The 115,343-nt window shown below is 67.0% G+C and carries 95 protein-coding genes, 1 tRNA gene and 1 pseudogene (2 of these 97 cut by a window edge); 50 read left to right on the forward strand and 47 right to left on the reverse strand.

Annotated features, from left to right (window positions below; genetic code table 11):
- The 4 genes in view from IEX43_RS04070 to IEX43_RS04085 are tightly spaced (at most 39 nt apart) and all read left to right on the forward strand, a layout consistent with a single transcriptional unit that may run on beyond the window.
- Window positions 1–654: the 3' portion of an aldose 1-epimerase family protein gene (locus IEX43_RS04070; protein WP_188809198.1), read on the forward strand. 300 nt of this gene lie to the left of the window's left edge; 654 of the gene's 954 nt are visible here — the last part of the coding sequence; its start codon lies beyond the left edge, outside the window; the stop codon is at window positions 652–654.
- A 39-nt stretch (window positions 655–693) separates the two neighbouring features.
- The gene (locus tag IEX43_RS04075; protein ID WP_188809199.1) at window positions 694–2,028 is read left to right on the forward strand and encodes an AI-2E family transporter; all 1,335 of its coding nucleotides are present in this window, start codon (window positions 694–696) and stop codon (window positions 2,026–2,028) included.
- A 3-nt stretch (window positions 2,029–2,031) separates the two neighbouring features.
- On the forward strand, window positions 2,032–3,270 hold the full coding sequence (ilvA, locus tag IEX43_RS04080) for a threonine ammonia-lyase (protein ID WP_104185384.1): 1,239 nt from the start codon (window positions 2,032–2,034) through the stop codon (window positions 3,268–3,270).
- An 8-nt stretch (window positions 3,271–3,278) separates the two neighbouring features.
- Window positions 3,279–3,899 carry a rhomboid family intramembrane serine protease gene (locus tag IEX43_RS04085; RefSeq protein ID WP_104185383.1) on the forward strand — a complete coding sequence of 207 codons (621 nt, stop codon included), beginning with the start codon at window positions 3,279–3,281 and terminating at the stop codon, window positions 3,897–3,899.
- Between the two features lie 82 nt (window positions 3,900–3,981).
- Here the strand turns inward: IEX43_RS04085 and greA are convergent, their stop codons facing one another.
- Both greA and IEX43_RS04095 read right to left on the reverse strand, forming a co-directional pair.
- On the reverse strand, window positions 3,982–4,476 hold the full coding sequence (greA, locus tag IEX43_RS04090; protein ID WP_174175518.1) for a transcription elongation factor GreA: 495 nt from the start codon (window positions 4,474–4,476) through the stop codon (window positions 3,982–3,984).
- Window positions 4,477–4,658: 182 nt separating this feature from the next.
- Window positions 4,659–5,111: a DUF4307 domain-containing protein gene (locus tag IEX43_RS04095; protein WP_104185381.1), complete on the reverse strand. Its 453-nt coding sequence runs from the start codon at window positions 5,109–5,111 to the stop codon at window positions 4,659–4,661.
- Window positions 5,112–5,229: 118 nt separating this feature from the next.
- Between IEX43_RS04095 and mca the strand changes: the two genes are divergently transcribed.
- Both mca and IEX43_RS04105 read left to right on the forward strand, forming a co-directional pair.
- Window positions 5,230–6,135: a mycothiol conjugate amidase Mca gene (gene mca / locus IEX43_RS04100; RefSeq protein WP_188809200.1), complete on the forward strand. Its 906-nt coding sequence runs from the start codon at window positions 5,230–5,232 to the stop codon at window positions 6,133–6,135.
- 100 nt (window positions 6,136–6,235) lie between these two features.
- Window positions 6,236–6,586 (forward strand): hypothetical protein, encoded by a 351-nt coding sequence (locus tag IEX43_RS04105; protein ID WP_188809201.1) that lies wholly within the window; start codon window positions 6,236–6,238, stop codon window positions 6,584–6,586.
- A 64-nt stretch (window positions 6,587–6,650) separates the two neighbouring features.
- On the opposite strand, the gene trhA is transcribed toward IEX43_RS04105, so the two are convergent.
- Window positions 6,651–7,313 carry a PAQR family membrane homeostasis protein TrhA gene (gene trhA, locus IEX43_RS04110; RefSeq protein ID WP_188809436.1) on the reverse strand — a complete coding sequence of 221 codons (663 nt, stop codon included), beginning with the start codon at window positions 7,311–7,313 and terminating at the stop codon, window positions 6,651–6,653.
- Between the two features lie 246 nt (window positions 7,314–7,559).
- On the opposite strand from trhA, the gene IEX43_RS04115 reads away from it, so the two are divergent.
- Together IEX43_RS04115 and IEX43_RS04120 are read left to right on the forward strand one after the other, a co-directional pair.
- Window positions 7,560–8,321, forward strand: a complete 762-nt coding sequence (locus IEX43_RS04115; RefSeq protein WP_104185378.1) for an isoprenyl transferase — start codon at window positions 7,560–7,562, stop codon at window positions 8,319–8,321.
- A 239-nt stretch (window positions 8,322–8,560) separates the two neighbouring features.
- Window positions 8,561–9,979: a PhoH family protein gene (locus tag IEX43_RS04120; RefSeq protein ID WP_188730342.1), complete on the forward strand. Its 1,419-nt coding sequence runs from the start codon at window positions 8,561–8,563 to the stop codon at window positions 9,977–9,979.
- 477 nt (window positions 9,980–10,456) lie between these two features.
- Here IEX43_RS04120 and IEX43_RS04125 read toward each other — a convergent pair whose 3' ends face one another.
- Together IEX43_RS04125 and IEX43_RS04130 are read right to left on the reverse strand one after the other, a co-directional pair.
- Window positions 10,457–11,104: a GNAT family N-acetyltransferase gene (locus tag IEX43_RS04125; protein WP_188809202.1), complete on the reverse strand. Its 648-nt coding sequence runs from the start codon at window positions 11,102–11,104 to the stop codon at window positions 10,457–10,459.
- Between the two features lie 43 nt (window positions 11,105–11,147).
- On the reverse strand, window positions 11,148–11,942 hold the full coding sequence (locus IEX43_RS04130) for a hypothetical protein (RefSeq protein WP_188809203.1): 795 nt from the start codon (window positions 11,940–11,942) through the stop codon (window positions 11,148–11,150).
- Window positions 11,943–12,000: 58 nt separating this feature from the next.
- On the opposite strand from IEX43_RS04130, the gene IEX43_RS04135 reads away from it, so the two are divergent.
- A complete protein-coding gene (locus IEX43_RS04135; protein WP_188809204.1) occupies window positions 12,001–12,549 on the forward strand; it encodes a prepilin peptidase in 549 nt (182 codons plus the stop codon).
- A 67-nt stretch (window positions 12,550–12,616) separates the two neighbouring features.
- A pseudogene (locus tag IEX43_RS04140) lies at window positions 12,617–13,088 on the forward strand (NUDIX hydrolase).
- 123 nt (window positions 13,089–13,211) lie between these two features.
- Here IEX43_RS04140 and IEX43_RS04145 read toward each other — a convergent pair.
- The 5 genes from IEX43_RS04145 to IEX43_RS04165 form a co-directional block, all read right to left on the reverse strand.
- Window positions 13,212–14,915, reverse strand: a complete 1,704-nt coding sequence (locus IEX43_RS04145) for an MDR family MFS transporter (protein ID WP_188809205.1) — start codon at window positions 14,913–14,915, stop codon at window positions 13,212–13,214.
- Entirely contained in the window at window positions 14,912–15,577 is a 666-nt protein-coding gene (locus IEX43_RS04150) for a TetR/AcrR family transcriptional regulator (RefSeq protein ID WP_229666308.1), read from the reverse strand. Before IEX43_RS04150 ends, IEX43_RS04145 begins: the two co-directional genes overlap by 4 nt.
- A 197-nt stretch (window positions 15,578–15,774) precedes the next feature.
- Complete coding sequence (locus IEX43_RS04155; RefSeq protein WP_188809207.1) at window positions 15,775–17,202, reverse strand: class II fumarate hydratase; 1,428 nt, start codon at window positions 17,200–17,202, stop codon at window positions 15,775–15,777.
- A gap of 87 nt (window positions 17,203–17,289) precedes the next feature.
- Window positions 17,290–17,904 carry a carbonic anhydrase gene (locus IEX43_RS04160; protein WP_104185370.1) on the reverse strand — a complete coding sequence of 205 codons (615 nt, stop codon included), beginning with the start codon at window positions 17,902–17,904 and terminating at the stop codon, window positions 17,290–17,292.
- 9 nt (window positions 17,905–17,913) lie between these two features.
- Complete coding sequence (locus IEX43_RS04165) at window positions 17,914–18,594, reverse strand: DUF4245 domain-containing protein (protein ID WP_229666309.1); 681 nt, start codon at window positions 18,592–18,594, stop codon at window positions 17,914–17,916.
- Between the two features lie 224 nt (window positions 18,595–18,818).
- Between IEX43_RS04165 and glpX the strand changes: the two genes are divergently transcribed.
- Together glpX and IEX43_RS04175 are read left to right on the forward strand one after the other, a co-directional pair.
- Complete coding sequence (glpX, locus tag IEX43_RS04170) at window positions 18,819–19,841, forward strand: class II fructose-bisphosphatase (RefSeq protein ID WP_181038053.1); 1,023 nt, start codon at window positions 18,819–18,821, stop codon at window positions 19,839–19,841.
- 91 nt (window positions 19,842–19,932) lie between these two features.
- Entirely contained in the window at window positions 19,933–20,988 is a 1,056-nt protein-coding gene (locus IEX43_RS04175; RefSeq protein WP_188809209.1) for a lipid II:glycine glycyltransferase FemX, read from the forward strand.
- Between the two features lie 98 nt (window positions 20,989–21,086).
- Here the strand turns inward: IEX43_RS04175 and manA are convergent, their stop codons facing one another.
- Genes manA through IEX43_RS04195 form a run of 4 tightly spaced genes read right to left on the reverse strand, consistent with a single transcriptional unit; the run spans window position 21,087 to window position 25,812 of the window.
- Entirely contained in the window at window positions 21,087–22,334 is a 1,248-nt protein-coding gene (gene manA, locus IEX43_RS04180; RefSeq protein ID WP_188809210.1) for a mannose-6-phosphate isomerase, class I, read from the reverse strand.
- 41 nt (window positions 22,335–22,375) lie between these two features.
- Window positions 22,376–24,025, reverse strand: coding sequence for an LCP family protein (locus IEX43_RS04185; protein WP_188809211.1), 1,650 nt, complete (start codon window positions 24,023–24,025; stop codon window positions 22,376–22,378).
- Between the two features lie 9 nt (window positions 24,026–24,034).
- Window positions 24,035–24,619: a 5-(carboxyamino)imidazole ribonucleotide mutase gene (gene purE / locus IEX43_RS04190; protein ID WP_188730323.1), complete on the reverse strand. Its 585-nt coding sequence runs from the start codon at window positions 24,617–24,619 to the stop codon at window positions 24,035–24,037.
- Window positions 24,616–25,812: a 5-(carboxyamino)imidazole ribonucleotide synthase gene (locus tag IEX43_RS04195; protein ID WP_188809212.1), complete on the reverse strand. Its 1,197-nt coding sequence runs from the start codon at window positions 25,810–25,812 to the stop codon at window positions 24,616–24,618. Before IEX43_RS04195 ends, purE begins: the two co-directional genes overlap by 4 nt.
- A gap of 173 nt (window positions 25,813–25,985) precedes the next feature.
- On the opposite strand from IEX43_RS04195, the gene IEX43_RS04200 reads away from it, so the two are divergent.
- Complete coding sequence (locus IEX43_RS04200; protein WP_104185362.1) at window positions 25,986–26,555, forward strand: GtrA family protein; 570 nt, start codon at window positions 25,986–25,988, stop codon at window positions 26,553–26,555.
- 43 nt (window positions 26,556–26,598) lie between these two features.
- On the opposite strand, the gene IEX43_RS04205 is transcribed toward IEX43_RS04200, so the two are convergent.
- Window positions 26,599–27,297, reverse strand: a complete 699-nt coding sequence (locus tag IEX43_RS04205; RefSeq protein ID WP_188809213.1) for a TIGR03089 family protein — start codon at window positions 27,295–27,297, stop codon at window positions 26,599–26,601.
- Between the two features lie 428 nt (window positions 27,298–27,725).
- Here IEX43_RS04205 and IEX43_RS04210 point away from each other — a divergent pair, with 428 nt between their 5' ends.
- From IEX43_RS04210 to IEX43_RS04220, 3 genes are read left to right on the forward strand one after another with little or no spacing between them, the layout of a single operon-like run.
- Window positions 27,726–28,259, forward strand: coding sequence for a WhiB family transcriptional regulator (locus tag IEX43_RS04210; RefSeq protein ID WP_104185360.1), 534 nt, complete (start codon window positions 27,726–27,728; stop codon window positions 28,257–28,259).
- A gap of 29 nt (window positions 28,260–28,288) precedes the next feature.
- Window positions 28,289–31,666, forward strand: coding sequence for a glycosyltransferase family 2 protein (locus tag IEX43_RS04215; protein ID WP_188809214.1), 3,378 nt, complete (start codon window positions 28,289–28,291; stop codon window positions 31,664–31,666).
- Complete coding sequence (locus IEX43_RS04220) at window positions 31,659–33,353, forward strand: DUF5719 family protein (RefSeq protein ID WP_188809215.1); 1,695 nt, start codon at window positions 31,659–31,661, stop codon at window positions 33,351–33,353. Before IEX43_RS04215 ends, IEX43_RS04220 begins: the two co-directional genes overlap by 8 nt.
- Window positions 33,354–33,396: 43 nt before the next feature.
- Here the strand turns inward: IEX43_RS04220 and IEX43_RS04225 are convergent, their stop codons facing one another.
- Window positions 33,397–33,909: a metallopeptidase family protein gene (locus IEX43_RS04225; RefSeq protein ID WP_188809216.1), complete on the reverse strand. Its 513-nt coding sequence runs from the start codon at window positions 33,907–33,909 to the stop codon at window positions 33,397–33,399.
- 118 nt (window positions 33,910–34,027) lie between these two features.
- On the opposite strand from IEX43_RS04225, the gene IEX43_RS04230 reads away from it, so the two are divergent.
- From IEX43_RS04230 to IEX43_RS04245, 4 genes are all read left to right on the forward strand, one after another.
- Window positions 34,028–34,417, forward strand: a complete 390-nt coding sequence (locus tag IEX43_RS04230) for a DUF3499 domain-containing protein (RefSeq protein WP_188809217.1) — start codon at window positions 34,028–34,030, stop codon at window positions 34,415–34,417.
- A gap of 76 nt (window positions 34,418–34,493) precedes the next feature.
- The gene (locus IEX43_RS04235; RefSeq protein WP_188809218.1) at window positions 34,494–34,730 is read left to right on the forward strand and encodes a Trm112 family protein; all 237 of its coding nucleotides are present in this window, start codon (window positions 34,494–34,496) and stop codon (window positions 34,728–34,730) included.
- A gap of 101 nt (window positions 34,731–34,831) precedes the next feature.
- Window positions 34,832–36,310, forward strand: coding sequence for an adenosylhomocysteinase (gene ahcY, locus IEX43_RS04240; protein WP_188809219.1), 1,479 nt, complete (start codon window positions 34,832–34,834; stop codon window positions 36,308–36,310).
- A gap of 63 nt (window positions 36,311–36,373) precedes the next feature.
- Entirely contained in the window at window positions 36,374–37,612 is a 1,239-nt protein-coding gene (locus IEX43_RS04245) for a L,D-transpeptidase (RefSeq protein ID WP_188809220.1), read from the forward strand.
- 2 nt (window positions 37,613–37,614) lie between these two features.
- On the opposite strand, the gene IEX43_RS04250 is transcribed toward IEX43_RS04245, so the two are convergent.
- Window positions 37,615–38,415, reverse strand: coding sequence for an RDD family protein (locus tag IEX43_RS04250; protein ID WP_188809221.1), 801 nt, complete (start codon window positions 38,413–38,415; stop codon window positions 37,615–37,617).
- Window positions 38,416–38,487: 72 nt separating this feature from the next.
- Here IEX43_RS04250 and IEX43_RS04255 point away from each other — a divergent pair, with 72 nt between their 5' ends.
- Complete coding sequence (locus tag IEX43_RS04255) at window positions 38,488–39,480, forward strand: stage II sporulation protein M (protein WP_188809222.1); 993 nt, start codon at window positions 38,488–38,490, stop codon at window positions 39,478–39,480.
- Window positions 39,481–39,604: 124 nt separating this feature from the next.
- The gene (locus IEX43_RS04260) at window positions 39,605–40,807 is read left to right on the forward strand and encodes a TIGR01906 family membrane protein (protein WP_188809223.1); all 1,203 of its coding nucleotides are present in this window, start codon (window positions 39,605–39,607) and stop codon (window positions 40,805–40,807) included.
- A gap of 38 nt (window positions 40,808–40,845) precedes the next feature.
- On the opposite strand, the gene IEX43_RS04265 is transcribed toward IEX43_RS04260, so the two are convergent.
- Window positions 40,846–42,675, reverse strand: a complete 1,830-nt coding sequence (locus tag IEX43_RS04265) for an AMP-dependent synthetase/ligase (protein WP_188809224.1) — start codon at window positions 42,673–42,675, stop codon at window positions 40,846–40,848.
- A 66-nt stretch (window positions 42,676–42,741) separates the two neighbouring features.
- The gene (locus tag IEX43_RS04270) at window positions 42,742–44,460 is read right to left on the reverse strand and encodes a dolichyl-phosphate-mannose--protein mannosyltransferase (protein ID WP_188809225.1); all 1,719 of its coding nucleotides are present in this window, start codon (window positions 44,458–44,460) and stop codon (window positions 42,742–42,744) included.
- Between the two features lie 54 nt (window positions 44,461–44,514).
- Between IEX43_RS04270 and rsmI the strand changes: the two genes are divergently transcribed.
- On the forward strand, window positions 44,515–45,390 hold the full coding sequence (gene rsmI / locus IEX43_RS04275; protein WP_188809226.1) for a 16S rRNA (cytidine(1402)-2'-O)-methyltransferase: 876 nt from the start codon (window positions 44,515–44,517) through the stop codon (window positions 45,388–45,390).
- A 184-nt stretch (window positions 45,391–45,574) separates the two neighbouring features.
- Complete coding sequence (locus IEX43_RS04280) at window positions 45,575–47,074, forward strand: NAD-dependent succinate-semialdehyde dehydrogenase (RefSeq protein ID WP_188730291.1); 1,500 nt, start codon at window positions 45,575–45,577, stop codon at window positions 47,072–47,074.
- A gap of 25 nt (window positions 47,075–47,099) precedes the next feature.
- Here the strand turns inward: IEX43_RS04280 and IEX43_RS04285 are convergent, their stop codons facing one another.
- From IEX43_RS04285 to IEX43_RS04295, 3 genes are read right to left on the reverse strand one after another with little or no spacing between them, the layout of a single operon-like run.
- The gene (locus tag IEX43_RS04285) at window positions 47,100–49,631 is read right to left on the reverse strand and encodes a DUF3488 and transglutaminase-like domain-containing protein (protein ID WP_229666310.1); all 2,532 of its coding nucleotides are present in this window, start codon (window positions 49,629–49,631) and stop codon (window positions 47,100–47,102) included.
- Window positions 49,628–51,073 (reverse strand): DUF58 domain-containing protein, encoded by a 1,446-nt coding sequence (locus tag IEX43_RS04290; RefSeq protein WP_188809227.1) that lies wholly within the window; start codon window positions 51,071–51,073, stop codon window positions 49,628–49,630. The genes IEX43_RS04285 and IEX43_RS04290 overlap by 4 nt, the downstream gene beginning before the upstream one ends.
- A gap of 8 nt (window positions 51,074–51,081) precedes the next feature.
- Window positions 51,082–52,209 (reverse strand): AAA family ATPase, encoded by a 1,128-nt coding sequence (locus IEX43_RS04295; RefSeq protein ID WP_188809228.1) that lies wholly within the window; start codon window positions 52,207–52,209, stop codon window positions 51,082–51,084.
- Between the two features lie 164 nt (window positions 52,210–52,373).
- Between IEX43_RS04295 and IEX43_RS04300 the strand changes: the two genes are divergently transcribed.
- The 5 genes from IEX43_RS04300 (at window position 52,374) to IEX43_RS04320 (ending at window position 58,583) form a co-directional block, all read left to right on the forward strand.
- A complete protein-coding gene (locus tag IEX43_RS04300; RefSeq protein ID WP_188809229.1) occupies window positions 52,374–53,279 on the forward strand; it encodes a TatD family hydrolase in 906 nt (301 codons plus the stop codon).
- A 280-nt stretch (window positions 53,280–53,559) separates the two neighbouring features.
- The gene (locus tag IEX43_RS04305; RefSeq protein WP_188809230.1) at window positions 53,560–54,747 is read left to right on the forward strand and encodes a resuscitation-promoting factor; all 1,188 of its coding nucleotides are present in this window, start codon (window positions 53,560–53,562) and stop codon (window positions 54,745–54,747) included.
- A gap of 138 nt (window positions 54,748–54,885) precedes the next feature.
- Window positions 54,886–55,755, forward strand: a complete 870-nt coding sequence (gene rsmA / locus IEX43_RS04310; RefSeq protein WP_188809231.1) for a 16S rRNA (adenine(1518)-N(6)/adenine(1519)-N(6))-dimethyltransferase RsmA — start codon at window positions 54,886–54,888, stop codon at window positions 55,753–55,755.
- Window positions 55,752–56,714: a 4-(cytidine 5'-diphospho)-2-C-methyl-D-erythritol kinase gene (locus tag IEX43_RS04315; RefSeq protein ID WP_188809232.1), complete on the forward strand. Its 963-nt coding sequence runs from the start codon at window positions 55,752–55,754 to the stop codon at window positions 56,712–56,714. The genes rsmA and IEX43_RS04315 overlap by 4 nt, the downstream gene beginning before the upstream one ends.
- Window positions 56,715–56,753: 39 nt before the next feature.
- Window positions 56,754–58,583, forward strand: coding sequence for an ABC-F family ATP-binding cassette domain-containing protein (locus IEX43_RS04320; RefSeq protein WP_188809233.1), 1,830 nt, complete (start codon window positions 56,754–56,756; stop codon window positions 58,581–58,583).
- 506 nt (window positions 58,584–59,089) lie between these two features.
- Here IEX43_RS04320 and IEX43_RS04325 read toward each other — a convergent pair.
- Window positions 59,090–59,716 carry a TetR/AcrR family transcriptional regulator gene (locus IEX43_RS04325; RefSeq protein WP_188809234.1) on the reverse strand — a complete coding sequence of 209 codons (627 nt, stop codon included), beginning with the start codon at window positions 59,714–59,716 and terminating at the stop codon, window positions 59,090–59,092.
- Window positions 59,717–59,882: 166 nt separating this feature from the next.
- Between IEX43_RS04325 and IEX43_RS04330 the strand changes: the two genes are divergently transcribed.
- From IEX43_RS04330 to sufU, 9 genes are all read left to right on the forward strand, one after another.
- Window positions 59,883–59,954 (forward strand) — tRNA-Gln (locus tag IEX43_RS04330).
- 100 nt (window positions 59,955–60,054) lie between these two features.
- The gene (glmU, locus tag IEX43_RS04335) at window positions 60,055–61,539 is read left to right on the forward strand and encodes a bifunctional UDP-N-acetylglucosamine diphosphorylase/glucosamine-1-phosphate N-acetyltransferase GlmU (RefSeq protein ID WP_188809235.1); all 1,485 of its coding nucleotides are present in this window, start codon (window positions 60,055–60,057) and stop codon (window positions 61,537–61,539) included.
- A complete protein-coding gene (locus IEX43_RS04340) occupies window positions 61,536–62,516 on the forward strand; it encodes a ribose-phosphate diphosphokinase (RefSeq protein WP_104185336.1) in 981 nt (326 codons plus the stop codon). The genes glmU and IEX43_RS04340 overlap by 4 nt, the downstream gene beginning before the upstream one ends.
- Window positions 62,517–62,760: 244 nt before the next feature.
- Window positions 62,761–63,369 carry a 50S ribosomal protein L25/general stress protein Ctc gene (locus IEX43_RS04345; protein WP_188809236.1) on the forward strand — a complete coding sequence of 203 codons (609 nt, stop codon included), beginning with the start codon at window positions 62,761–62,763 and terminating at the stop codon, window positions 63,367–63,369.
- Between the two features lie 111 nt (window positions 63,370–63,480).
- Window positions 63,481–64,071, forward strand: a complete 591-nt coding sequence (pth, locus tag IEX43_RS04350; protein WP_188730268.1) for an aminoacyl-tRNA hydrolase — start codon at window positions 63,481–63,483, stop codon at window positions 64,069–64,071.
- 123 nt (window positions 64,072–64,194) lie between these two features.
- Complete coding sequence (locus tag IEX43_RS04355; protein ID WP_188809237.1) at window positions 64,195–66,930, forward strand: LuxR C-terminal-related transcriptional regulator; 2,736 nt, start codon at window positions 64,195–64,197, stop codon at window positions 66,928–66,930.
- A gap of 1 nt (window position 66,931) precedes the next feature.
- Window positions 66,932–69,577, forward strand: coding sequence for a helix-turn-helix transcriptional regulator (locus tag IEX43_RS04360; protein ID WP_229666311.1), 2,646 nt, complete (start codon window positions 66,932–66,934; stop codon window positions 69,575–69,577).
- Window positions 69,578–70,051: 474 nt separating this feature from the next.
- Window positions 70,052–71,377 (forward strand): SufS family cysteine desulfurase, encoded by a 1,326-nt coding sequence (locus tag IEX43_RS04365; protein ID WP_188809238.1) that lies wholly within the window; start codon window positions 70,052–70,054, stop codon window positions 71,375–71,377.
- 23 nt (window positions 71,378–71,400) lie between these two features.
- Entirely contained in the window at window positions 71,401–71,850 is a 450-nt protein-coding gene (gene sufU / locus IEX43_RS04370) for a Fe-S cluster assembly sulfur transfer protein SufU (protein ID WP_104185331.1), read from the forward strand.
- 116 nt (window positions 71,851–71,966) lie between these two features.
- On the opposite strand, the gene IEX43_RS04375 is transcribed toward sufU, so the two are convergent.
- From IEX43_RS04375 to IEX43_RS04385, 3 genes are read right to left on the reverse strand one after another with little or no spacing between them, the layout of a single operon-like run.
- Entirely contained in the window at window positions 71,967–72,188 is a 222-nt protein-coding gene (locus tag IEX43_RS04375; protein WP_188809239.1) for an SCO4848 family membrane protein, read from the reverse strand.
- A gap of 3 nt (window positions 72,189–72,191) precedes the next feature.
- Window positions 72,192–72,689: a DUF2505 domain-containing protein gene (locus IEX43_RS04380; protein WP_188809240.1), complete on the reverse strand. Its 498-nt coding sequence runs from the start codon at window positions 72,687–72,689 to the stop codon at window positions 72,192–72,194.
- Window positions 72,690–72,732: 43 nt separating this feature from the next.
- Complete coding sequence (locus tag IEX43_RS04385) at window positions 72,733–74,241, reverse strand: SDR family oxidoreductase (protein WP_188809241.1); 1,509 nt, start codon at window positions 74,239–74,241, stop codon at window positions 72,733–72,735.
- 291 nt (window positions 74,242–74,532) lie between these two features.
- On the opposite strand from IEX43_RS04385, the gene mfd reads away from it, so the two are divergent.
- Window positions 74,533–78,204, forward strand: coding sequence for a transcription-repair coupling factor (gene mfd, locus IEX43_RS04390; RefSeq protein ID WP_188809242.1), 3,672 nt, complete (start codon window positions 74,533–74,535; stop codon window positions 78,202–78,204).
- Window positions 78,205–78,208: 4 nt separating this feature from the next.
- Window positions 78,209–79,024 carry a metal-dependent hydrolase gene (locus IEX43_RS04395; protein WP_188809243.1) on the forward strand — a complete coding sequence of 272 codons (816 nt, stop codon included), beginning with the start codon at window positions 78,209–78,211 and terminating at the stop codon, window positions 79,022–79,024.
- 130 nt (window positions 79,025–79,154) lie between these two features.
- On the opposite strand, the gene IEX43_RS04400 is transcribed toward IEX43_RS04395, so the two are convergent.
- From IEX43_RS04400 to nirB, 6 genes are all read right to left on the reverse strand, one after another.
- A complete protein-coding gene (locus tag IEX43_RS04400; protein ID WP_188809244.1) occupies window positions 79,155–79,418 on the reverse strand; it encodes a hypothetical protein in 264 nt (87 codons plus the stop codon).
- Between the two features lie 50 nt (window positions 79,419–79,468).
- Window positions 79,469–80,194 carry a deoxyribose-phosphate aldolase gene (gene deoC, locus IEX43_RS04405; RefSeq protein ID WP_188809245.1) on the reverse strand — a complete coding sequence of 242 codons (726 nt, stop codon included), beginning with the start codon at window positions 80,192–80,194 and terminating at the stop codon, window positions 79,469–79,471.
- Window positions 80,195–80,307: 113 nt separating this feature from the next.
- Complete coding sequence (locus IEX43_RS04410) at window positions 80,308–81,177, reverse strand: FAD-dependent oxidoreductase (protein WP_188809246.1); 870 nt, start codon at window positions 81,175–81,177, stop codon at window positions 80,308–80,310.
- A 227-nt stretch (window positions 81,178–81,404) separates the two neighbouring features.
- Window positions 81,405–82,565, reverse strand: a complete 1,161-nt coding sequence (locus IEX43_RS04415) for a uroporphyrinogen-III synthase (RefSeq protein ID WP_188809247.1) — start codon at window positions 82,563–82,565, stop codon at window positions 81,405–81,407.
- A 14-nt stretch (window positions 82,566–82,579) separates the two neighbouring features.
- On the reverse strand, window positions 82,580–83,614 hold the full coding sequence (cobA, locus tag IEX43_RS04420) for a uroporphyrinogen-III C-methyltransferase (protein ID WP_188809248.1): 1,035 nt from the start codon (window positions 83,612–83,614) through the stop codon (window positions 82,580–82,582).
- Window positions 83,615–83,616: 2 nt separating this feature from the next.
- On the reverse strand, window positions 83,617–86,262 hold the full coding sequence (gene nirB / locus IEX43_RS04425) for a nitrite reductase large subunit NirB (RefSeq protein ID WP_188809249.1): 2,646 nt from the start codon (window positions 86,260–86,262) through the stop codon (window positions 83,617–83,619).
- Between the two features lie 271 nt (window positions 86,263–86,533).
- Between nirB and nirD the strand changes: the two genes are divergently transcribed.
- A complete protein-coding gene (gene nirD, locus IEX43_RS04430) occupies window positions 86,534–86,920 on the forward strand; it encodes a nitrite reductase small subunit NirD (RefSeq protein WP_188809250.1) in 387 nt (128 codons plus the stop codon).
- A 3-nt stretch (window positions 86,921–86,923) separates the two neighbouring features.
- Here the strand turns inward: nirD and IEX43_RS04435 are convergent, their stop codons facing one another.
- Together IEX43_RS04435 and IEX43_RS04440 are read right to left on the reverse strand one after the other, a co-directional pair.
- Window positions 86,924–88,681: a phospho-sugar mutase gene (locus tag IEX43_RS04435; RefSeq protein WP_188809251.1), complete on the reverse strand. Its 1,758-nt coding sequence runs from the start codon at window positions 88,679–88,681 to the stop codon at window positions 86,924–86,926.
- Window positions 88,682–88,774: 93 nt separating this feature from the next.
- Window positions 88,775–89,593 (reverse strand): purine-nucleoside phosphorylase, encoded by an 819-nt coding sequence (locus IEX43_RS04440; protein ID WP_188809252.1) that lies wholly within the window; start codon window positions 89,591–89,593, stop codon window positions 88,775–88,777.
- Between the two features lie 106 nt (window positions 89,594–89,699).
- Between IEX43_RS04440 and IEX43_RS04445 the strand changes: the two genes are divergently transcribed.
- The 4 genes from IEX43_RS04445 to IEX43_RS04460 all read left to right on the forward strand — a co-directional run bounded on the left by IEX43_RS04445 (window position 89,700) and on the right by IEX43_RS04460 (window position 92,670).
- Window positions 89,700–91,115, forward strand: a complete 1,416-nt coding sequence (locus IEX43_RS04445) for an NAD(P)H-quinone dehydrogenase (protein ID WP_188809253.1) — start codon at window positions 89,700–89,702, stop codon at window positions 91,113–91,115.
- 152 nt (window positions 91,116–91,267) lie between these two features.
- Window positions 91,268–91,453 (forward strand): PspC domain-containing protein, encoded by a 186-nt coding sequence (locus tag IEX43_RS04450; protein WP_104185318.1) that lies wholly within the window; start codon window positions 91,268–91,270, stop codon window positions 91,451–91,453.
- Window positions 91,454–91,516: 63 nt separating this feature from the next.
- On the forward strand, window positions 91,517–92,062 hold the full coding sequence (locus IEX43_RS04455; RefSeq protein ID WP_188809254.1) for a flavodoxin domain-containing protein: 546 nt from the start codon (window positions 91,517–91,519) through the stop codon (window positions 92,060–92,062).
- Window positions 92,059–92,670, forward strand: coding sequence for a hypothetical protein (locus tag IEX43_RS04460; protein ID WP_188809255.1), 612 nt, complete (start codon window positions 92,059–92,061; stop codon window positions 92,668–92,670). Before IEX43_RS04455 ends, IEX43_RS04460 begins: the two co-directional genes overlap by 4 nt.
- Here IEX43_RS04460 and IEX43_RS04465 read toward each other — a convergent pair whose 3' ends face one another.
- Genes IEX43_RS04465 through IEX43_RS04475 form a run of 3 tightly spaced genes read right to left on the reverse strand, consistent with a single transcriptional unit; the run spans window position 92,671 to window position 97,920 of the window.
- Window positions 92,671–94,230 carry an FAD-dependent oxidoreductase gene (locus IEX43_RS04465; protein ID WP_188809256.1) on the reverse strand — a complete coding sequence of 520 codons (1,560 nt, stop codon included), beginning with the start codon at window positions 94,228–94,230 and terminating at the stop codon, window positions 92,671–92,673.
- A complete protein-coding gene (locus IEX43_RS04470; protein WP_188809257.1) occupies window positions 94,227–96,446 on the reverse strand; it encodes a molybdopterin oxidoreductase family protein in 2,220 nt (739 codons plus the stop codon). Before IEX43_RS04470 ends, IEX43_RS04465 begins: the two co-directional genes overlap by 4 nt.
- 1 nt (window position 96,447) lies before the next feature.
- Window positions 96,448–97,920, reverse strand: a complete 1,473-nt coding sequence (locus IEX43_RS04475; protein ID WP_188809258.1) for an MFS transporter — start codon at window positions 97,918–97,920, stop codon at window positions 96,448–96,450.
- A 277-nt stretch (window positions 97,921–98,197) separates the two neighbouring features.
- On the opposite strand from IEX43_RS04475, the gene IEX43_RS04480 reads away from it, so the two are divergent.
- The gene (locus IEX43_RS04480) at window positions 98,198–99,610 is read left to right on the forward strand and encodes an MFS transporter (protein ID WP_188809259.1); all 1,413 of its coding nucleotides are present in this window, start codon (window positions 98,198–98,200) and stop codon (window positions 99,608–99,610) included.
- A 152-nt stretch (window positions 99,611–99,762) separates the two neighbouring features.
- Here IEX43_RS04480 and IEX43_RS04485 read toward each other — a convergent pair whose 3' ends face one another.
- The 6 genes from IEX43_RS04485 to IEX43_RS04510 all read right to left on the reverse strand — a co-directional run bounded on the left by IEX43_RS04485 (window position 99,763) and on the right by IEX43_RS04510 (window position 106,864).
- Window positions 99,763–100,494, reverse strand: a complete 732-nt coding sequence (locus tag IEX43_RS04485) for a glutamine amidotransferase (RefSeq protein ID WP_188809260.1) — start codon at window positions 100,492–100,494, stop codon at window positions 99,763–99,765.
- Window positions 100,495–100,525: 31 nt separating this feature from the next.
- Complete coding sequence (locus IEX43_RS04490; RefSeq protein ID WP_188809261.1) at window positions 100,526–100,963, reverse strand: YybH family protein; 438 nt, start codon at window positions 100,961–100,963, stop codon at window positions 100,526–100,528.
- 15 nt (window positions 100,964–100,978) lie between these two features.
- Entirely contained in the window at window positions 100,979–102,793 is a 1,815-nt protein-coding gene (locus IEX43_RS04495) for an acetyl/propionyl/methylcrotonyl-CoA carboxylase subunit alpha (protein ID WP_188809262.1), read from the reverse strand.
- 153 nt (window positions 102,794–102,946) lie between these two features.
- Window positions 102,947–103,591, reverse strand: coding sequence for a Maf family protein (locus IEX43_RS04500; RefSeq protein WP_188809263.1), 645 nt, complete (start codon window positions 103,589–103,591; stop codon window positions 102,947–102,949).
- A 9-nt stretch (window positions 103,592–103,600) separates the two neighbouring features.
- Complete coding sequence (locus tag IEX43_RS04505; RefSeq protein WP_188809264.1) at window positions 103,601–106,141, reverse strand: MMPL family transporter; 2,541 nt, start codon at window positions 106,139–106,141, stop codon at window positions 103,601–103,603.
- An 18-nt stretch (window positions 106,142–106,159) separates the two neighbouring features.
- Window positions 106,160–106,864 carry a TetR/AcrR family transcriptional regulator gene (locus tag IEX43_RS04510; protein WP_188809265.1) on the reverse strand — a complete coding sequence of 235 codons (705 nt, stop codon included), beginning with the start codon at window positions 106,862–106,864 and terminating at the stop codon, window positions 106,160–106,162.
- A 163-nt stretch (window positions 106,865–107,027) separates the two neighbouring features.
- On the opposite strand from IEX43_RS04510, the gene IEX43_RS04515 reads away from it, so the two are divergent.
- The gene (locus tag IEX43_RS04515; RefSeq protein ID WP_188809266.1) at window positions 107,028–107,591 is read left to right on the forward strand and encodes a hypothetical protein; all 564 of its coding nucleotides are present in this window, start codon (window positions 107,028–107,030) and stop codon (window positions 107,589–107,591) included.
- A 114-nt stretch (window positions 107,592–107,705) separates the two neighbouring features.
- Here IEX43_RS04515 and IEX43_RS04520 read toward each other — a convergent pair whose 3' ends face one another.
- From IEX43_RS04520 to IEX43_RS04535, 4 genes are all read right to left on the reverse strand, one after another.
- Window positions 107,706–109,145 carry a dicarboxylate/amino acid:cation symporter gene (locus tag IEX43_RS04520; RefSeq protein WP_188809267.1) on the reverse strand — a complete coding sequence of 480 codons (1,440 nt, stop codon included), beginning with the start codon at window positions 109,143–109,145 and terminating at the stop codon, window positions 107,706–107,708.
- A gap of 351 nt (window positions 109,146–109,496) precedes the next feature.
- Complete coding sequence (locus IEX43_RS04525) at window positions 109,497–111,179, reverse strand: DUF885 domain-containing protein (protein WP_188809268.1); 1,683 nt, start codon at window positions 111,177–111,179, stop codon at window positions 109,497–109,499.
- A gap of 69 nt (window positions 111,180–111,248) precedes the next feature.
- Window positions 111,249–111,485, reverse strand: coding sequence for an acyl-CoA carboxylase subunit epsilon (locus tag IEX43_RS04530; protein ID WP_188809269.1), 237 nt, complete (start codon window positions 111,483–111,485; stop codon window positions 111,249–111,251).
- Window positions 111,482–113,065, reverse strand: coding sequence for an acyl-CoA carboxylase subunit beta (locus IEX43_RS04535; RefSeq protein ID WP_066274540.1), 1,584 nt, complete (start codon window positions 113,063–113,065; stop codon window positions 111,482–111,484). The genes IEX43_RS04530 and IEX43_RS04535 overlap by 4 nt, the downstream gene beginning before the upstream one ends.
- A 220-nt stretch (window positions 113,066–113,285) precedes the next feature.
- Here IEX43_RS04535 and IEX43_RS04540 point away from each other — a divergent pair, with 220 nt between their 5' ends.
- From IEX43_RS04540 to IEX43_RS04550, 3 genes are all read left to right on the forward strand, one after another.
- The gene (locus IEX43_RS04540) at window positions 113,286–114,173 is read left to right on the forward strand and encodes an SDR family oxidoreductase (RefSeq protein ID WP_188809270.1); all 888 of its coding nucleotides are present in this window, start codon (window positions 113,286–113,288) and stop codon (window positions 114,171–114,173) included.
- 75 nt (window positions 114,174–114,248) lie between these two features.
- On the forward strand, window positions 114,249–115,157 hold the full coding sequence (locus IEX43_RS04545; protein ID WP_188809271.1) for a biotin--[acetyl-CoA-carboxylase] ligase: 909 nt from the start codon (window positions 114,249–114,251) through the stop codon (window positions 115,155–115,157).
- A protein-coding gene (locus tag IEX43_RS04550; protein ID WP_188809272.1) for a PH domain-containing protein crosses the window boundary here: on the forward strand, window positions 115,150–115,343 show its 5' end (the start). The gene runs 406 nt beyond the window's last position; the window shows 194 of its 600 coding nt (coding positions 1–194); its start codon is at window positions 115,150–115,152; the stop codon falls past the right edge of the window. Before IEX43_RS04545 ends, IEX43_RS04550 begins: the two co-directional genes overlap by 8 nt.

Raw genomic sequence — 115,343 nt, forward strand, 5'->3', positions numbered from 1 at the left:
CACGGCCTGCTCCGCAATTCCGCCTACGCGCTGGTGGATGAGTCGGAGCACTCCGTGACGCTGGAAGCCACCATCTTCCCGCAGCACGGGTATCCCTTCCTGGCCCGGCACCGGGTGCAGTACGGGATCGACGGCGGCCTCGGGCTGGTGGTCCGCCAGACCCTGCTGAACGACGCCAGGGAGCCCGCACCATTCGTCCTGGGTGCCCATCCCTACCTGAGGCTGGGCGATGTACCTATTCAAGAGCTGGTCCTGAAGGTAGCGGCCGACACGCGCCTGGTGGCCGATGACCGCCTGATTCCCCGCAGCTCCGCCCCGGTGCAGGGGGACTCGGATTTCAGGACAGGGCTGAACATCGCTGCGCTGGACGTGGACGTCGCCTTGACGGACCTGCGCTACGAGGCAGGGAAGGCCCGCCACACACTGTCGGCCCCGGACGGCAGGCGGGTAAGCCTGTGGCAGGACGAAGCCTGCCGCTACGTCCACGTCTTTGTCAGCACCCAGTATCCGGGCCGCAGCCGGGCCGTGGCCGTTGAGCCCATGACCGGGCCGGCCAACGCCTTCAACTCCGGTGACGGCCTGCGCTGGCTAAGCCCTGGCGGTTCCTTCACCATCGAGTGGGGCATTGACTACACCCCGGGCGCCGGCGGGTAGCGGTTTCCGAATCAGCTTCCGCTGGGGAAGTATTGGGCTATGACGCCAGCAGAGGATGCCGTTACCTCCACCAGCCTTAACCCAGGCCCGCAACGGCCTGACTCCAGCCAGCCTGTCCGGGTCCTCGCGGACCGTGAACTGGACCGGGACATACCCTACGGCGTCCGCATCGCAGCCTCCTGGGCCTGGCGCGTGGGGCTGATCCTCCTCGTGGGAGGCGCGCTCGTCTGGCTGTTGAGCCGGATCAGCTTCCTCATCATCCCCGTCATGGTGGCTGCGCTCCTCGCTGGACTCCTCAGCCCGGTGGTGCGGTGGCTTAAGCAGTACAGGCTGCCTGCGGGAGCGGCCGTCGCCGTCACCGTTGTGGCCTTCATCGCCCTGATCGGCGGGTCGCTTGCCCTGGTGGGACGGCAGCTGGTTTCAGGCTTCGGCGAACTCTGGTCGGAGGCGCTGGCAGGGGTCAAGCAGATCCAGGACTGGCTGTCCGACGGGCCGCTGCACCTGACCGCCGCCCAGATGGACCAGTACCTGCAGGAAGCAACCACCGCGCTGCAGGACAACACCAGCAGCATCGTCAGCGGGGCGCTGTCCTTTGGCAGCACGGCCGGGCACTTTGCCGCCGGGCTCATCCTGGCGCTGTTTATCCTGATCTTCTTCCTGCTGGAAGGGGACCGGATCTGGACGTTCCTGGTCCGGCTGCTTCCCAGGAAGGCCAGGGCGGCAGCGTTCGGCGCCGGGCGCAAGGGCTGGACATCCATGGTCAGCTACGCGCGCATCCAGATGTTTGTGGCCTTTGTGGACGCGGTGGGAATCGGCGCGGGCGCCGCCATTATCGGGGTACCCCTGGCGCTGCCGCTGAGCGTGCTCGTCTTCATCGGTTCGTTCATCCCCATCGTCGGCGCCCTGGTGACGGGTGCTATCGCGGTCCTGCTGGCACTGGTGGCGAACGGCCCCATCAACGCCCTGATCATGCTGGGCATCGTGCTCCTCGTCCAGCAGCTGGAAAGCCATATCCTGCAGCCGCTGATCATGGGCAAGGCAGTGGCCCTGCATCCGGTGGCGGTGATCCTCTCGGTGGCGGCAGGATCCTACCTCGCAGGCATCCCCGGTGCCCTGTTCTCGGTGCCCATCCTCGCCGTCGCAAATTCCTCCATTCGCTACATTGCCGCCAGAACGTGGGAACATGAACAAGTGCCGGCTTTAGCCGGAGGACCCACGACGGCGGGCGCCGGACCGGACAACACCTTCCGGGACGTCCGGCCGCCAGCGGCACTCAAACGCGGCAAGGGCGCCGCCGCCGGCACCACAGCAGAACTGCCTGACGCCCCTCCCACTGCGGAACCGGGCGCAGGGGCCGAATCCAGAGGAGAATAGTCCGTGAACATCCTTGAAACCCTTCCCGTCACGCTGGACGATGTCCTGGAGGCGCAGAAGCTGCTCGACGGGATTATTGCGCGAACACCGGTGGAATCGTCCCGCGCCCTCGGGAAGATGGCCGGCGGGGATGTCTACTTCAAGTGCGAAAACCTCCAGCGGGCCGGATCGTTCAAGGTGCGCGGCGCCTACGTCCGCATGGCGAAGCTTTCCCCCGAGGAGAAAAAGCGCGGCGTGGTGGCAGCCTCCGCAGGCAACCACGCCCAGGGCGTCGCCGTGGCCGCCAAGAGCCTTGGCATCAAAGCCCGCATCTACATGCCGCTGGGCGTTGCGCTACCCAAGCTGGCCGCCACCCGCAGCCACGGTGCGGAGGTCATCCTGCATGGCCACAACGTTGACGAGGCGCTCGCCGAAGCCCAGCGGTACAGCAACGAGACGGGAACCGTCTTCGTGCACCCTTTCGACAACGTGGACGTCGTGGCAGGCCAGGGAACCCTGGGGCTTGAGATCCTTGAACAGGTACCCACAGTGGACACCATCCTCATGGGCGTGGGAGGCGGCGGGCTCCTGGCCGGGGTCGCCGTCGCCATCAAGGCCCGGGCCAAAGAACTGGGGCGGGAGATCCGCATTATCGGGGTCCAGGCGGAGAACGCTGCTGCCTACCCGCCCTCTTTGGCCGCTGACGCGCTGGTGCCCCTGAAGAAGGTGTCCACCATGGCGGACGGCATCGCCGTCGGCCGTCCCGGGCAGCTCCCGTTCAGCATCATCCGAGAACTCGTTGATGACGTCGTGACGGTCAGCGAAGACTCGCTGGCACGTGCCCTGATCTTCCTGCTGGAGCGGGCCAAGATGGTGGTGGAACCGGCCGGTGCCGTTGGCGTGGCGGCGCTGATGGACGGCAAGATCGAAAACCCGGGAACCACCGTGGTGGTCCTATCGGGCGGCAACATCGACCCCATGCTGATGCTCAAGGTCATCCAGCGGGGCCTTTCCGCTGCCGGGCGCTACATGACCGTCCGCATGATGCTCGATGACCGGCCCGGTTCACTGGCCACCATCGCCAGGATCATCGCCGAGAACGATGCCAACGTCACCGGCCTGGACCATACCCGGGTGGGCGGCTCCATCAGCATGGGCGACGTGTCCATCACCGTGAACCTGGAAACCAAAGGCCACCAGCACGGCGAACAGGTCCTCAGCGCCCTGCGCGCCGAAGGCTTCCAGCCCATCGTGGTGCACTAGGAAAAGCCATGGCCGGACTGACGGGAAACGGAAGCTTGGGGCAGCGCAGGACCGTGGCCGCCCGGGCCAAGGGCGGCCTGCTGGTGCTGGGGACCTTTGTGGTTCTCCTCTTTGTTATCGAGCTGTTCAACATGGTGATGCTGCGCTCGCTCAACGCGACGTTCGGGCTCCGGCCCAGGAGCGCCGACGGGCTGCTGGACATCTTCACATTCCCGCTCCTGCACGCGAACCTGAACCATCTGCTGTCCAACAGCCTGCCGCTGATCATCTTTGGGTTCCTGGTGTTCCTTTCGGGCCTCAGGGTGTTCCTGACCGCCCTGGCCTTCAGCTGGCTGGGGTCCGGCCTCACGGTCTGGCTGATTGGCGACGGCGGCGTCACTGTGGGTGCCTCGGGACTGGTTTTCGGGCTGTTTTCGTTCCTGCTGGTCCGCGGGTTCATCAATCGGAGCTGGCGCCAGATCCTCCTGGCGGTTGTCCTCTTCATGGGCTACGGGAGCATCCTGCTGGGTGTCCTGCCTATCGCAGCCGGCTACATTTCCTGGCAGGCCCATCTGGGCGGCGCGGCCGGTGGGGTGGTGGCGGCCCTGCTGCTGCGGCGCCGCAGCCGCGCCCCCGGTCCGGCGCTGTAGGTATCAGGCCCTTAACGGCAAACGCTGGCCGCCCCTTTCCGGGGTGGCCAGCGTTACGTGTGCCACTGCGGGCTGGAAGCAATCAGGCGGCGTACGGTTTGGCGGAGAGGATCTCCACCTTGATGTCCTTGCCGTTGGGTGCCGCGTAGCTGAGGGTGTCGCCTTCCTTGTGGCCAAGGATGGCCGCACCCAGCGGCGACTTCTCGCTGAAGACGTCCAGGTCCGAGTCGCCGGCAATTTCACGGGAACCGAGCAGGAAGGTCTCTTCGTCGCCGGCGATCCTGGCCACGACGATCATGCCGGGCTCCACGATTCCGTCGTCTGCAGGAGCCTCGCCCACGTGGGCGTCGCGGAGCAGTGCAGTGAGCTGGCGGATGCGGGCCTCGATCTTGCCCTGCTCCTCCTTGGCTGCGTGGTAGCCACCGTTCTCCTTGAGGTCGCCCTCCTGCCGGGCTGCTTCAATCTTCTGGACGATCTCTGCCCGGCCAGCGCCGGAAAGGTGGTCCAGCTCTGCCTTCAGGCGGTCAAAAGCTTCCTGGGTGAGCCAGGCTGCAGCTGCGCTGTTGGTGGTAGACACGGACTTCTCCTCTGGTGGTCCTACATGCAAAAGACCCCGCCACGGTGGCCACTTGTGGAACAGTAACCAGCTCAGCGGGGTAAAGGTATTGCTCCATTGTAGTCAATCCCTTGGACTTAACCCAACAGGGAAGCGGCGCACGTCACAGGCCCGGGCCTGCTTCCGGGCCCGCGCGTCCGGTGCTACGTGCCTGCCGCCCAGCAGCTGTCCACCACGCCGGATACCGGCAGTGATTCGGTGCGCACGGCCACGCGCTGGGCAACCGTGCGGCCGCCGTCGGCTGTTTCCGTGGCCTCGGCGGGAGGAATGTCCACAACCTTCCATCCCACCACCGCAAACTTCGAGTCCAGTGCCTTGACCGCGCACTTGACTGCGGTTCCCGGCTCGCGGGTGACCTGGAAGTCCACCTCCGCCAGCGTGGCGTCCGTGGTGCTGTAGCCGATGTCCTTGAACGTCACGTCGGACAAGGACTGGGACGTGGAAACCCACGCCAGGAATCCGATTCCTGCGGCCAGCGCCGCCCCGCCAATGACGCGTTTGGCTGTCGGCGTAAGCGTGCGCTTTTTAGCCCCATATCGATTGGCTAGGCTAGTGTCTGCGGGCGCGGGTTGGGCCGGCTGGTCCGGGGAAGTCACCTCACCAGTTTAGTGCCCTTTCCGGAAGCGGCTTGTCAGCAGCCCCTCCAGGCGTCCGCCCGTTCAAGCCATCCGATCAGCAGCCACAGGCAGCAGAAGAATAAGGAGCCGTCCTTCGATGACAGCGTCCAGCACCACCCCGGCGCCGCTACGGCTGCTCGCAGTCCATGCCCATCCGGATGACGAGTCCAGCAAGGGCGCTGCGACGATGGCCAAGTATGCAGCCGCCGGCGTCGACGTCCTGGTGGCCACGTGCACCGACGGCTCCAGGGGGGACATCCAAAACCCGGCCGTTGAGGGGGAGCCGCACCCCAAACGGGACATGGCCGGCGCCAGGCGCCTGGAGATGGAACGGGCGGCGGCCATCCTCGGCGTCAGCCAGCGGTGGCTGGGTTTCGTGGATTCCGGCCTGCCTGAAGGTGATCCGCTTCCTCCCCTCCCTGCGGGATCATTCGCCACCCTGCCCCTGCAACGCGCTGCCGCGCCCCTGGTCCGGCTGGTCCGGTCCTTCAAGCCGCACGTCATCCTCAGTTATGACGAAAACGGCGGCTACCCCCATCCGGACCACATCATGGCGCACCGCGTTGCCGTGGAAGCCTTCGAGTCCGCCGGTGACGCTTCGCGCTACCCGGACGCCGGGAAGCCGTGGGAACCCAGCAAGCTCTACTACGACAGGGCCTTCAGCCCGGAGCGCTTCCGGGCCCTCCATTTCGCCCTGGAGGAAGCCGGGCTCCAGTCCCCGTACGCCGAGCGGCTCGCCGCCTGGCTTGAAGCGGACGCCGAGGGCCACACGCCTCCGCCCGCCACACATCCCACCACCACCCAGGTGGACTGCGGCGACTTCTTCGAAGTGCGCGACGACGCGCTCCGGGCCCACCGAACCCAGGTGGATCCCCTCGGGTTCTTTTTTGCCGTGTCCCCGGAGATGCAGCGGCGGGCCTGGCCGTGGGAAGACTACTCCCTCATCCGCTCCCGGGTTCCTTCCGAACTCCCGGAGCGGGATCTGTTTGCAGGGCTAAGATAGAAGCAGCCGGCAATTTCTATGTCGCGTAGAAGTTAGGGTATGGCGCTGTCGCCGTCCCTTCCGCGACCCCTGCCATCCGCTCCACAGAAGGTATATAACCGTGCATCACCTGCTCCTCAGTTTGGCCACCACCCCGACGCCCCTGCCGACGCCAACGCTGCGTGAGGGGATTTCCGAGGACCAGGTGACGCCCGGCCTGCTGGGCTTCATTATGACGGCGTTCTTCGTGGTTGCCACCGCGCTGCTGATCGTGGATATGGTGCGGCGCATCCGGCGGGTGCGTTACCGGGCGCAGGTGGAGGAGGACCGCATGGCCGCCGCTGCTGCGGCGGACGTTGAGGCAGCGGAGGCTGCTGATGCGGGGGCGCCCGGCCAGCAGGCCCGCGGTGGCGCCGTGCAAGGAACGGCCGACGGCGGGACGGACCCCGCGCAGGGCGACCAGCGGCACTGACGCATTGACGTCGTCCCACATGCGCCGCTGCGCCGGCTGAGGACCTCCGGGGCGCGCGGCCCCGTCAGCTGAGGACGGCCGTGGCGATCGCCACGAAATGTGCAGCGAAAGCTACCACGGTCAGGGCATGGAACAGTTCGTGGAACCCGAAGTGGTGGTAGCTGAAATTCGGTTTCTTGAGGGCGTAGAAGACTGCCCCGGTGATGTACAGGATGCCGCCCACGCAGATCAGGGCAGCTGCCAGGACGCTTGCCTGGAAGAACTGCGGCAGATAAAACAGTGCGCCGCAGCCCAGGGCGATGTAGATGGGTACGTAGAGCCAGCGGGGGGCGTCCGTCCACAGCAGCCGGAACAGAACACCGAGGATGGCCCCGGACCAGATGACCCACAGCAGCAGGACTGCCTGAGGCCTTTCCAGGAGGGTCCAGGCAAGTGGGGTGTAGCTGCCGGCGATCACCAGCATGATGTTGGTGTGGTCCAGCCGTTTGAGGACGATCTTGACCCCGGGCGACCAGTTGCCCCGGTGATAGACGGCGCTGACTCCAAAAAGCAGGACACCCGTGGCCGCGTAAATGGCGGACGTGATTTTGCGGTCCGCCGTCGGCGCAAGGGCCACCAGGATGATCCCTGCCGCGAGGGCAAGGGGTGCTGTGACGGTGTGGATCCAGCCGCGCCACTTCGGCTTGATCATCAGCAGTTCGGCCAGCCGGACCGCGGCCTCGTCCATGGCGTTGTTTGCCGCACCGTTTGCTGCGCCGTTTCCCGTGCCGGAACCGGCCTTCGGCTGCGGCGTCCGGGGGGCCTCCGGGGTGTCGCTGTTCATGGTCCCAGAATAACTTACGGATCGGTAAGTTACCGAAGGGTAGGTTTCTGGCGATCGCTGGTCCGGGCAGGAGGAGCGGGCCCTGGGCGCTTCGGACGGTAGCCTAGGATGTGCAAGTACGTACAGCGAGGAAGTCAGGTGAGTGGACGCGTGGAGTTGCCCGGGTTCCTCTATGGCTTCTATGAGCGCAGGCTGCTGAAGGACCTGGCCCGCGACCGCATTCCCCGCCATATCGGCGTGATGGTGGACGGCAACCGCCGCTGGGCCAAGCAGTTCAACGCCCCCACCAGCCAGGGGCACCAGGCCGGCGCCGACAAGATCCACGAGTTCCTTGGCTGGTGCCAGGAGCTGGGGGTCAAAGTGGTCACCCTGTACATGCTCTCCACGGACAACATGAACAGGTCCAGCGAGGAACTGGACCTGCTGATGGGCATCATCGCCAACACCCTGGACCGGCTGGACGAGGACGCCAACATCTCCGTCCACGCGATGGGTGCTCCGGAACTACTTCCGGACTACCTTGCCGAGCGCCTCAACAAGCTGACGGCGCGCACCCCCGTCCTGGAAAAGATCCATGTCAACGTGGCGGTGGGATACGGCGGCCGCCGGGAAATCGTGGACGCGGTGCGCGAGCTCCTCCATGACGCCGTGGCCAAGAACAAGGACATCGGCAAGCTTGCGGACGAGCTCTGCGTGGATGACATCTCCCGCTTCCTCTACACCCGCGGCCAGCCGGACCCGGACCTGGTGATCCGGACATCGGGGGAGCAGCGCCTCTCCGGGTTCCTGATGTGGCAAAGCGCCTACAGCGAGTTCTACTTCTGCGAGGCACTGTGGCCCGCGTTCCGGAAAGTGGACTTCCTGCGGGCCCTCCGCGACTACGCGGGAAGGCAGCGCCGCTTCGGCTCCTGACAACTCCGGTTCATCACAAGTTCACACCACTGCAACACGAATCGCCGCTTAATGGTTGCGGAAACTACCTGGGGTGGATTTACGTTATATCCATCAGCTGGCAAAACCGCCGGCTGATCGGGGAGGCCAGTACATGGAGCGAATCATCGCACCGGTTGTATGGGAGGCCGGACCCGGCCTCCCGGCCGAGCCGCCTCACCAATAACAATTCCGGGCTGGTGCCCGGGGCTGGAGTCGATGTGGCTACTTCTGAACAACTGCCCGAGGTCGTTTTTGACCAGGGAGGGAAAGCTACCTCTCGCGCCACGCGAGCCACCTCACAAACCGGTTCAGCAGCGGATGCTGCGGCCGGTTTTGCTGTCTCCGGAAGGGAAGCCGCCATTAACACCTTCGTCATCGACACCTCCGTCCTGCTGTCAGACCCCCGCGCCCTGCTGCGCTTTGCGGAACACGAGGTCATCGTTCCGATCGTGGTGATCACCGAACTGGAGTCCAAACGGCACGACCCCGAGCTGGGCTATTTCGCCCGGAAAGCGCTGCGGCTCCTCGACGACCTCAGGGTCAAACACGGCGGACTGAACCAGCCCATTCCCATCGGGGACGACGGCGGCTCCCTCATGGTGGAGCTCAACCACATCTCCTCGGAGGTGCTGCCGCTGGGCTTCCGGAGCGGGGACAACGACAGCCGCATCCTCGCCGTCGCCAAGAACCTCGCCAACGAGGGCAGGAACGTCACCGTGGTATCCAAGGACCTGCCCATGCGGGTCAAGGCCTCGGCCATGGGGCTCACCGCAGACGAATACCGCAACGAACTGGTGAAGGACTCCGGCTGGACCGGCGTTGCCGAGGTCGAAGCCAACGAGCAGGAGATCTCAACCCTCTACGGCCACGAGCCGGTGTTTATCCCGGCGGCAGCGGAAATGCCGGTCAACACCGGCCTGGTCCTGCTGTCCAACCGGGGGTCTGCCCTGGGCCGGGTGGGCCCGGACAAGCAGGTCCGCCTGGTCAAAGGCGACCGTGACGTGTTTGGCCTGCACGGGCGCTCTGCCGAGCAGCGGCTGGCCATCGACATGCTGATGGATCCCGCCGTCGGCATCGTGTCCATCGGCGGCCGGGCCGGCACCGGAAAGTCGGCCCTGGCACTGTGCGCCGGCCTCGAAGCCGTCCTGGAACGGCGCGAGCACCGCAAGGTCATCGTGTTCCGGCCCCTCTACGCCGTGGGCGGCCAGGAACTCGGCTACCTTCCCGGCTCCGAGTCCGAGAAAATGAACCCCTGGGCGCAGGCCGTGTTCGACACGCTCGGTGCCCTGGTCAGCCAGGAGGTGGTGGAGGAGGTCATGGACCGCGGCATGCTCGAGGTCATGCCCCTCACCCACATCCGCGGACGGTCCCTCCACGATGCCTTCGTGATCGTTGACGAGGCCCAGTCGCTCGAGAAGAACGTCCTGCTGACCGTCATGAGCAGGATCGGCCAAAACTCGAAGATCGTCCTCACCCACGACGTCGCCCAGCGCGACAACCTGCGCGTCGGCCGCCACGACGGGATAGCCGCCGTCGTCGAAACCCTGAAAGGACACCCGCTCTTCGGCCACATCACCCTGACCCGCTCCGAACGCTCGCCCATCGCAGCCCTGGTCACGGAACTGCTCGAAGGCTAGTCCCCGGTTGAGCAGCAAGGGCCGTGGCCGGGTTCGCCGGGGCACGGCCCTTTCGTTTGTGGCAGTTGTTGGGTCGTTCGTCCCCAGCACTTCGCCGTCGTTGGGTGGTGCAGCCGTGGCTGGGTTCGCCGAGCCACGGGCCTTCTCCGTCGCTTAGACACGACGCATAGGGCCACCTACGGTCGCTGGGCGACCTCCGGCAGCCGATGCGCCGCGATGCGCTCCTACGAGAAGGCCCGTGACCCGCCTCGTGCATCTTGAGCCCAAGGCGCGCCTTGGCACACGTCCGGTCCCAGTGCTTCGCGTAGGAGCGCATCGCCGACCAGAACGTTGCGCAGGTCGCCCAGCGACCGTAGCGGCGCGGCGGGAGGTGTCTAAGCGACGGCGAAGTACTGGGGGCGGACGAACCCAGCCACAGCTGTACACCTGAGCGCGGAGAAGGTCTGCCTCGCGGCGCACTGGACCGCGGACACCCGCTCAGGTGATCTTGAGGAACTTCGATGCTGCTTCGTGGCCCCCTACCCTGAGGGTCCAGTCAGGGCGCTTGAAGGAGTCCGGGGTGAGGCGGACGTGCTGGACTGTCTCGACCCGGGTGCCCCAGGCCTTGCGGGTGATGCCGTTGAGTTCGTAGCCGAGGGACCGGGAGACGCCCAGGGAGGCCTCGTTCCAGTCTGCTGCTTCTGACTCGGCCACTTCTGCGCCCAGCCAGTCGAACGCATAGAGCGCGACGGCGGCGCGCATCTCCTTGCCCAGGCCGCGGCCCTGCACGTTCTGCCTGAGCCAGGATCCCGTGCTGACCGTCTTGAGGGTGGCGAATTCCTTGGCCCCGACGTCCTGGCAGCCGATGAACTCACCTTTGTGCCAGATGCCCAGGAGCAGCGTCCAGGAGTCCGGCGTGCACTCGGCGCGGCACCGCCAGTACCAGCGGGCCATGTTCGGTCCAAGCTCTTCGGCCGGAAGCTCAGTCCAAGGAGTGCTGAACGGATTCCTGCCGGGCTCGTGGATACCCGTGCGCGCTGCTGCAACTGCCGCCGGAATCTCGTGGTCCTGGATGGGGCGGAGCTCCAGCCGGGGCGTGGCCAGCGTGAGGTCGAAGAGTGGCCACACGGCGTTCGGTGAAGTCATCCGCGAAGCCTAGCCGATGGGTGCCGGTTGTGGCCTGTCACAGTCAGGCGGGAACGTCCCAGCTGATGTGGCGGCGGACGTCGGTGAGGTTCATGGATTCGGCCAGGAAAAGGTCGTCCAGCATGTATTCGTCCACGGCAATAATCCTCAGCCAGTGACCGTACTGGTCCGTTTCAGGTTCAAGTGAGCGGCTGGACACACAGACGCCGGTGCCCAGGTCCACCCTGATCATGGAGCGGCCCGGCATGCACAGGGGAGCGGCGGGATCCGCGGGATGGTAGGCGGCGGTCGGGGCCACCACCGCCTCAAGCGCCGGCCGGCCCTCACACTCAACGCGGCGGACATCCTGGACCTCCACGGGGTTGCTGCCGGGGAACTCGAGGGGCACGGGAGCGTTGCCGGCAAGCTCCACCGGATCCAGCGCCGCGGAGAAGCGTCCGTTGCCGAAGCCGGGCTCCCCATAGGCCGCCTCGGGGCGCCGCCGCACCAGGCCGAGGTCGTCGTAAACGGGCGTCACCAGGTGGGGCGGCAGGAGCCAGGATTTCCGCGTGGAGCTGATGTAGAGCCCGTCCCTGGAGTCGTTGATCCCCGTGGTGCTGTGGAGGACCAGTCCTTCAGGGCTTTCCAGGCGGAGGGCTCCGGGGCGCCGCAGCCAGGCACGGACCAGGGGAGCTGCAGGGCTGGGAGCTTCCGTGAAGGGTTCATTCCAGTACTCGAAGCGCAGCGACTGCCATTTCCAGGGGGAGGACCGGCACAGGTTCCGGAACATCGCTGCAAGGTCCGTGGGGGCAGCTCCACTGTCCGGATCCGGCCGGTGCCGGAAGTCCCACGTCGCCATATCCACAGTTTACGCGCGGGCGGTGCGTGGGCGGGTGGAAATCCAGTAGCATCCGAGGGTGATCCATCGACTGGGCGAACTATGGCAGCACACTCCGCCGGCCTTCTGGCTGGTGCTTGCCGCGTGCGCCTACTTCGCGGTGATGGCCGTCCGGCTCACGGTGATCGACGTCCGGCACCATCTGCTGCCGAACAGGATCGTTTTTCCGTCGTATGCCGTGGCCGGCGTCCTGCTCCTGGCGGCGGCGGCCGTGGCCGGGGCGGGCTCCGTCCAGGGGCCTGCTGGTCCACTCGCAGGCCTTGCGTCCCAGCCGATGCTCCGGGTCGTGGCCGGGGCGGCCATCCTGTGGCTCTTCTACTTCCTCCTGCGGCTGGTGTACCCGCCGGGTATGGGCTTCGGGGACGTGAAACTCGCCGGAGTCCTGGGAATGTACCTGGGCTACCTCGGGTGGGGGCATCTGTTTGCAGGCACGTTCCTGGCCTTCCTTTTGGGCGGTCTCTGGTCCGTCGCACTCCTGGCGGCCCGGAGGGGAACGCTTAAATCGTCCATCCCCTTCGGCCCGTTCATGCTCGCCGGAGCCGCCGCAGCGATGCTGCTGCCGGCCTGACTTTCAGCGGCCGGGATCGGGGTGTACGGGCAGCCGACGCTGGAGAACAGTTCGGTAGGCTGGCACAATGCCTGCGCCTGACTATGTCCTGAAGCTTCGCAAGAAAATCGGCAACGATCCGCTGTGGGTCCCGGGGGTGCGGGGCGTGGTGGTGGATGCCGCGGACCGCGTGCTGCTGGCCCAACGGGCAGATAACAGGCAGTGGGCCCTGGTGAGCGGCATGCTTGAGCCGGGCGAACAGCCGGCCCGCGGGCTGGTGCGGGAAATCTTTGAGGAAACGGCGGTGGTGGCCGAACCGGAGCGCGTGGTGTCTGTGGGGGGCCGTGGGGCCCTTCACCTACCCCAACGGCGATGTGTGCGAGTTCCTGGACGTCGTGTTCCTCTGCCGCTACGTCTCAGGGACTGCCCGGGTTAACGATGACGAGTCGCTGGCCGTCGGCTGGTTTGGAATCGATGAACTGCCCGACCTCATGGCCGGACACCTCACCAGCATCCACCGTGCCCTCGCATCCGCCGAAGCCGCGCACTTCGAACCCTGATCGAATCATCGCGGCCTCATCATAAGGAAGCACAACAGGGGCGCCGCAACCCCCAAGATTGCGGCGCCCCCGCCCCACGTGCGCGGCAGCCCTGCAGCGTGATTGCCGCCAGGACGACGGCGGTCAGTTGCGCTGGGAGACCAGCTCGCCGTCCTCGTCTTTGACGCTCTCCACAGCCCCGGCATTCGGTGACCTGTCCGCGCCTGCTGTTGCTGGTGCCGCCCCGGGTAGCCCCGCGGCGAGCCGCTCGGCTTCCTCGCCACCCACGGCCTCGCCGCGGGCCACCATGCCCGCAGTGTCCGAGAGCGGGATCTGCTTCAGCGTGATGGCCAGGACCAGGGCCGCCGCAATGAAGGGGATCAGGTACCAGAACACCGGGGCCAGGGACTCGGCGTAGGCGTTGACGATGGCGTCGCGCAGCTGCTCCGGAAGCTGGCTCAGGGCCTGCGGATCCAGCGTGCTGGTGGACTGGGCCGCCTGGTCCGCCGACGCGCCGGCGCCGGTAAAGGCACTGGTGAGGGACTCCGAGAGCCGGTTGGTGAAGATCGCGCCGAAGACGGCCACGCCCATGGCGGCGCCCACTTCGCGGAAGTAGTTGTTGGTGCTGGTCGCGGTGCCGATCTGGTCGGCCGGGACAGAGTTCTGCACCACCAGGACCACTACCTGCATGATCAGGCCCAGGCCGGCGCCGAAGATGAACAGCTGGACGCAAATGACCCAAATGGGGGTGCTGGCGGCGAGGGTGGTCATCCAGAGCATGGCGGCCATGGTGAGCGCCGCGCCCAGGATCGGGAATATCTTGTACTTGCCGGTCTTGGAGATCCGGATGCCGGAGTAGATGGATGTGCCCATCAGGCCGGCCATCATGGGCAGCATCAGCAGGCCGGACTCAGCCGCGGAGGTGCCCGAGGACATCTGCAGGAAGGTGGGCACGAACGCAATCGCGGAGAACATGCCCAGCCCAAGGGTGAAGCCGATGGCCGTGGCGTTGACGAAGATGCGGTTGCGGAACAGGCTCAGGGGAATGATGGGATCTTCGGCCCGGCGTTCCACCATGACAAAGGCGGCCGCGGATAGGACCATGCCAGCGCCGAAGGCCCATGTGAGGGGGGAGTCCCAGCCTTCGTCCTTCTGTCCGCCGAAGTCCGTGAAGAAGATGAGGCACGTCGTGGCGGCGGACAGCAGGACGACGCCCAGGATATCGATCCGCTTGTCTGCCTTCTTGTTCGGCAGCGTCAGGGTGAACCACGCAATGGCGAATGCTGCGATGCCGATGGGGATGTTGATGTAGAAGGCCCATTCCCAGGTCAGGTGGTCCACAAAGAAGCCGCCGAGCAGGGGGCCGGCCACGGCGGAGAGGCCGAAGACGGCGCCCAGCGGGCCCATGTATTTGCCGCGGTCCTTTGCCGGCACAATGTCGGCGATGATGGCCTGCGAGAGGATCATGAGGCCGCCGCCGCCCAGGCCCTGGATGGCACGGAAGATGACGAAGCCCCAGAAGTCGGTGGCCAGGGCGCAGCCCACAGAGGCCAGGGTGAAGAGGGCGATGGCTGTCAGGAACAGGTTGCGCCGGCCCAGCATGTCACCGAATTTGCCGTAGATGGGCATCACGATGGTGGTGGCCAGCAGGTAGGCGGTGGTGATCCAGGCCTGGTGTTCCACGCCGCCCAGCTTGCCTACGATGGTGGGCATGGCGGTGGAGACGATGGTCTGGTCCAGGCTGGAGAGCAGCATGCCGGCTATGAGGGCGGAGAAGATGATCCAGATGCGTTTCTGCGTCAGCAGCAGCGGGCCGGCTGCTGCCTTGGGACTGGCGGCGGTGCTCATGAGTGTCCTTCTGCGGGTACCGGGAGTTCGAATGGCTGTGAAAAGAGCTCGCTGGCAGCAGAGATGTTCTCCATCAGCAGCTCGGAGTACGGGCGGGTGTTGCCCTCGGAGAAGTAGGCCATGCTGCTTTTCCGGGCGATGGTCCCCAGCAGGACCACAGCCATCTGGACCACGGGGTGGTCCGGGGCCACGCCTTCGCGAAGGGCGACATCCCGGGCGAACTGGGCTTCCCGCTGCTCGGTTACTCCGATGATCCGGAGGATCAGCTGAGGCTCCTTCTTGACGACGCCGATCAGCTGGCGGGTTTCCTCTTCCGAGGCGGCCATGTGCTCGGACAGTTTCAGGGAAAGCCGGACGAGGTCCTGGAACAGCGTCGGGGAGATTTCGCCGGCGGGCGATGCGTGCCCGCCCGCGATGAATTCCTCCAGGACACCTGCGGGGATGTCATCGTCGATGTGGCCGAGGACGGCATCTTCCTTGGTGGGGAAGTAGTTGAAGAACGTCCGGCGGGAAATGTCGGCCTGCTCGCAGACCTCCTCCACGGTATAGCCGCTGAGGCCGCGTTCGGCGGTCAGCTTCCGGGTGATCGAAGTGATCGCGGCGCGCGTTGCTGCCCGTTTGCGCTCGCGGAGGCCGCTCCCTATTGCTGCACTTTCATTCACAAAGTAAAGTTTTGCACTGACCGTAAATAAGTGCAACTTTTGAAAGAGGCGCGAAGATGGAGTTTTTGTCCACGTATGCAGGGTTGAGCGGCGCTGAAGCCTGCACATCTGGACAAAAACTCCACAGTGCGACGACGGCCGGTACCTTTCGTGGGAAGGTACCGGCCGTCGTCGTACTTGAACGGTAAGTGCGGAGGCTACGCCTTGTGGGCGGGAGCCGTCATGGTGGTGACATCCAGTGCCTTGTCCAGGTCCGCTTCGGAGACCTGGCCCTCGCCGTCACCGACGAAGCCCAGCTTCTCGGTGGCCTGGCGGACGGTCAGGCCCTCCGCCACGGCCGTCTTGGCGATCTTGGCCGCGTTCTCGTAGCCGATGTACTTGTTCAGCGGGGTCACGATCGACGGTGACGCCTCTGCCAGGAAGCGGGCACGCTCCACGTTCGCGGTGATGCCGTCGATCATCTTGTCTGCCATGACCCGGCTGGTGTTGGCGAGCAGGCGGATGGATTCCAGCAGGTTGGACGCCATGACCGGGATGCCGACGTTCAGCTCGAACGCACCGTTGGTGCCGGACCAGGCGATGGCGGTGTCGTTGCCGATGACCTGGGCTGCCACCATAATGGAGGCCTCGCAGATGACCGGGTTGACCTTGCCGGGCATGATGGACGAGCCGGGCTGCAGGTCCGGAATGGCAATCTCGCCAAGGCCCGTGTTGGGGCCGGACCCCATCCACCGGAGGTCGTTGTTGATCTTCATGAAGGAGATGGCGATGTTGCGCAGCTGGCTGGACGCCTCGATCAGGCCGTCGCGGTTGGCCTGCGCCTCGAAGTGGTCGCGTGCCTCGGTCAGCGGCAGGCCCGTGTCCGTGGCCAGCAGTTCGATGACGCGCTCCGGGAACCCGGCCGGGGTGTTGATGCCGGTGCCCACCGCCGTGCCGCCAAGGGGAACTTCGGCCACGCGGGGGAGCGAGGCGTTGATGCGCTCGATGCCGTAGCGGACCTGGGCCGCGTAGCCGCCGAACTCCTGGCCCAGGGTCACCGGCGTGGCATCCATCAGGTGGGTGCGGCCGGACTTGACCACGTCCTTGAATTCAACAGCCTTGCGCTCCAGCGATTCGGCCAGGTAGCCGAGTGCGGGAATGAGGTCGTTGATCAGGGCGGAGGTGGCAGCAACGTGCACCGACGTGGGGAAAACGTCGTTGGAGGACTGCGAGGCGTTGACGTGGTCGTTCGGGTGGACAACCTTGCTGCTGCCGGCCGCCTTGAGGGCGCGGGTGGCCAGCTCGGCGATCACCTCGTTGGTGTTCATGTTGGAGGACGTGCCGGAGCCGGTCTGGAAGACGTCGATGGGGAAGTCGCCGTCGTACTTGCCCGTTGCGACCTGGTCCGCGGCCTCTGCAATGGCTTTGGCCAGCTCGCCGTCGAGCACACCCAGTTCAGCGTTGGCCTGGGCGGCAGCCTTCTTGACCCGGGCCAGCGCTTCAATGTGCGCAGGCTCCAGGGTCTTGCCGGAAATCGGGAAGTTCTCCACTGCCCGCTGCGTCTGCGCGCGGTACAGTGCGTTCACGGGGACGCGGACTTCGCCCATCGTGTCATGTTCAATGCGGAACTCTTCAGTGGAAGTCATGGGGCTAGCTTAGGACGCCCGGGCGCCGCACCGAAAACCGTGAACTGCCTGCTACACGCTGCCAGCGGAGCCGTTCCTGAACGCCCCTTAGAGCTCGCCGATTCCGGAAACAAGGTTCGCGCGGCCCTCAGCCAGGCTGTACGAAAGGCCGATCACGGCGGCCTTGCCTGACCCGATTGCGTCGGAAATCACACGGGAGCTGTCCACGAGCCGTTCCGAGGTCTGCTTGACGTGCTCCACCACCATGTCGTTGACGTCGGTCTGCTCGTTGCGAAGCGACGTCAGGACGGACGGCGTGATCCGTTCCACGAGGTCCCGGATGAAGCCTGCCGGCATCTGTCCGGTTTCCACGGCCGACTTCGTGGCGCTCACGGCACCGCAGCTGTCGTGTCCGAGGATCACGATCAGCGGCACCCCCAGCACGCCGATGCTGTACTCGAGGGACCCCAGGACGGCGTCGTCGATCACCTGGCCTGCGGTCCTGACGACGAAAACGTCGCCCAGGCCGACGTCGAAAATGATTTCAGCGGCGAGCCGGGAATCGGAGCAGCCGAAGATCACGGCGAACGGGTGCTGGTTCTCCACCAAAGAGGACCGGCGCGACGCATCCTGGTTGGGGTGCGAGGTCTCACCGTTGACAAAACGTTCATTGCCTTCGCGCAGCCGGCGCCAGGCGAGTGCGGGAGTCAGGTAGGTAGTCACGCGCCTACCTTACGGCGCTGCGGCGGGGGAGGGTGAAACTGTGACAGCCGGGTTGCTTTCCAGGGACGTGACGACGGCGTCCGCCAGTGCGGCGAACTCGTCCAGTTGGGCCTCCCCGGACAAAACGACGGTGGTCCCGCGGTAGTCCAGCACCAGGGATTTCTCACCCTTGCCGGTGTCCCGAAGTTCCCATTCCTGCCCGCCGGCGCTCCGGGAGCCGGTGACGGGTGCGTTGCGTGTCTGCTGCAGCAGCCAGGTGGGGTTCGCGTTCCTGGTCTGCACCAGCCCGATGAAGGACTCCTTGGGCGTCAGGTATCCCACTTCCCAGGTGGGGACGCCGTTGCCGGTTCCGGCTTCCCACCGGGCGTAATTGGGGCGGAAGCTGCCGCCGGTGTCCGGCGCGACGGGTGTGAATCCTGCCACATCCGTGGCATTCCGCGAGACGGCTGCCACGTCGATATTCGGCCGGTAGCCGTCGCTCTTGGGCAGCGGATTCATGAGGATGATGGGCAGGAACGCGGCAATGCTCACCACCAGGGCGATGATCATTCCGATGACCGAGGCGTTGGCGCGCTTGGCGGCAGCAGCCGGAATGACAGGCTTTACGGGCGCATTTCCTGCCGCGGCGCCGGGTCCGCCGTTGCCCTCGGATCCGGCCGGCTCTGGGCTGGGACTGGTCTTTTCCTGCATGTCATTCACCCCTCTATAGTCGCCCATTCCGGCAGCCGACTTCCATTTGGGCGCCTCAGGCCCCCTGCCGCCGTCGCCGGTACATTGCGCGGGCGCGTCATCCGCCACCCCGTTGAGCGGCTCGCGACTATGATCGGTAGCAGAGGAATCACCGCGCTGCTGCACCGGCGGGGCGGGTTTTATGATCGCCACTCGAAGAAGAGGTTCACGTGTCACCAGCGTCCATGACCCAGAAGTACTCCACGATCTCCCCGTCCCTTGCCGTAGGCATTGACGAGCCGGACCGCAACCTTGCCCTCGAGCTTGTCCGCGTGACTGAAGCCGCAGCCATCGCCGGCGGCCACTGGGTGGGCTTCGGCGACAAGAACAAGGCCGACGGCGCAGCGGTCGACGCCATGCGCTCCTTCCTCCAGACCGTCCACTTCAACGGCGTTGTGGTCATCGGTGAGGGCGAGAAGGACGAGGCCCCCATGCTCTTCAACGGAGAGCGCGTCGGTGACGGCACCGGCCCAGAGTGCGACGTTGCCGTCGACCCCATCGACGGAACCCGCCTGACGGCCCTGGGCATCAACAACGCCCTGGCCGTCCTCGCGGTGGCCGAGCGCGGCTCCATGTTCGATCCTTCCGCCGTGTTCTACATGGAGAAGCTCGTCACCGGCCCCGAAGCCGCGGACATGGTGGACCTCCGCCTCCCGGTCAAGCAGAACCTGCACCTCATCGCCAAGGCGAAGGGCGTCAAGGTCAACCAGCTCAACGTCATGATCCTCGACCGCGACCGCCACAAGCCGCTGGTGGAGGAAATCCGTGAAGCCGGTGCGCGCACCAAGTTCATCATGGACGGCGACGTCGCCGGTGCCATCGCCGCAGCGCGGACCGGCACAGGCGTTGACGCGCTGATGGGCATCGGCGGCACGCCGGAAGGCATCGTTACAGCCTGCGCCATCAAGTCCCTGGGCGGTGTCATCCAGGGCCGCCTCTGGCCCACCAGCGACGAAGAGAAGCAGAAAGCCATCGACGCCGGCCACGACCTGGAGCGGGTCCTCTCCACCAACGACCTCGTCTCCAGCGACAACTGCTACTTCGCCGCCACGGGCATCACCGACGGCGACCTGCTGAAGGGCGTCCGCTACTCCAAGGACAAGGTCCTGACCCAGTCCATCGTGATGCGTTCCAAGTCCGGCACCATCCGCTTCGTTGACGGCGAGCACCGCGCCGACAAGTGGGAGGGCTACGCCCGCAAGAGCTGACGCCCGGCGCGCTAATTCGCCAGGCCCCCGGAAGTGCGCACCGCACTTCCTGGGGCCTGGCGTTTTAGGCGCTTGGTATAGGGTTGAAGCCATGATTCCTGCTGTTGTGCCCTGTACTGACCGCGCCCTCTGGGACGACCACGTTGACCGGTTCCAGGGACATCCGCAACAGTTGTGGGGCTGGGGCGAAACCAAGGCCATGCATGGCTGGACCGTTGACCGCGTGCTCATCAACGACGCCGGCAACACCATCGGCTGCGCCCAGCTGCTAATCCGCCGGCTTCCACTTCCCTTCCGGGCCCTGGTGTACATTCCGCGGGGGCCCATGTGCGCCCCGGAGAACGCGCAGGCGGTCCTGAACCGGCTTGCCGAGCACGCGGCAGTCCGGCACGGTGGCGTTGCCCTGAGCATCGAACCCGACTGGGACCAGGACTCTGTTTTTGCAGGAGCCGTGGCAGCCGCAGGATTCCGTCCGTCCGCCAACACGGTGCTGATCCCGCGCACATTGATCCTTGACCTCACCAGGTCCGACGACGAGCTCATGGCGGACATGTCCAAGTCCACGCGTGCGAACATCCGCAAGGCGATGCGCAGCGACGTTGAGTTCCGCAAGGTGAAGAACGACGCCGAACTTGAGCAGGTGCTCGCGATCTACCACGAGACGGCTGAACGAGCCGGGTTCGGGATCCACGAGGACCAGTACTACCGGGACATTTTCCGGAACATGGGGGACGGCTCACCCATCATTGGGGCGTTCGACGGCGAACAGCTGCTGGCGTTCGTCTGGCTCGCCAGGAGCGGCGCCACAGCCTTTGAGCTCTACGGCGGCGTGTCCGCAGAGGGACAGAAACAGCGCGTCAACTACGGCGTGAAGTGGGCGGCGCTGCAGGCGATGCGGGAAGACGGCTGCCGCCGGTACGACTTCAACGGACTCCTCAACGACGGCATCTCCGACTTCAAGAAGCAGTTCGCCAAGCACGAAAACATGCTCCTGGGAACCTGGGAGAAGCCGCTCTCGCCGCTGTACCCCGCCTACGCCCAGGCCATGCCCCTGGCGCGCCGGGGACTGCAGACGGGACGGCGCGTCCTGAAAGCCGCTGCCGGCCGGGTGCGGCCCGTGCTTCAGCGGCTGCGCCCCGGCAGCTAGCTTCACCCACCAGCTGCGCCCAGCAAAGGGCGACGGCGGCACCCCGCCCGGGTGCCGCCGTCGCCCTTTGCCGTTGCTGTCCGAAGCGCCGACAGCCGCTAGAGGCCGGTGGTCACGGCGAAAGCAAGCGCCTGCTCCGTGCAGCCGGCCACGGGGTGGACGTTGACCGGAGCCTCGGCGGCCGGCAGGAACGCGCTGCCGCCCCTCGAAAGCTGCAGGTCGCCCTTGGGCGAGTCCAGGTAGATTTCTCCTGCCACGACGATGACAACGGCTGCCCCGGACTGCGCCAGCGGGACCGGGGCCGCGCCCGGCGCGAGCTCGATCCGCTGGAGCTGGAACTCCTCGAACGGCGGGCGGAACACTTCCTGGTCCAGGGCCGTCCGCTCGGCGGCCAGCATGGGCACCGCAACAGGCTGGAAATCAACGGTGCGGAGCAGCTCGGGTACGTCCACGAACTTCGGCGTGAGGCCGCCGCGCAGGACGTTGTCCGAGGAAGCCATGACTTCCACGCCGAGGCCGTGCAGGTACGCATGGACGTTCCCGGCCGGCAGGTACACCGCTTCGCCCGGCGCCAGTGACACCCGGTTCAACAACAGGGAGATCAGGACACCGGGATCCCCTGGATACTTCTCGTTGAGGCTGATAACGGTTTTTAGCTCGGCCTCATGCGGGGCGAGGGCGGCTTCGGACAGGAGTGCAGCCACCACCAGCGCCGTATCCTCAGCGACGGACCGGCCTCCGGTGATGAGGCGCTCGAAGGCCTTCCGGAGGCCCTGCCCCTCGTCGCTTGCGCGGAGGTCATCCTGCAGCTCTCCCACCAAGGCGGGGACCCCCGCTTCGCTGGAGCCACAGGCTGCGGCGACGTGCGCCAGGATCTCCCGCGTTTCCGCCACCGGACGGAATCCGCACAGCGCCTCAAACGGAGTCAGGGCGAGGATCATCTCGGGTTTGTGGTTGTCGTCCCGGTAATTGCGGTTGGGGGCGCCCGCCGGCACCCCTTCCGCGTTCTCGCGGGCAAATCCGGCGCGCGCCTGCTCCAGGCTGGGGTGGACCTGCAGGGACAGGGGCTGGGCTGCGGCGAGGATCTTGGCAAGGAAGGGCAGCCGGGGGCCAAAGCGGGCCACGGAGTCCGCGCCAAGGTAATGGCCGGGATCGCTGGAGATCAGGGCATCCAGCGCCGTCGTCGCTCCGTCCCCGGGGACGCGGGCGGTGGACGGTGAATCGGGGTGGGCGCCGATCCACAGTTCGGCTTCCGGGCGGCCGGACTCGGGCCGTCCCAGGAGGGCCGCGATGGCCGTCGTCGAACCCCAGGCATAATCGCGCAGGACGTTCTCAATCTCGTACAAAACCGGTTCCGTTCCCTAGGTCTGTTGGATAATGTGTGCGGCTACAGCGGCGCGCACTGGCCGTTGGTTGCCACGAGCCCGGCGATGGCCTGTTCGTTGCCCTCGAGCTTGAGCTGGGTCAGCATCTCTTCGGTGATCAGCTCGCCGTCTGGCGTGGTAGTCACCGGAGTGAAGTCCGACGGCGCGGGCGACTGCTGTGAACGAACGGCGTCGGCAAGGGGGAGACTACCGGCAGTTCGGGCTGCCGCGGCCTGGACATGGCCCGGTGCGGCGACCGCTTCCACCATGGCGTCGTCCTGCAAGCCTGCTGCCTGGGCCGAGGATGCGGAAGCCAGCAGCTGGTCCACGCGGTCGTGGATCTCGTCGAAGTCCGGAACCGTGGAGAACGAGGCATCAAAGTCAGGCGGGCCGATGGTCAGCCGTTTGATGTCCTGGCCCTTGGCCTTCATGGCAAGGTCCACGAAGCTCCCCAGCTGCGAGGAGGAGATGTTGGAGTCCACCACCTTGGTTCCGGCGTCGGCGATGTCCTCGAACTTGGCCAGCAGGGTGGCGGGGTCCAGCTGCTTGAGCATGGCCTGCTGCACGCACTGCTGGCGCTGGATGCGCGAGTAGTCGTCCACATACTCCCGCGACCTTCCGTACCAAAGTGCCTGGTTGCCGTCGAGGGTTTGTTCACCGGCCGGGATCCAGCCCAGCGGCATGCCGTGGGTTTGGGTGAAATCGTCAAAATAGCCGCTCATGGGAACCCAGCCGCCGGCTTTGATCCTGATGCCGCCCATCGCGTCGATGAGCCTCGAGAAACCGTCCATGTCCACCAGGACGTAGGCCTGCACCGTGATCCCAAGCGTCCCGGAAACGGCTTCCAGGGTGGCCTGAGCGCCGGGGTCAGCGACGCCGGGGTAGAGGTCGGCGTACTCGTTCGTCACCTCGGTGTTGATGGCATTGATCAGGCACTCGTCCCCGCAGTCGTAGCCGTCCGGGTAGATGGCCCGCATGGGGGAGTCCTCGCTGAACTGGGCGTTCTGGAGGTTCCGGGGCACGGAGATGATGGCCGTCTGCCCCGACTTGGCATCCACGCTGAGGACGGAAAGGCTGTCCGGGCGCCTCCCGGTGCGGTCCTCGCCTGCGTCCCCACCCATCATCAGGAAGTTGTAGCGGCCTTCCACGGGATCGATCGTGGGGCCGGAGGAGAAGATGCTTCCAATGGCATTACGCCCCACATTGAGCAGGTAGGCAGCATAACCAAGGGACCCGCTGCCCAGGACCATGGCCAGCACCAGGGCTATCCCCACTGCGGGCCGGGCCCGAGGTGCAAGCAGTAGTGGCCGGATGAGCCGGAGGGTGTTGATGAAAAGCAGTGCCCAGGCGGCGGCCAGGGCTGCCAGCAAAATGACGATCACCAGGGAAGCGAAGGGATTGGTGATGATGTTGATCAGCAGGGTCCGGTTGAAGAGCAGCAGGAGCACCGCGGCGGCCAGGGCTGCCCAGACGCCGAGGGTCACGCGCAGCGCGGCGCGGCCGAGTTTGCGGCTGCCCGCCACGACCTGGGCGCTGCCCGGAACCAGGAGGGTCAAAAGGATGAGGACGAAAGCCCGTTTCGTTCGCACCGGAGGGGAAGTGCTGGCTGGGTAGCGGACCGGGTCGGTCATGGAGGTGCCGGGGGCGGCCTGCCGCATTTTGCTGCTGGACATACGCGCCGCCTAGCGGCCGCTCCGCAGGGCGCCGTTGCCGTCTGCAAAGACCTCGCTGACTTTCTGGCGCAGGTTGGCACCCTTGCGGGTGGCAACTGCGTTGAGGTCTGCTGCGAAATCCAGGAGGTCCGCGCGGAGCGACGCGGCGAGCTCGTCCGTGCCCGCAGCGAGCATCCGCACGGCCAGGAGCCCGGCGTTGCGTGCTCCTGCGATGGACACGGTGGCCACCGGGACGCCGGCGGGCATCTGGACGATCGACAGCAGGGAATCCATTCCGTCCAGGGTCTTGAGCGGAACGGGAACGCCGATCACCGGGAGCGGTGTGACGCTGGCCAGCATTCCCGGCAGGTGGGCTGCGCCGCCGGCCCCGGCGATGATGACCCTCAGGCCGCGTTCATGGGCTGTCTGCCCGTAGCGGATCATTTCGGTGGGCATCCTGTGGGCTGACACGACGTCGGCCTCGAAGGGAATGCCGAACTCCGCCAGCGCGTCAGCCGCAGCCTCCATAACGGGCCAGTCGGAGTCGGATCCCATGACCAGCCCCACCAGCGGGGCGGCCTCCGACGCGGTGGAGGGGGTGGTTGGGGCGCTCATGGCTTCTCCTCGAAAGTGCTCGGCAGTTCTTCTGCCGGTGCCCGGCCGTCGCGGATGATGCTTGCCACCATCGTGGCGCGGCGGCGGACGGAATCAACGTCCGCCGTGGATGAACCCACCAGGTTTACGTGGCCGATCTTGCGGCCCGGGCGGACGGACTTGCCGTAGCAGTGCACCTTTGCGGCGGGTTCGCTGGCAAGCGCCATCGGGAAGGCAGAAAACAGGTCCTGGTTGTCGCCGCCCAGGAAGTTTTTCATTACCACCACGGGGCCAAGCACATCGGTGGCGCCCAGGGGAAGGTTCAGTACCGCCCGCAGGTGCTGCTCGAACTGGCTTGTCACCGAGCCGTCCTGCGTCCAATGCCCTGTGTTGTGGGGGCGCATGGCGAGTTCGTTGATCAGGAACCCTGCGCCGACGCCGGGGGTCTCAAAGAGCTCAACGGCCAGCACTCCCGTGACGCCAAGTTCACCAGCAATCCGCAGGGCAGCGTCCTCTGCGGCAGCAGCGACCTCCACCGGGATGTCCAGGGCGGGAGCTATCACTTCGTCACACACGCCATCCACCTGGATGGTGTGTACCACCGGCCAGGCCCGGGCTTCGCCGTCGGGTGTCCTTGCAACGAGTGCTGAAAGCTCCCGGGTGAATTCCACTTTGGCCTCAGCGAGGAGGGGGCTCATGGCGTCAAACCATTCAGATGTTTCGGCAGCTTCTTCTGCAGAGGCGACGATCCTGACACCCTTGCCGTCGTACCCGCCGCGCGGCATCTTCAGCACAACGGGCCAGCCTGTCTCATCGCCGAACCTGACCAGTGCCGCCACGTCCGGGACGGAGGCCCAGGCCGGGTTGGGAAGCTCCAGCCGGTCGATGGCGGCACGCATGACCAGTTTGTCCTGGGCGTTCACGAGTGCATCAGGCCCGGGCTGGACGTTAACGCCGGCGTCCTGCAGAGCGCGGAGGTGGTCTGTGGGGACGTGTTCGTGGTCAAAGGTCATAACGTCCAGGCCTTGGGCAAAGTCCAACAGCGTCTGCAGGTCCTTGTAGTCGCCCACCGGCGAGGAGGACACTGCCGAGACAGCAGAGACGTCGTCCCCTTCGGCGAGGACACGGAGTTCGAAGCCGAGGGCAGTTGCTGCAGGGGCCATCATTCGGGCAAGCTGGCCGCCGCCAACTACGCCTATTACTGGAAAAGTCACATGGGCCAGCCTACCGAAGACCGTCCGGTATCCCGCGCTCCGGTCCGGCGGGCCGGGAGTATTTCAGCGGCTGGGCTACCCCTTACCGCCGGTTGGGAAGGCTGACTCACAGGTTTGGGGGCTAAAATGGCCTCCGGCCCAATGGCCCACAGTTCACACAGCCATGGAGGGCCATGTTCACCACACTTGCAGACCGTATCCGGGGGCTCGCCTCGCTTTTTTGGCGCGAAGTGGCCAAGTTCGGAGCCGTGGGCGGTGTGGCCTTCGTGATCGACAACGGTCTCACGTACTACCTGATGCACGGTCCGATGACCGACAGCGAGGCCAAGGCGCGGTTCGTTGGCGCTTCCGTAGCCACGGTCTTCTCCTGGATCGCCAACCGTCTCTGGACCTTCCGGCACCGCCGCCAGGCCAACGTGCTCCGCGAATTCCTGATGTTCGTCCTCATCAACGGGATAGGCATCGGGATTTCCACGGGCTTCACAGCCCTTGCGAAATACGGGATGGGCATCACGGACAAGAACATGTTGTTCCTGGCCGGAGTGGCGGGCATTCTTGTGGCTACCGTGGTCCGCTTCTTCGCCTATCGGTTCCTGGTCTTCAACCAGGAACTGGACCAGGAACCGGAATTCTCCCACGACCACGAGCTCATCGAGCTTCACCACCGCCACAAGGAGCATGGCTCCGGGGTGGAGCGCGAAGCGGAACCCGAGCCTTCGACCGACGGACGCGCCAAGCCGTAGCTGGAGACCTTGGGGCGCGGGCGGGCGTCAGGCCCCGGCTTTCCTAGCTGCCGTGGATGCGCTCCGCTGTGAGCAGCTTGTCGGTCAGCTCCACCTCCGGATGCGTCATTACCACCGATCCACCGTGCTGCCAGGCGCCCAGGGCATTGGACAGCGCGCCTTCCAAGCCGTTCCCGGCAGGAACATGAAGGCGTACGCCTTCATCATGGCGGGCGGCGAAGCTGCTGAGCAGGTCCTGATGGGAGTGCGTCCGGCCGTCCCCCGCCACGAGGGCGCACCCTGCGGGATCAGGCTCGGCGTGCGGCATGAAGACGTCCCCCTGGGAGCGGACTTCCGCGGCGAAGTCCAGGCAGCCGGCCGCAAGCGCACCCGGCCACCGCATCGCCAGCGCCGGCAAGGCCACGGCGATGACGGCGTCGTATTTTCCTTCAACTGCCTCGGGATCCGCCGTAGCCAAATAGTCCGCCGTGCCCCCGTCAAGAACGGTCTGCAGCCCCACCTGCCAGGCGGCCAGCGCCCAGACCACCGACTTCCAGTGCGCGGGCAAATCCATGCGCAGGCGCATGCCGGGGATGGCGTCCAATTCGTCCTGGAGCAGGTTGCTCGTCTTGGCAACCCAGTTGTCCAGCACCCTGCCGGAGAGCTCCACCCGCTCATCGTCAGGGCCGTACCACGTAAGGCGGGGAGCCGTTGAATTGCCCGAACGGAGCGATGACATGAGTTCAGATAGCGGGGTGCCCATGCCACCATCCTGCCACCATCCTGCCACCGGGAGGATGGCCAGTCACGGTGGACGTGGGACCGGCTGACGCGGGACAGGCTTGGCAGATGAATCGGACCCCCACAAGGTGGAGTGACATTAATCACAGGGGATACTCAGCCTGCTTGCTATTTTGTCTGTTTGCCGGTATTTTTCCCGCCGTTGGTGGCGATTTGGGCCGTTGCCCGGGAGGATTCGAAGTTCCTCGCCAGCCGCGCCGTGCCGGCGTTATCAATTCCCGGGCGTGGCGTACGCCGCGTTCGCCATCCTGAGTGATTATTATCCGGCGGCAGCTTGACTCGTCCAAGTTACACACGTGTAATTAGATACCTAAAGGCAACTGCGTAAATGCCGGCACACAACCGAGTGCCACGTATCCAGGCAGTAGCTGCAAATCAGGAGGGTCGCCGATGGGGCAAGCAGAGCGTATCCAGGAAGATGCCGTCGTGGCCGGCCAGGCAACGGCAAAGTACCGCGCCCGGGGGGTGCCAAGCGATTGGTACGTGGACCCCGCCGATCCTGATGCTGCCGATCGGTACAACAGGAATGCGGGCGGCGTCCTGGAGGACCAGGCCACTGCATTCCTCGCCGCCCACGAGGCGCTGCTTGACGGTGGCCCGGAGTCAGAGGATGATCTCGACCCGCCCATGGAACTTGCAGCCGGTGGCGCAAGCCAGCCGGTGTGGATCGGGCTGCCCTTCCAGCAGGATTTCGACGACGAAGGTGAGCTCGGCTGGCAAACAGACGCCTTGTGCGCCCAGACTGACCCCGAGGCATTCTTCCCTGAAAAGGGCGGCTCCACGCGGGATGCCAAAAAAGTCTGCGGAGCCTGCAATGTGCGCTCGCAGTGCCTTGAATACGCGTTGGCAAACGACGAACGGTTCGGCATCTGGGGAGGCCTTTCCGAGCGTGAGCGCCGGCGGCTTAGGAAGCGAGCAATCTAATTCACCAGGATGTTCACGTCACTGCCGTTGTGGTCGCCCACAACGGCAGTGCCTATCTGCCCAGGACCCTTGCAGCCCTGGCGGGCCAGACCCGGCCCGCGGACTACGCAATCGGCGTCGACGCCGGATCACGGGATGACTCCAGGGTCCTCCTGCAGCGGGCCCTGGGTGAAGCCAATGTGATCAGCCAGCAGCGCGGCAAAGGCGGCATGGGGGCGGCCGTTTCCGCCGTGCTTGCCGAACTGGCTCCCTGGCGGGGGAGTGCCGCGCCGGACAAACCGGAGTGGATCTGGCTGCTTCACGATGATGCAGCACCTGCTCCGCAAGCACTGGCCGAACTGCTCAGCGCTGTTGAACGGGCGCCCTCGGTCACGGTCGCAGGGTGCAAGCAGCTGGACTGGCACGCGGAACGCAAGCTCATCGACGTCGGCCTGTCCACCAGCCGGTGGGCTGAACGGCTCACCCTGATCGACGCCGACGAACTCGACCAGGGGCAGTACGACGGCCGCAGCGATACCTTCGCCGTCAATTCCGCGGGCATGCTTGTCCGCCGTGACATCTGGGAGCACTTGGGCGGTTTCGACCCTGCCTTGCCCGGCAGTGGCGACGACGTCGACTTCTGCTGGCGCAACCGGCTGGCCGGGCACCGCGTCGTCGTGGTGCCCGCGGCCCGCATGTTCCATGTTGCGCACCGGCCTCAGGCACTGGGCAATGCGGCGGCGGCCCGGAAAGCCCAGGTCCACCTGCGCCTGAAGCATTCACCGCCATGGATGGTGCCGGTCCATGGGGCCGGGGCACTCCTGGGCAGCCTCTTCAAACTCGTGTTGAGCATCCTGGTCAAGGATCCTGGGCACGGCCTGTCACAGGTCGTTGCCACCTGCGGGGCCCTCGGAAGGCCGCGCGCAGTGGCGAGGGCCCGCCGCAGCGCCCGCCGGACCCGCCGCATCCGCCGTTCCGTGATCCGCAAGCTCCAAACCCCCAGGCGCGAAGTCTGGAGCCACCGGCGGTCCCTGATGGAGGCGCTCGGCTCGGACACTTCCCCGTCGGACGAGCTTGAACAGGATCCCTTGGCGCACCAGCCCACCGGCGATGCCTCGGACGACTTTGCTGCCTTGGCCACCACAAAGCGTGGATGGGTGGGCAACGGCGCCCTGGCTGTGGTCATCGTTTCGTCCGTGGCCTCGCTCCTGGGCCTGACCGGGCTCTTCCGTGCCGACGCCGTGTCCGGCGGTGCGCTTATTCCTGTCGCTGCCAGCCTCGGCGACATCTGGCACCACGCTTCCAGCTGGTGGATCACCCTGGGGGCAGGGCTGCCCGGACTGGGAGACCCCTTCGGCTACGTCCTGTGGATCCTCGGGATCCTGGGCGGAGGCGATGCCAACCCCGCCATGGCCTGGCTGCTCCTGCTCGCCACGCCGCTGTCCGGGCTCACGGCATGGTTCGCCGCCGGCGGGCTGACTGTCCGCCGCCGGCTCCGGCTGGCCGCCGCCCTCCTCTGGGCTGCCGCACCTGCACTCCAGGTCGCGCTCAACCAGGGCAGGGCAGGGGCGCTGGTTGCCCACCTCATGCTTCCCCTGGTGGTCCTGGCCCTGCTGCGGGCCACCGGCTCCGCAGTTGGCCATGGCCGCTTCACGCTGCCTTCCCCCGCCGAAGGCCGTCCCGGCGAGAGGCCCCCCGTCAGGCCCGGTATCAACGGCACGCCATCCTGGACCGCCGCGGCCGCGGCCGGCCTTGCGCTGGCAGTCGTTGTTGCATCGGCACCTTCACTCTTGTTTCCGGCTACCGTGGTGGTCGTGCTCTGCGGCCTCCTGCCCGGACGCCGCGGCCGGACGGTCTGGTGGGCCCTGCTGCCCGCTGCGGCCTTATTCATTCCTTTCGGACTCTCCGTCCTGGACAGGCCCCGGGCTTTACTGGCCGATCCCGGCCTGCCGCTTGCCTTTGACTCAGCGCCGCTGTGGCAGCAGGTGCTGGGCCAGCCGCTGCGGTTTGACCCGCAGGGCGGCCTCGCCGGGCTTCCCTCCTTTGCCGGCGGCACAGTACCGTGGGCGCTGGTGCTGGCACTCCTGGTCGCAGCCCCGGTGCTGGCGCTGGCCGTCGCCGGACTGGTGGTACCCGGGCACCGTGCCGCGATGGTGAGGGGTTTCTGGGTGGCTGGCATCCTTGCCCTGGGAGGCGGCTGGCTGGCAGGCCACGTGGCCACTGCCGTCAACGCCCAGAGCCTCGTCACACCGTTCACCGGACCGGCAGTGTCTGCTGCGGCGTTCGCACTCCTGGCGGCAGGCATCCTGGGAGCGGAGCATCTGCTGTCCATGGCGCACCGGGGAGCGGCCAGCGGCAGCGCCAGGCGCCGGGCCGCCCTTCGGTCCGCCACCGCCGTCGGCATGGTCATCCTGCTCGCGGGGCCCCTGGCCGGAATGGCTGCATGGTCAGCCCAGAACCTGCTGCGCCCTGCCACGGCGGCCGCTGTTGGCATGGGGACGGCTTCCCCGGGCGGCGAAGCCGCCAGCCGCCAAACCCCCGACGCCGCCGGCCTGCTCGGAACCCCCCGGCTGGTGGAGGCCACCAACCCGCGCACCCTGCCGGCCACCGCCATTGACCGCGGAACCGGGCCTGAGCAATCACGCACCCTGCTGATCAGTACGCGGGACAACGGGACGTTCGACGCATCACTGATGCGCGGCGCCGGAACCACCCTGGACAGCCTCTCCACGATTGCTTCCGCGCGGAACATCATCGGAAGCCCGGGTGCCGAGACCATTCGCGACGACGACGATGTCACCGCCGCCGTGCGCCGTGTGGTGGCAACGGTCGTCGCAGGCCAGGGCGTCGACCCGCGGAGCGACCTCGAACAGCTGGGCGTAGGGTTTGTTGTCCTGCGCTCCGCTGACACGGCTGCCCAGCTGACGGCCAGCCGGATGGACGCGGTACCGGGCCTTGTTGCCGTGGGCCAAACCGATGTGGGGTGGCTCTGGCGGATCACCCCGTTGAACCAGCCGGCCCTTCAGGCCGCAGACGTTGCACACCGGGTACGTATCGTCGATGGAAGCGGTGCTGCCATCGGACTGGTTCCCTCCGGCTACAGCGACGTGGACGCCCCCGTTCCGGCCGGTCCTGAAGGTCGCCTTGTGGTGCTGGCCGAAAGAGCGGATGCCGGCTGGACCGCCTGGCTTGACGGCCGGAAATTGACTGCGACCACCTCCGGCTGGTCGCAGGCCTTCACGCTTCCCGCAACAGGTGGCCAGCTCACCATCCGCTACGAAAACCCCTGGGCCGTGTGGACGGCCATTGCACAGATCACGGTGATTGGCCTGACGGTCCTGCTCGCCATACCAATGCCGGCCAGGAGGCCCCGGACGGGCATCTCCCGGGACGAGGGCTCCCTGCGTAAGGAACACCAGAATGCATGAGCACACTACGCCGCCGGCAACTCCGGAGGCCCAGTCCTCCGGCGACGCCGGCAAGCCGCTGGAGGACGCAAGCACAGCGCACCCGGAAACCACGGCGGATACGGGTCAGCGGCCCGTACAGCGGGGACGCAAAACGGCGTTCGTGGGGCTGGCGTCCGCGGCTATGATCCTCACCGGTGCGGGGGCGGTAGTGGCTGGGGGATCGCTGCTGCCGCCGCCGGAATCGAGCCGCGTGGTAGCTGCCGCAGCGGCAGCCGTCCCCGCCGGGGCGAGTGTGGGCGTTTGTCCGGGACCGGCCCGGCTGCTGGAGGGGACAGAAGCAGGCACCGACCCCCAGTTCAGTCCGGTATCAGCCACCGCGGCCAGCGCAGTGACGGGCGCGGTGCTCGGCGCGGCAGGGGTCCTGCCGGCCAGCCGCCTGTCCCAGCTGGACGGGACAACCGCAGTGGACATCTCCGAAGGGCCAGGCCAGGGCGCTTCCGCCGGGGCGCCCCAGGAACTCCTGGCAGGCGCAGTGGTGTCCCGTCCCGTGGAGCAGGTGAGCGTGCTGAGCGCCGAGGCACTGGCGAACCAAAAAGCCTCAGCTGCAGCGGTGATGAAGTTCACCGCCACCGATGGCGACCTTCAAGGCACTGCGGCCTCGAACTGCCACCAGCCCTCGAATGACCAGTGGATCGCGGGGGCAAGCACCACCGTGGGCCGGGCATCAGTGCTGGTGTTGACCAACGCCTCCACCACCCCCGCCACGGTGAGCCTGGAACTTTTCGGCGCAAAGGGCCAGATCCAGGCACCCGGCAGCAGGGGCCTGCTGGTTGCGCCAGGCAGCTCGCGGGCCTTGGTCCTTGCCGGCCTGGCCCCGGGCGAGACGCAGCTGAGCGTCCGTGTCCGAAGTGCCGGAGGCCCCGTGGCTGCCGTCATCCAGCAGAGTGTCCTGAGGGGCCTCACGCCCGGAGGAGTCGACTTCATTGCCCCGGGAGCGGCTCCGGCCGTGCGACAGGTCATGACGGGTTTGGACATCCAGGACCCTGCCGGGCTGGCCCAGCTGACCGGAAAGCCAGGATACGAGGACGCAGGGCCGGCGCTCCACCTGACAGTTCCAGGCCCTTCGGATGCAGTGGTGGAAGTCCGGATGTACGGACGCGACGGACAGGAGGCCCTGCCTTCGGGCGGGGTTATCACCGCGAAGGCCGGCGCCGTCACCGAGGTCTCCCTCGCAGGGGTCCCCGCCGGGCAGTACACGGTGGCTGCTTCCTCGGACGTTTCGTTTGTCGCCGCGGCCCGGGTCACCCGCGGGCTCCAGGAAGACCAGGCCACGGACGTTGCCTGGGCGGCCGCCGGAGTGCGGCTTGGCAGCCAGCACGTCGTTCCGGTTCCCCAGGGCGGGATCCGCAGCCTGGTGTTTGGTGCCCTGGACACCAGGGCAACCATCACGTACTCCGCCATTACGTCCGATGGAAAAGTCAGGGCACCGGCCACCGCCGATATTGCCGGTGGGACGACGTCCTCCATCGCAGTGCCGGAAAAGGATGGCGACGCCGACGTCGTGGGATACGTGGTGTCAGCGTCAGGGGACGCCGCCTATGGCTCCGTGCTGGTCCAGCAGGACGGAAGGAGCGATATCTCAACGCTCGCGTTCCTGGCGGCGGCGGCCGGCCAGGAAACAGTGCCCGTCACCCTCAGCTACTAACGGCCCCAGCCGCTGAACCCACTTCCGGCCGCTGCAGCCCGGATCAGTACCGGCGGCGGTAGACGGGGTCCAGGGTTTCCGGAGCCACTCCCAGCATCTCGGCCGTGTGCTCCACCACAACGTCATGGACCAGGTCCTGGAGCTCTTCGGGGCCGGGACAGCCCTGTTCCACCACGCGCCGGTACACCGTGATCATGGGCCCTTCGCCGTCCGCGGCGGGAGTATAGGACCCCATGGGCGCCGACGCGGAGTTGGCGGCCAGCTGTTCGAGGTCGGACGGGATCTCATCGACGCCGAACCGGACGCCGTCGAGCGTCTTGCCCCAGATGTCGTGCAGCCGCTGCGCGGAATCCAGCACCATGTCATCAAACCGGTCCGAGCGCGTCCGGTATCCGGGGTGTGCGGGGAGCATGACCTCCCCGCGGAGCCCGCGTCCGTGACGGTTCCGGCGGCGCATCATGAAGCTTTTGCCGGAGGAGCCGGTGCCCGGATTACCAGGGGCATCCGGACCAGCCAACCGGACCGTGAAACCTGATTTCTGGTTCGATGACTGCATACATCGACTCTAAACCCGGGGGAACATTTATGCGATATATTCTCCCCGCGGCAGGGACGCGTCGGGTCGGGCGGGCAATGCACGGTTTTGGCGCGGACACCGAGTAGTCTGTGATGTCGTGGGAGCTATCCGTCAGTGTTCAAGATCTGCCTGCCGCCAGTCAGCGGTGGCTACCCTGACGTACGTCTATGCGGACTCCACCGCCGTCCTTGGCCCTCTGGCCACTTTCGCGGAGCCGCATTGCTACGACCTGTGCGAGCAGCACGCTGACTCGCTGACCGTTCCCCGTGGCTGGGAAGTCCTCCGGCTTGCCATGCCGTCAACGCCCCAGCAGCCTGGCCCCGACGACCTCCTGGCCCTTGCCAATGCGGTGCGGGATGCCGCGGCCCTCCCGGCCCAGGGACAGCAGCCGCCGGCGCAGCGCGCGTCCCATTCTGCGCTGGAAGCACCGGCCGGCGCGGAAGGCACCCGCAGGGGGCACCTGCGCATCCTGCGTGAACCCTCCTGACATCCTCTGGCGGTAGGCTGGTAGCTGCACACCAGTCCGCTACCGGCGCGAGCGCGCCCGCCAGGGAGCACCAAGAATGCCACATATCAGTCCTGAGCTGCTGTCCGTCCTCCGCTGTCCCGTCACGGGTTCGGCCCTGGTGCAGGAAGGCGAGGAACTGGTGGCGGCCGCCGCCGGGGACTCCGGAGTGAAGCCGCGCTACGCCATCGAGGACGGCATTCCGCTCCTCCTGCCACCAGAGCTGCTGGCAGCGGCCACCGCGGCAGGATCGGACCAGCATGATTCAGTCCCCGGAACGGGCCAAGCCACGTAGCAGCGAACTGGCCGGCCGGAACGCGGGCGCCACGGCCGCCGTCGAACTTTACACAGCAACACCGGAACCAACAGCACTCCGGACAGGACGAAGGATTACCCATGACTTTTGATTACAAGGTTGCCGATATCACCCTGGCGGAAGCCGGCCGGCACCAGATCCGCCTCGCCGAGCACGAGATGCCGGGCCTGATGTCGCTCCGCGCCGAGTTCGGCCCCACCCAGCCGCTCAAGGGCGCCCGGATCGCCGGATCCCTGCACATGACCGTGCAGACCGCCGTGCTGATCGAGACGCTCACCGCTCTCGGCGCCGAGGTCCGCTGGGCCTCCTGCAACATCTTCTCCACCCAGGACGAGGCCGCCGCGGCCGTGGTGGTCGGAAACGGAACCGTCGAGGACCCCCAGGGTGTGCCCGTGTTCGCCTGGAAGGGCGAGACGCTGGAGGAGTACTGGTGGACCGCCGAGCAGATCCTTACCTGGCCCGGCGCGGACAGCAACCCGGACCTCGGCCCGAACATGATTCTCGACGACGGCGGAGACGCCACCATGCTGGTCCACAAGGGAGCCGAGTTCGAGGCCCTTGGTACCGTCCCGGCCGCAGCCGACGACGAGTCCGAGGAAGGCCGCGTTTTCCTCGAGGTGCTGCGCGCCTCGCTGCAGGCGGACCCGCAGAAATGGACCCGGATCGGCTCCCGCCTGCTGGGCGTCACGGAGGAAACCACCACCGGCGTGCACCGCCTTTACCAGCTCGCGGAGCAGGGCAAGCTGCTGTTCCCGGCCATCAACGTCAACGACTCCGTCACCAAGAGCAAGTTCGACAACAAGTACGGCATCCGGCACTCCCTGCCGGACGGCATCAACCGCGCCACAGACGTTCTGATGGGCGGCAAGATCGCCGTCGTCTGCGGCTACGGCGACGTCGGCAAGGGCGCGGCAGAGGCTTTCCGCGGCCAGGGCTCCCGCGTTATCGTCACCGAAATCGATCCCATCTGCGCACTCCAGGCAGCCATGGACGGGTACCAGGTCGCCAAACTGGAATCCGTCCTCAGCGAGGGCCACATCTTCATCACCACCACCGGCAACAAGGACGTCATCCTGGCCGAGCACATGGCCGCGATGCGCGACAAGGCGATCGTGGGCAACATCGGCCACTTCGACAACGAGATCGACATGGCCGGACTGGCACGTATCCCCGGCATCCGGAAGGTGGAAATCAAGCCGCAGGTGCACGAGTGGGTACTTGACGAGGGAACGGACCGGGAACGGTCCATCATCGTCCTCTCCGAAGGGCGCCTGCTGAACCTCGGCAACGCTACCGGCCACCCTTCATTCGTGATGAGCAACTCTTTCGCCAACCAGACGATCGCGCAGATTGAGCTCTTCACCAAGAGCAGCCAGCCGGAAGGGGAGCGGGAGTACGGGAACCAGGTCTACGTGCTGCCGAAGATCCTTGACGAGAAGGTCGCCCGGCTGCACCTGGACGCGCTCGGCGTGGAACTGACCGAGCTGTCGAAGGAGCAGGCCGCCTACCTGGACCTCGACGTCGCAGGTCCCTACAAGCCCGAGCACTATCGTTACTAAGAAGTAAAGCGCCCGGGTGCCCAGAGCGCCCGGGCCGTTACTTTCTGCGCCTAGGATCAAAATATGGAGCCCGAAGTCCCGTCCCGCCGTCCCGGTCGAATGAAGAAGATCCTTGTGGTGGCAACTGTCTGCCTCCTCGCTGCCGTCGGTGGGGTCTTCGCCGCCGTCGCGCCGGGCATCGCCCGCAGCACCATCGAGTCCGAGGCCAGCTCCTCAGTGAGGACAACCCCAGGAATTGCAGCTCCAGTGGTGGCTCCGGTGATGTTCGACGCTGCGCCGGCCAACGGGGCGAAGCAGGTCAACCCGGCAGCTCCGGTGTCCCTGAAGGTCAGCAACGGAACCATCGAACGCGTCACCCTCACCAGCACCGGCGGCGAGACCGTGGAGGGCGCAATCGACTCCCAGGGAACCGGCTGGACCGCCGCTGGCCCCCTGAAATTCAACACCGACTACAGCTACACGTACGTGGCCAAGGACGGCGCGGGACGGGAGACCAGCACCACGCAGTCTTTCAGCACTGTCTCCAGCTCCCATGAGGCGGACGCCGCCATCTACCCCCTCGACGGCATGAAGGTGGGTGTCGGCCAGCCGCTGCAGGTCATCTTCAGCGAGCCTGTGGTCAACCGTGAGGCCGTTGAGAAGGCCATCAGCATTACCAGCAGTGCCGGCCAAACAGGCGCCTTCCACTGGCACAGCGACACCATGGTCCGGTACCGCCCGGAGAACTTCTGGGCTGCCAACTCCACCATTGCCATGGACATGACGCTGTTCGGCGTTGACCTTGGCAATGGGCAGATCGCCAACTTCAACAAGAAGGTGAACATCTCCATCGGCGACAAGAAGGTGGCGGTGGCCGACTCCGCCGCGCACACCTTTACGCTGAGCGTCAATGACCAGGTGGTCAAGACCCTGCCCGTCAGTATGGGGGACCAGCGCTTCCCGTCCGCACGCGGCTACGGGGTGCTGATGGAAAAGAAACGCTACGACCACTTCCGGGCCTCAAGTATCGGGCTCAAGCCGGACGATCCTGCCTACTACGGGGACGTTGACGTGGAGTACACCATCCGCCTCACCCTCAGCGGCGCCTATATCCACCAGGCCCTGGAGTCTGCCTATCCGTTCATCGGCAACGCGAACGTCTCGCATGGCTGCATTGGGTTCGCTCCCGACGGCGCCGCCTGGGTCTTCGATAACATGGGCACCGGCGACGTGGTGCAGATCGTAAACACCGAGGGGGACTACGCCGCCCATGATGACGGGTTCGGCGACTGGAACATCCCGTGGAGCGAGTACGACAACTAGCGTCAGCTGCCGAAGGGCAGCCGCTGCAGCCGCTCGCCGATCTCCGTGTTGCGCCGGCGTGCCTGCGTCAGCCTCGCCAGCTCCCTGCTCCGGCGTTCAGCGACGACGGCGGCAAGGTAGTCGTCCGGGCTGGTCCCCGGGGGCGGCGGCGGGGCCACATGCGCGGACAGTTCCGTGGCGATGGACCCGGCCATCCCGGCCCGGGACAGGGGCGCCATCCTCCCCGCCTGCCGGATGAACTGGGAGGCCCTGCGCACCGTCGCATCGGGAATCCTTCCAATGTCGGCAGCCGCGGCCCACGCCCGGAGGCGCGGCGGCACAAACACCGGAACCGGTTGCTCCACCGGCACCCGGGTGCGGACGGCATAGGTTCCGGCCATCAGGTCACCCAGCCGCCGCGACCTGTCATTGAAAAGCGCAACCGTCAGCGCCACGCCGCCGAAGGTCAGGTAGATCTCCAGGAACCCGGTCAGTCCGCGGATGACGGCGTGCCGGAAGCGGATGGCACCCCCGTCGTCCCTGACCACCCGGAGGCCGGTGGCGAGCTTCCCCAGGGAGCGGCCGCGGCTCATCGTTTCAACGGCCACGGGAACGATGACCAGGCAAAAGACCACGCTGGCCAGGGTCAGGGCACGTGCGGCAGCCCCATCGAGGTCCTCGCCGGCAGCGGCAAGCCCGATCAGGATCGCCACGAGCAGGACGATGTTGAAGGCCACATCCAGGAGCAGCCCAAGCGCACGGGCGGCAAAGGACGCCGGCCTCAACTCCAGGACCACGGCCTCGCCGGTGATGATCGAACTCACTGTTCTTCCCCGTTCCACCGCCCTCCCGGTGCGGTCGCTCAAAGTCTAGTGTGGTGGCGCTAGGCTGGTCGCGTGGATATGGACGCGTTTTCCGCAGCCAACGCGGACAAGTGGGCACGGCTGCACGAGCTCGCCTACCAGGGCAGGCTCAACGGGCGCGAGGCCGATGAGCTGCTGGCGCTGTACCAGTCCACGTCCGCCCATCTCTCCCTGATCAGGTCAATCGCACCCGAAAGCGGACTGTCCGCCTCGCTCTCCGCCACGCTGGCGCAGGCCAGGACCCGCTTCACCGGGGCCAGATCCAACGTGCCGGCGGACCTGGCGCGCTTTTTCGTGGTGGCCCTTCCGGCCGCGTTGTACCGGTTGACCTGGCTCACGCTGGCCTGTGGTGCGGCCTTCATCCTCATTGGCGCGGCGTACGCGCTGTGGATCGGCACGTCGCCCGACGCGCTGCGGGCAGTGGCCACCGAGGCGGCGGCCAGGCAGTACGTTGAGGAAGACTTCATCAACTACTATTCTGAAAACCCGGCCGCCTCCTTTGCCGGTGCTGTCTGGACCAACAATGCCTGGATCAGCGCGCAGGCCGTGGCGTTGGGTATCACCGGTTTCTGGGTGCCGATGATCCTGTTCAGCAACGCCCAGGGGGTTGGCGTTGCGGCCGGGATTTTCGCCGCCGCCGGCAAAAGCGACGTCTTCTTCAGCTACATCCTGCCGCACGGCCTGATGGAACTCACCGCCGTGTTCATTGCCTGCGCGGCCGGCCTGCGGATCTTCTGGGCCATGGTGTCACCGGGCCCGCGGACCAGGGGACGGGCTGTTGCCGAGGAAGGCAGATCCCTGATCACCGTGGCCCTGGGACTGGTCCTTGTGCTGTTTGCCTCCGGTCTGGTTGAAGGGTTCGTCACCCCCAGCCCGCTGCCGGTGTGGGCCAAGATCGGGATCGGGGCCGCTGTCCTGGCCGCGTACTGGTTCTACGTGCTGAGGTGGGGCAGGCCCGCCTACCTCGCGGGAGAACGCGGGGACCTGCGGCGCGAGGACGCGGGCTACGCGGAAATCGCTGCCTGAATCGTTGTAATTCCGCCGGGGTGGTTCCTCGTCCAGCCCACGGCCCGGAAGGTAGGCTCGACACCAGATAAGCGCGCCGGCTGAGCCCGGCCCGGCGCGGAAAAACGACGGAAGTGACGCTGCTGTGAAAGACGAAACACCGGCCCGCGCCAAAAGCGCCGAGCCGCAGCCGGAACCCCACCTGGACACGTCCGGGGACTCCGACGAGCCCGCGTTTTCCTGGCTGACCCCCGCCGGGAAGGGCTCCGGTTCAGCAGCGGGGTCCTCCTCCTCGCCCGCTGCCCCTTCACCCGCTGACAGCCCGGCCGCTGCCTCTTCAACCGCAACTGGCGGCTCCACCCTGGACGGCGGCTCCGCAGGCCATGCCGCTAAAGCTTCTTCCGCTGCTGCCCGGAGCTCAGCCGTTGCGGGCAGCGCAGAACCCGCCCCCGCCAGCCGGAACGGATCCATCCAGCCGGAGAGCAGGGCGGACCGGAAAGCCGCTGAAGCCGCTGCTGAGGCTCCCGGAGAGGACAGCTCCCCGGTCTTTAAGGAACCGCTCCCTACCTCCGCGCTGCAGGTCCGCCCGCCGGAGGAAGAGGTGGAACGCCGCAATGCCCAGCGGGAGAGTGCCGCTAACGCCAAACCTGTGGCGCCCCGGCTGATGCAGGTCCTGCTCGCCGTCTTCTTCCCGCTGGTCCTGCTGATCCTGGCTGTCCGGGCGGTGACCAGCCCGCTGTTCCTGTGGGTGGAGTACAACCGGCCGGGGTTCCCGGGCGACGGATACGGCTTCAGCACGGACGACCGGATGACGTACGGCTCCTACGCCGTGGACTACCTGAGCAACTGGTCCGGCCCCCGCTACCTCGGGGACCTGGTGCACCGCAGCGGCGACAAGCTGTTCAAGGACGGCGAGGTGAGCCACATGGCGGACGTCAAACTGGTGATCCTGTCCACGTTCGGCGCCGGCGTCCTGCTGGTCCTGTTCAGCATTGTGGCCATCCTTTACCTCCGCAAGCGAAGCACGGGCGGAGTCCGGAGGGGCCTGTTCGCCGGCTCCATCGTCACCCTGGTCATCATCCTGGGCCTGGGCACCCTGGCCGTGCTGGGCTGGCAGCAGTTCTTTACCGAGTTCCACCGCATCTTCTTCGCCGACGGGTCCTGGACCTTCAGCCTGGACGACACCCTGATCCGGTTGTTCCCCGGCCAGTTCTGGATTGATGCCGGCATGGTCATAGCGGGACTGGTGCTGCTGGCTTCACTCGTGACCCTGATCCTCACCTGGCCCACCCGCCGGCGGCGTGGCCTGGCCAAGGACGGGGCAGCACCGGCGGCGGTTGAGGAGTAGGCCCCGCAACGTGGCGGGCGCGGCCGGGGGACTGCGCCCTAGGAGTAGAGTTTGGCGATCTCACCGGCGTAGTCGCGCACGACGGCGGACCGCTTCAGTTTGAGGGACGGCGTCAGGTGTCCTGACTCCACGGTGAACTGGACGTCGAGGAGCGAGAAGCTGCGGATGGACTCCGCCTTGGAGACGAGCAGGTTGGCATGGTCCACCGCCTCCTGGACTGCCGCGAGGACTTCCGGATCGCTGACCGCGTCCTGCGCTGCTAGGGCGGGCAGGCCCCGTTCGGAGCGCCAGTTGTCCACGCCCTCCGGGTCCAGGGTCACCAGAGCCGAGACGAAGGGTTTGCCGTCGCCCACCACCACGGCGTGGCCCACCAGTTGGTGGGCTCGGAGCTTCTCCTCGAGCGGGCCCGGAGCCACGTTCTTGCCGCCTGCCGTGACCAGCAGGTCCTTCTTGCGGCCGGTGACGGTGAGGAACCCCTGCGCATCGAGTTCCCCGAGGTCACCGGTCCGAAAAAACCCGTCAACGAACGCCTCAGCGTTCGCGGCCCGGTTGTTGTGGTACCCCTTGAAGACGCCAATCCCCTTGACCAGGATCTCGCCGTCCCCCGCCACCCGGATGGTGGTGCCCGGGACCGGGATGCCCACTGAGCCCACGCGCGTCCGGGCCGGGGTGTTGGCCGTACACGGTGCTGTGGTTTCGGTCAGTCCGTAGCCCTCCAGCACGGGTATCCCGGCGCCGCGGAAAAAGTGGGCGTCCTCAAGGGACAGGGGACTGGCACCGGATACGGTGTACCCCACCTGCCCGCCCAGGGCCTGCCGAAGCCGGGGATACAGCAGCCGGTCGAAGAGCGCGTGCCGGGTGCGGCAGAGCAGCCCGGGCCCGTCGCCTTGGCCGCGGTTGCGCCGGTCCTCCTCCCGCGAGTACTCGATGGCGGCCTCTGATGCAGCTTTGAAAAGCCGGGCCTTGCCCGCCAGCGCTGCCTTGTGGGCGGCGGTGGCCCGGACTTTCTCGAAGATCCGCGGCACCACCAGAAGGAACGTGGGCCGGAACGAGCCCAGGTCCTCAAGGAGCTGCGCCGCTCCCGGCGTGTGTCCCAGGGTGGCCCCCGCGGTGAGGCAGACCACCTGCACGGCGCGGGCCAGCACGTGTGCCAGCGGAAGGAACATCAGGGTGCGCGCCTGGTCCTGCAGCAGCAGCTCCGGAAGGAACGCCACGATGTTCTTCGCCACCAGGGCGAAGTTCCCGTGGGTAATCTCGCAGCCCTTGGGATTGCCTGTGGTGCCTGAGGTGTAAACGAGGGAGGCAACATCGTCCAGCCCGGCCTGGCTGCGGTGCCGCTCGAGCTCCGCGTCCGTAACCCCGGTGCCGGCAGCGGCGAGGCTGGCAAGGTCCGGCGCGTCGCCGTCGTAATCCATCCTCACCACGTTGACGAGCCGGTCCCGAAGGACGTCGGAGCCTGCCAGGACCCCGGTGACCAGGGCGGCAAGGCCACGGTCCCCGGCAAAGACGCGGCGCACCCCCGCGTCCTGGATGATCCACTCCACCTGCCGGGCGGAGGATGTTTCGTAGATGGGAACCGTCACTCCGCCGGCGAACCAGATGGCGAAATCGACCAGGGTCCACTCATAGGACGTGGGGGACATGACCGCCACCTTGTCGCCGGGCTCGATGCCGCCGGCAATCAGGCCCTTGGCCAGGGCACTGACGTCCTGCAGGAACTTGCCGGCCGTGACATCCACCCAGCCGTTCGGGCCCTTCCGCCGGTACAGGGCATGGGCAGGGTTGGCGGCATGCTGCTCCAGGAGCAGGTCAGTCACGTTGCTGGCGGCGTCAAGCTCAACCAGCAGTTCGGTGCTTGCTTCTCTCACAGCAGGTCTCCGTTCCGCTGCCACGCCGCGGCAGCGGCTCAGTTGGGGGTCTGATGCCATCCTGCCCTAGATCCAGGACGGCATCCACATCCTGACTTTCCAGGCGTCGTAGGGAATGGTTTCCGCGGCCCAGACAGGATAAAAGAATGCCGACAGCAGGATCACCGCAGCGATGAACAGGGCCACCAGGTACAGCCCTGACCGGCGGCGCCACGGCGGGTCGGAGGCCCTGCCCAGGACGAGGCCCAGGCAGTACACGAGCGCCAGGACCAGGAAAGGCTCGAAGGACACGGCGTAGAAGTAGAACATGGTCCGTTCGGGGTACAGGAACCACGGCAGGTAGCCTGCGCCTACGCCGGCCAGTATGGCGCCGGCACGCCAGTCCCGCCGCCCGGCCCACCAGAACAGCAGGACCACCAGGGAAACGACGGCGCCCCACCAGATCAGCGGGTTTCCCACGGACAGGATGGCCGAGGTGCATTTTTCCACCGCGCAGCCCGGGCTGCCCTGCGGCGGCGTTTCGTAAAAGAACGACGTCGGCCTGCCGAGTACCAGCCAGCTCCAGGCGCTTGCCTCGTACGGGTGGTCCGATCCAAGGCCTTGGTGGAAGGTGTAGGCCTCCCGGTGGTAGTGGGCCAGCGAGCGGACAGCGTCCGGAAGCCAGTTCCATTCGGCAGAGGGGTTGCTTTCCGCCCACCGGCGGAAGTAGGCATTCCCGGACCGGAACCAGCCTGTCCACGATGCCGCGTACACCAGCCCCGCCACCGGCACCATGCTGATGAACGCCGGAATACCGTCCTTGATGATGCCGCCACTGATCCAGCCGCGGATGCCGGCAACCCGCCGGGCGTTGAGGTCCCACAAGACCGTGAGGAGTCCGAACCCGGCAAGGAAGAAGAGCCCCGACCATTTGGTTCCGACGGCGAGCCCCAGGCACACCCCCGCCGCCACGCGCCACCAGCGGATGCCGAGCCACGGACCGGACAGCAGCTGGCCCGCCGTCGGACGCCCTCCGTTGTCTGCGGCGGCCAGCGCCAGCCGGAGCGCCAGCCGCCGCCGGCCGTTGTCCCGGTCCAGCAGGAGGGCCCCGAAGGCGGCCAGGACCCAGAACATCAGGAAGATATCCAGCAGCGACGTCCGGGACATCACCAGGTGGTGGCCGTCCACCGCAAGGAGGAGCCCGGCGGCCCCCGCCAGGGGAAGCGACCGGAAGAGCTTCAGGGCAATAAGGGACAGGAGCAGGATGGACAGTGTGCCGGTCAGTGCTGCCGCGAAGCGCCAGCCAAAAGGGTTGTCCGGGCCGAAGATCCCCATGCCGGCGGCGATCATCCATTTGCCCACGGGCGGATGGACCACGTACTCGGGGGAGTCCAGCAGCACCCCCGGGTTTCCGGCGTTGAACGCATCATTGGCTTTGTCCGGCCAGCCGCGCTCATAGCCGCTGACCAGGTAGGAGTATGCGTCCTTGACGTAATACGTTTCGTCGAAGACCAGCTTGGGTGGGGCCTCAAGCCGGACAAACCTGAGGATTCCCCCGGTAAGGGCGGTCAGGACGGGGACCAGCAGGAACCACAGCCTCAGCGACGGCGGGTAGTCGCGCCATCCGCGGGCACTGCCCAGGAGCCGTACCAGCAGGGATTCGATCGTGAAGGCGTCGGCGGGGCGGCTGACCCAGGGCCGGTTGGGGGAACTGCCCGAACTGCCTGCTGTCCTCGCGGATTCAGCGCCGGATGCCGCGGGGGCGGCCTGTCCGGTCCCGCCCGGCCGCGTCGAGGTCTGCGTCACCAGCCCATGCTACCGTTTGCGGCCGGCGGTCCCGGGCAGCAGTAGGCTGGTGGCGTGGACCCTAACCCCAGCACCCTTCCTGATTCCGGCCCGGCACCTGCGGGTCGCATCGTGCTCGCCGCCACCCCGATCGGGAACACCGGTGACGCTTCCGCGCGGCTGGTGGAACTGCTGGGAACCGCGGACATCGTGGCAGCCGAGGACACCCGCCGCCTCCACCGGCTGGTCCAAAGCCTGGGCGTCACGGTGGCCGGGCGGGTCATCAGCTACCACGAGCACAACGAGGCCACCAAGACGGCGGAGCTGTTAGCACAGGTGCAGGCAGGAAGCACCCTGGTCATGGTCACCGACGCCGGGATGCCCTCGGTTTCGGACCCGGGTTTCCGCCTGGTTGAAGGGGCGGTCGCGGCCGGCCTCACCGTGACGGCCGTCCCGGGGCCGTCAGCGGTACTCACCGCCCTGGCATTGTCCGGACTGCCCACGGACCGCTTCTGCTTTGAAGGGTTCCTTCCGCGGAAGGCCGGTGAGAGGGCGTCGCGCCTGGCCGAGCTTGCGGGGGAGCACAGAACCATGGTGTTCTTCGAGGCACCGCACCGGCTGGAGGTAATGCTCCGGGCGCTGCGCGACCGGTTCGGACCGGACCGTCCGGTTGCCGTCTGCCGTGAACTGACCAAAACCTATGAAGAGGTCATCCGCGGCACCCTCAGTGAACTTCTGGTGTGGGCCGAAAGCACGGAGATCAGGGGCGAGATCGCTGTTGTCCTCGGCGGGGCGCCGGAAAAGGCGCCCGGGACGCCGGAGGACCATGTGGCCGCCGTGAACGAACTCGTGGCCCAGGGCATCCGGCTCAAGGAAGCGGTGGCAGCGGTGGCCGAGGACGTCCGGGTGAGCAAGCGGGAACTGTACTCCGCCGTCCTTGCGGCCCGCTGACGGTCCCGCACAAGATGCCTGCGCTGCTGTGCAGCTGCACAGCAGCGCCGTGACGCGGCAGTGCGCAACGGCGTAGACCAGCCTGAAGCCGCCGCAGTAGTCTGGCAGTAATTCAGCCTGTATGGGCCCGGTCACTCCGGCCGCCGCCAAGGGCTGCACCAACCCTACTGACGAGGGAGTCATCGTGACTGTCACTGCACAGCCGGCCGTTTCCGCAGACCGCGAAAGCGCCCTTCTGGCCTCTGTCCCCACTGGCCTGCTCATCAACGGTGAATGGCGGGACGCCATCTCCGGGAAGACCTTCGACGTCGAGGATCCCGCCACCGGGAAGGTGCTGCTGAGCCTTGCCGACGCCGGCGCCGAGGACGGTAAGGCAGCCCTGGACGCTGCCGCCGCGGCGCAGGAGTCCTGGGCCAAGGTGCCGCCACGCGAACGGGGCGAGATCCTGCGCCGCGCGTTCGAGCTGGTGACCGAGCGCGCTGAGGACTTCGCGCTGCTGATGACCATGGAAATGGGAAAGCCGCTGGCCGAAGCCCGCGGTGAGGTCACCTACGGTGCCGAGTTCCTGCGCTGGTTCTCCGAGGAAGCCGTCCGTGCGTTTGGCCGCTACTCGGTCTCCCCGGACGGCAAGTCCCGGCTGCTGGTCACCAAGAAGCCGGTGGGCCCGTGCCTGCTGATCACGCCATGGAACTTCCCCCTGGCCATGGCCACCCGCAAGATCGCACCGGCCGTCGCTGCAGGCTGCACCATGGTCCTGAAGTCCGCGAACCTTACCCCGCTGACCTCCCAGCTGTTCGCCGCCGTCATGATGGAAGCCGGCCTCCCCGCCGGTGTCCTAAACGTCATCCCCACCTCCACCGCAGGCGCCACCACCGGCCCGCTGATCAAGGATTCCCGGCTCCGGAAGCTTTCCTTCACCGGGTCCACCGAGGTGGGCCGCCGCCTGCTCTCCGACGCGTCCGAAACTGTCCTGCGCACCTCCATGGAACTCGGCGGCAACGCCCCGTTCCTGGTCTTCGAGGACGCCGACCTCGACGCCGCCGTCGCTGGGGCCATGCTCGCCAAACTCCGCAACATGGGCGAGGCCTGCACGGCCGCGAACCGCTTCATCGTGCACGAATCCGTCGCGGCCGAGTTCGCGGAGAAGTTCGCCGCGAAGATGAAGGACATGACCACCGCCCGCGGCACCGAGCCGGAGTCCAAGGTGGGCCCGCTGATCGACGCGAAGAGCCGGGACAAGGTCCACGAACTGGTCTCCGACGCCGTTGCCTCCGGCGCCACGGCCGTCCTGGGCGGCGGGCCGGTGGAAGGTCCTGGCTACTTCTACCAGCCCACCATCCTCTCCGGCGTCACCGAAGGCACCCGCATCCTGTCCGAGGAAATCTTCGGACCGGTTGCGCCCATCATCACCTTCAGCTCCGAGGATGACGCGGTGCGCCTGGCCAACAACACCGAATACGGGCTCGTGGCCTACGTCTTCACCAAGGACCTGAACCGCGGCATCCGGATGGGTGAACGCCTCGAAACCGGCATGCTCGGCCTGAACGCCGGCGTCATCTCCAACGCGGCGGCACCCTTCGGCGGCGTCAAGCAGTCCGGCCTGGGCCGCGAGGGCGGCCTCGAAGGCATCGAGGAATACCTCTACACCCAGTACATCGGCATCGCAGACCCCTACGCCGGATAACGCCCGGATCAGGCAAAGCGGCCGGTCAGCCGCCGCTTTGCCGCCGAACGCCGTCGCGCACTCCCTGCCTGGAAGGACCAGGACGGGAGCGTGCGGCGGCTTTTGCCGTCCTGCGCAGGAATCGCCCCGCGGCCAGGAACGGTGCGGCAAGCAGCCGGCCCAGCCGTCCCATGACGGACGGCGGGATCCAAGCCGCCTGGAGGCGCCGCGCCAGCCCCGCATTGGCCTGCAGGGACGATTCCACGGCCGCAACCTGCGCTGCCACGGCGCCTCCGGTGCCGTCGGTGCCGCGGGCTGAACCGGGCTGTCCGCCGTCCACCGCCGCCTCCGGGACGGCGCCGGCCGGGCGGCCATAGCTGTGGCGTTCGAAGCCTGCCGTGAGCGCGGCAACAGCCTGGTGCGCCGCCCGGTCCAGGCCATCGGGATCCCCCAGCAGCGCGCCGCGCAGCCGCGCTGAATACGCGCGGGGCGTTTCGCTGGACCCGGGGGGAAGGCCATAGTCGGTGCCAAGGTCCAGCAGTTCACGCCAGCCCAGGGGTACCGCGTTACCGGTGTCCTGGGGCCTTAGCCGCCTGGCCCTGATGCCCGTCCTGATGAGCCGGGGCGCAGCCACCAGCAGCGCCGTCCCCAGGACGCCGGCTGCGCCCAGCAGCCACGGCAGGAGCTGCACTCCTGAACCGGCGTTCCCGCCACCGCCGGGGGCGGGCAGCGCAGTGGCGCTCGGCGCGGGGGTGGGAGCCGGGGTGGCATCGGGAAGCAGGTCTTCATTGTTGTCCAGCACGTCTGGGGCGGCGGCGGTGGACGATTCCGTGGCATAGTCGGGAACCACTCCACGGGAGGGCGTCGGCTCGAAAGGCACCCAGCCCAGGCCCTGGAAGTAGAGCTCCGGCCAGGCGTGGGCATCGCGTGCGTCCACCTCATATTCCGGCAGCGCTCCCTGGCCTGCCACGGAAACCGTGGCGCCTGTGAGCCTGCCGGGTGCGTAACCCACCGCGATGCGGCTGGGGATGCCTTCGAGCCTCGCCATCACAGCCATGGCGGACGCGTAGTGGATGCAGTAGCCGCTCTTTTGCTCCAGGAAGTCGGCCAGGACGGACAGCCCGTTGCCGTCGTAGCCGCCCTGCACTGGAGACTGCAGGGAGTAGGTGAACTCCGCCGAACGGAGGTACTTCTGGATGGCCATCGCCTTCGCGTACGGGGTGCCTGTCCCCGCCACGGTATCGGCGGTGCTGCGGACAATGTCCGGTACGTTTCCGGGAATCCTGGTGAAGTCCTCCGGGATGCCCTGGACGGCGGCTGAGGACTGGGCCAGGAGCCCTGCCGTCAGCCGGGGGGCGGTGGACGTCACCAGGTACTCCTGCCGCCGGGACGTGGTGGTGTCCGAACCTTTGATGCTCAGGGTGGCCGGGTCCCAGGTCCACCGTCCGCTGAGTCCCCGTACCGATTCCGGGGCATAAGGGGCAGGGAGATAGGGGCTGGTGAAACTGCCGGCGTCGATGGCTGTGACCAGCCGCTGCTGCTCGTCCGCCAGGACCGTGTAGCCGGGATCGATGCGCCCGCCCAGGGGCAGCCGGGAGGCGTCACGGTCGTCCGGGCCCCAGGAGTCGCCGTCGAAATGGTCCACGGTGACGGAGCGCAGGTACAGCGGGGTAGACGCATTCGTGGCGTAGGTGATCCGGCCGCTGCCGTCAGGTGTCCGCAGGCTGTTGCCCAGCGTGATCATGGGGTTGAGTCCAGTGGAGGTGCCCCAGGGGTTGAGCCGGGAACCCTGCGGAAACGTTCCCTGGTCAAAGCCGGGAATTGCCATGGGCACCACCAGCGTGGCGGCCAGGGCGACAGATCCCGTGAGCACGGCGCGCTTCATCTGGCCAGGGCTCCGGGCGGAATCAGTCTGGAACCGGGCGCTGGGCGCGAAATACTGGCTGCACGCAAGGATCGCCAGGTAGCCCGCCACCGTGAAAGCGAATCCCCAGAAGCCCACGCTCTGCGGCTTGATCATCGCCGGGACCACCAGGATGGCCAGCAGCCCCACCCCGGAAGCAGCGGGCATGCCGAGCGGCAGCGCAAGGGCGTCCACCAGGATCACCGCCAGGCCCAGGACAGCGCAAATGACCATGACAATGCCCACATTGGGCGCCACGGGCGCAGTCTCGGAAAGGACAGTTTCGCTTGCCCTCCGGATGAGGCGGTCCAGCTCCACCAGGGTTCCGCCGGTAGGGATGAAGCCGGCCACGCTGGAGCCGCGGAAGAAGGTCAGCGTCAGGACGGCGCCCAGGGAGATGAATCCGCCGGCCGTCACCAGCAGGGGCTGGGCGCGCACGGACCGCAGGGCAGCCAGCGTGAGGCTGACCACCAGGACGGTGGTCAGGACGGGCCAGTACCAGCCCCAGCCGCGGAGCACCCCGTTCAGCGAAAGCGCGGCACCGGAGACAGCCACGGCGATGGCGGCGGCCATCACCCAGGGGTAGGGGCCCACCCGTTGCCGGGCGGCGGTCTTCTCCTGCCGGGTTCCGGACTGCCTGCTGGCTCGCGGACTGCGTGTTGGTGCCGCTGTCACAGCGCAGCCCCGGTTCCGCGGCGGACCTCCGCTGAGGGAGCGGGCACTGCCACGTCCTGGTCGAACTGGCTCCAGGCCGATGCCACGGGGACGGCGGGCGCAACGGCCACCGCACGCCAGCCTCCCTGCCGCAGCACTTCCAGGACCTCGGCTGACTCGCCGGGCTTTTCCGTCACGATGACGGCGAAGGCATTGGTGGCGTAGCCCGCGGCAGGGGCGAGGGCCAGGGCCTCCAGCCGCGAGAGTGTACCGAGGACTGCGATCACCGGTCCCCTCATGCGGTGTGCGGAAAGCTTGTCCATGAGCAGGTCATCAAACGCCTCAGGGCCCGCGTCGAGGGCAGTGCGGTCGTTGGATGCACCGACCCGGCCCGCCCATTGCTGGAGGGCATTGTCACGGTGTGGATGGTGGGGCCCGGTCAGCTGTATGGCGGCAAGGCTTTCTGCGATGGACTGGAGTCCGGCTGCGCCGCTGTATTCCTCCACCTCGGGTTCCGGAGCCGACGGCGAACGCAGGAAAGCGGGACTGCCCCCCGTGTCGAGCAGGCGCAGCGCATAGTTCCGTTCAGCCAGGTGTGCACTGATGGACATAACTGCCACCACCGACCATTCGAAGGTTCCGCTGGTGGCCATGGGGTGCCCGTCCGGGCCTGCCTGCCCCGCCGGCCCGCCGCCGGAACCTCCGGAAAACGCACCGTACCTGTGGTCCATGATGACCGTGGCCTCCGGTGTGGTGACAGATTCCTCCTGGCGCACCATGAGGTCGCCGTGGCGTGCGGTGGCAGCCCAGTGCACCCGCCGCATCGGGTCGCCGTGGCGGTACTCGCGGGTCATCACGTCGTCGTCGCTGGGGTTGGCGCGGATCCTGGTTGCCGTCACGCCATCGTTGCCGCGCGCGCCGGCCAGTCCAGTGAGGGGAAGGACGACGGCGGCGGGCGTCACGGTGAGGATGTCGCCGTCGTCTATTGCCTGCCGGTGCAGTGACAGGCCAAACGGATCCGTGAATTCGGCTGTCACCGGGCCGATGAGGAACTGGCCGCGCTGGGCCGAACGGAGATGGTATTCATACCGGCTGGTGCCCCCGGCGGCTGACCGTGAAGGGAACCGGAAAGCCGGCGATTCGCCGAACCGGGCAGGCAGCCGCTCCTCCATGGTGGCGCTTCCGCTGCCGCTGCCCGTCCGTGCCACCGCGAGCCGCACGCTTGTGGGTGCGGACGTTTCCACGGGAGATGGAGTGAACTCCCGGTACACCTGGAACCGGGGCTTGACCAGCCGGATCCCGGCGAGGGAAACCAGGGGGAGGACGATCAGCAGTACCGCCAGCGTCAGCAGGTCCCTGCGGCCCATAACGTATGCGGCGCCCACTGCGACCCCGCCGGCGGCGATCATGCCCCAGCCGCGGTGGGTGAAGAGGTGCCGCGGTAGCCTGTCCGGCAGCGCCATGGGTTTTCCTACTTGTTCCTGCTCAGGCCGGTGACCGGGGCCGCCGTCCTGCCGGCAGGTGCCGCATTCCGGGTGCCGGTTCCGGCAGTCTCCGAAGTGACAGGCAGGTGGGACAGGATGCCCCTCAGGACGCTGTGCGGGGTTTCCCCGGACCCTGCAGCCTTGCGGTCCAGGATGATCCGGTGCGCCAGGACGGCTTCGGCAACGTGGACGACGTCGTCCGGCAGGACGAAGTCCCGGGCGTCCAGGGCAGCGGTGGCTTTCGCTGCCCGCAGCAGCTGCAGCAGGGACCGGGGGCTGGCGCCGAGCCGCAGCAGCGGACTTTCCCTGGTGGCCCTGCCCAGCGATACCGTGTACTCCTTGACGGCCTTGGACACGTAGACCTGTTGCACGGTGGTGATCATGGCGGCCACCTCCGCCGAAGTGACCACCGCGGAGACCTTGGTCAGTGGCGAGGTGGCCTGGTGCGTTTCGAGCATCTCAATTTCGGCGTCCTTGTCCGGGTAACCCATGGAGATCCGGGCCATGAACCGGTCCCGTTGCGCCTCGGGCAACGGATAGGTCCCTTCCATTTCGATGGGGTTCTGGGTGGCCACCACCATGAACGGCTCGTCGAGCCGGTACGAGGTGCCGTCAACCGTGACCTGGTGCTCTTCCATGCATTCGAGCAGCGCCGATTGGGTCTTTGCGGAGGCCCGGTTGATTTCGTCGCCAATAACAATGTTGGCAAAGACCGCGCCGGGCCGGAACTCGAAGAGCCGGGAGGACTGGTTGTAGATGGACACACCCGTCACGTCGGACGGCAGCAGGTCGGGGGTGAACTGGATCCGGTTGACGGTGCAGTCGATGGTGCGGGCAAGGGTCTTCGCGAGGAGTGTTTTCCCGACCCCGGGCACGTCTTCGAGCAGCAAGTGCCCCTGGGCCAGCAGGACGGTCAGCGCCAGCTTGGCGGCGTCGGATTTCCCATCGATGACGGTATTGACAGACGAGAGGATGCGCTGCGTTGCCGCATGGAAACCCTCTGCGTCCATGGCGGCCGGGCGGTGCCCGTTCAGGTGGCTGACGGGATCAGCGAGCCCCGCCAGGGTGCGGTTCGCAGCGCTCACATCGTTGGCAGTGCGTCGGTGGGATTCCATCGGCAACCTTTCAGCCCGGGGTTTCACCTGGACGGGACAACAAGCCTGCCGTCGCCCGGCGGTGGGCGTTCGCATGTGTTCGTACCAGACTACTAACACAACTGCCGCAGCTGACAGAGAGTTCCGACAAAATTGGGGAAGGGTTCCGCAGCTAGGCTGGATGGATGTGCACTTCGCTTCCTCCTGCCGCTTACCAGGACCCTGCTGCCGATGACGCGCAGGAGCCGCGCAGTTCCCGGCAGAAAGCCTTCCCGCCCGCTCCCGAGCCCCTGCCGGTGCCGGTCATGGACAACCACACGCACCTTGACTTCCCGGATGGCAAGGCTCCCGTTGGAATATCGGCAGCGCTGGATGCGGCCGCCGCCGTGGGTGTCCAGGGTGCGGTGCAGGTGGGCTGCGACCTTGAGTCGTCACGGTTTACCGTCCAGGCCGTGGACCTGGACCGGCGGCTGTTGGGGGCCGTGGCGTTGCATCCCAATGACGCCCCCCGCTACGCCGCCCGCGGCCAGCTGGAGGAGGCGCTGGCAGAAATTGAACAGCTGGCTGCCCACCCGCGGATCCGGGCCATCGGCGAGACCGGCCTGGACTTTTACCGCACCGAAGGAGAAGGACTGGCGCACCAGCGGCACTCCTTCCGCCGCCACATCGACATCGCCAAACGCCTGGACCTGACGCTCCAGATCCACGACCGGGACGCGCACGACGACGTCGTCCAGGTGCTCCGGGAAGAAGGGGCACCGGAACGCGTGGTCTTCCACTGTTTCTCCGGTGATGAGGACCTGGCAAGAACCTGCAACGAGGAGGGGTGGTGGATGTCCTTTGCCGGAACCCTGACCTTCCGCAACGCCGCCAACCTGCGTGCTGCGCTCGCGGTGGCTGACCCCGAGCTGGTCCTGGTGGAAACCGATGCGCCGTTCCTTACGCCGCACCCGCACCGGGGCCGGCCAAATGCCAGCTACATGGTCCCTTACACGGTCCGGGCGATGGCCGAATTGACAGGAACTGACCTGGCTGGTCTGTGCGCCGGAATCGCGGCCAATACCGTGAAGGCATACGGAAGCTGGGATTGAGAGTCCGATGTCCGGGCGTTACATTATGAATACCCGGTATGCACATTTCTTGGCGGCTTTATAACGCTACGGTTACAGTGGACATTTATTAGCCGGGGTCGGGGAAGGCCAACGGGTAATTTCACTTCTTTCTGCAGCAGGATTGCTGGGCTCCGTCCCGGCTTGCCCGTTGCGCGGAGTGTGGCGGCGCAACGGTGCCCGGACTGCCTTTGCTGGCGGTGCCGGGCCTTTTATTGCGCGATTTCCCCGTGCCCGGAAGGACCTAAAGTTACGGGCAAACGTGAGCAAGTTCTTCACATCGGACGGCAAGTTCAGCTTCGTCAAGGTTGGTGCCCAGCTTCTGGTGCTGTGCGCGCTCGTGGTGGGCCTCGTAGCCTTCGTGGGCAATAACAAAACCATCACGCTCAACGTCGATGGGAAGGTCTCGTCCGTGCAGACGTTCGGCGGAACCGTGGGGCAGGTGGTCAAGAGCGCCAACCTGGAGCTGAACCCTGCTGACCGCGTGTCGCCGTCGGTTGATGCCTCGGTCCAGAACGGCACCGTGATCAACGTCAACAAGGCGAAGGAAGTCAAGGTCAGCCTCGACGGCTCCGAGAAGACGGTCAACACCACGGCCCAGGACGTCGCCGGCCTGGTCACTGAACTCGGCGTCGCCAGCGCTTCGTCGGTTTCCGCCCCCAAGGACGCCCAGCTGTCCATCGCCGGGTCCTACGTCTCCATCTCCACCCCCAAGACCGTCAGCCTCGTTGCGGACGGCAAGGTGGACACCGCCACCACCACGGCATCGACCGTGGGCAAGGTCCTCGAAGACGCCGGCCTGGTCCTGGGTGCCAACGACCGCTCCTCGCAGCCGGTCAACGCCCATGTGGTCAACAACATGGTGATCAAGGTGTCACGCGTTGACACCGGCCAGACCGCAGTCTCCACCGAGGACGTTCCGTTCGAGACCGTCACGAGCGAGAGCGGCGAGCTGCTCAAGGGGGAGAAGGAAGTTACCCAGAAGGGCGCCGCAGGCAAGCTCGAGAAAACCTACAAGCTCGTGCTGGTGGACGGCCGCGAAGCCTCGCGCACCCAGGTATCGGAAACAGTAGCCGTCCAGCCCGTGCCGGAGAAGGTCACCGTTGGCACCAAGCCGAAGCCTGTTGCCCAGGCGGCCCCCGCGGCAAAGGCCGCGACCCCCGCAGGTGCGGGTGCCAACACCGGTGCCGCTGCTCCGGCCATGATGAACGAAGCTATGTGGGACAAGATCGCCCAGTGCGAGTCCACCGGAAACTGGAGCATCAACTCCGGTAACGGCTACTATGGCGGCCTCCAGTTCGACATCCGGACCTGGATCGGCGCCGGCGGCGGGGCCTACGCCCCCAACGCCAGCCTTGCCACCAAGGCCCAGCAGATCGACATTGCCAACCGCGTGTACGCGCAGCGCGGCCTTCAGCCGTGGGGTTGCGGCTGGGCTGCCACCAGCTGACCCCCACGATTGCGTGCCCGTCAGGGCGCTGCGGCCGGGCACGGACCTCCGTGCCCGGCCGCAGCCGTTTATTCAGGCTGTTTATGGCGCCTGTTTCTCCCTGCGGGGCGGATGTGCCGCGCGGGATAGGATACCTAGGTGACTGAACCAATCCCCGCGCCCGCACCGCTCTTTGGTGCATCCGACATACGCCGGCTCGCGGAGGAGATCGGAATCCGCCCCACCAAGACCCTCGGCCAGAACTTTGTGATTGACGGAAACACCATTCGCAGGATCGTGGCCGCCGCAGACGTCGGACCTGACGAGACGGTGCTGGAGGTGGGCCCGGGGCTGGGTTCCCTGACCCTCGGACTGCTCGATGCCGCAGCGTCCGTGGTGGCAGTGGAAATCGACCCCGTGCTGGCCGCCAAGCTCCCGGCGACGGTCAAGGAGTGGCGGCCGTCTGCTGCTGCACGGTTCCACCTGATGCACGCCGATGCCATGAAAGTTACGGAGCTCCCCGTGCAGCCCACCGCGCTGGTGGCCAACCTGCCCTACAACGTCGCGGTCCCGGTGGTGCTCCACCTGCTGCAGCATTTCCCCAGCCTTCAGCACGGGCTGGTGATGGTCCAGGACGAGGTGGCTGACCGGCTCGCCGCCGGCCCCGGATCCAAGACCTACGGTGTGCCGTCCGTCAAAGCCGCCTGGTACAGCCAAATGCGCAAAGCCGGCGTCATTGGAATGAACGTCTTCTGGCCTGCACCGAAGATCCACTCCGGGCTGGTGGCGTTTACCCGCCGCGAGCCCCCCGCCACCACTGCAACCCGCGAACAGGTCTTCGCCGTGGTGGACGCCGCCTTCGCCCAGCGCCGCAAAACCCTGAGGGCTGCCCTTGCCGGGTGGGCAGGCGGGGCACCGGAAGCCGAGCGCTGCCTGGTTGCTGCGGGCGTCGATCCCACTGCCAGGGGTGAGGTCATAGATATCCGGGCCTTTGCCAGAATCGCAGAAGCCAAGCAGGCGCCGGCTTGAACGCCCTGCCAGGCCGGTTCGCCGCCAGGACAGTCCGCGTCAAAGCACCCGGCAAAGTCAATGTCTCCCTCGAGGTAGGACCGCTCCGCCCCGACGGCTACCACTCCGTCGCGAGCGTGTACCTCGCTGTGTCCCTGTACGAGGAAGTCGCGGCCACCAGCACCGAGGCGCCCGGGATCACCGTCAGCCTGAGCCGGGCGAGCACCGTTGACCTTGATGCCGCCGACATCCCCCTGGACGGGAACAACCTGGCCTACAGGGCCGCAGCCATCATGGCGGACGTTTCCGAACGCCCTACCGGGGTCCACCTGGAGATCACCAAGCGGGTGCCCGTGGCCGGCGGCATGGGCGGCGGATCGGCTGATGCTGCCGCAACCCTCCTGGCGTGCGACGCACTGTGGAACAGCGGCCTGTCCCGGGAAGAACTCGCGCACCTTGCCGCGGAACTGGGCGCCGACGTCCCGTTTTCCCTCCTGGGCGGCACGGCGGTAGGGCTGGGGGTGGGCGACGAACTTTCGCCGGCGCTGGCGAAGGCACAGACCCACTGGGTCCTCGTCACGGCAGATTACGGCCTTCCCACTCCTGAGGTCTACAGGACCCTGGACCGCATCAGGGAAGCCGGCGGCATCCAGGCGGCCGAACCCACCGGGGTTGATCCCAAGATCCTCACCGCCCTCCGCGGCGGAGACGCCGAAGCACTGGGCCGGGTCCTGGTCAATGACCTCCAGCGGGCATCCATTGAACTGGCGCCCGCCCTGCGCGATACGCTGGGTATCGGGGAATCGCACGGAGCCATCGCGGGGATCGTCTCGGGATCGGGGCCCACCGTGGCCCTCCTGGCCGACGACTCGGTGGCGGCGGAAGGCCTGGCCACCGACCTGCGGCATTACGGCCTGACAGCCCTCGCTGTCCACGGCCCGGTGCCGGGCGCGCGCATCATCTCCGACACCCACCTCTAGTTTTACAGTCCCTCCCTCAGCAGCAGAAAGCAGTTCCTTGTGGCACACCTTCTTGGCGGCGAGAACCTGACGGTCTCCTACGCGACCCGCACCGTCCTGGACGGCATCACCCTGGGACTTGAGGAGGGTGACAGGATCGGCATGGTAGGCCGCAACGGTGACGGCAAGTCCACGTTGATGCGCCTGCTGGCCCTGCGCGCCACCCCTGATTCCGGCCGCGTCACCAAGCGGGGCGACGTCAACGTGGGTTACCTGGACCAAAGCGACGTGCTCGACGGCGACCTGACGGTGGGTGCGGCGATCGTGGGGGACCAGGCGGACTACGAATGGGCCCGCAATCCCCAGATTCGCGAAGTCATGGGCGGGCTGGTCTCCGACGTCGACTGGCACGCAAACGTCCACGCGCTCTCCGGCGGGCAGAAGCGGCGCGTGGCCCTGGCCAAGCTCCTGATCGAGGACCACGACGTCATCATGCTCGATGAGCCGACCAACCACCTCGACGTCGAGGGCGTGGCGTGGCTGTCCCGGCACCTGAAGACCCGGTGGCGTGCCAACCAGGGTGCATTCCTGGTGGTCACCCACGACCGGTGGTTCCTCGACGAAGTCTGCAACAAGACCTGGGAAGTCCACGACGGCATCGTTGACCCCTTCGAAGGCGGCTACGCGGCCTACGTGCTTGCGCGCGCCGAGCGTGACCGCTCCGCATCGGTCATGGAAGGCAAGCGGCAGCAGCTGGTCAAGAAGGAACTGGCCTGGCTCCGCCGCGGCGCTCCCGCCCGGACGGCAAAGCCGAAGTTCCGCATCGAGGCCGCCAACGCCCTCATCGCCGACGTGCCCGCCCCGCGCGACTCGATGGCCCTCAGCAAGATGGCCACCGCACGCCAGGGCAAGGATGTGCTGGACCTGGAAAACGTCTCCCTGGACTTCCAGGGCGCCGAGGACGGGCGGAAGCTCTTCGACAACATCACCCTGCGGCTGGCCCCCGGCGAACGCCTGGGACTGGTGGGCGTCAACGGCGCCGGCAAAACCACCCTGCTGAAACTCCTCAACGGACAGATCACCCCCGACGCCGGGAAGGTCAAGCGGGGCAAGACCGTGGTCACCGCGGTCCTCAGCCAGGAGGTCAAGGAGCTCGACGACGTCGCGGACCTTCGCGTGATCGAGGTCATCGAGCGCGAAAAGCGTTCCTTTAATGTTGGCGGCAAGGAATTCAGCGCCGGCCAGCTGGTGGAACAGCTTGGTTTCACCAATGAGAAGCAGTGGACCCCGGTCAGGGACCTCTCCGGAGGGGAGCGGCGCCGCCTGCAGCTCCTGCGGCTGCTGGTGGGGGAACCCAACGTCCTGATGCTGGACGAACCCACCAACGACCTGGACACGGACACCCTCGCCGCCGTGGAAGACGTGCTGGACGGCTGGCCGGGAACCCTGGTGGTTGTCAGCCACGACCGGTACCTCCTGGAGCGCGTCACAGACCACCAGATGGCGCTCCTCGGAGACGGAAAGCTCCGCGGCCTGCCCGGCGGCGTTGACCAGTACCTTGAGCTGCGCGAATCCGCCCTGGCAGGGTCCACTGTGACCGGCGGCGGCAACCCCGTCACCAGCGCCGGGTCCGCGCCGGCCGCCGCTGCTCCCTCCGGCGCCTCGGAAGCCGAAAAGCGCGACGCCCGCAAAGCCAAGAACCGCATCGAGCGCCAGCTGGGCAAGCTCGAACAGCAGGAGAAGAAAGTCCACGACCAGATGGTCAAGAGCACCGAACAGTCGGACTTCGACGCCCTGGCCGAACAGAACAAGAAACTCAAGGACCTCGCAGGGGAACGCGAAGCCCTCGAGCTCGAATGGCTAGAGGCACTCGAGGTCCTCGGCGAGTAGTCCCGCTTTGGGCGACGGCGCGGTGCCCCAGGCTGGGTGCCGCAGCCGGCCCTTCGACGTCGCTTAGCGCGTAGGTCCCTTCCCAACACTCGCAAGCTCGCGTCGGGGCCCTCGGGACGACGCTTACGTCGCAAAGGGGCTGCTTGCTCGCTGAGCGAGCTTCCCATCCCGATGCGCCGCGATGCGCTCCTTTTCGAAGGACCGTCTCCGGCGAGGCTACGTCACCTTGCCGCCGGGAAGAGCAGGCAACCCGCCCGGAACCTTCGGCAGGTGGGGTGAGGGGGCGGGTGCGTCGGCGGCAGATCCCGTCCGGAGCCTAGGCACTAGCGGTGCGGGGGGCCTTCGTGTAGTCGCGCATCGCGGCGCATCGTGGCGTGGAGGTCGCCCAGCGACCGTAACGTCACCTATGCGCTGTGTCTAAGCGACGGCGAAGGTCTCCTGCACCGTGAAGGTGACCGGAACGGTGGCGCCGCGAAGGTAACCGCACCGCGTAGGTGACAACAATCTCACCCCTCGGACATGAGCTCCGGGTCCCTTTTGAGGCCGGTCAGGCCGTTCCAGGCGAGGTTGACCAGGTGCGCGGCGACGGTGTGTTTGTCCGGCTGGCGGCTGTCCTGCCACCATTGGCCGGTCATGGCCACCATTCCCACGAGCATCTGGGCGTACATGGCGCCGTCCTCGCCGCTGAGGCCACGGCGGGAGAATTCGTCGGAGAGGATGTGCTCAACGCGGGCGGTGACGTGGGAGAGCAAGGTGGAGAAGGCGCCCTCAGGCTGCGACGGCGGTGCGTCCCGCATCAGGATCCGGAACCCTTCCGTGCGGTCCTCGATGTAGGTCAGCAGTGCGAGGGCGGCCCGTTCTACCAGGACCCTCGGTTTTGCCTCCTCGGTCAGCGCGGCGTTAATGGCGTCGAGGAGGAGCCGGAACTCGTGGTCCACCACCTGGGTGTACAGGCCTTCCTTGGAACCGAAGTGCTCGTAGATCACCGGCTTGGACACCCCGGCGCACGCCGCGATTTCCTCGATGGTGGTCCCGTCAAGGCCCCTGGCGGCGAAAAGTCCGCGTCCGACGTCGATCAGCTGGCTCCGCCGCTGCAGGCCGGTCATGCGTGTCCGCGGAGGGTTGTTGCTCACATTTCCATCATGCACCACCGGTCACGGGCATGACTGCAGCGCGACGGCGGGCACACCGTGGGACGCAAAACGGGAGGGCCAGGCCGGCGGGACCGTCCCGTGTCGCGCAGCGCCTCTAACCCGTGGCAAAATAACTACTTGTGCCCGGCCGCGCGCCACGGCACGGTCCGCTCTGGTGTAATGGCAGCACCCCGGCCTTTGGAGCCGTGGAGTATAGGTTCGAATCCTATGGGCGGAACTGCTGCGCGTGGAGCGTTCAGTAGGATGACATTCGGTGCCGCCCGCACTTCGGCCGGTCACCGTCAGCGCCAGCGTAACCAAGCAAGGAGAGCCCGTACGTGATCCCCGAGAACACCGGCCCGGCCGCAGTAATCGTCCTGGCGGCAGGCGCCGGTACCCGGATGAAGTCGCGTACCCCCAAGATTTTGCATGAGATCGGCGGCAGGTCCATGGTGGGCCATGCACTGCTGGCGGCCCGCAGCGTCAACCCCCGCCAGCTGGCCATCGTGGTCCGCCATGAACGCGACCTGGTGGCACGCCACCTCGCGGACGTGGATCCGGCGGCCGTGATCGTGGACCAGGACGACATCCCGGGCACCGGCCGTGCCGTGGAAGTCGCCCTCCAGGCCCTCGACGCCGACCAGCACCTGACGGGCACCGTGGTGGTGACCTACGGTGACGTGCCGCTGCTCTCCGGTGAACTGCTTGCGGAACTCGTGGCCACCCACGAGCGCGAGTCCAACGCCGTAACCGTGCTGACCGCCGTCCTGGACGACGCCACCGGATACGGAAGGATCCTCCGCGGGGAGGATGGAACGGTCACCGGCATCCGGGAGCACAAGGACTCCTCAGAGGCAGAGCGTCTCATCCGGGAGGTCAATTCCGGCATTTACGCCTTCGACGCAGCAGTGCTCCGCGACGCCCTGGCCCACGTGACCACGGATAATTCACAGGGCGAAAAGTACCTGACAGACGTGCTGGGCCTGGCCCGGCAGGCGGGCGGCCGGGTTGCCGCCGTCGTCACTGCGGACCGCTGGCAGGTGGAGGGCGCCAACGACCGCGTCCAGCTCTCCGCCCTTGGCGCCGAGCTGAACCGCCGCACCGTGGAGGCCTGGATGCGTTCCGGCGTCACGGTCGTGGACCCCGCCACCACCTGGATCGACTCATCGGTGACCCTGGACGAGGATGTCCGCATCCTTCCCAACACGCAGCTTCACGGCGCCACCACCGTGGCGAGGGACGCCGTCGTCGGACCTGATACCACCCTGACGGACGTCACCATCGGCGAGGGCGCCACGGTGACCCGTACCCATGGTTCCGGGGCTGTCATCGGCGCCCGGGCCGCCGTCGGGCCCTTCACCTACCTTCGCCCCGGCACGGTGCTGGGTGAGACCGGCAAGATCGGCGCCTTCTACGAAACCAAGAATGTGACCATCGGCCGCGGCTCCAAGCTGTCGCACCTCGGATACGCCGGTGACGCCGAAATCGGCGAGGACACCAACATCGGCTGCGGAAACATCACGGCCAATTACGACGGCGAGAAGAAGCACCGCACGGTCATCGGCTCGGGCGTCCGCACGGGTTCCAACACAGTCTTCGTTGCCCCGGTCACCGTGGGGGACGGCGCCTACAGCGGCGCCGGCGCGGTGATCCGCAAGGACGTGCCCGCGGGAGCGCTCGTGCTGACCGTTGCGGCGCAGCGCAACACCGAGGGGTGGGTGGCGGCGAACCGCCCCGGAACCCGCTCCGCTGAACTGGCCCAGGCAGCCACCAAAGATTCCTCAAGTACCCCGGCATCTACAGAAGAGGGCAACCAACCATGAGCGAAATTACGGCGCGCGGCGAAAAGAAGCTGGTACTCGCCACCGGGCGGGCCCACCCCGAGCTGGCCCGGGAAATCGCCAAGGAACTGGGTACCGAGCTGCTGCCGGTGGACGCGTACGACTTCGCCAACGGCGAGATCTACGTTCGCGCCGGCGAGAGTGTCCGCGGCACCGATGCCTTTGTCATCCAGGCCCACCCGGCACCGCTGAACAACTGGCTGATGGAACAGCTGATCATGATCGATTCGCTGAAGCGCGCCTCCGCCAAGCGCATCACGGTGGTCTCGCCGTTCTATCCCTACGCCCGCCAGGACAAGAAGGGGCGCGGCCGCGAACCCATCTCCGCCCGGCTGGTTGCGGACCTGTACAAGACGGCAGGCGCGGACCGCATCATGAGCGTGGACCTGCACACCTCGCAGATCCAGGGCTTCTTCGACGGCCCGGTGGACCACCTCATGGCCATCCCGCTGCTCGCCGACTACATCCGCACCCGGGTGGACGCCGAGAACGTCACCGTTGTCTCCCCGGACACCGGACGCGTCCGGGTGGCGGAGCAGTGGGCAGAGCGGCTGGGCGGCGCACCGCTCGCGTTCGTGCATAAGATGCGAGACCTCACCGTGCCCAACCAGGCCGTTTCCAAGACGGTGGTGGGCCAGATCGAGGGCCGCACCTGCGTCCTGATCGACGACATGATCGACACCGGCGGAACCATTTCCGGTGCCGTCCAGGTGCTGAAGAACGCCGGTGCCAAGGATGTCATCATCGCGGCCACCCACGCGGTCTTCTCCGATCCCGCCGCCAAGCGCCTCTCGGAGTCGGGCGCCCGCGAGGTAGTGGTCACCAACACCCTTCCGCTCACCGGATCCCAGCGGTTCCCCCAGCTGACCGTGCTCTCCATCGCGCCGTTGATCGCCCGGGCCGTTCGTGAGGTCTTCGACGACGGCTCGGTCACCAGCCTCTTCGACGGCAACGCCTAAGGCAGGCCCGCCGCGGCGCCGGTCCCGTTTTCAGTAAACGTGACCGGCGCTGGTAGGCTTGTCAGCGATACCTTGGCGAGGGAGAGCGCCGGTCACCGTTCACGGTCACCGGAGTGCAGGTCTCCGTTATCGACTGGGTCTGAATCTCCCTTCGAAGATGGGCATGGCTCCGGCCGCCTGGCGTTGAAGGTCGCGACAGACCTCCGCCCTTGCTGAACACCGTTTAGTTTTCAAGGAGATTTCCATGTCTGAGCAGAAGCTCGCAGCAGAAGTACGCACCGAATTCGGCAAGGGCTACGCCCGCCGCGCGCGGATGGCCAACCTCATCCCCGCTGTCATCTACGGCCACGGCGCAGACCCCATCCACATCACCCTGCCGGCGAAGGCCACCACCCTGGCTGTCCGCACCGCCAACGCCCTGCTGTCCCTGGACATCAACGGTGAAGGCCACCTGGCCCTGGTGAAGGACGTCCAGCGCGATCCCATCAAGCAGATCATCGAGCACATCGACCTCCTGACCGTCCGCCAGGGCGAAAAGGTCACGGTTGACGTTGCCGTCCACGTTTCCGGCGAAACCGCACCCGGCACCGTGCACAACCTCGAGCTCACCGTCGTGTCCCTCGAGGCCGAAGCCACCCACCTGCCGGAGTCCGTTGAGGTCAGCATCGAAGGCCGCGCAGCCGGCGAGCACATCCACGCTTCCGACCTGGTGCTGCCGAAGGGCTCCGTTCTGCTCACCGACCCCGAGGCTCTCGTGGTGAACATCTCGGAAGCTATCGAGATCGCCGAAGAAGAAGCCGGCGAGGGCACCGAAGAGGCTACTGCAGTCTCCGAGGAAGCAGCAGCCGAGTAATCAGCCGCGTTCCCCGCCAGTGGCCGGATCCCTGTGGGGGTCCGGCCACTGGCATGTCTAGTGCCCTTCACCGGTGCCGGGCGCGGCAAACCCCCACCCTAGGATTGATTCATGACTGATACCTGGCTCATCATTGGCCTCGGAAACCCGGGAGCGCAGTACCAAGGCAACAGGCACAATGTTGGCCAGATGGTGCTCGACGAACTCGCCGGCCGGATGGGTGCCGGTTTCAAGAGCCACAAGGCCCGCGCCCAGGTGCTCGAAGGACGCCTGGGCATTGGCGGACCACGCGTGGTGCTGGCAAAACCGATGAGCTACATGAATGTTTCCGGCGGCCCTGCCGCCGCGCTGGCGAACTTCTATGGCATTGCCCCTGACCATGTGGTGGCAGTCCATGACGAAATCGACATTCCGTTTAATACGGTAAAGCTCAAGATCGGCGGGGGAGAGGGCGGCCACAACGGGCTGCGGGACATCTCCAAGGCCTTGGCCACCAAGGACTACCTCCGCGTCAGGGTAGGGGTGGGGCGGCCGCCCGGGCGCATGGAAACGGCCGACTATGTCCTGCGTGACTTCGGCACTGCCGAGCTCAAGGAACTCCCCTTCCTACTGGACGAAGCAGCGGACGCAGTGGAGATCCTGGTCCGTGATGGCCTGACCGCGGCGCAGCAGAAGTTCCACCCCGCGAAGTCCGAACGCTAGCAACATGAAAACTTAAAGGCCCTTTGCCCTGTCTCGTTGTCTGTGCACCGGGGTAGTCTTCTTCCTATGCGGGGGAGCAATGGGGCTACATCCCGCTATCGCGGGGATGTAGGGGAAAAGTTCATGTCAATCGAGCCACTCAGCTGGGGACGTGGGTCAACACCCCACGACGTTGGGCTGAACAGGGATGCCTCCGGCAAGCGGGAGGGTCAGCTGTGGTCTGCCCCTGCCCGGGGCGCAAACCTCGAATCGGTCCGCACGGCCCTCACCAGCGCCGATTCCCTCGGCGTGGTGATCACCGGGGGACGCGGCGTGGGGAAGTCCTCGCTGGCCCGGGCAGCGGTCATGGACCTGGGCCCGGACGTGTGGTCGCTGCAACTCCGCAGCGGTCCGGCCGGTTCCAGCACGCCGTACGGCTGCCTTTCCTTCCTCCTCGCACGGCTTCCGCAGGCCTACATGGGCTCTCCCACGGCAATACTGCGCGGCATCACCTCCCTGATCCGCAGCGATGCGGCCGGCCGCCCCTGCGTGATCACCCTGGACACCTGCGGAAGCATTGACGAGATGAGCGCGGGGGTACTGCTGAACGTACTCCTGACCGGCACGGCGAAGATCATTGCCGTGGCGCCCAAGATCAGTGACCTGCCGGCGGACTTCCACTGGCTGCTGACGGACCGGCGCCTCGCTGAAGTCCGGCTCAGCAACCTCAACGAGCTGCAGACCCGCCAGGTCCTGTTGTCCCTCCTCGGCCACCGGGTGTCGGCATCCCTGGTGGGCACCTACCACCACATGGTGGGCGGCAACCCGCTGTTGCTGAAGGCGCTCGTCACCGAACAGCAGCTGTCCGGGAACCTCGTCCTGTCCGACTCCGTCTGGACGCTGCGGGACAAAGTGGTGCTCGATGGCGCGGCCAGCCTCGACGACATCGTCCGCTCCCGCTGGTCCAGGGAGACGCCCGAAACCCGGGAAGTCATCGAGATGCTGTCCTGCGCGCGCCGGGTGGAACTCTCAAGGCTTACTGCCATCTACAGCGCCGAAGTTGTGGCGGACATGGAAGACGGCGGGTTGCTGGAGATCGACGCCTCAGACCACCGCTGGGTGTCGTTGCGCGAAAAGTACATTGGGGATGTGGTTCGCACCTGGCTGAGCATAGCCCGGCGCAGGGAGCTGCGGAGCGTGCTCCTGGGCGGCACGGAACCCGATCCTGGCGGGATGACGGTTGAGGAACTGATGGCTTTCGCCGCCTGGACCCACGAGTGCGAGGCGGACCTGAGTCCCGCCCTTGCACTCGCGGCTGCCGACGCTGCCGTCCAGCTGTTCGACCCACGGTTCGCCCTGACCTACGCGGAGATGCTTCGCCGGACGGACAGGGAATGGGTGGCCGGCCAGCGCCAGAAAGCCGCCGCCTACCTCCAGCTGGACATGCCCGTCCAGGCCATGGCCGCACTTGATGACATCTCGCAGCCTGAGCTTGACGGCCTCGATGTTGAGGAGTACTCCCACGTCATAGCCGCCAAGTCACACGTCATGATGTGGCTTCCGGAAGCAGCTGCCAAGGTGCCGGACCTGCTTGCCAAAGCCCGGCAGCGCCTTGAGCAGGCGCCGAGCCGCACGGCGTGGCCTGAGCCTGCTGCTGCGGCGGCCAACCGCGTCGCACTGAGCGAGTTCGAATACCGGGCCTTCGTGGGCGACTACGCCGCCATCATCCCGGCCCTTGAAAAAGCCTCGGATCCGGCTGTGAATCCGGATACCGGGCACCGTATGAATGCAGCCATCCTGCTGATGACCGCGCTGGCCATGACAGGGCGTGAAATGGATGCGCTCAGCGTCATGCGGCAGCTGGGAGGCCAGATCAGTGACGCCTCCCATATCGTCGGCCTGCGCGAACGGTACACCAAGGAGGCCTATCTGGTGCTGCTGACCGCGGGGCAGTGGCGGCGGTGCATCGACCTCCTGGGTCCGCAGGCCACGGACGAACCGCACAGCCTTCCCTTCCGGAGCGCCGCGACGGAGCTTGCGGCCGGCATCGCCTATGTCTATTCGGGCCGTGGCGCCGCTGCCTTGGACCCCCTGATCTCCGCGGCAGCACAGCTGGAGCTCCAACCTGTCCAGGCGGCACTCCGCTGCGCCTACGCAGCCATTGCACTGGCCCATGCCCAGACCGGCAATGCCGCGCAGGCACGCAAATACCTGGGCAAACTTCAGAGGACGTCCGGAAACTCCAGCTTCATTGCCGGGAGCATGGCGGAATTCTGCGCCCTTGTGGCGGGCCGCTGGCTGGGCGATCCCGACGCCGTTGCCGGGCTCAAGCAGTCCGCCCGCAGGGACATGGAGGCAGGGCGCTTCACCCTGGCCGGGATCAACCTTCTCGCGGCCACCGTGAACGGCAGTGACGCGGACTTCCGCCTGCTGGAGGAGATTGCGGGCCACCGCCAGGGTCCGCTGGCAGAGATCTCCCGGCTGATCGCCGTCGGCACCAGGACCAAGGACGCCAAGACCCTCCTCGCGGGCGGCGAGCTTGCCGCCACCCTGGAGCTGGATGCCGTGGAAGCAAGGTGCATGGCCCTCGCCGTGGATTTCGCACGCCAGGACGGCGACTCGCTCACGGCACGGACAGCCCAGGCCCGGCTCGATATCCTGGCTGCCACCGTGGCCAACCTTCCCATCGTGCCCAGCAGCGGAAGCCCGCTGCTGACCAGCCGGGAACGCCAGATTGCCCGGCTGGCAGGACGCGGCGCTTCGAACCGTGACATCGCCCTGGAGATGGGCGTCTCAGTCCGCACCGTGGAAGGCCACCTCTACCAGGTCTTCACCAAACTCGGCGTTACTTCCAGGGGTGATCTGACTGGACTCGTCTAACGTGCACAAGCCCAACACCGCGCAGCGTTTCCTCACGGGGCGGAAAGAGCCGCTGGACCGGATCTGCAACATTGTCCGGAACCGTGCCAGCCAGGCTGTTTTTATTATGGCGGGGCCCGGCATTGGAAAATCCTCCCTCACTGAGGCCATTTCCGAGCGTCTTACCGGGGAAATGAATGTGCTGCAGATGCACGGCAGTACCGCCCTCGCTGCGGTCCCTTTCGGTGTCCTGACTCCATTCACCGGTGACCTGACCGCCGAGGATTCGGTCTCTCCTGTCGCCGTCCTGCGGTCCATGTGGAGCTATTTCGAGGAAGTGAAAGCCGGCAACGGGGCGCCCGTCCTGCTCATCGTTGATGATGCGCACTACCTGGACGAGGATTCTGCCGGCGTGGTGGCGGAGCTGATTTCAGCAGGTTGGGCGACAGTGGTGGCGGCGGCGAGGCCGCGGCCAGGCCTGCCACAGCCGCTGGACCAGCTCTGGTACGACGGCCTGGCCGAACGCGTGGACCTGCGTCCGCTGAACCGGGAACAGATCGAGGAAGTCCTTGCCCATGTCCTGGACGGCACCGTCCCTGACGCCACCGTGGACGCCGTCTGGAGCGCCTCCGGAGGCAACCCGCGCGTCCTGGATGCCCTGCTGCATGACGCCGCGGAGTCCGGGATCCTGGCAAAACGGAACGGAATCTGGGTCCTGCTGGGCTCCTTGCCGACGGACGGTGTACGCCTTACGGCCGTGGTCACCAAGGATCACCTCCGGCGGCGGGCGGAGGAACAGGAAGCCCTGAAATTCATCGCACTGGCCGGACCCGTGGGCCGGAAAGTGATCGAAGACATTTGCGGGGCGGCAGTTGTCCGCTCCCTGCTGGACCAGCAGATGGTTGTCGAAAACTCCGGCGTCCCCTCCGAACTCACCATCTGGAACGGGCTGTTCGCAAAGGCCATCAGGAACACCATTTCCGTGTCCCGGAGCCTGCAGCTTCTGGAGAAAATCCGGGAGCACCAGGACCCTTCAAGCCTCCGCGGGGAAGGCCGGCTGCGGTTTGTGGAATGGTCCCTTGAATGCGGCCTGCGGGTGTCCGACGCCGACATGCTGGACGCCGCACGCGAGGCACTGGCCCGCTTCCGGAACTACAGCGCCCGGTCCATTGCTGCCAAGGTGCAGGACCCTGGACTTGTCCACCTTGGGCACGCCGTGCAAGCGCGCGCCCTGTATAACGAGGGCGCCTACGCAGAAGCTGCCGCACTGCTTGATGGCAGCTGGCTGCAGCTGGCCGAAGACCCCCACGGCACGTCGGTCCTGTTGCTGTGGACCTCAGCCCACCAGGCGACTGGCCGCCCTTTGGCTGACCTGGCGGAGGACGTTCGGGAGCGCCACCAAGGGTTGCCGGAGGCAATACGGACGGGGCAGGAAGAGCTGTTGCAGCTGCTGCAGTCCGGTGCGGACGTCAACGTGCAGGCGCTGTGCAGCCGTGTTGCGGATATCAGGAACCGCAGCTCCACGGGAAACGCCGGCGAACCTTTGAAGGCCATCGGCGAGGCGCTCCTGGCGCACGCCCTTGCCTCGGCCGGACGGGCCTCGGAAGGTCTGGACTCCGCGCTCCTTGCCGCGTCGGAGCTGCCGACGCTGGAAGACGACCTGTTCTTCTACTCCGAGTTCGTCCTGGGGCGGCTGGTCATTGACTACCTTGCCATGGGCGAGTGGGAATCCGCCGAGCGGGAACTCGAAAACTATGCGGCAGGACATGCTGCCGCAGCCGGGACGTTCAACGGCAGCCTGCAGGTGCTGCGCGGCTATTCAATGCTGCGGCAAGGCCGGATGGAGCGGGCCTACCAGCTGCTACTGCCCGCGGTGGAAGCCCTCAGGCTTAGCGATCCACTGCAGCTGTTCCGCTTCGGTTCGGCCCTCGGCTTCTACGTCGCCGCACGGCTCGGCGACACTGCCCAGGCAAAGCGGCTGGAGCAGGACTGCAAAGACGCGGTGGCAGGAGGCCCCGCCCATGAGTTCCTGGCAGACGCCTACGGTGCCGCCGCCTCAGAATACCTGGCCCGCGACGGCAAGGGCCTTGCGGCGCTGCACACCCTGGTGACCACCACGGAGGCCTCGTCAAGGGCCGGCACCCTGCTGGAGCTCCTGTCCCTGTGCTGGGACCTGGGCGATGCCTCGGTAATCCCCATGGTGCACAACGCGGCCCGCGCCGTGGAGGGCCGCTGGGCAGCTGCACTGCTGAAGCTGGCCGCCGACTGGGAGGCCGCTGACGGGGATACCCTGATGGAAACTGCCGCGGAGCTGGAGGAATCCGGCTTCGTCAACCTCGCCCGTGAGGCCTATGCCCGCGCCAGCACGGTGCTGGACCAGGCAGGGGAGCGGCGGCGGTCCAGGCAGGCAGTCGCCCAGCGCGAGAAGTGTGACCACGAACTCGGCGAGCGGTTCCGGGAAGGCCGGTTCATTGCGGCGGCCCCCGCGGTCCATCTCACCCGCCGTGAACAGGACATCGTTGAGCTCGCCGTACAGGGCCTCACGGACCGCGAGATCGCCCAGCGCCTGATGGTCTCCGTCAGGACAGTGGAGGGGCACCTGTACCGCACCTACGTGAAGCTGGGCGTACGCAGCCGGGACGAGCTGGACTCGGCACTCCCCAAGTAGCCGGCACCCGGACATCGACGCCTCCAGGCTGCTCCAGTGGACGCAGCCGGGCGTCCTCCTGCCCTTTACGCGTTTGCTCGTGGCGCCCGCCCACGGTTTGAAGCATGCCTACCGGGTATCAGCCCCCGATCCCGGTAGTACCCGGTCATGGAATTCGAGTACTGCCTACTCGTGTACGTCCGTGCCCCGCAGGCTTTACTTAAAGAGGTGAAGGAAGCGGCCGGTACACAGGCCGCAAACCCCCGCCTGAGAAGTTCAAGGTCTCGCAAGCTTCCGGTCACGGTGACCGGGCCAGACGGGGCCGGCGACGTCAGAGTCTTCTGAGACCGAGACTCTCCCCCCAGCCGTCGCCGGCCCTCCAATCCGCGGGGCTGAAGCCCGGAGCGGACGTGGCGGCTGCCCCTCCCGGGCGGCCGCCACAGCCGTGCTGTGGGACAATTGAGTGTCATTGGTTGGCATCTCAAGGAGTACGTCTTGGCCGTAGTATCAACGCCGCCCACGCTGGAGCGCGCCCTGCCGGTCATGGATAACGCCGAGGTCCTCCGCATCCGCAATGACTTCCCGGTCCTGAACCAGCTGGTCAATGGCCAGCCGCTGGTCTACCTCGATTCCGGGGCCACCTCCCAGAACCCCCTGAGCGTCATTGAAGCCGAACAGGAATTCTATGAGCAGCGCAATGCCGCGGTGCACCGTGGCGCCCACCATCTCGCAGTGGAGGCCACCGAGGTGTTTGAGGATGCCCGGCAGACCATCGCTGACTTCATCGGCGCTGACTACGCGGAAACCATCTGGACCTCGAACGCCACCGAGGGCCTGAACCTGATCAGCTATGCCTTGTCCAACGCAGGCTTGTGGGCTGCCCAGGGCCGGGGTGACGCGGGGCTCAAAGAGCTTGCCCTGAACCCGGGCGATGAAATTGTGGTGACGGAAATGGAGCACCACGCCAACCTGATTCCCTGGCAGGAACTGGCCTTCCGCACCGGCGCCACCCTGCGCTACATACCCATCGACGACGCCGGATCACTCCGCATGGACCTGGCCGGTGGCATCATCGGGAGCCGTACCCGGGTGCTGGCGTTCACCCACGCTTCAAATGTCCTGGGGACCATCACCCCCGTCGCAGAGCTTGTCGGGCTGGCCCGGAAAGCCGGCGCGCTGGTGGTCCTGGACGCGTGCCAGTCAGCCCCGCACCTGCCTCTGGACGTCAAGGGACTCGATGTCGACTTTGCTGTCTTCTCCGGCCATAAGATGCTTGCCCCCACAGGAATCGGGGTGCTGTACGGGAAACAGGAACTGCTGGACATCCTGCCGCCCTTCCTCACCGGCGGCTCCATGATCACCACCGTCACCATGGAACGGGCTGAGTACCTTCCCGCACCCCAGCGCTTCGAAGCCGGTACGCAGAGGATTTCCCAGGCGGTGGCTCTTGCGGCGGCGGCGAACTACCTCACGGAAACGGGCCTGGACCGGATCCACCAGTGGGAAGCCGGGCTCGGCCAACGCATGGTTGCCGGACTGGAGTCCATCCCGGGGATCCGGGTTCTGGGTCCGGCCGCCGGACAGGAACGGATCGGTCTTGCCGCCTTCGATGTCGAGGGTGTCCATGCCCATGACGTGGGGCAGTTCCTGGACTCGAAGGGAATTGCCGTGCGCGTTGGCCACCACTGCGCCCAGCCCCTGCATCGCCGGCTGGGATTGACGGCCACCACCAGGGCAAGCGCCTACCTGTACAACACAACGCACGACGTCGACCAGTTCCTGGATGCCGTCGCCGGCGTGCGGGCCTATTTCCGCGCATAGCAGGGAAGACCGAAGGTAACACCATGAGCCTTGACCAGCTGTACCAGCAGATCATCCTGGACCATTCCAAGGCCCGGCACGGCAGCGGCCTTGCGGGGACAGCGGCGCCCGAGGGCGCGAACACCGGCCAGTCGCACCAGCTCAACCCGGTGTGCGGGGACGAAGTCACCCTGAGGGTCGCCGTCGAGGACGGAAAAGTGGCCCAGGTTTCGTGGGACGGGGCGGGCTGCTCCATCTCCATGGCGTCCGCATCGGTGCTCAGTGAACTGGCCGAGGGCATGACGGTGGCGGAGCTGCACCAGGCCATCGACAGCTTCCGCGAAGTCCTGCGCTCACGCGGGAAAGTCTCCGCGGATCCTGACCTGCTGGGGGACGCTGCGGCGTTCGAAGGCGTTGCCCGCTATGCGGCCCGGGTCAAGTGCGCCATGATTTCCTGGGTTGCCGCGGAGGACGCACTCAACCAGGCCGCCTGAGCCCGGAGTCCCTCCTCGGGGTTCCCTGGGACAACAAAAGGCCCTCCTCCCGACGGGACGAGGGCCTTCCATCATGCACTTTAAGATTGCAGTGCGGTTACTGCCGGCAGGCCCGTTCAGCCGGCCATCGCCATGACGCCGATGACGGCAGTGGCGGCGCCAAGCACCATGGAGATGCTCACCAGCACCACATGGACGGTCAGGAACCTGGTGGCCTTGCCAGCGGAGTTCCGGGCGCGCGGATCCTTCATGACCCGGCGCAGGAACTGCGGCCAGACCACCAGGGACCAGACTCCCGCAATGATGAGGACCAGTGAGGCGAAAACCGGCAGTTCCACGGGTTAGTGGCTTTCCAGCCAGGCCTGTGCCTGCTTGGCCTGCAGGTTCAGGGCCTTTGCCACCATCGGCTCAGCGGCGTCAGCAATCTTCCCGCCAAGGAACGGCACCGAGGACTTTACTGCGCCTTCAAGCTCAACGCGGGTGCCGCCGTCGGCAGCCACGAGCCGCTGCACGGCGGTGACGTCAACGGGTGCGCCGGAAATCTTCAGCGAGATGTTGCTCTGGCGGGAGCCGTCCGCAGCCGGAGCGTCCCAGTTTTCCACCTGGGTGACCTTGAGCTGCTCACCCACGAACTTACGGGCGATCTCGGGGAGGCGGGTGGTGGGCAGGGTCCGCACGGAAGTGGCGCTGAAGGCTCCGGCAACGTCTCCCTCCACGGTGAAGGACTCCAGTGAGCCGCCCACGAGCTGGCTGACGTGGCGCTGGAAGTCCTCGTTCACCAGGACAGCTGCCACGTTGTCGACGGAGTGCGGAAGGGTGGTGGTTGCGCTCAGGGCCATGTGTCCTCCTGGGACGTGCGGAACGGTTTTAACTCCACACATCCTACGGGCTTTGCTCTGCGTGCTCCGCATCCGCGATCTTTTGGGCAGCGGTGGTGATGTTCCGTGCCATGGCCGGGAAGATCAGGCTGTGGAAGGGAAGCACGGCCAGCCAGTACAGCCTTCCGCTGAGCCCTTTGGGGAAGAAGATGGCACGCTGGCGGTAGCGGCTCCCGGCCCCGTCAGGCTCCACGGAGAGCTCCAGCCAGGCACGCCCCGGAGCCCGCATCTCGGCCCGCAGCCGCAGCAGCTTCCCGCGGTCGATCCGTTCCACACGCCACCAGTCAACAACCTCCCCGGTGGCCAGGGTGTGGGGATGCCGCCGCCCGCGCAGGAGCCCGGCGCCCCCGGTCAGCTTGTCCAGCCAGCCGCGCACCTGCCATGCCAAGGGGAGGGAGTACCAGCCGTTCCGCCCGCCGATGCCTTCGATCACTGTCCACACGTGGGCAGGGTCCACGTCGCCGTGGAAGGTCCGCTCGTCGATGTAGACCTTGTGCCCGGCCCACTCGGGGTCGCTGGGCAGGGGATCGGAAGCAGCCCCGGCATTGGCCCACGTTGTTTGCACCTGGCCGTCGCGTTCCTTGCCGAGGGCCAGGGCGACGGCGGTGCGGTAGGTGGTCAGTCCTCCCTCGGGCTGCGGGATGAACTGGTCGATGTCGTGCTCGTCGGACACGGCATCGTGCTGGAGCGACTGGACCAGCGGTACGGCCATGGATAACGGGATGGGGGTGGTCAGGGCAACCCACATGCCGGCAAGCTTGGGCGCCGGGACGGGCAGCGCCAGCACCACCCGGTAGGGGAGCCCGGCCTCGGCCGCGTATTCCTTCATCATGCCGGCGTAGGTGAGGACCTGCCGGCAGCCGATGTCGAACGTGCGGTTGATGGGCCCCTCAAGGGACGCCGCCGAGACAAGGTAGTACAGGACGTCCCGCACCGCGATGGCTTCGATCCGGTTGCGGACCCAGCTGGGTGCCGGCATGAGCGGCAGCGTCTCGGAGAGGTGGCGGATCATTTCGAAAGACGCCGAGCCTGAGCCGATCACCACGCCGGCCTGGAACACGATGGCGTCCACGGGGCTGTCCAGGAAGACTTTCCCCACCGCTTCGCGGGAGCGCATGTGCGTGGACAGTTCGACTCCCGTGGGGTGCAGCCCGCCGAGGTAGACAATCCTGCCGACTCCCGCGGCCGCAGCGGCCTCGGCCGCCGTCCGGGCCATGGCCTGCTCCTTGGTTTCAAAGCCTGACCCGGCCGCCATGGAATGCACCAGGTAGTAGAAGACGTCGACGCCGTCCAGCGCCTCCCGGAGCGCTGCGCCGTCGTCAAGGCTGCTTTCGACGACCTCCACGTGGTCCCGCCACGGCACTCCGGCGATTTTGTCAGGGGAGCGCACCAGGACCTTCACCGTGTGGCCGGCCTCCAGGAGCTTGGGCACAAGCCGGCCCCCGATGTAGCCGGTGGCTCCGGTGACCAAAACGGTCCTGGGTGTCCGCGGGGTGCTGCTGGTTTCAGTCATGGTGGCTCCTTATCGTCCACAGGCCATTCGGAGCGGCCCGCGGTCTGGACGGCTGCTGCCTGCGAAGACTGTTGCCGGCATCAGCTGCCGGCCTCGTCCGTCACTGCCAGCCTAGCCCTGCGCCAGGTTGCCAGTCCCGCGCCAGGGTGCCAGCCCTGTTCCAGCGCGCTGGTTTTGTGCCAGCCACGCATTGTCGGAGCTGCGCGGTAGGCTGGGTTTACCCGGGATTCGCAGCGAATTTCGGGTTTTCGCGTTGCCTGCTTTTTCCGTAACACCACAGGAGCTTCTGCCATGAGCCTTCCCGGCCCGTCCAATCACGGTCCGTCCCTGGACGGACTCCGCCGCGCACTCGCCGCGGACCAGACCTTCGCGCGCGTCCGCGCCGAGGCTGCCCGCGGCTTCGCGGTCCGCGGCCAGGATTACCAGATCAGCGCACCCGCCGGGCTGAGGGCTGTGCTTCTTGCTGAGATGGCGGACGGCATAGCCGCAGCCGGCACAGCGGACGACGCCGGCGGGTCCGGTGTGGTTCTGGCCGTCACCGCGACCGGCCGTGAGGCTGAGGACCTGACGGCAGCGCTGCGGGCATTCCTGCCGGCCGACTGCGTGGCCGAGTTTCCCAGCTGGGAGACCCTGCCGCACGAGCGCCTCTCGCCTCGTTCAGACACTGTGGGCCGGCGACTCTCAGTGCTTCGCCGGCTGGCGCATCCGGAAACGTCGACGGCGGGCCCAGTCCGGATTGTGGTGGCTCCCGTCCGCGCCGTGGTCCAGCCGGTGGTCGCAGGCCTGGGCGAGCTCGTCCCGGTTACCTTGAAGGTGGGCCAGGAACGGCCCTTCACCGAGGTGGTGCGGAGCCTCTCCGACGCAGCCTACGCCCGGGTGGACATGGTGACGCACCGCGGTGAATTTGCCGTCCGCGGCGGGATCATCGACGTCTTTCCGCCCACCGAGGACCACCCCATCCGCGTGGAATTCTTTGGCGACGAAGTGGACCAGATGCGCTGGTTCGCCGTGGCAGACCAGCGCTCGCTGTCCTCGCCCGGCCTGCACCACCCCACCGAGCTGCACGCGCCGCCCTGCCGCGAAATCCTCATCACCCCGTCCGTGATGTCCCGGGCAGCCACCCTCAAGGCGCAGCTCCCGGCAGCGGCAGACATGCTTGAAAAGATCGCCGGCGGGATCGCCGTGGAGGGCATGGAATCCCTGGCTCCGGTGCTGGTGGACGCCATGGTCCCGTTCGTGGAGCAACTGCCTGCGGGTTCCATCTCGGTCATCATTGAACCCGAGAAAGTCCGCACCCGCGCCCACGACCTCGCGGCCACCAACGAGGAGTTCCTCGAAGCGGCCTGGTCCACCGCGTCCGACGGCGGCACGGCGCCTTTGGACCTGACCTCGCAGGCGAGTGCCGCGCTCCACTCCGCCAGCTTCCGGTCCCTCACGGAAACGCGCACCTCCTCCCTGGAGCACGGGGTCTCCTGGTGGTCCATCACGTCGCTGGCGCAGGACGAGGAACTGCTCCCGGATATTGACGTCCTGAACCTGCATGCCAGGGAACCGCGGGGCTACCAGGGCGATGTGGCCGAGATGATGGACTTCATCGGTTCCCACGTCCGGGACCAGTGGCGGATCGTCGTCGCCACTGAAGGCCCCGGGCCCGCCCAGCGCCTGGCGGAGCTGTTCCACGAGAACGACATCCCCTGCGCCCGGGTGGACAGCCTGGACCACGAGCCCCAGGCGGGCATCATCGAGGTGACCACTGCCGCCGTCGGACGCGGTTTTGTCCTGGACGGCCTCAAACTGGGCCTGCTCACCGAAGCCGACCTGCTGGGGCGCACCTCCGCCGGATCCACCAAGGACATGCGCCGGATGCCTTCTAAGCGGCGGAACGCGGTGGACCCGCTGCAGCTCGTCGCCGGGGACCACGTGGTCCACGAACAGCATGGCATTGGAAAGTTCGTGGAATTGATCCAGAGGAAGGTCGCCGGTGGCGGTGACGGGGTGCGCGAGTACCTGGTGCTGGAGTATGCACCGTCCAAGCGCGGCGCGCCGGGGGACCGGCTCTTCGTTCCCACGGACCAGCTGGACCAGGTGACCCGCTACGTGGGCGGGGATACCCCCGTCCTGAGCAAGATGGGCGGCGCGGACTGGGCCAGCACCAAGTCCAAGGCGCGCAAGGCCGTCAAGGAGATCGCCGGGGAGCTCATCCGGCTGTACTCTGCCCGGATGGCATCCCGCGGGCACGCATTCGGGCCTGACACCCCCTGGCAGCGCGAGCTGGAGGAAGCCTTCCCCTACGTGGAGACCCCGGACCAGCTGACCACCATCAACGAGGTCAAGGCCGACATGGAGCGCGAGATCCCCATGGACCGGCTGGTCTCCGGCGACGTGGGCTACGGCAAGACGGAGATCGCGGTACGCGCCGCGTTCAAGGCGGTCCAGGACGGCAAGCAGGTGGCCGTCCTCGTGCCCACCACGCTGCTGGCCCAGCAGCACTACGAGACCTTCACCGAACGGTTCTCCGGCTTCCCCCTGCGCGTGAAGCCGCTCTCCCGTTTCCAGGCGTCCAAGGAAGCCAAGGAGACGGCGGAAGGCGTCAAGAACGGCACCGTGGACGTGGTGATCGGCACGCACCGGCTCCTGTCCAAGGATTTCGAGTTCAAGGACCTTGGCCTGGTGATCGTGGACGAGGAACAGCGCTTCGGGGTGGAGCATAAGGAAGCGCTCAAGAAGATGCGCACCAACGTGGACGTGCTCGCCATGAGCGCAACCCCCATCCCGCGCACCCTGGAGATGTCCCTCACCGGCATCCGGGAAACCTCCACCCTGGCCACGCCGCCGGAGGAACGGCACCCGGTCCTGACGTACGTGGGCCCCTACACGGACAAACAGACCTCCGCCGCCATCCGCCGGGAGCTGATGCGCGAAGGCCAGGTGTTCTTCGTCCACAACCGGGTGTCCACCATCGAACGGACGGCCGCCAAGATCCGTGAGCTGGTGCCCGAGGCCCGGGTCGAGGTGGCGCACGGCAAGATGTCCGAAAGCCGCCTGGAACAGATCATCGTGGACTTCTGGGAGAAGCGCTTTGACGTCCTGGTGTGCACGACCATCATCGAAACCGGGCTGGACATCTCCAACGCCAACACCCTGATCGTGGACGGCGCGGACAAGTACGGCCTGTCCCAGCTGCACCAGCTCCGCGGACGCGTGGGCCGCGGCCGGGAACGCGCCTACGCTTACTTCCTCTACCCGTCGGAGAAGCCGCTAGGCGAGGTGGCCCTGGAGCGGCTCAAAGCCGTGGCCACGCACAACGAGCTCGGCGCGGGCATGCAGCTGGCCATGAAGGACCTGGAAATCCGCGGTGCCGGCAACCTGCTGGGCGGTGAACAGTCCGGCCACATCCAGGGCGTCGGATTCGACCTGTACATCCGCCTTGTGGGCGAGGCCGTGGCGGACTTCCGCGGCGAGGCCGAGGAAAAGGCAGCAGAGATGAAGATCGAACTGCCGGTGAACGCCCACCTTCCGCACGACTACGTGCCTGGGGAGCGGCTGCGCCTGGAGGCGTACCGCAAGCTCGCCGCTGCGCTCACCAACGAGGCCATCGACGAGGTCCTGGCGGAACTGGTGGACCGGTACGGAGAGCCGCCGCTGCCGGCCCAGAACCTTGTGTCCGTGGCCCGCTTCCGCGTGGGCGCCCGTAAAGCCGGCCTGTCCGATGTTGCCCTGCAGGGCAACTTCATCAAGTTCTCGCCGGCCACCCTTCCGGAATCCAAAGTCATGCGGCTGAATCGCATGTATCCGGGGTCCCAGTCCAAGCCGGCGCTTGATGCCGTGCTGGTCCCCAAACCGAAGACGGCAAGGATCGGCGGGCGTGACCTGCAGGATGCGGAGATCCTGGAATGGGCCAACGGGGTCATCCGCAACATCTTCTCCGACGCGCCGCTCGCCGCCCCGGCAGTCAGCGGATAGCCGCATGATGGGAGGACACCACGCCGCGTCGGGAGCCGCGGCGTGGGTGGCCATTGCCTCGACAGGCCCCTACACGCTGGGCTGGTACCCGCTGGATGCCACCGGGATCCTGATCGGCGGAATGGCGACGGCGGGAACAGCCCTGGTGTGTGACTGGGACCACCGGCACAGCACAGTAGCGAATTCCCTGCCGCCGCTGTCCAACGTGATTGCCGTCGGAATTGAAAATGCCAGCGGCGGACACCGCCAGGGGACGCACTCCGTCCTCGGCGCGGCCTTCTTTGTCCTGCTGGCCACGCTGGCGGGGCAGGTCCAGCTGCAAACGGACTGGGGCCTGCTGTCCGTGGGCGCCGGGCTGCTGTGCATGTTCATGATCAACATTGCGGCCAAGGCCTTGAAGCTGTTCCCGAAGGCGGGGTTCATCAGCAATTGGATCTTTGCGCTGACCATGGCGGGCCTGGTCACCTGGTTCGCGCCGGACCAGTGGACCTGGCTTCCGGTATCCATGCTGACGGGCGTTGTGGTCCATATCGTGGGGGACCTGGTCACCACCGGCGGTGTTCCTCTGCTGTGGCCCCTGGTGATCAGGCCGCCGAAACCCCTGCGCCGGGTGCCGCTGCTGCGCCAGGTGTGGCGGCCCAACGGGGCACTGTCCCTCCCGCTGCTGGGACGGGCCGGGTCAAAACGCGAGTGGCTTGTCCTGATCCCGGTGAGCGCCTACGCCATGGTGGGCCTGTCCGTGGCCGCCTGGTCCTTGGCCAACGCCCACTGGGGCCGCGCGGCCGATGCCGCGGTGGCGTGGGCGCGCATCTGGTTCTGAACCTGAAGCGGAAGCAAAAGACCCTTGGACAGTTTAATGTCCAAGGGTCTTGCGATTCATTATCCCAACTGAGTAGCGCTAGGTGTCGTTTTGGCGCTTCATAACGACACTTAGCGCTACTCAGTTGGGGCTAGTGTTCGCCGGCGGAGTCCGAGCGGCCCAGGATGCTCTGCGGAATCCAGAAGGCCAGGGCAAACAGGCCAAGGCAGACTGCCATTGGCCAGGGGTTATCCAGTGTCAGGAAGGAGAGCGAGTACACGGATCCCAGGAACAGCGCGATCATGACGACAAAAAGGAGGATGCTCGTGCCGAGCTTGTTCTCGTTCTGCGGGGTCTGGATGGTCCCTTCGTGGGACGATGAGCCCTGGCTGGACGCCGTGATCTTGCTGGACATAGTTCCTCCTCGGCCCCGCGGGGCTCAATCTGTGGCGGCTTCCGGTGCCTTCAGTACGACGATGAACCCTGTTCACCGTTCACAATGGCAATCCCGGAGCTGGCACCAATACGTGTTGCACCTGCTGCAATCATAGCCTGCGCATCAGCAAGGGACCGTATACCGCCGGAGGCCTTGACGCCCAGGCCGGGCCCCACCGTTGCGCGCATCAGGGCGATGTCCTCCGCTGTTGCACCGCCGCCGTTGAACCCGGTGGAGGTCTTCACAAAGTCCGCGCCGGCTTCCACGGCTGCCTCGCAGGCCGTGACCTTCTGGCTGTCGGTGAGCAGCGCGGTTTCGATAATGACCTTCAGGATCGCGCCGCTGGCGTGCACTGCCTCGGCCACGGAGGAGATGTCCTCGATGAGCGCGCCCTTGTCCCCGGCCCTGGCAGCAGCGATGTTGATGACCATGTCCACTTCATCGGCCCCGTCCAGCACCGCGCCGCGGGCTTCGAAGGTCTTGACGTCGGTGGGGGTGGCACCCAGCGGAAACCCCACCACTGAGCAGGTGAGGACCCCGGTGCCCCGGAGTGCGGTCTTGACGGTTTTGACCCAGACGGGGTTGACGCAGACGGACTTGAAACCGTATTCCGCCGCTTCCGCGCACACCTGGAGGACGTCGGTTTCCCCAGCCTCAGGCTTCAGCAGCGTGTGGTCGATGTAGGACGCTATGCTGCCGGAACCTTCTGCGCCGGTGGCTGCTGTCTGAACGGAAGGGGTGGCTTCGTTGCTCATGATGGTCCTCTCCAGGGGCCTGTGGGCCGGGCGTTGTAACGCCCGTGACTCGTTTCGGAACCATCTTGCCACAGCCCGGATCGGCGCCCGCCCGGGGACGGGCGGCCCTCCCGTCAGGCCGCGGCCTGCAGCGGGACGGCGCCCGAGCCAGCCGAGGCCGCGGTCAGCAACTGGGTGGCGCAGGCGCCCGCAGCGGAAGCCGCGGCAACCAGCAGTCCCAGCCGGACGCCGTCGAACGCTGCGGCGTCACCGAGGGCCCAGACGCCGGGGACCGACGTCCGGAAGTCCTGGCTGATGACAATCCCTCCGCTGGGCGCGGTCCGCAGGCCGGCGCTGGCGGCCAGTCCGTCCCGTGAAACCCGCTCCTCCGCCAGGACCACCAGGTCACCGTTCATGCTGCTGCCGTCTTCGAAGATCACCGCGGACGCAGCCAGGCCGGACGCGGACGTGCCGGGAACGACGGCGGCCGGGCGGGCCGTGGTGCGGATCGGGCGGACGCCCTGGGCGCGGAGCACGGCCTCAGCCTGGCCGGCCGCCGTGCCGTTGCCCACCAGGATGCCCAGGGGGCGGCGTCCCAGCTCCCTGGCTACCTCGCTGACGGCCTCCCCGATCCGGGCGGCATCGTCAATGGTGGAGTAACTCAGGCAAGCGCCCGCCCCTTCCACCGGGCTGGCCACGGGTGCCGATCCGGTGGCGATGACCAGCTGGTCATAGGCGAATTCCATGCCGTCCGCGGTGGCCACGGTGCGGTTGACGGCGTCGATGTGGCTTGCCGGCTGGCCGAACCGGACCGAGACCTGCGGCAGCAGCGCCAGCTCCAGCAGTTCCTCCGGGGTGTCGTCCCGGTTGCTCAGCACGGTGATGGTGCCGGTGAAACGGGCCCGGTCCAGCTGGCTGACAAGCGCCTGGGCAGCAGGGCCCGCCCCCGCGATGACGATGCGGGTGGCGGTGGAGTTGGATGGGGAGGGTGCCGGAGCGGACATGTGCTGGCCCTTTCGCTGGCGGCCGGGAGCGGCCGGAACTTCGTGATGGAACCCAGCGTAGGCGCGTGCTTTTTCCGGCGTGTTTCCCCGCAGTTGCTGTTTAAAGGCACGGTGTTCGCCAGTTTTTACCGGCCGGTAACAGAACCCGTGACCTGCCTCTCATCCGCCAGCTGGCCGACACATTTGCCCTGTGCCGCTGCCCGTCGGTGCTGTCCGTCCCGGGAACCCTAGACGCGGATACGGTAGCCGCGCTTCACCACCGTTTCCACCAGGCGGCCGTCAGGCAGTGAAGAGCGGAGACGGCTGACGGTCATGTCCAGGGCATGGACGGAACCGCGGAGTTCCAGCAGGTCCGAGAGCGATTCCCGGGACAGGACCGCGCCGCCGGCACCGAGCAGGGCCCGCAGGAGCAGCAGCGGTGCAGGGGCGAGTTCCACCGGCTGCCCGTTGATGCGCAGGCTGCGGCCGCGCAGCTCGATGTTGCCGGACCTGGTGTCCAACCGGCGCACGTGGTTGAGCGCGAGGTGCTCGCACACCAGACGGATCAGCGCCCCCATCCGGAAGCGTTCCGGGATCAGCGGGGTCACGCCGGCGTCCAGCAGGGGCTGTGCCGTGACCGGACCCACCACTGCCGTGGTGACGTTGGTCTTCAGGCTCTCGATCAGCTGCTTGTAGACGCCCATTTCGTGGGCGGTGCTCCACATGGCATCCACCGCGGGTGCGCTGGTGAAGGTGAGGACGTCCAGGTTCCCGCTGCAGGCAGCCTCGATGAGCCGGGGGAGCCGGTCCTCGCCGTCGGGCTTCACCCAGCGGTACGGCGTGACTGTCAGGACGGTGGCGCCGGACATGCGCAGGCGTTCCAGCTGCCGCACGTCGGTGTAGCCGTGCAGCTGCACGGCGACGGTTTTGCCGCGCACGCCCTCGGCCAGCAGCATGTCCACCAGTGTTGCGGTGGTTTCGTCGCTGCTGATTCCGACGTCGGCAAGGCCGGCGGCGCGCACCGCACCGCGGGCCTTGGGTCCGCGGACGAACATCCGGCAGGCGCCCAGGGTCTCAAGCAGCTGCTCGCCGATACCGAAGGAATCCGCGGCCTCGCACCAGCGCCGCATCCCGTAGGCGGTGGTGGCGATGCAGAGATCCGGCCTGGCCGCGATGATGGCCCTGGTGTCGTCGATGAGCCGCATGTCCTCCTGCACGGGTGCGATTTTCAGGGCGGGGGCGTGAAGGACTTCCGCTCCGCGGCGTTCCAGCGCCTCGATCAGGTCCTGGGACCGCCGGTGCGAGGTGACACCGATGCGGAAACCCTCTAGGGGAGCCTCTGCGGCGTCGGGTGCTTCTTCAGGCGTTTGTTCGACCTGCGGTGGTTCGGCCGGTGCAAGTGCAGTCATGGGGGTCAATCCTTTCACGAACCCAGCAGCGAGGCCGCCAGCCTGTCCAGGTCGGCCGCGGCCTCAGCATGCCCGCGGTTGGCCTCAGCCACCCGGACCACCTCGCCGATGACCAGCACGGCAGGGTTGCTGCACCCGGCGGCGGCGGAGGCGATGGTGCCCAGATCCGCGATGGTGGTGCGCTGGCCAGGGCGGTAGCCGCGCTCCACCACGGCCATGGGCATGTCAGCCCGCATTCCGGCCCGGCGGAGTCCGGCAGCGAGCTGGTGGAGGGTTCCGATGCCCATCAGCACCACGATGGTCCCGCCCAGGCCGGCAAGGTGCTGGTGCTCTTTTTCGGTCAGCGGGGCGTGGCCGGACACCACGGTGAACATGTGGCTGACCTCGCGGTGGGTGACGGGGATGCCCGCGGCAGCGGGGACGGAAATGGCGCTGGTGACGCCGGAGATAACGCGGACCTTGACGCCGGCGGCCACGCAGGCGGCAACTTCCTCGCCGCCGCGGCCGAAGACATACGGGTCTCCGCCCTTGAGGCGGACCACGTTGTTGCCGGCCAGGGCGCTTTCCACCATGAGCTTCTCAATGTCGCCCTGGCTTACCTTGTGGTGGCCGGGCTTCTTGCCCACGTCCACGAGTTCGGCCGAGGTGAGCGACGGGAGTTCCTGGTATGGGGCGAGCCGGTCGTAGAACACCACATCGGCGTCGCGGAGGGCCTTGACCGCGGCGACGGTGAGGAGCTCGGTGGTGCCGGGGCCGCCGCCCACCAGGGTGACGTGGCCCGGGGTGCCGGCAGCCGGCTCAACAGCGACCGGAATGCCCGTGTCCCGGCAGCGGCCAAGGAGGGAGTCCCAGCCGGGCTGTCCGTCGTCCACAGCTGCAACCAGGAAGGGGCGTTCGGGCAGCGGGCCGTCGTGCGCCGCGCCCTGCGGAGTGCTGAGGCGGTAGACGACGGCGCCGGCGGCTTCGTAGCGGCGGACCGCCTGGCGGGCAGCGTGCTCCGAACCCGTCACCAGTACTTCACGGCCGGTGAGATCAATGCTGAGCTGCATGCCTATACCTCGTTCTCGTTGTTTGACCGGACCGGGATGGAGGCCCCGATGAGGACTGGCTGCTGGCCGGCTGCCGCCTTCTCCTCGGCGGTGGCGGGGCGCATCTGGCCGCGCTCGTCCGGGACGAAGGTGATGGAGTCGTCCTTCTGGTCGGGTGCGTTGACGAAGGAGCGGAAGCGGCGCAGCCGCTCGGGGTCCTTCAGGGTGTCAGCCCACTCGTCGATGTAGGTATCCACGTGCTTGGCCATGGCCGCCTCGAGGTCCGCGCCGATGCCCAGGGTGTCCTTGACCACCACGTCCTCAACGTGCTTGATGCCGCCGTCGAGCTCTTCCTGCCACCGCGCTGTGCGCTGCAGCCGGTCTGCGGTGCGGATGTAGTACATGAAGTAGCGGTCGATGTACTTGATCAGCGTTTCGTCGTCGAGGTCCTTGGCGAGCAGCTGGGCGTGGGCGGGTGTTGCGCCGCCGTTGCCGCCGACGTAAAGGTTCCAGCCGTCCGCGGTGGCAATGACGCCCACGTCCTTGCCGCGCGCCTCGGCGCATTCCCGGGCGCAGCCGGAGACGCCCATCTTAAGCTTGTGCGGGCTCCGCAGGCCGCGGTAGCGCAGTTCCAGCTGGATGGCCATGGCCACGGAGTCCTGGACGCCGAAGCGGCACCAGGTGGAACCGACGCAGGACTTCACTGTACGAAGGCTCTTGCCGTAGGCCTGGCCGGATTCGAATCCGGCGTCCACAAGCTCCTTCCAGATTTCCGGCAGCTGCTCCAGGCGGGCACCGAACATGTCGATCCGCTGGCCGCCGGTGATCTTGGTGTACAGGTTGTACTTTTCGGCGACGGCGGCGATCACGCCGAGCTTCTTGGGGGTGATTTCGCCGCCGGCGATGCGGGGGACCACCGAGTAGGTGCCGTCCTTCTGCATGTTGGCCAGGGCGCGGTCGTTGGTGTCCTGCAGGGTGCCGCGGCCGGCATCCAGGACGTAGGCGCTGTTCTGGCTGGCCAGGATGTTGGCGATGGTGGGCTTGCAGATGTCGCAGCCCGCGCCGGTGCCGTACTTGGCCATGATCTCTTCGAAGGAGGTGAGTTCCAGGACACGGATGGCGTCGAAGAGTTCCTGGCGGGACAGTTCGATGTGCTCGCAGAGTGCCTTGGAGACCTCGACGCCGGACTTGGTGAGTTCGGTTTCCAGCAGCTTCTTGAGCATAGGCACGCAGGAACCGCACTGGGTGCCGGCGCGGGTGCAGCCCTTCAGCTCGCCCAGTTCCTGGACGGGGGCGTTGCCCTCGCAGGCGCCGCAGCCGTTGATGGCATCGCGGATGCTGCCGGCGGTGACGTTGTTGCAGGAGCAGAGGGTGGCGTCGTCCGGAAGTTCCGTTTCGGGGGCTTCGCCACCGCCTGCCGCGGTGAGGAACGCGCCGGGCTCGGCGGGAAGTTCGCGGCCGAGGAGCGGGCGGAGGCTCATGTACGGTGAGGCGTCGCCCACGAAGATGCCGCCCAGAAGGGTCTTGGCATCGTCCGTGGTGACGATCTTCTGGTAGACGCCGCGGGCGGGGTCGGCGTACACGATTTCCAGCGCGTGCTCGGTCCTGGCGAACGCGTCGCCGAAGCTGGCCACGTCCACGCCGGACAGCTTGAGCTTGGTGGCGGTGTCGAAGCCGGGGAACGTGGCGTCGCCGCCGTGCAGCCGGTCGGCCACAATCTCCGCCATGGTGTTGGCGGGGGCCACCAGGCCCAGGCACATGCCGCCGAAGTTGGCCACCTCGCCGATGGCCCAGATGCCGGGCACTTCGGTTTCGCAGTAGTCGTTGATGACCACGCCGCCGCGGGGACCCAGGCTGAATACCTGTTCCTCGCCCTCGGCGGCGCGGAAGAGTTCGTCACGGGGCCGGACGCCGATGGCCACAATGACCATGTCTGCTTCGATGATGCGGCCGTCCGCCATGAGGACGCCGGTGACCTGGCCGTCGTCGTCGGACAGGACTTCCGAGGGGAAGACGCCGCCGTGGACCTCGAAGCCCTTGGCCTTGATGAGCCGTCCCATGGCCTGGCCGGCACCTTCGTCGAGCTGGGTGGCCATCAGCCACTGCGAACCGTCGATGACGATCGGGTTGGCACCCAGCTGCTCCGTGCCGGCGGCGGATTCGAGGCCAAGGAGGCCGCCGCCGATGGTGACTGCGTTGACCTTGCGGCCCAGCTTCTCTTTCAGCCCGGCGATGGCCTCGTTGATGGCCCATACGTCTTCGAGGGTGCGGTAGACGTGCGTGTGCTCGGCGCCAGGGATGGGCAGGCGTGCGGCGTTCGAGCCGGTGGCCACCACCAGCTCGTCGTAGCCGAAGGTGTTGCCGGCAGCCGTCTCCACGGTCTTGGCTTCGGCGTTGATCTTGATGACCCGCTCGCCGGTCTTGAGCTCCAGGGACGGGTGGTCCCACATGGAGGCAGTTCCCAGCGTAAGGTCCACGTCCTTGTCCGTGAGGGCCTTGGAGAGGGCAACGCGGTCGTAGGGAAAATGGGCTTCCTCAGTGAGGACCGTGACATGCCAGCCATCGAGGCCACGGGCATGCATTGCGTCCGCAAAACGGTGGGCCGCGGGGCCGCCGCCGGCGACGACGATGCGGCGCGGAGTCTCTGTGCTTGAAGTCTGTTCGGTCACTGATGGGCCTTTCGCATGGGCCGCAGTGGAACTGCAGCCTTCTCTGTCGAGCTGTCCATCCAGACTAGGGAGACGCAGTTTCGCTTCAGTTTCCCAATTGTTTCGTCAACTTAACTTCTGCATCACGAACGCATTTCCGGCCGTGTGAGGTGTCTTTTACGCGCCGGACACATTCACTGCACGCCTCTGAAACACCCGGAGCCTAGCGTGGTTCACGGCTGCAAAGGCGGCCCACTGAGAAGGATTACCCGCACAGGGAGAGGAGCCGGACATGACGGCAACACTGGAACTTGGGGCACTCGAAGCCGGCCTTGACGAGGCGGTATCCGGGATCACGGGCGGCTGGCACAGCGTTTGCCCGGTGGCGGACCTGGAAATCGCCTGGGGCGAGGCAGCCCTGGTTGCGGGACGCCAGATTGCCCTTTTCCGCACCGGCGCCACTGAAGTTTTCGCGGTAGCGCATGAGGACCCTGCCACGGGAGCACATGTCATGGCGCGTGGGATCCTGGGCTCACGCGGCGAGCGCGCCACTATCGCCTCGCCGCTGCACAAGGAGGTCTACGACCTTGAAACCGGCGAATGCTTCAGCACGCCCGGCCTGGCCATTGCCACCTTCCGCGCCCGCATCAGCGACGGCATGGTCGAGATTGAGCTGTAGCGGCTAGAGCCCCAGCGCTTCGCTGACACCGCGGAGCACTTCGTCCAGCGCCGCCCGCGCCGACTGCCGGGCGGCGGGCAGTTCCGCGGCAGAACCCACGTGCTGGATTACTTCGAGGTAGCACTTGAGCTTGGGCTCGGTGCCGCTCGGGCGGATGATCACGCGCGTCAGGTCCCTGGTGACGTACAGCAGTCCGTCCGTGGGCGGCAGCTGGCCGCTGCCCTCGGCCAGGTCCGTGTACACCTCAACAGCGGATGATCCGAACGTTTCCGGCGGGGAGACCCTGAGCCGGTTCATCATCGCGTCCAGGAGCCCCAGGTCCGCAACCCTGATGCTGAGCTGGTCGCTGGCGTGCAGGCCGTGCTGCAGGTAGAGCTCGTCCAGGGTGTCAAAGACGGTCTTGCCGTCAGCCTTGGCGGCTGCGGCGAGTTCCGCGATCAGCAGGGCAGCCGAGATCCCGTCCTTGTCCCGCACCAGATCCGGCGCAACACAATAGCCCAGGGCTTCCTCGTAGCCGTACACCAGCCCGGGAACCCGGGAAATCCACTTGAACCCGGTCAGCGTCTCCTGGTGGGCGTACCCGGCCGCTGTGGCGATGCGGGCCAGCAGCCGGGAGGACACGATCGAATTGGCGAACACTCCCTGGGCGCCTTCTTCCGCGCCGTCGTCCTTTCCCTTGCCCACGGCGATCCGGGCGGCCACGTGAGCTCCCAGGAGCGCCCCCACCTCGTCCCCGCGGAGCATCCGCCAGGCGCCTGTGTCAGGGTCTTTTGCCGCAACGGCCGCCCTGTCGGCGTCGGGATCGTTGGCAATCACAATGTCTGCCCCCAGCCGTTCGGCGGACTCCAGTGCCAGGTCCAGGGCGCCGGGTTCTTCCGGGTTGGGGAAGCTGACGGTGGGAAAATCCGGGTCCGGCTCGGCCTGCTCCGCAACCAAGGTGATGTCCTTGAAACCTGCGGCGTTCAACACCGCCAGCGCGGTCCCGCCGCCCACGCCGTGCAGGGGAGTCAGGACGATGCTGAGGTCACGGGCAGGGAACTCGCCGGGCATGGCCAGCGCGGCAGTGGAGCGTTCGTAGTCGGCTGCAAGGGACCCGTCCAGGACAGTCCAGCCGGAGGGGGCAAGGGCAATCGAATCCAGCGGTCCCACCGCGTTGATGCGGGCGGCGATGGTGGCGTCGTACGGGGCAACGATCTGTGCGCCGTTGCCGTTCTCCGGCATGGCATGGCGTCCCAGGTACACCTTGTACCCGTTGTCCCGCGGCGGGTTGTGGCTGGCGGTCACCATCACCCCGCCGTCGCATTCCAGCGCCCTGACGGCGAAGGCCAGCAGGGGAGTGGGCAGCGCCGCAGGCATCAGGAACGTCTCTATCCCCGCTGCCGTGAAAATTGCCGCGGTTTCCTCGGCAAAGATGTCCGAGTTGTGCCGGGCGTCATAGCCGACGACGGCGCGCGGCCGGGTTCCCGGCGATGACTCGCCCACGGACGAGAGCAGGAAGTCCGCCAGGCCGGCGGCGGCCCGGCGCACCACCACCCGGTTCATCCGGTTCGGGCCCGGACCCAGGGCCGCCCGGAGCCCTGCCGTGCCGAACTGCAGCGTCCCGCGGAAGCTGTCCTCAAGTTCCTGGCGGGCTGCCGGAACGCCATTCTCCACCAGCCGGATGAGCTCAAGGAGGGAGGTCGACGTCACCGGATCCGGGTCTTGGGCAGCCCACGCGCGGGCATCATTGAGCAGGCGGATTTCGGCATCGGAAGACGTCATGGGCATAACGCTATCGTCATTGGCCCGCCACTTCTTCCAACCGCGGCCACGAAATGCCTGTGGCAGGCACGCCGCACGGGACCGCGACCCGGGTCAGAGCCGGGCGATGATCCCGGCCAACAGCTTCGAAATCCGCGGTCCGGCAGCCTGCCCGGACTCGATGACTTCCTGGTGGCTCAACGGCTGGGGGCTGATGCCCGCGGCAAGGTTGGTGACCAGCGAGATGCCGAACACCTCCATGCCCGCGTGCCGCCCCGCGATGGCCTCCAGCGCCGTCGACATGCCCACCAGGTCGGCCCCGATGCGCTTGGCGTACTGCACCTCGGCGGGCGTCTCGTAGTGGGGGCCGGGGAACTGGGCGTAGATACCCTCTTCCAGGGTGGCGTCGACCTCACGGGCCAGGCCGCGGATCCGGGGCGAATAGAGATCCGTCAGGTCCACGAACGTGGCGCCCTCCAGCGGCGAGGCGGCGGTGAGGTTGATGTGGTCGCTGATCAGCACCGGAGTGCCCGGGGTCCAGTTTTCCTGCAGCCCGCCGCAGCCGTTGGTCAGCACCAGGGTCTTGCAGCCGGCGGCCGCCGCGGTGCGGATGCCGTGCACCACCGCGCGCACGCCCTTGCCTTCGTAGTAGTGCGTCCTTGCACCCAGCACCAGTGCCCGCTTGCCGCCCGCGGTCAGGACCGAGCGGATGGTGCCCACGTGTCCTTCCACCGCCGGGGCGTGGAAACCGGGGACCTCGTCGGCGGACAGGGTGGCGGTGGTCTCCCCGATCAGGTCGGCTGCCTCGCCCCAGCCGGAGCCAAGAACCAGGGCGACGTCGTGGCTGTCCACGCCGGTTTCCTCGGCGATGTAGTCGGCTGCGGCACGCGCGGCGGCAAAGGGATCGGTGTTCAGGAAGTCAGTTGTACTCACTGGTACAAGCTATCCTGCCGTCCCTCATGCCGCCCACCCTGGGCCGGTTTTCCCGAGAGACCGTTTTCTTTGGCGGTGCGGGGGAGTTGCAGGAGAATGATTGTTTGTGACTACGCATCCAGATTTCAGTTCCCCCCGGATCGCAATCCTGGGAGGTGGTCCGGGCGGGTACGAAGCCGCCATGGTGGCCGCCTCGCTGGGGGCGCAGGTCACCATCATCGAGCGTGCAGGGCTGGGCGGATCGGCCGTGCTGACCGACGTCGTCCCCTCCAAGACCCTGATCGCCACCGCGGACCTCATGACCCGTGTGGGCGAGGCAGGCGAGCTGGGAGTGAAGTTCGACGTCGACGGCGGCGACTTTGTGCCCGTGATGCGCGCCGACCTCAAGCACATCAACGACCGTCTGCTGAACCTGGCCCGCAGCCAGTCCAAGGACATCCACGACGGCCTGGAGAACCTCGGAGTGCGGATCCTCACCGGGTCCGGCCGGCTGCTGGATGACCGGACCATTGAAGTCCTCACCGCGGACGGCACCGAAACCGTCGAGGCGGACACCATCCTGCTCGCCGTAGGCGCCCATCCGCGGGAACTTCCCACCGCACGCCCGGACGGCGAACGGATCCTCAACTGGACGCAGATCTACGACCTCGATGAACTGCCCGAGGAACTGATTGTGGTGGGTTCCGGTGTCACCGGGGCCGAATTCGCCTCCGCCTACAACGGACTGGGATCCAAGGTCACCCTGATTTCCAGCCGTGACAGGGTGCTTCCCGGATCCGATGTGGACGCGGCAGTAGTACTGGAGGAAGTCTTCGAACGCCGCGGCGTCCGGGTCCTGTCCCGCTCCCGCGCCGAGACCGTGGAGCGGACGGACGACGGCGTGGTGGTCACCCTCAGCGACGGGTCCAAGGTGACCGGCAGCCACTGCCTGCTGTGCCTGGGCTCCATTCCCAACACCGCAGGGATCGGCCTGGAAGAGGCCGGCGTGGCGGTCAGCGAAAGCGGCCACATCAAGGTGGACGGCGTATCACGCACCTCGGCTCCCAACATCTATGCCGCCGGTGACTGCACCGGCGTGCTGCCGCTGGCTTCCGTGGCGGCCATGCAGGGCCGCATCGCGGTGGCGCACTTCATGGGCGACACCGTCACCCCGCTCAAACTGCACCAGGTGGCCTCGAACATCTTCACGTCACCGGAAATCGCGAACGTGGGCGTCTCGGAAGCTGAGATCGATTCGGGCAAGTACCAGGGCGACATCATCAAGCTCTCGCTGCGCAGCAACGCCCGCGCCAAGATGCGGAACCACCGCGACGGCTTCGTGAAGATCTTTGCCCGGAAGGGCTCCGGCACCGTGATCGGCGGGGTGGTCGTAGGACCGAACGCCTCGGAGCTGATCTTCCCCATCTCCATCGCGGTGAAGCAGAAGCTGCACGTGGACGACGTCGCCAGCACCTTCACCGTCTACCCGTCACTGAGCGGATCGATTTCCGAGGCGGCGCGGCGCCTGCACGTCCACCTGTAAGGGCGCGTCGGAATCCACCAGATTCCAGGCCCACGCGAGTCTGGACCACTCCGCGCGGCGTGCATAGACTCCTCAAAGGAACGGCCGGGAATTCCATCAGCGGATTTTCCCGGCCGTCCCTGCACCAGCCATCAGAAGGGTAGGCAGAAGCAATGTCAACAGCACTCGTGAGGCCGCGCAGCGGCAAGATCATTGGCGGGGTGTGCGCGGCCCTGGCAGCCCGCTTTGGGCTCCCGAAGTTCCTGGTCCGTCTGGGCTTCGTGATCTTTGGCCTGGTGGGGGTCGGCGAACTTGCCTACATCGTGCTCTGGATCCTCATTCCCAAGGCCCCGGCCTAAGTATGTGCGTACCGGGGACGTTGTGCCCTACTGCTCCACCGCACCCTGCAGGCACAGTGGAGCATGGCTTCTATTTACATCGCCTACGGGAGCGTAGAAGGGCAGACGGCCCATATCGCGGAGTACATCGCCGATGTGATCCGGGCGCACGGGCACCACGCTGAAACCGCGGACCTCAAGCATTCTGCGGACACCGTTCCGGACGGACACGACGGCGTCATCGTGGCGGCGTCGGTGCACATTGGCAAGCACGAGGGCTACGTTGCGGACTTTGTCCGCAAGAACCGCAGCGAACTTGATCGATTGCCGTCCGCCCTGGTCTCGGTCAGCCTTGCCGCCCAAGGGGATGAGGCCAGTGCGGAGGGCTACGTGGAAAAGTTCGAGGAGGAGACCGGCTGGCACCCCCGCCATGTAGCGATGTTCTCCGGTGCGCTGATGTACACCCACTACAACTTCCTGAAACGCCAGATGATGAAGAAGATCGCCAAGGACAGGGGCTCCCAGGATCTGGACACGTCCCGCGACTACATCTACACCGAGTGGGACGGCGTAAAACACTTCGCCGAGGACTTCCTGGCCGGGGTCACTCCTCCAGGCTTCACCCCGTGAGAACCCCCGCGGCCGTACCCGTCCTGTTCCTGGCTGCGTCCGCTCTTCTTGGCGGGTGTTCGCAGCCCGGGAACCAGGGTGCGCCGGCACCCGGGACCTCCACCGGTGGGACCAGCCCTGCCTGCGACCTCATCACGCCTGAAATTGCGGCGAAAGTCGTACCCGGGATTATGCCTGTAGGCCAGAACAGCAGTGACAGGCCGCCCGGGAGCAAGGCCTACCTCTGCACGTATTCGAGCAAGTCCATGGACGGAGGCATCACGGCCCTGTCGGTGGCACTCACCTCGCCCGCCTCGTCGCAGGACATCTCCACAGCGAAATCGGCGCCCGACTGCTCACCCGTCACCGGAATCGGTGACTTCGCCTGCCTGCAGTGGACCGGCTACTTCCGGGGCGAGGCCGGGGGCGCCTCCGCGAACGTTGTCCTCACGGCTGTCCGGGGCGACGAGACGCTCGAAATGCCGTACGTCACCTCTGCGCCCATGAACGGCGCTCCCGCTCCCGACGGCGATGCGATGGCCCGTGCGCTCGCACAGGCAGCAGTGGACGCCGGCTGGGGCAACGGCAGCCCGCTCGGCGTTCCCGCGGCCCCAGCCCCAGCCTCCTAGTCAGGCGGCCTGGACCGCCCGGAAGTGTTTTTCGATGAGCCCCTTGATGTCCTCGTGGCAGCCGCCGCAGCCGGTTCCGGCACGCGTTGCCTTGGACACCTCGGGCACCGTGGAGCAGCCCTCCTCAACGGCGCCCTGGATGGCGGCTCCGCTGACTCCGGCGCACCGGCAGACGGTGCCGGCGGGATCGGCGGCCCCCGTGCCCTGCAGCTGGTCCGGGCCGTCGAGGCGCAGCAGCAGGGACCGGTCAGCGGGAAGTTCCGCGCCGCGTTCGAACAGCCCCACCAGCTCGGCCGCCGTGCGGGGCATGCCCACCGCCACCAGGCCCTCCAGGACGCCGCCGCGGGTGGTCATTTTGACGTAGCGGCCGTGTTCCGGGTCCGCCCACTGGGAAACCTGGAGGCGCGGGCGCCCGTTCACCGCGCCGGCAGCAAGGGCGTCCTCGTCCCAGGGTTCTGCGGAATTGTCGCCGGCCACGGCCATGTTCATGCCGCGCGCCTTCAGGACGATCACGCCCGCCTGCTCCGCCGGGAGCGCCGGCAGCAGGGCGGCGTCCTCCCCGCCGTCCGCCAGCAGGGTCAGGTACCCGGCCAGCCACTCGGCCTGCCGCCAGCCCGGCCCCACCAGGCCGGAGGGCCCCTTGGCGCTGCGGCAGGGTGCGCAGTCCGGATCCGGGCAGCGCACCTCGGCGCAGTCGCCGATGGCAAAGATGTGCGGCTCGTGGTGGGCGCGGAGCTTGTGGTCCACCAGGATGCCCGTCCCCGTGGAGAGCCCGCAGCCCTCGGCGAGCTCAGTGCGGGGACGGACGCCGCAGGAGAGCACCAGGAGGTCGCCGTCAATCGCGGACCCGTCGTCGAGCAGCAGCGCCGAGAAACCGCCGTCGGGCGCGTTGTGCTCCACGCCCGTGGAGCGCGCGTTGCCGGCCATCCGCACGCCGCAGCGGCGCAAGCTCGCCGCCAGTACGGAGCCGCCGCCGCGGTCGATGTTGCGGCCCAGCGGATGCGGGCCGTTGTGGACCACCGTGACGGTGGCTCCTTCTTCCGCCGCAGCCAGTGCGGTCTCCAGGCCCAGGACGCCGCCGCCCAGGACCACCACCCGCTTGCCGCCGTCCACGGCCTGGCGCAGCACCCCGGCGTCGCGAAGGTCGCGGAGTGCGGTGACGCCGGCCGGGAGGACCGGGTGGGTGGGGTCGGGGTTGATGCCCGTGAGGTTGGGAATGACCGGGCGCGACCCCGTGGCAAAGACCAGCCGGTCGTAGTGGACGGCGCCGCCGTCGGACAGGAGGACCTGCTGCCGGGCCCGGTCCACGCGCTTCACCCGGACGCCCAGGCGGATGTCCACTCCGTCCCCTGCCAGCTCCGCGGCGTCTGAGAGGGCCAGGGCCTCGGCGGTGGTCCTGCCCACGCCGAGATCAGCCACGAGAACGCGGTTGTAGGCAGCCTCAGCTTCCTCGCCCACCACTGTCAGGCCCACCTTGCCGCTGCGGACGGCAGGCAGGAGTTCGTCAACCAGCCGGGCCGCCACCGGGCCGAATCCCACAATGACAATCTGCTCGCTCATGAGGCCTCCGTCGTTTGAAGCACGTTGGTGGAAAGGGGCGCGGCTACGGGCCGGACCCAAACGGTGTTGAACTTGAACTCCGGCATCCCGGAGATGGGGTCCGTGGCCGCCTCCGTGAGGCGGTTCGCACTCTCGAGTTCGGGGAAGTGGAACGGCAGGAAGACGGTTTCGGGACGGATGGCGGTGCTGAGCTGGGCCCGGCACTCCACCTCGCCGCGCTCATTGGCCACGGACACGAGCGCACCCTCGGTGATGCCCATCGACGCTGCAGCCGCCGGATGGATCTGCACCATGGCTTCCGGCTGCGCCGCCAGCAACTCCGACACCCGCCGGGTCTGCGCGCCGGACTGGTAGTGCTCCAAAAGGCGGCCGGTGATGAGGGTCATGGTTTTCGCGGCGGTGCCATCCCCTGTAGGGGGCCCAGCAGGAGTACGACGGCGGCGCGGCGTCACCGGGGTCATCACGGCTTTGCCGTCCGGGTGCGCGAACCTGTCCCGGAACAGCCGCGGTGTTCCCTGGCTGCCGGCGGGGTAGGGCCAGTAGGCGGCTTCGCCGCGGTCCAGCATGGCGTAGTCGATCCCGGAGTAGTCCGCCAGTCCGCCGGCAGAGGCAAGGCGGAGTTCCTCGAACACGGTCTCGGGGTCCTCGCTGTAGGTGGACGGGGCGTCAAGGGCTTCGGCCAGCCTCGCCATGATCCACAGCTCACTGCGGGCACCGGCCGGCGGAGTGAGGGCCCGGCGGCGGCGCAGCACGCGGCCTTCGAGGTTGGTCAGGGTGCCCTCTTCCTCCGCCCACTGAAGGACGGGAAGGATGAGGTCCGCCTCAGCGGCCGTCTCGGACATAAAGAAGTCGCAGACCATCAGGAAGTCCAGGCTCCGGAGTCCTGCGATCACGGCGTTGGCGTCGGGGGAGGCCACAGCGATATTTGAGGCGTGGACAAAAAGGCAGCGGACGCCGTCGGGCTTGCCAAGCGACTTCAACAGTTGCACGGCCGGCAGGCCCGGCCCGGGAATGAGGTCCTCCTCCACGCCCCAGACCTTTGCCACGTGGGCGCGGGCGGCTGGATCGGTGATCTTGCGGTAGCCGGGGAGCTGGTCCGCCTTCTGGCCGTGCTCGCGCCCGCCCTGGCCGTTGCCCTGGCCGGTGAGTGTGCCGTAGCCGCTCAGGGCCGAGCCCGGCAGGCCCAGCAGGAGGCTCAGGTTGATCGCTGCCGTGGCGGTGTCGGTGCCGTCCACGTGCTGTTCCACGCCGCGGCCGGTGAGGATGTAGCTGCCGCCGTCGCGTGCGCCCCGGGCAAGCCGGCGGGCCGTTTCGCGGATGAGTTCAGCCGGGACGCCGGTGAGGGACTGCACCCGTTCGGGCCAGAAGGCGTTGACGCTGCGGGCTACGGCACTGTAGCCGGACGTGCGGTCAGCCAGGTACGCGGTGTCCACCAGGTTCTCGTGGATGACCACGTGGGAGATGCCCAGGAGGAGGGTCAGGTCGGTGCCCGGCAGGGGCTGGAGGTGGAGGCCGCCGCCGTCGGCCGTGAAGGCGGCCGTGGCGGAACGGCGAGGGTCCACCACGATCAGCCCGCCGGCGTCGCGGGTTCCCTTGAGGTGCTGCACGAATGGCGGCATGGTTTCGGCCACGTTGGAGCCGAGCATCAGGATGGTGCTGGCGGTGTCCAGGGCTTCGAGGGGGAAGGGGAGTCCGCGGTCAACGCCGAAAGCCCGCATCCCGGCCGCCGCGGCCGAGGACATGCAGAACCGGCCGTTGTAGTCGATGCGGGAGGTGCCCAGGGCGAGCCGGGCGAACTTGCCCAGCATGTAGGCCTTTTCGTTGGTGAGGCCGCCGCCGCCGAACACGCCGACGGCGTCGGCACCGTAGCGGGCGCGGGCGCCCTTCACGGCGGACACGGCGAGGTCCAGGGCCTGGTCCCAGCTGATGGGCCGGTGGACGCCGTCAGCGCCCTTCAGGAGCGGCTCCGTGATCCGTCCGGGGTGGTTCAGGAGGGTGGGGGAGGTCCAGCCCTTGCGGCAGAGGCCGCCGCGGTTGGTGGGGAAGTCCCGGCCGCTGACTTCAAGGGGTGCGGCCAGGGGGATTCCGGGGGCAGCAGTTCCCGGCACGGGGACTGACCCCGGCTGGGAAGCCGGGGCCAGTGCCGTGGGAGACGTGAGCGTCATGGCGCACTGCAGGGCGCAGTAAGGGCAGTGCGTGTCGGCGCTTTTGGTCATGTTAGACGTGTCCCATCGCATTTCGGTTGGCGTTGCGGATGTAGCAGGCCCAGCACACAACCAGCATCAGGACGTAGGCCCCGACGAAGCCGTAGAAGGCGGGGGTGTAGGAGCCGCTGGCCGAGTTGGAGGCGTTGAGCACCTGCGGGATCACGAACCCGCCGTAGGCGCCGATGGCGGAGATGAGGCCCAGGGCGGAGGAGGCGAGGCGCTGGGTGGCCACCGAGCTGGCACCCTTCCGGGCAGCGCGGCTGTTGGTGGCAAAGATGATGGGGATCATCCGGTAGGTTGCACCGTTGCCGAAGCCGCTGGCGGTGAAGAGCATCAGGAAGAGGACCAGGAAGAGCCAGAAGTTCTTCAGCGGCAGGGTCCAGATCATGGTGAGGGTGATGACGGCCATGGAGGCGAAGGCGGCCACGGTCATCCGGGCCCCGCCCATCCGGTCAGCCATGCGCCCGCCGTACGGGCGGGCCAGGGAGCCCACCAGCGGGCCGAGGAAGGCCAGCGACAGTGCCACGGTGCCCACTCCGATGGAGGAGAAAGCCGGGAAGTAGTCCTTGATCAGCTTGGGGAAGACACCGGCGAAGCCGATGAAGGAGCCGAATGTGCCGATGTAGAGCAGCGCCATGATCCACAGGTGCGGTTCCTTCAGCGCTGCGATCGAGCCTGCCACGTCACCCTTGGCGCTGGTGAGGTTGTCCATGTACTTCCAGGCACCGAAGGCGGCGATCAGGATGAACGGAACCCACATCCAGCCCGCCAGGGGCAGGTTGACCGTGCCGACGGCGAGGAGGGTGATGGCGATCGGGACGGCCAGCTGTGCCACGGCGGCACCCATGTTGCCGCCGGCGGCGTTCAGGCCCAGGGCCCAGCCCTTTTCGCGGGCGGGGTAGAAGAACGTGATGTTGGCCATGGAGCTGGCGAAGTTGCCGCCGCCGAAGCCTGCCAGGGCGGCCACCAGGAGCATGACGCCGAAGGGGGTTTCCGGGTTGGAGACACACAGGGCCAGGCCGATGGAGGGGATCAGGAGCAGCAGGGCGGACACGATGGTCCAGTTGCGGCCGCCGAAGCGGGGGACCATGAAGGTGTAAGGGATGCGCAGGGTGGCACCCACCAGGCTGGGCATGGAGATCAGCCAGAATATTTCGGAGGTGGAGAAGTTGAAGCCCGCTGCGGGGAGCTGGACCACCACGATGGACCAGAGCTGCCATACGACAAAGCCGAGGAATTCGGCGAAGATTGACCAGTTCAGGTTGCGGCGTGCAATGGAGCGGCCTGCGGTTTCCCACTGTTCCTTGTTCTCGGCATCCCAGTTGGCGATCCAGCGGCCGGGGCGGAATTCAAGGGCGGGGGTGTCTGTGGTGCGGGTAGGGCCGGGCTGTGCGCTGGCGGATGCGGCGGTTCCGGGCAATGCGGAGTCTTCGAGATCAACGGAACTTCCGGTGCCGGCATCGGCGGTGCGGTCAACAGTCACGGGGTACCTCCTTCTGGGGGATGTTGTTCCTCCAAGGTAGGGAAGCCGCGTTTCGTGGACGGACGCCATGTGTTAACGCGCTGTGACATTTGCCTATCGGCCCGCCTTGCCGGGTGTGAGGCGGGCGGTGTGGACCACGCAGTGAGACACACCCCACAAGTCCGCATGCTGGACCTTTCGTCCATTGACTGGACGGAGGGAACTAATATTGAACTCTGATTATTTCGAGCCGTTCCCTTACCCCGGGTCCGGCCGGTCCTCACGAAAGCGTTTACCTATGTCATCCACTGAAACGTCCACGGAGCCTGGGGCCGCCAAGCCGTTGAACTCCAAGGGCAAGGTTATTTTCGCCAGCCTTATCGGCACCACGATCGAGTTTTACGATTTCTACATTTACGCCACAGCGTCCGTACTGGTCTTTCCGCGGCTCTTCTTTCCTCAGGCCACCGAGATCAACGCTTTGTTGAGCTCTTTTGCCATCTTCGGTGTGGCCTTCATCGCCCGTCCCGTGGGCTCCGTACTTTTCGGCCACTTCGGTGACAAGTTCGGCCGCAAGGGCACCCTGGTTGCATCGCTGCTGACCATGGGTATTGCGACCTTCCTCATCGGCCTGCTTCCCACGGCATCGTTGCCCGGCTGGGCTGTCCTGGCGCCCCTGATGCTTGTGGTCCTCCGGTTTGCCCAGGGCCTTGCCCTGGGCGGGGAATGGTCCGGTGCTGCGTTGCTGGCCACGGAAAACGCCCCGAAGGGCAAGCGGGCCGTCTACGGGACATTCCCGCAGCTTGGCGCGCCCATCGGATTCATTCTCGCCAACCTGCTGTTCATCTGGCTCAACTTTGCCCTGTCTCCTGAGGCGTTCCTCGAATGGGGCTGGCGCGTCCCGTTCCTCCTGAGCGCGGTTCTGGTCATCGTGGGACTCTACGTCCGGCTGAAGCTCGTTGAAAGCCTCTCCTTCCAGAAGGTCCTGACCGAAGAGAAGGTTGCCAAGGTGCCCTTTGCGGCCACCTTCAAGAACCACTGGCGCCCTGTAGTGGCCGGAACCTTCATCATGTTCGCCACCTACGTCCTGTTCTATGTGATGACCTCCTTCACCCTGACCTACGGCACCAAGCCTGCCAGCGTGGAAGCGGCACAGGCTGCCGCTGAGAAGGCAGGAAAGCCGATGTCAGCAGCGGAAATCGCGGCGTTCGTCCCGGGACTCGGCATTCCCCGCGGTGACTTCCTCTGGATGCTGATCCTTGGCGTCGTCTTCTTCGGCATCTTCACCCTTGTCTCAGGCCCTCTGGCCGAGAAGTGGGGCCGCCGCAAGTTCCTGCTCTCTGTCACGGCAGGGATCTTCGTCTTCGGGCTGCTCTGGTTCACCATGTTCGGCCCGGGTACAGGTGCAGCCATCATCGGACTCATCGTGGGCTTCACTCTGATGGGGCTGACGTTTGGACCGATGGCCGCCATCCTGCCGGAGCTGTTCCCGGCGAATGTCCGTTACACCGGCTCGGCTGTCGCCTACAACCTGTCCAGCGTGATCGGTGCGGCTCCGGCGTCGTTCGTCGCCATTGCCCTGTGGCAGGCCGCAGGCGGAGGCACCTGGCTCGTGGGCCTCTATATGGCCGCCGCCGCAGTGTTGACGTTCATCGCCTTGTGGATCACCCGCGAAACGAAAGACACCGACTACGAGAACAACGTGGCCTAGGAAAACGGACTGTACGTTCCAGCCCGGTTCGTGGCTGCGGTGCCCGGTGCGTTCCCCGTCAACAAGGGGAGTGCGCCGGGCACTTCTGCGTCCGGGGCCGGAGCAGTTGGGCGGGAACGTACGACGGCGGCGCTCCGGGGCCGCCCGCGGCGTCACCGGGCGTAGCGGTCCACGAAGTTCCGGAGCACCTTCATGGGTTCGGTGACGGTGAACTGCCGGGCGTTCTCCATCAGGTCCTCAGCCGATTCGGGCGGGAAGTAGCCGGCGTTGCGGTAGATGTCGATGCGGGTGATGAGCCCGTCCACATCCAGTTCGGGGTGGAACTGCGTGGCGTACAGGTTCGTCCGGATGCGGAACATGTGCACCGGGCAGGCTTCGGAGCGCGCAAGCAGCACGGCGTGCGGCGGCAGGGCGGTGCAGGCCTCCTTGTGGCCGGTGAAGGCGGTAAAGCTGCGCGGCATCCCCTTCAGGACCGGGTCCTCGAGTCCCGCGTCCGTGAGTTCTATCTCCACTCCGCCCAGCGGTTCACCATAGGTCCTGTCGATAACGGCGCCCTGGTGCGTTCCGAGGGTGCCCACGCCGTAGCAGGCGCCCAGGAACGGGAAATCCCGGGCCACCAGCCCGTCCAGCAGCCCGGACAGTTCACGTTCCACCCGGTGCTGGACGGCTGATTTCTCTTTCGCCGGATCGCTGGAGGTGAAGGGGCTTCCGCCAACAATGACCCCCGAGTAGTCCGCGAGGTCCAGGTCCGGCAGCGGGGCAGCCTCGAGCCTGACGCGGCGCAGTTCCCGCTCTTCCAGACCGCCATAGCGCAGGTAGGCGTCGTATTCGTCGTCGGCGGCAGCGTCCTCGGCCCGGGAGGCCAGGAGCAGGAAAGGCAGCATCTGCTAAGTGTGCCGGTTTGGGCCGGAGCTGTCAGCTAGGCGGGGGCTGGGTGAGGGAGCGGCGCGACTGCGGGCGCGCGGCAGGGTCCGCGTGCCGGTGCACGAGCTTCCAGTAGCCTTCCTCGCGCCGGAAGATGCTGGTGACCCGGAGCGCAAACTCCTCCACGGCACTCCCGTCCAGGCGGGCACGGAAGTGTTCGGTCTCCACCAGGTAGGCGGTGTCCCGTGCGGTGTAGGACGTGATGGTGTCGAACCCCAGCATCTCGCCGTCCTGGAACTGCCGGGCAGCCTGGTCCAGCCTCGCCTCCACCTGCGCCCAGCCGCGGGCGATCCCGCCAAAGGGGTTGGCCAGCGTGACGTCGTCCAGCCGGGAATAGAGTTCCTTGACGGGCTCGGGATTGCCCCGGGTAATTTCGGGGACGGCCAGGTGGTACCTGCCCACTTCTTCCTGGAAACTGGGTGCGAGCATGGGTGCCTCCGGCGCTTACTGGTCTTCGATCATGGCGATGATGGCGCCGGCAGAGACTGTTTCACCGGAGGACGCCTCCAGCCCGATGACGATTCCGGCGCGGTGCGCCGTCAGCGGCTGCTCCATCTTCATCGCCTCGAGGACCACCACCAGGTCGCCTTCGGAGACGACGTCGCCGTTGGCCACGGCAACCTTGACGATGGTTCCCTGCATGGGGGACGTCAGGGCATTGCCGGTGGCCGCTGCAGGACCGCCGGAGCGGGAGCGCTTCTTCGACTTTGCCGGCTTCGCTGCCGCCGCCCCGCCCGTTCCCAGGGAACCCATGGACGCGGGCAGGACCACTTCCAGGCGCTTGCCGCCCACTTCGACCACCACGCGCTGGCGATCTTCCGCCACGGCGTCGGCATCGGCGGAGCCGTCCGGAGTCCAGGCCGGGAGGTTGTTGACGAACTCTGTTTCGATCCACCGGGTGTGGACCGTGAACGGGCCCTCGGCCGGAGCGAACGCAGGATCGGACACCACCGCGAGGTCGAACGGGATAACCGTGGGGATGCCCTCCACCACCATTTCCTCAAGCGCGCGGCGGGCACGCTGCAGGGCCTGGGGGCGGTCTGCTCCGGTGACGATCAGCTTGGAAAGCATGGAGTCGAAGTTGCCGCTGATCTCGTCACCCTGTTCAACGCCGGAGTCGATCCGGACTCCCGGGCCGGTGGGGTTCTTCAGCACGCGAATGGTGCCGGGGGCAGGCATGAAGTTGCGGCCCGGGTCCTCGCCGGTGATGCGGAATTCGAAGGAGTGCCCGCGCACCTCGGGGTCGCCGTAACCAAGCTCTTCGCCGCGGGCCAGCCGGAACTGCTCGCGCACCAGGTCGATCCCGGTGACTTCCTCGGAGACGCAGTGCTCCACCTGTAGGCGGGTGTTCACTTCCAGGAAGGAGATGGTGCCGTCCTGGCCCACCAGGAATTCGCAGGTGCCGGCACCCAGGTAGCCTGCCTCCTTGAGAATCGCCTTGGAGGACTCGTAGAGCCGGCGGTTCTGCTCTTCGGTGAGGAACGGCGCCGGGGCTTCCTCGACGAGCTTCTGGTTGCGGCGCTGGAGCGAGCAGTCACGCGTGGAAACCACCACCACGTTGCCGTGGGCGTCCGCCAGGCACTGGGTCTCGACGTGCCGGGGAGCGTCCAGGAAGCGCTCGATGAAGCACTCGCCGCGGCCGAAGGCGGCGGTGGCCTCCCGCACGGCGGATTCGAACAGTTCGGGGATTTCCTCGCGGGTGCGGGCCACCTTGATGCCGCGTCCGCCGCCGCCGAAAGCAGCCTTGATGGCCACGGGCAGGCCGTGCCGGTCCACGAACTCGAGGATTTCCTCGGCCGATTCCACCGGGTCAGCGGTGCCGGGGACCTGCGGGGCGCCAACCTTTTCCGCGATGTGGCGGGCCTGGACCTTGTCGCCGAGGGCGGAGATGGCTTCGGGGGAGGGGCCGATCCAGGTGATGCCGGCGGCGATCACCTTCGCGGCGAACTCGGCATTTTCGGCCAGGAAGCCGTAGCCGGGGTGGATGGCGTCGGCGCCGGACTGGCGGGCGGCGTCGATGATTTTATCCATGACCAGGTAGGACTCGGCCGCGGTGTTGCCGCCCAGGGCGTAGGCTTCGTCAGCGAGGCGGACGTGCAGGGCGTCGCGGTCCGGGTCTGCGTAGACGGCCACTGAGGCGATGCCTTCGTCGCGGGCGGCCCGGATGATGCGGACGGCGATCTCACCGCGGTTGGCGATCAGCACCTTTGTGAGGGTCGACTGCGTGGTTCCTGCGGACTGCTCCAAATTTGCTGACAAGGCGTCTCCTTCTTTCCTTCAGGGAGCCTAGCGCGGTTTTGAGGGTTCCGCCGATATTACTTGCGGAATCCGCGTGTAAACCGGCCGAGCTTTGTAGGGAAGCTACAAGACCTTGCCAATTGCGGCGCTTTGTTGCAGGCGGTGCAGGTGCCGTCAGCTGTGCCAGAGGTCGGTGATGCGCACGTTCGCGGCGGCAAGCAGGCCGCGGAGAGTGGAGACGGAAAGTCCGACGACGGTGTGCGGGTCGCCGTCGACCTTCCGGATGAACGCCCCGCCCAGGCCGTCGATGGTGAAGGAACCGGCACAGTGCAGCGGCTCGCCCGTGGCGATGTAGGCATCTATTTCTGCCGGGTCCATCTCCAGGAAGGCGACCTCGGCCGAGGCCACCGTCCCGAGGGTGGCGCCGGTGCCCGAACCTTCGCCGTCGTCGTCGGAATGGGTGTCCCGGCAGTCCACCAGCCAATGGCCCGTATGCAGGACCCCGGTGTTGCCGCTCATCCGCAGCATGCGCTCGCGGGCGACATCGGCGGTGTACGGCTTGCCGTGCGCCTCGCCGTCGAACTCGAACACAGAGTCGCAGCCCAGGACCAGTGCGCCCTCAGCTTCCGGAAGCGCCGCCACCGCCTCCGCCTTGGCGCGGGCCAGCAGCAGGGCGGTGTCGTGCGGGTCGGTGACGCCGTAGCGGGCCTGGACGGCGTCCTCGTCCACGTCGGACACCAGGATGGAGTGCCGGATGCCGGCCTCGGCCAGGAGCTTGGTGCGGGCGGGGGACTGGGATGCAAGAATCAGGCGGACCACAAATCCAGCCTAATTGACCGGTCCGGCCTGGTGGACCAGTTCCCCGTGCGCCGGTGCCGCCCCGGTCCGGTTGAGCTTGGCGCCCTCCACGTCCACGTCAGGCAGGATCCGGTCCAGCCACCGGGGCAGCCACCAGGACCTTTCGCCCAGCAGGTACATCACGGCCGGGACGATGGTCATGCGCACCACGAAGGCGTCCAGGAGTACCCCGAACGCCATGGCGAAGCCGAGCGGCCGGACCATGGTGAGGTGGCTGAAGATGAAGCCGGCGAACACGCTGACCATGATGATCGCGGCGGCGGTCACCACAGCGGCCGCGTGGCGGAAGCCTACCCGGACGGCTTCCTTGGCGGTGGAACCGTGCATGTAGGCCTCCCGCATGCCCGAGGCGATGAACACCTGGTAGTCCATGGCCAGGCCGAACAGCACACCGATCAGGATGATGGGCAGGAAACTCAGCACGGCGCCGGGGTTGGCGACGTCGAACACGCCGCCGAGCCAGCCCCACTGGTACACGGCAACCACGGCGCCGAACGCTGCGGCGAGCGAGAGGAGGAAACCGCCCGTGGCCAGCAGCGGCACCACGATGGAGCGGAACACCAGCAGCAGCAGGATCAGGGACAGCCCGACGACGATGGCCAGGTAGGGCGGGAGGGCGTCACCCAGCTTGGTGGAGACGTCGATGTTGCCGGCCGTCTGGCCGGTCAGGCCCATCGCCACCCCGTGCTCGGACTGGATTTCATCATTGAGGCCGCGGAGTTCGGACACCACGTTGACGGTGCTGGCGCTGGCCGGGCCTTCCTCGGGGATGACCTGGAAAACGGCGGTCCGGCGGTCCCCGCTGAGGGCAACCGGTACAGCGGCCACCACGTTGTCCACGGCGCGGAGCTTGTCGGCGACGTCGTACTGCAGGGTCTGTGCCTGGGCTTCATCGAGGCCGGCCGGGAACTCGCCCACGGCGACGATGGGGCCAGTGACGCCCTCGCCGAAGCTGCGCGCCGTGAGGTCGTACGCCTGGTAGGCCTCGGAGTCCACGGGTTCGGAGCCGCCGTCGGGCAGTGCGAGCTGCAGCTGGGTGGCCGGCAGCGCGAGGGTGCCCAGGAGGAGCACGCCGGCCAGGAGGGCCAGGATGGGGTGCCGGGTGACCAGGCCGCCCCAGCCGCGGGTGCTGCGCTCGCGGTCCCTGGCTTCATCGGCTGCTTCGTGGCCGGGCTCGGCGTTGTGGGCATCGGCCTTGGCCCAGGCCCGCCGGGAAATGATGCGGCGGCCGATCAGCGACAGCATGGCGGGCGTCAGGGTGATGGCCACCAGGACGGCCACGGCCACCGTGCCGGCCGCGGCCAGGCCCATGACGGTGAGGAACGGCAGGCCGGGGACCACCAGTGCGGCGAGCGCGATGATGACGGTCAGGCCGGCGAAAACCACGGCGTTGCCTGAGGTGCCGGTGGCCCGGGCCACGGATTCCTCCGGGTCCATCCCGGCAAGGAGCTGGGTCCGGTGGCGGTTGACGATGAAGAGTGAGTAGTCGATGCCCACGGCCAGGCCAAGCATGAGGGCAAGCATCGGGGAGATGGAGCTCATGTCGAAGAGGCCGGACAGCGCGAACGTGATGCCGACCCCCACGCCGACGCCCACTACGGCCATCAGCAGCGGCAGCCCGGCGGCAACCAGCGTGCCCAGCATCAGGATCAGGACCAGGGCCGCGACCGCAATGCCGATGATCTCAGCGGCGCCGAAAAGTTCGGAGATGTCCTCGGTGATTTCCTTGCTGGCGTAGGCGGTGACGCCTGCGCGGGATGTTTCGTGGGCGATGTCCTGGACCTGTTGGCGGACCTCGGGGCTCAGGCCGTTGATGGAGGTGTTGAACTGCACCTGGGCCACGGCTGCGCGGCCGTCTTCGGACACGAACCGAATGGCCGAGGACGCTGCTGCCTGGCGCTTGCCGAGCTCGAGCTTTGCCTTGCTGGACTCCAGCTCCTGGACGCCTGCCTCGAGCCTTGCCTGGCCCTCGGCCAGTGTGGCCTTTTGCTGGCCGAGCTGGGCCTCGATGAGCGCGGCAGGGGCGCCGGCAGCCGAAAGCTGCTGCTCTGCTGCGGCCAGCTGTGCCTGGCCGGCTTCGAGCTGGGCGCGGGAGGCGTCCAGCTGGGCCTGGCCGGCGGCAAGCTGCTGCTCGCCGTCGGCAATGGCCTGTCCCGCTTGGTCCACCTGGGCCTGCGTGGCGAAGGGATCCACGGTGCCGCGGACGTCCGGAATGGCTTCAAGTTCCTTGAGGGAATCCGTGACGGCGGTCCGGCTCTCGGCGGTAAAGCCGCCGTCGGGAGCTTCAAAGACGATGGTGGCGGTGCCTCCGGAAGCTGAGGGCAGCTCTTCCTTCAGCTTGTCCGCGATCCGCTGCGTCTCCGTGCCGGGAATCTGGAAATTGTTGGACAGTGTCCCGTGGAACGCTGCGGCGGCACCGCCTACGGCCAGCAGGGCGGCAAGCCAGAGGGAGATGACCAGCCAGCGCCGGCGGTAGGAAAACTTGCCCAGGCGGTAAAGGAACAGTGCCATGTGAGGTGACCGATCTGATCAGGAGGGACGGGAGGCTGAGGATGAGGGTGCGGGCGAGGTGCCCGTGGTGAAACCGGAGCCGAGCAGGGCCATGGCGTCGATCAGGAGGTGCCGGAGCTCGGCAAGGGACGCGGGGGAGAGGTCCGCCCCGCGGCGGGAGAACCAGACCTCCATGGCGGCCTTGCCGCAGGAAATCACGGACCCCGCCAGGGCACGGAGGTAGAGCTCATCGACTGCGCCAGGTGTTGCGGCCGCACGCCCGCGGGCTACTTCTGTGATCTGTTCCCGGCAGTGGTCCCAGGCTTCCAGTTCGGAATGGGACATCAGGCTGCTCTGCTGGGTCAGCGTGAACAGCTCGGCCAGCGGGGCCACCGTCATCGGGTCCGCAAGGGCCATCAGCGCCTCTTGGGCGGACTGGAGGACGGGTTCGTCCGCGGGCCGGAGTTTGAACTGCTGGATGGCGTTGTCCAGGAAGCCGTGGGTGACGGAGGCCAGTGCAGCGTCGGTGCTGCCGAAGTAATTGAAGAAGGTCCGGCGTGAAATTCCGGCGGCGTCTGCGATGTCCTCTACGGTGAAGTTCCCGGGCCCGCTGGTGCGAAGGAGGGCCAATGCGGCGTCTGTAATGGCCTGGCGGGTGGCGGCTTTATTCAGCTCCCGCCGGGATGTCGGCGCGGGTGCCTGATCAGGGTCTTCCGGCGGGGTGGGGTCTGCGGAAATCGTCACGCTTTTACACTACGTGCAAGTTTGCACTCTGGGCAACTTACTTTCACAGGAGAATGAAAGGTTCCCAACAGCTCTTCCATGAGTTGCTTGCCGATGCTGGAAATGTCCCGAAAAGGACTCAGGATCAGCAGCCGTCCCGGACGGCAGTACCAGGAGACAAGAAATGTCACGCACAAAGAAAATGACCCTCGGCCTGTCAGCCACGGCGTTGGCCCTTGCCGCCGGAATCGGCGTTGCCGGCATGGCCTCCGCCACCACGACACCCGCTCCCACCCCCAGCGCGAGCTCGAGCGCATCGGCAGATGCCAGCACCAGTACCGTTCCCGGCGGCGGCATGGGCAAGCACGGCGGCCGGGGCGGTGAGCGTGGGATTGCACAGGCGTCCGGACTGGCGGAGAAGCTGGGCGTTGAGGAAGCAAAGGTGACCGACGCCCTACAGGCCTTCCGCGAGGCCAGCAAGCCCGCCGGTCCTCCGGCGGAGGGGGAGAAGCCTGATGCAGCTGCCCGCGAGGCCGCCCTTGCGAAGTCGCTGGCTGAATCGCTTGGCATCGAGGAATCCGCGGTCACCACGGCGCTGGAGGAGCTCCGCAGCGAACGGCAGGCAGAGAAGGCGGCGGGCCTGAAGACCCGGCTGGACCAGGCCGTCGCGGACGGAAAACTGACCCAGGCCGAGGCAGATGCCGTCACCAAGGCGGTGGAGAGCGGGGTGATCGGCGGCGGGCACTGATCACAGTCCCTGCTGGATAGCGCCTTAGACAGAGTTGGCGCTTCACACAGAAAGAAGTCCCCGGGAACGGTCCAGTTCCCGGGGACTTCTTTCGTGATGGGTGAGCAGGGGCGCTTAGGCCTTCGCATCCTCCAGGTGGCGAGGAGCGGTGTCCGTGGTGGTCCCGTCGTGGGAAGCGGCGTCAGCGTCGAGGCTGTCGTCAACAAACGGCGTGCCGTTGCGGGGCGCGTTGTACAGCTGCTCGTCCAGGATGCCCTGGCGCTTGGCCACGATGGTGGGGACCAGGGCCTGGCCGGCCACGTTCACGGCGGTGCGTCCCATGTCCAGGATCGGGTCGATGGCCAGGAGCAGGCCGACGCCGGCCAGCGGCAGTCCCAGCGTGGACAGCGTCAGCGTGAGCATCACCACGGCGCCCGTGGTGCCGGCCGTGGCGGCGGAACCCAGCACGGAGACCAGGGCGATCAGCAGGTACTGGGTGAAGTCCAGCTGGATGCCGAAGAACTGGGCCACGAAGATGGCGGAGATCGCGGGGTAGATCGCGGCGCAGCCGTCCATCTTGGTGGTGGCGCCCAGCGGCACGGCGAAGGACGCGTAGGCGCGGGGGACGCCCAGGCTGCGTTCGGTGACGCGCTGGGTCAGGGGCAGGGTGCCCACGGAGGAGCGGGAGACGAAGGCCAGCTGGACGGCGGGCCACACGCCGGAGAAGTACTGCTTGACCGAGAGGCCGTGGGCGCGGACCAGGATGGGGTACACCGCGAAGATGACCAGGGCCAGGCCCACGTAGATGGCGAAGGTGAACTTGCCCAGGGAACCGATTGTGTCCCAGCCGTAGACGGCAACGGCGTTGCCGATGAGGCCCACGGTGCCCAGCGGGGCGATCCGGATGATCCACCACAGCACCTTCTGGATGACGGCCAGCGCCGAAGCGTTCAGGCTCAGGAAGGGTTCGGCAGCCTTGCCCACCTTGAGCGCGGCAACACCGACGGCGATGGCGATCACGAGGATCTGGAGCACGTTGAAGCTGACGGAGGTGGTGACCGCGCCGGATTCGGCAACGGTGGAGCTGGCGCCCAGTCCCAGGAAGTTCTTGGGGAACAGGCCCACCAGGAAAGCCCACCAGTCACCGGACTTGCCGGAGTACTTGGCTTCCTCTGAGATGCCGGTGTTGGCGCCGGGCTGCAGCAGGACACCGAGGCCGATGCCGATCAGTACGGCGATCAGGGAGGTGATGGCAAACCACAGCAGGGTGTTCCAGGCGAGCTTGGCGGCGTTGGAGACCTGGCGCAGGTTCGAGATGGAGCTGACCACTGCGGTGAAGATCAGGGGTACGACGGCGGTCTGCAGCAGTGACACGTAGCTGGAGCCGATGGTCTGCAGCGTGGCGCCAAGGGCGTTGGGGCTGGCTTTGGTGCTGCCGGTGTACTTGGCCAGCAGGCCGAGGCCGAGGCCGACGATGAGGGCGGCGATGATCTGGAAGCCGAACGAGCCAGCCCATTTGGGCAGCTGGAAGCCGGTCTTTCCTGCGGGGGAGGGGGTGCTTGTCTGAGTGCTCACCCGACTACGCTAGGGCCACCGCACATATCACGGCGAACGAACATTGAGAAATATTACGCGCCCCGAGTTTCCGCCGGAGCGAATCAACCCCGTGGAATCAAGGGAGTGCAGCGGCCATGTTACTTATTCCCTGCCCGGGTGTGGCATATCTCTCGCGTTTGGCACGCCGACACAGCCGCCTTCCACGCGTGCTGCTCCTTCGTCGCTCTGACGCACGCTTTCGGAAGGCGCCCGTGGCGCCGCGCCTGGGGGGAGCGGGCGACAGGCATCCGGCAGCGCGCTCCCCACCGGCTCCCTAGCCTCGCAAGCTCGGCCAGGGAACCCTGCCGGCGTGGGCCCATTCAGTAAAACTCAGAGCAGTGCGCGCCTTAGGGTGTCAAGGCCGACGGAGCCGATGTTGAGTGCCCTTGTGTGGAACTCTTTGAGGTCAAAACCGGGGCGGGCTTCGAGTTCGGCGCGGATTTGTTCCCAGAGCCGCTGGCCCACCTTGTAGGACGGCGCCTGGCCCGGCCAGCCCAGGTAGCGCATGAACTCGAATTTGAGTTGTCCTTCGCTGATGGGCAGGTTCTCCTTCAGGAATTCATAGCCTTTGTCCGGGGTCCAGGTGCCGGTGCCCCAGCGCTCGGGGACCTCCAGCTCAAGGTGGACGCCGATGTCGAACACCACGCGGGCGGCCCGCATCCGTTGCATGTCCAGCATGCCCATGTGGTCGCCGGGATCGTTCAGGTAGCCCAGTTCCTGCATGAGGTTTTCGGCGTACAGCGCCCAGCCTTCGCCGTGGCCGGAGGTCCAGCAGACGTTGCGCCGCCACTTGTTCAGCAGTTCGCGGCGGTAGGTGGCGGTGGCCACCTGGAGGTGGTGGCCCGGCACGCCCTCGTGGTAGACGGTGGTGGTTTCGGCCCAGGTGGTGAAAGTGTCCTCGCCGGCGGGGACGGACCACCACATGCGGCCGGGGCGGCTGAAGTCATCCGAGGGGCCGGTGTAGTAGATGCCGCCTTCGTCGGTGGGGGCGATCAGGCATTCCAGCTTCTTCATGACGTCCGGGATGTCGAAGTGGACGCCGGCGAGTTCGGCCACGGCTTTGTCCGAGAGCTCCTGCATCCATGCCCGCAGCGCCTCCTTTCCTTTCAGCTGGCGCGCGGGATCGTTGTTCAGGATTTCCTTGGCCTCGGCGATGGTGGCGCCGGCCTTGATGGTGTCCGCCACCTGTTCCTGCCGGGCGATGAGCCTGTCCAGTTCCTCCACGCCCCAGGCGTAGGTCTCTTCCAGGTCAACCGTCGCGCCAAGGAACGAGCGGGAGGCGAGGGCGTAGCGGGCCCGGCCCACGGCGTCCTTCTCGGGCGCGGCGGGCAGCAGCTCCGCGCGAAGGAACTCCGCCAGCCCGGCGTATGCTGCCCGGGCTGCGGCAGCGCCGGCGTCGAGCTCTTCCTGGACGGCGGCTGGCAGCGGCCCGGCGGCCGTGGCTGCCCCTGCCGCGAGCTTCGCAAAGAAGCCGTCCCCGGCGGCGTACTTCGTGACCTGCTCAATGACGATCCTGACCTGGCGCACCGCGGCAACCCGGCCGGCGTCTTTCGCCTGCCGCAGGGATTCGGTGTAGCCGGCGATGGCTGCGGGAACGTTGGACGCGCGGCCGGCAATGTGCTGCCAGTCCTGCACGGTCTCCGTCGGCATGAGGTCGAAGATGGCGCGGATGTCCTGGGCCGGGGAGGCGATGTTGTTCAGGTCGGCGTAATCCCAGCCCGAGGCGTGGATCAGCAGCTGCAGGCCCAGCCGCTCCTGCATGGCGTCGAGTGTGACGGCGTCAACATCGTCCTCCGGCTCGAGGCCTTCGAGGTCGGTCAGCGCCTTGCGTGCGGCCTCGGCGAATTCGGCGATGCCGGCGGGGGAGAAGTCCTGGTATTCGGTTTCGTGCCCGGGAACGCCGAGGGTGGTGGCGAAGGACGGATTCAGCCTGATCAGGGTGTCGGTGTAGTCATCTGCGACGGCGTCGATACGGGTATGCGGGCGGGCGGCAGGAGAGGTGTCTGTAGTCACCCTCAGAGACTAACGGCGCTGCGGCTTTTCCGAACAGGCCCACGCCGCCGGAGCGTGCGGCAAGCCCCTCTAGCCGCGGCTCCGCTTCCACGCGCCGGGACCCGGGGTGGGATCCAGCCTCAGCCGCTGGCGGCGGACCCAGTGCCGGACCGGCGGCTTGTCCGTCCCGGTGTGCTGGACGCCGCCAAGGGAGAGCACGACGGCGGTGAGCGCCGCCAGCTCCTCGGCTGTCGGCTGCCCCTTCACCACAGAGAGCAGGGGCACGGCGGGTGCATTGCTATCGTCAGCAGGCTCGGTGGGGCTCACAGCGGGATGTTCCCATGCTTTTTGGTGGGGAGGCTTGCGCGCTTGTCGCGCAGGGCGCGCAGGCCCCTGATGATCTGCAGCCGGGTTTCGGAGGGGGCGATGACGGCGTCAACGTACCCGAGTTCCGCCGCCTGGTAGGGGTTGAGGAGCTCCTCCTCGTACTGCCGGATCACCTCGGCGCGCCGCGCCTCGACGTCGCCTCCGGCCTCCGCCACTGCGGCGAGGTCGCGCCGGTACAGGATGTTGACGGCGCCCTGGGCGCCCATGACGCCGATCTGGGCGGTGGGCCAGGCCAGGTTCAGGTCGGCGCCGAGCTTCTTGGAGCCCATCACGATGTAGGCGCCGCCGTAGGCCTTGCGGGTAATCACGGTGAGCTTGGGAACAGTGGCCTCGGCGTAGGCGTACAGGAGCTTGGCGCCGCGGCGGATGATGCCCTGGAATTCCTGGTCCTTGCCGGGCAGGAAGCCGGGGACGTCCACCAGGGTAATGATGGGAATGTTGAACGCGTCGCAGTGCCGGACGAACCGGGCCGCCTTTTCCGACGCCGCGATGTCCAGGGTGCCGGCGAACTGCAGGGGCTGGTTGGCAACGATGCCCACCGTGTGGCCTTCCACCCGGCCGTAGCCGATCATGACGTTTGGCGCGTACAGGGCCTGCATTTCCAGGAAGTGTCCGTCGTCCACGATCTGCTCAACCACCGTGCGCATGTCGTAGGGCTGGTTGGCGGAGTCGGGGATGAGCGCGTCCAGGGCGAGGTCGTCGTCGTCGAGTTCCAGTTCCTGGGTGTGCTCCAGGACGGGCGCCTCGGACAGGTTGTTGGACGGCAGGAAGTCCAGCAGTTCGCGGACGAACTCGATGGCATCCCCTTCGTCGGAGGCGAGGTAGGTGGACGTTCCTGTGGTGGCGTTGTGCTGCCGGGCGCCGCCGAGGGTTTCCATGTCAACGTCCTCGCCGGTCACCGTCTTGATGACGTCCGGGCCGGTGATGAACATGTGGGAGGTCTTGTCCACCATCACCACGTAGTCGGTGAGGGCGGGGGAGTAGGCGGCCCCGCCCGCTGAGGGGCCCATGATCAGGGAGATCTGCGGGACGACGCCGGAGGCGTGGACGTTGTTGCGGAAGATGTCCGCGAACATCGCCAGGGAGGCCACGCCTTCCTGGATGCGGGCTCCGCCGCCGTCAAGGATGCCGACGACGGGGCAGCCGTTGCGCAGCGCAAACTCCTGCACCTTGACGATTTTTTCGCCGTTGACCTGGCTGAGCGAGCCGCCATAGACGGAGAAGTCCTGGCTGTAGACGGCCACCAGGCGGCCGTCCACGGTGCCGTAGCCGGAAACCAGGCCGTCGCCCAGCGGCTTCTTCTTCTCCATGCCGAACGCGGTGGAGCGGTGCACGGCCAGGGCGTCGAACTCCACGAAGGAGTCTTCATCCAGCAGGAGACCGATGCGTTCCCGGGCGGTGTTTTTGCCCCGCGCATGCTGCTTTTCGATGGCTTCGGGGCCGGAGGGCTGTTCGGCACGCGCCTGGCGGTCGCGGAAATCGGCGATCTTTCCCGCTGTCGTTGTCAGATCGTGGCTCATCAAGTGTCTCCGGCTCTGTAGCAGATTGATTCTGTGGTGCTGAGTTACTGGCCGGCTGTTGTGCGGGGTTAAGTAGCTTCCACACAAAAGACGAACCCTGCTGGCAAGTCTAGTGACGCGTCCGGCCGCCGCAGCTGTAGGGAACCTACAATTTTCTGCGCCGCCGTCACCAGCAATGTCATGTTACTCATCGGTAACTTAGCTGGGTTAGAGTGGTGCCATGACTTCGAGCAATGACGCTTTGCACGCCCCCGCAGGCCCCTACCGGGCCGCCGGCTCCCTCCGCGGACGGACCCTCTTGCTCTCCGGCGGAAGCCGCGGCATCGGCCTGGCAATTGCCCTCCGGGCGGCCAGGGACGGCGCCAACATCGTCCTGATGGCCAAGACCGGAGAGCCGCATCCCAAACTCGCCGGGACCGTCTACACCGCCGCCCGGGAGATCGAAGACGCCGGCGGGCAGGCCCTTCCCCTGGTGGGGGATGTCCGCAACGATGACGATGTGGCCCGCGCCGTCTCCTCGGCGGTGGAGAACTTTGGCGGAGTCGATGCCGTCATCAACAACGCGTCCGCCATCGACCTCTCCCGCACCGATGACGTGGACATGAAAAAGTACGACCTCATGCAGGACATCAATGTCCGCGGGACGTTCCTGCTGTCCAAGCTGGCGCTGCCGGCGCTGCGGTCATCGGACAGCGCGCACATCCTCACGCTCTCGCCTCCCCTGAACCTCGATCCGCAGTGGGCGGGAAAACACCTGGCCTACACCATGGCCAAGTACGGCATGAGCCTGACAACCCTTGGGCTCGCCGAGGAACTGAAGGCGGACGGCATCCGGGTGAATTCGCTGTGGCCGTGCACCCTGATTGATACGGCGGCCATCAGGAACATGCCCCACGGGGAGAGCATTGCCCAGGCAGCACGCGGCCCGGAGATCATGGCGGACGCGGCCCACGCCGTGCTCACCGGCAGCAACCTGGAAAACGGCAGCCGGCCCAGCGGAAATTTTTACACGGACGAGGCAGTGCTCACGGCCGCTGGAGTCACTGATTTCCGGCCGTACAGCCTGGGGGCTCCGGAAGACCGCCTGGTGCCGGATATTTTCCTGTAGCCCGGCCCCCCGTGGGTCCCGCAGGTCCACCGACGGCGGGCAGCCGGGACCGGGCCGGGTCGGTACAGTTTAGGTATGGATGACGCACATGCCCCCGGTACGCCGCTGAACCGGAGCGAGCTCGCGGACCAGGATTTCCTGTCCGCCACCGGCATCGCACGGCTCGAGGTGGTGGACTCCACCGGGTCCACCAACGCGGACCTGCTCCGGTCGGTGACCGTGGAGCCCTCGGCGTGGCCGGACATGTCGGTGCTGACGGCGGAATACCAGACGGCGGCCCGGGGCCGCCTGGACAGGCACTGGGAGGCGCCGCCCCTGAGTTCCGTCTCCGTTTCGGTGGTCCTGAGGCCCGCGAACGCGGAAGGCAGGCCGCTCCCTACCCAAAGCTATTCCTGGCTGTCCCTTATCGGAGCGCTGGCGCTGCGCGAAACCCTGCTGGAGACTGCCGGCCTGCCCGCGGAGCTGAAATGGCCCAACGACGTCCTGGTGCGCGGAAAGAAAATTGCCGGAATCCTGGCCCAGCTGGGTCCCATGGTGGACGGCTCGGTGCCGCCCGTCATCCTCGGAACCGGCCTGAACGTCACCCTCCGGGAAGAGGAACTCCCCGTGCCTACCGCCACGTCCGTGGTCCTGGAGGCGCCGCGGACCGCGGACCGGACCAAGTTGCTGAAGAGCTACCTCTCGCACTTTGCCGTGCTCTACCGCAGCTTCTGCAATGCCGACGGGGATCCCGCAGCGGGCCTGGCCGGCGGCCCGTCGCTGCATAAGAGGGTGGAGGCCGTCATGACGACGCTGGGAAAACAGGTGCGGGCGCAGCTCCCCGGCGACCACGAGATCATTGGCCACGCATCCCGGCTCGACGAGTACGGCTCACTGCTGGTGGTTGACCGTGAGTCCCGCGAGCACGTGGTGACCGCCGGCGATGTGGTGCACCTGCGTCCGTGGACCTCCCCGGATGCGTCCGGCCAGGGCGGATATGCGTAAAGACCTCGTCCCGGGCGAGCAGGTGATTGTCACCACCCGCCCGCAGCCGAGGAAGCTGGCGGGGGCAGCCGGAGCCTTCATACTCTCACCGGCACTTGCCGCCTTTGCTGCCGCATGGGTGGTCCGCGGGGAAGCAGCGAGGGTCATCCCCGGCCTCGAGGCGCGGTGGACGCCGGCGCTGGTGGC

Source organism: Pseudarthrobacter polychromogenes (assembly GCF_014644495.1).
GTDB classification, from domain to species: Bacteria; Actinomycetota; Actinomycetes; order Actinomycetales; family Micrococcaceae; genus Arthrobacter; species Arthrobacter polychromogenes.

Bases quoted from the DNA above. Each gene is read 5' to 3' on its own strand.
- IEX43_RS04220 (WP_188809215.1), top strand. From the start codon at position 31,659: ATGCATGAGCACACTACGCCGCCGGCAACTCCGGAGGCCCAGTCCTCC.
- IEX43_RS04145 (WP_188809205.1), bottom strand. From the start codon at position 14,915: ATGAGCACCGCCGCCAGTCCCAAGGCAGCAGCCGGCCCGCTGCTGCTG.
- purE (WP_188730323.1), bottom strand. From the start codon at position 24,619: ATGAGCGCCCCAACCACCCCCTCCACCGCGTCGGAGGCCGCCCCGCTG.
- IEX43_RS04480 (WP_188809259.1), top strand. From the start codon at position 98,198: ATGTCATCCACTGAAACGTCCACGGAGCCTGGGGCCGCCAAGCCGTTG.
- deoC (WP_188809245.1), bottom strand. From the start codon at position 80,194: ATGAGCAACGAAGCCACCCCTTCCGTTCAGACAGCAGCCACCGGCGCA.
- sufU (WP_104185331.1), top strand. From the start codon at position 71,401: ATGAGCCTTGACCAGCTGTACCAGCAGATCATCCTGGACCATTCCAAG.
- IEX43_RS04465 (WP_188809256.1), bottom strand. From the start codon at position 94,230: ATGAGCGAGCAGATTGTCATTGTGGGATTCGGCCCGGTGGCGGCCCGG.
- mca (WP_188809200.1), top strand. From the start codon at position 5,230: ATGACAGCGTCCAGCACCACCCCGGCGCCGCTACGGCTGCTCGCAGTC.
- IEX43_RS04450 (WP_104185318.1), top strand. From the start codon at position 91,268: ATGTCAACAGCACTCGTGAGGCCGCGCAGCGGCAAGATCATTGGCGGG.
- IEX43_RS04410 (WP_188809246.1), bottom strand. From the start codon at position 81,177: ATGTCCGCTCCGGCACCCTCCCCATCCAACTCCACCGCCACCCGCATC.
- mfd (WP_188809242.1), top strand. From the start codon at position 74,533: ATGAGCCTTCCCGGCCCGTCCAATCACGGTCCGTCCCTGGACGGACTC.
- IEX43_RS04355 (WP_188809237.1), top strand. From the start codon at position 64,195: ATGTCAATCGAGCCACTCAGCTGGGGACGTGGGTCAACACCCCACGAC.
- IEX43_RS04075 (WP_188809199.1), top strand. From the start codon at position 694: ATGACGCCAGCAGAGGATGCCGTTACCTCCACCAGCCTTAACCCAGGC.
- IEX43_RS04165 (WP_229666309.1), bottom strand. From the start codon at position 18,594: ATGCAGGAAAAGACCAGTCCCAGCCCAGAGCCGGCCGGATCCGAGGGC.
- IEX43_RS04485 (WP_188809260.1), bottom strand. From the start codon at position 100,494: ATGCTGCCTTTCCTGCTCCTGGCCTCCCGGGCCGAGGACGCTGCCGCC.
- IEX43_RS04200 (WP_104185362.1), top strand. From the start codon at position 25,986: ATGTTCACCACACTTGCAGACCGTATCCGGGGGCTCGCCTCGCTTTTT.
- ahcY (WP_188809219.1), top strand. From the start codon at position 34,832: ATGACTTTTGATTACAAGGTTGCCGATATCACCCTGGCGGAAGCCGGC.
- IEX43_RS04130 (WP_188809203.1), bottom strand. From the start codon at position 11,942: ATGGCGACGTGGGACTTCCGGCACCGGCCGGATCCGGACAGTGGAGCT.
- IEX43_RS04540 (WP_188809270.1), top strand. From the start codon at position 113,286: ATGACTTCGAGCAATGACGCTTTGCACGCCCCCGCAGGCCCCTACCGG.
- IEX43_RS04205 (WP_188809213.1), bottom strand. From the start codon at position 27,297: ATGGGCACCCCGCTATCTGAACTCATGTCATCGCTCCGTTCGGGCAAT.
- IEX43_RS04125 (WP_188809202.1), bottom strand. From the start codon at position 11,104: ATGACTTCACCGAACGCCGTGTGGCCACTCTTCGACCTCACGCTGGCC.
- IEX43_RS04385 (WP_188809241.1), bottom strand. From the start codon at position 74,241: ATGACTGAAACCAGCAGCACCCCGCGGACACCCAGGACCGTTTTGGTC.
- trhA (WP_188809436.1), bottom strand. From the start codon at position 7,313: ATGGACGAGGCCGCGGTCCGGCTGGCCGAACTGCTGATGATCAAGCCG.
- IEX43_RS04235 (WP_188809218.1), top strand. From the start codon at position 34,494: ATGCCACATATCAGTCCTGAGCTGCTGTCCGTCCTCCGCTGTCCCGTC.
- IEX43_RS04435 (WP_188809251.1), bottom strand. From the start codon at position 88,681: ATGACGTCTTCCGATGCCGAAATCCGCCTGCTCAATGATGCCCGCGCG.
- IEX43_RS04340 (WP_104185336.1), top strand. From the start codon at position 61,536: ATGAGCGAAATTACGGCGCGCGGCGAAAAGAAGCTGGTACTCGCCACC.
- pth (WP_188730268.1), top strand. From the start codon at position 63,481: ATGACTGATACCTGGCTCATCATTGGCCTCGGAAACCCGGGAGCGCAG.
- IEX43_RS04210 (WP_104185360.1), top strand. From the start codon at position 27,726: ATGGGGCAAGCAGAGCGTATCCAGGAAGATGCCGTCGTGGCCGGCCAG.
- IEX43_RS04155 (WP_188809207.1), bottom strand. From the start codon at position 17,202: ATGACTTCCACTGAAGAGTTCCGCATTGAACATGACACGATGGGCGAA.
- IEX43_RS04400 (WP_188809244.1), bottom strand. From the start codon at position 79,418: ATGTCCAGCAAGATCACGGCGTCCAGCCAGGGCTCATCGTCCCACGAA.
- IEX43_RS04175 (WP_188809209.1), top strand. From the start codon at position 19,933: ATGATTCCTGCTGTTGTGCCCTGTACTGACCGCGCCCTCTGGGACGAC.
- IEX43_RS04515 (WP_188809266.1), top strand. From the start codon at position 107,028: ATGTCACGCACAAAGAAAATGACCCTCGGCCTGTCAGCCACGGCGTTG.
- IEX43_RS04295 (WP_188809228.1), bottom strand. From the start codon at position 52,209: ATGGAATCCCACCGACGCACTGCCAACGATGTGAGCGCTGCGAACCGC.
- IEX43_RS04545 (WP_188809271.1), top strand. From the start codon at position 114,249: ATGGATGACGCACATGCCCCCGGTACGCCGCTGAACCGGAGCGAGCTC.
- IEX43_RS04455 (WP_188809254.1), top strand. From the start codon at position 91,517: ATGGCTTCTATTTACATCGCCTACGGGAGCGTAGAAGGGCAGACGGCC.
- IEX43_RS04380 (WP_188809240.1), bottom strand. From the start codon at position 72,689: ATGGCCCTGAGCGCAACCACCACCCTTCCGCACTCCGTCGACAACGTG.
- nirD (WP_188809250.1), top strand. From the start codon at position 86,534: ATGACGGCAACACTGGAACTTGGGGCACTCGAAGCCGGCCTTGACGAG.
- IEX43_RS04245 (WP_188809220.1), top strand. From the start codon at position 36,374: ATGGAGCCCGAAGTCCCGTCCCGCCGTCCCGGTCGAATGAAGAAGATC.
- IEX43_RS04085 (WP_104185383.1), top strand. From the start codon at position 3,279: ATGGCCGGACTGACGGGAAACGGAAGCTTGGGGCAGCGCAGGACCGTG.
- IEX43_RS04535 (WP_066274540.1), bottom strand. From the start codon at position 113,065: ATGAGCCACGATCTGACAACGACAGCGGGAAAGATCGCCGATTTCCGC.
- IEX43_RS04300 (WP_188809229.1), top strand. From the start codon at position 52,374: ATGTGCACTTCGCTTCCTCCTGCCGCTTACCAGGACCCTGCTGCCGAT.
- IEX43_RS04395 (WP_188809243.1), top strand. From the start codon at position 78,209: ATGATGGGAGGACACCACGCCGCGTCGGGAGCCGCGGCGTGGGTGGCC.
- IEX43_RS04345 (WP_188809236.1), top strand. From the start codon at position 62,761: ATGTCTGAGCAGAAGCTCGCAGCAGAAGTACGCACCGAATTCGGCAAG.
- IEX43_RS04505 (WP_188809264.1), bottom strand. From the start codon at position 106,141: ATGGCACTGTTCCTTTACCGCCTGGGCAAGTTTTCCTACCGCCGGCGC.
- glpX (WP_181038053.1), top strand. From the start codon at position 18,819: ATGACCCAGAAGTACTCCACGATCTCCCCGTCCCTTGCCGTAGGCATT.
- IEX43_RS04185 (WP_188809211.1), bottom strand. From the start codon at position 24,025: ATGTCCAGCAGCAAAATGCGGCAGGCCGCCCCCGGCACCTCCATGACC.
- IEX43_RS04470 (WP_188809257.1), bottom strand. From the start codon at position 96,446: ATGACCAAAAGCGCCGACACGCACTGCCCTTACTGCGCCCTGCAGTGC.
- IEX43_RS04290 (WP_188809227.1), bottom strand. From the start codon at position 51,073: ATGGCGCTGCCGGACAGGCTACCGCGGCACCTCTTCACCCACCGCGGC.
- IEX43_RS04415 (WP_188809247.1), bottom strand. From the start codon at position 82,565: ATGACTGCACTTGCACCGGCCGAACCACCGCAGGTCGAACAAACGCCT.
- cobA (WP_188809248.1), bottom strand. From the start codon at position 83,614: ATGCAGCTCAGCATTGATCTCACCGGCCGTGAAGTACTGGTGACGGGT.
- IEX43_RS04225 (WP_188809216.1), bottom strand. From the start codon at position 33,909: ATGCAGTCATCGAACCAGAAATCAGGTTTCACGGTCCGGTTGGCTGGT.
- IEX43_RS04490 (WP_188809261.1), bottom strand. From the start codon at position 100,963: ATGCTCGCACCCAGTTTCCAGGAAGAAGTGGGCAGGTACCACCTGGCC.